Source organism: Sphingomonas dokdonensis (genome assembly GCF_002197685.1).
GTDB lineage: Bacteria > Pseudomonadota > Alphaproteobacteria > Sphingomonadales > Sphingomonadaceae > Sphingomonas > Sphingomonas dokdonensis.
In genome coordinates this window covers 341065-452341 of record NZ_NBBI01000002.1, presented here as the reverse complement: position 1 = coordinate 452341, position 111277 = coordinate 341065, and the positions used below count along the sequence as shown (strand labels likewise).

Below are 111277 nucleotides of genomic sequence, written 5' to 3'. Positions count from 1 at the left end.
AGCTGAAGCCGGGCATGATCTTCACCATCGAACCGATGATCAACATCGGCCGTCCCGACGTTAAGCTGCTCGATGATGGCTGGACGGCGGTTACGCGTGATCGCTCGCTGTCGGCGCAGTTCGAGCACTCGATCGGCATCACCGAGGACGGCTGCGAGATCTTCACCACCTCGCCCGCCGGTCTGCACAAGCCGCCCTACGCGTAATCACGCCATCATCCCGGTCTCGAGCCGGGATGAGTACGGGTGCAACACGATGGCCTGACACGTTGGTCAGGCTAACGCACCCGACTTACCTACTTCCCTTCCTCCCCAACCTGGGTCAATCTCCGCGCAAAGCTCGAAACAAGGGCGGGGAGAGGAAGAATGCGGATCGTGGTTGCGCTGCTCGCGGCAGCGGCGCTCGTGTCGTGCAAGGCCAATACCGGCGAAAGCGCCAGCGCCGCCGCGGATCGCTCAGCGACCACCGGCATCGGGCGCGTCGATGCCGCCCTGCTCACCACCGGCGGCGACGGCCGCGATTGGGCGATGACCGGCTACAACTACAGCGAACAGCGCTTCTCGCCGCTGACGCAGATCAACGCCGGCAACGTCAACCAGCTTGGCCTTGCCTGGTATGCCGACATGCCCGACGCACGCGGACAGGAGGCGACCCCCGTCGTGGTCGACGGCAAGATGTTCGTCACCGGGCCATGGTCCAAGGTCTTCGCCTTCGACGCCGCGACCGGCAAGAAATTGTGGGAGTTCGACCCCAAGGTCGATCCGCAAAAGGGCGTCCAGGCCTGCTGCGACGTGGTCAATCGCGGCGTCGCCGCGTGGAAGGGCCGCCTGTATGTCGGCACCATCGACGGCCGCCTGATCGCGCTCGACGCCGCCACCGGAACGCCTGACTGGTCAGTCCAGACCACCGACAATGCAAAGCCCTACACTATCACCGGCGCGCCGCGCGTGGTGAAGGGCATGGTGATGATCGGCAACGGCGGCGCGGAGTTCGGCGTGCGCGGCTATGTCACCGCCTATGATGCCGCGACCGGCGCAAAGAAATGGCGCTTCTACACCGTCCCCAACCCCACCGGCGCAAAGGATGGCGAGGCCAGCGACGCCGCGATGGCCAAGGTCGCGCCCACCTGGTCGAAGAACGGCCAGTGGAAGCAGTCGGGCGGCGGCGGCACCGTGTGGGACTCGATCGTCTATGACGCGGAGCTCGATCAGCTCTACCTCGGCGTCGGCAACGGCTCGCCCTGGAATCACGGCCTGCGCAGCGAGGGCCAGGGCGACAACCTGTTCCTCTCCTCGATTGTCGCGTTGAAGCCCGAAACGGGCGAATACGTCTGGCATTATCAGGAAACGCCCGGCGAGACGTGGGATTTCACCGCGACGCAGCCGATCAATCTCGCCACGCTAAACATCGGCGGGCAACAGCGCCGCGTGCTGATGCAGGCGCCCAAGAACGGCTTCTTCTACGTCATCGACCGCACGAACGGTAAGCTGATCAACGCCGGCCAGTTCATTCCGGGCGTCAACTGGGCGACCGGCTACGACATGAAGACCGGCCGCCCGATCGAAAACCCGGAATCGCGCTATTACAAGACGGGCAAGCCGTTCCTCGCGACGCCCAGTGCCATCGCCGCGCACAATTGGCAGCCGATGAGCTTCAACCCGAAGGTCGGCCTTGCGTTTATCCCCGCGCAGATCGTCGGTTCGGCCTATCTCAACCCATCCTCGCCGCTCGACGGGACGAAACCGATCGGCTTCAACGTCGGGCAGGATCTCGGCAATGCCATGTATCCACGCGACGCCGCGGCGGTGAAGCAGGCGATCGCCGGCGCCACCGGGCGCCTCGTCGCCTGGGATCCGGTCGCCAACAAGGCGCGCTGGACGGTGGATTATCCCACGCCCTGGAATGGCGGCACCATGACCACCGCGGGTAACCTCGTCTTCCAGGGCACGGCGCTCGGCGAATTCCGCGCGTACGCCGCCGATACCGGCAAGCAGCTGTTCTCCTATCCCGTCGGCACCGGCGTGATGGCCGGCGCCGCCACCTTCATGATCGGCAACGAACAATATGTCGCGGTGCTTGCCGGCCGCGGCGGCGCGCTGCCGCTGTCGATCGGCTATGCCATCGGCAAGGCGCGCGACGTGCCCAATCAGCCGCGGCTGCTCGTCTTCAAGCTCGGCGGCCAGGCGCAGATGCCCCCGCCTGCCCCGCCGCCCGCCATCGCGCCACCGCCCCTGCCCAAGAACACGGCCACGCCGCAGCAGGTGGCGCAGGGGCAAGCGCTCTACGGCCGCTATTGCCAGGTCTGCCACGGCGCGAGCGCGGGCGGCGGCGGCGTGCTGCCGAACCTGCAGCGCTCGGCCACCTTGGGTGATGCCGACACGTGGAAGGCGATCCTCATCGACGGCATGCTGAAGGACAAGGGCATGGTCAGCTTCGCCAAGGTGCTCACTCCCGAGCAGGCGCAGCTGATCCGCCTTTACGTCATCGACGAGGCGCATTGGGCGCAGAAGAACCTGAGCAACGGCGCGAAGACCGTGGCGCCGGCACCCGCCGCGCAGAAGTCGCCGGTGCCGACGGGCGTGCGGTAGCGCTCGCTCGTGGAACGCGCCGCGCGGACCGGTGCCGAAAGAACGGGCAGCACATCGCCGCTGCCCGCTTTTCAGGCATCGGTAACGGCGTGTTGCATGGCGAGTCGCCACCTTGCCCTCGGCGCCCCCGGCTGGCACGTTCGATGCAAGCACCAGTACCGGGGCGAGGGTTCTAACCAGGGGTGGGCGTTTCCGCGTGAAGAAGATCGAAGCGATCATCAAGCCGTTCAAGCTCGATGAAGTCAAAGAAGCGCTCCACGAAGTCGGCGTGTCAGGCATCACCGTCACCGAGGCCAAGGGGTTCGGCCGCCAGAAGGGCCATACCGAGCTCTATCGCGGCGCCGAATATGTCGTGGATTTCCTCCCCAAGGTGAAGCTGGAGGTCGTCGTGGAAGACAGCCTGGCCGAGCGGGTGGTGGAGGCGATCGCACAGGCCGCCCAGACCGGGCGGATCGGCGATGGCAAGATCTTCGTCATCCCCGTAGAGACGGCATTGCGCATCCGCACCGGTGAGCGCAACGACGACGCGATCTGATCTCGAACCCGTCAACCCGGCAGCGACCGGGATCGTCCCGTAACGACAAAAGACCCGGCGCCTGCCGGGGCGACGCAGAGGAATAGAGAGAACATGGCTACCACCGCCAACGACGTCATCAAGCGCATCAAGGACGAGGAGATCGAGTGGATCGACCTCCGCTTCACCGACCCCAAGGGCAAGTGGCAGCACCTCACCATGGTCGCCAGCGTGATGGGCGAGGACGAGTGGACCGACGGCCTGATGTTCGACGGTTCGTCGATCGAGGGTTGGAAGGCGATCAACGAGTCCGACATGATCCTGAAGCCGGATCTGGATGCGGTGTACACCGATCCCTTCTCGGCTACGCCGATGCTGATCGTGTTCTGCGACATTCTCGAGCCGTCGACCGGTGAGGGCTACACCCGCGATCCGCGCACCACGGCGAAGCGCGCCGAGGCCTATGTCGCCTCCATCGGCGTGGGCGACACCGTGTACGTCGGCCCGGAGGCCGAGTTCTTCATGTTCGACAACGTGCAGTTCGACACGAACTACGCCGAATCCTACTTCAAGATCGACGATATCGAGCTGCCGACCAATACGGGCCGCGAATATGAGGGCGGCAACCTCGCGCACCGTCCCCGCGCCAAGGGCGGCTATTTCCCCGTCGCGCCGGTCGACAGCGCCGTCGACATCCGCGGCGAGATGGTCTCGACCATGCTCGAAATGGGCCTGCCGTGCGACAAGCACCACCACGAGGTGGCCGCCGCGCAGCACGAACTGGGCCTCACCTTCGGCACGCTGACCACCACCGCCGATCGCATGCAGATCTACAAGTACGTCGTGCACCAGGTCGCCCATGCCTATGGCAAGTCGGCGACCTTCATGCCCAAGCCGATCAAGGAAGATAACGGCTCGGGCATGCACACCCACTTCTCGATCTGGGAAGGCAAGACGCCGCTGTTCGCGGGCAACGGCTATGCCGGGCTGTCGGAAACCTGCCTGTATTTCATCGGCGGCATCATCAAGCACGCCAAGGCGATCAACGCCTTCACCAACCCGACCACCAACAGCTACAAGCGGCTGGTGCCGGGTTACGAGGCGCCGGTGCTGCTGGCCTATTCCAGCCGCAACCGCTCGGCCTCGTGCCGCATCCCGTACGGCACGGGCGCCAAGTCGAAGCGCGTCGAGGTGCGCTTCCCCGATGCGATGGCGAACCCTTATCTCGCCTATGCCGCGCTGCTGATGGCGGGCCTCGACGGCATCCAGAACAAGATCCATCCGGGCGACGCGATGGACAAGAACCTGTACGATCTGCCCCCGGCAGAGCTCGCCGAAGTGCCGACCGTTGCGGCATCGCTACGCGAGGCGCTCGACAGCCTGCTGGCCGACCACGACTTCCTCTTGAAGGGCGACGTGTTCACCAAGGATCAGATCGAGGCCTATGTCGAGCTGAAGTGGGGCGAGGTCGCGCGTTGGGAAATGACGCCGAGCCCGGTTGAGTACGACATGTACTACAGCGCCTGAGCGGGCCGCGCCGGCACGCGCTGCGGCGGCCAACGGCCCGCCGCACAGGCGCTGCCGGCCGGCCTCGCCCAAGCGAGGACCGACGACGCGGCTTTGCCGCGGCGGGCCAAAATAAAGGGGCGTCCGGCACCAACGGGCGCCCCTTTCCATTCCGCAACGCTGGATTGCCGGCAACGCCCTCGACCCACGCCGCATGCCGGCTACAGTGCCGCCATGTTCAACGACACCACCACCCCGCTGTCACTCCTCGCCACGCGCCGCTCGGGCAAGCCGCGCGACCTCGCCGCACCTGGCCCCAGCGCCACCCAGCTCGCCGAAATGTGCGCCATCGCCTGCCGGACGCCCGACCATGGCAAGCTCGCGCCCTGGCGCTTCGTGATCGTCGCGCCCGAACAGCGCGCCGCCTTCGCCACATTGCTCCTCGACGCCTATCGCGCCGACCGTCCCGAGGCGAAGCGGCTGGAGCTGGAATCGATCGAGCAATTCGCCCACCAGGCACCCGCGCTGGTCGTCGCGCTATCCTCGCCGCGCACCGACAGCCAGATCCCGCTCTGGGAACAGGAGCTATCCGCCGGCGCCGCCTGCATGAACCTGCTCCATGCCGCGCATGCGATGGGCTTTGCCGGCGGCTGGCTCACCACGTGGGCGGCGTTCAACGACCGGGTGCGCGACGCGTTCGGCGCCGCGCCCGAGCGGATCGCCGGCTTCATGTTCATCGGCACGCCGTCACGCCCGCTGGAGGAACGCCCCCGCCCCAACCTCGCCACCACCGTCACCGCCTGGCGCGGCTGAACCGCTAGCTGCGCCCGGCAAACATGAAGGCGGCGGCACCGACCAGGCACGCGAAAGCGCCCGCGTGCCGCCAACTCAGTTGCTCGCCCAGCACCACCACGGCAAAGACGCCGAACACCAGGAGCGTGATCACCTCCTGCGTTACCTTGAGCTGACCGCCCGTCCAGCCGCTGGCGAACCCCAGCCGGTTGGCCGGCACGGCGAAGCAATATTCGACCAGCGCGATGGCCCAGCTCAGCAGGATGACGGTCGGCAGCGGCTTCGCCATCCCGCCCTTCAGATGCCAATACCAGGCGATCGTCATGAAGACGTTGGAGACGAGCAGCAGCGCGACAACAGGCATGGCGCGATCTAGGCGCACGCCCGCGCCGAAGGGAAGCCGAGATAGGCCGCCAACAGGCCGCCGGACCTGCGTCAGCGGCCGCCCGCGCTCCAGCCGATCAGCCCAGCCGGCCGCGCAGCTCCAGCATCGCGATCGCCGCTTCGGCCGCACCACCGCCCTTGTTGAGCTGCGCCGGGTCGGCACGGCGGATGGCCTGTTCCTCATTCTCGGTCGTCAGGATGCCGTTGCCGATCGCGATCCCGTCCATGGTCAGCGCCATGATCCCGCGCGCGCTCTCGTTCGACACGATCTCGAAATGATAGGTCTCGCCGCGGATCACCACGCCCAGCGCGACGAACCCGTCATAGCGCCCGGCATCGGCCGCCATCGCGATCGCACCCGGCACTTCCAGCGCGCCGGGCACCGTCACCACCTCGGCGCTATGCCCCGCCGCCTCGATCGCGGCCTGCGCGCCGGCGATCAGCATGTCGTTCAGGTGATCGTAGAAACGGGCCTCGACGATGAGAAAATGCGCCATCAATCTTCCTTTGAACTGCCACACACGGCCGGGCGGCTAGGCTCGTAGCGCGCCACGCAGCGCAGGCAAGCTGACCGTGCGGAGCAACGGGGCGAACGCACCGCGTCCGCCCTTCATCACATCACTCGCCGCGCGTACCCGGGATCGCGCGCTCGCCGACGATCGACAGGCCGTAGCCGTCGAGACCCACCAGCGTGTGGTGCGTGTTGGTGAGCAGCACCATCTCTTCGACGCCGAGGTCCGCCAGGATCTGCGCGCCCACGCCATAATCGCGCAGTTCCTCGACCTCGGGTGCGCCCGCGCCCTTGCCCTCGGCGCGCAGCTGCATGAAGCGCGAGACGACGCCCTTCATCGCGCGATTGATCACCACGATCACGCCCGCGCCTTCCTCCGCGATCATTTCCATCGAGGTGGAAAGCAGCCCGGCGCGCTCGGACGCTTCGCCGAACATGTCGACGAAGAAGCTGGCGGTATGCATCCGCACCAGCGTCGGCTTGGCGGGATCGATCTTGCCCTTCACCAGCGCGATCGTCTCGTCGCCGGTCGCCTTGTTGTGGAAGGTCAGCGCCTTCCACTGCCCGCCCCAGCGCGACTCGAACGTCATCTCCGCCTTTTTCTCGACCAGATGGTCGTGACGGCGGCGATAGGCGATCAGGTCACGGATCGTGCCGATCTTCAGGTTGTGGAGCTGCGCGAACGAGACGAGGTCGTCCATCCGCGACATCGTGCCATCCTCGTTCATGATCTCGCAGATCACGCCCGAGGGGTTGAGGCCCGCGAGCCGCGACACGTCCACCGCCGCCTCGGTATGGCCCGCGCGCACCAGCACGCCGCCGTCACGCGCGACCAGCGGGAAGACATGCCCCGGCGTCACGATCTCCTCACGGCCCTTCGACGAATCGATCGCCACCGCGATGGTGCGCGCGCGGTCGGCGGCGGAAATGCCGGTGGTCACGCCGTCGCGCGCCTCGATCGAGACGGTAAAGGCGGTCTCGTGGCGCGTGCCGTTGTGGCGGCTCATCAGGTCGAGGCCCAGCGCGTCGACGCGCGCCTTGGTCATGGCGAGGCAGATCAGCCCGCGCCCGTGCCGCGCCATGAAATTGATCTTCTCCGGCGTCGCCATCTGCGCCGGGATCACCAGATCGCCCTCGTTCTCGCGATCCTCGTCATCCACCAGGATGAACATGCGGCCGTTCTTCGCCTCGTCGATGATCTCTTCGGGGCTGGAGAGAAACGCGTGGCGCAGACGGGCGAGTTCAGCGGGCTTTTGCACGATAATGTTCCATCCGTTGGAGATAGCGGGCGAGCACATCGATCTCGATGTTGACGGCGCTGCCCGGCGCCAGATCCGAAAGCGTCGTCACCGCCTGGGTGTGCGGAATGATGTTGATCGCGAAATGCGTCGATCCGTCGTCGGCGTCGGTCACCTCGTTGACGGTCAGCGACACGCCATCCACCGTCACCGATCCCTTGGCCGCCAGAAACGGCGCCAGATCGCTGGAAACGCGAAAGCTGACGCGCTTCGAATCGCCATCGGGGCGGATGCCGATCACCTCGGCGATGCCGTCGACGTGGCCAGTCACGATATGCCCGCCCAGCTCGTCGCCCAGCTTCATCGCGCGTTCCAGGTTCAGCCGGCGCCCCTCGGTCCATTGGCCCTGGCCCGTGCGGTGCACCGTCTCGCCCGACACGTCGAACGCCAGCCAGTTCGGCCCCTTGTCGACCACCGTTAGGCAAACGCCCGAACAGGCGACCGAGGCGCCAAGGTCGATCTCAGGCGTGTCGTAGCTGGTACTGACCACCACGCGCGTATCCCCGCGCGTCTCCACGCGCGTGATATGCCCGACGTCGGTTATGATCCCGGTAAACATCGGACACGCTCGTAGACCTCGAGCCGGTCGCTGCCAAGCTGGCGCGTATCGGTGCAGGTCCAGCGACCATGCGCCGCATCCAGGCTACCCAGTCCGATGTCGCGGAGCGCCGGCCGCCCGCCGCCGATCAGGATCGGCGCGCGATACAGCACCAGGCGATCGACCAGATCTGCCGCAAGGAAGGCCGCCGCCGCGCCCGCGCCGCCCTCTACGAACAGATGGTCGCCGGAGAGCGTCGTGATCTCTTCCGGCGAAGTGATCCGCACCACGCCGTCGTCGTCCACCGCGCGCGTCGACATGACCACACGCACCGGTGCCCGCGCCTCCAGCCCGGCCAACCGCACGTCGAGTCGCGGCCGGTCGACATCCCATGTCCCACGCCCGACCAGGATCATGTCGTGCCGGCTGCGTTCCAGATGCACATGCGCCCGGGCGGCATCGCCGGTGATCCAGCGGCTTGCGCCATCCGCCATCGCGATACAGCCATCGAGCGAGGTGGCGAGCTTCAGCGTCACCTGCGGCCGCCCATGCGCCATCCGCCTGAGAAACCCTGCCATGGTCGCGCGCGCCTCGCCCGCGCGCACGCCCGTGACCGTCTCGATCCCGGCATCGGCGAGCCGCGCCAGTCCCTTGCCATTGGTCCGCGGATCGGGATCGCCCAGCGCGACCACGACGCGCGCCGGCTTGCTCGCCACCAGCAGATCCGCGCAGGCCGGCCCGCGCACGGAGCGATGCGCGCAGGGCTCCAGCGTCACATAGACGGTGGCCCCTGCCGCCTTCGCGCCCGCCTGTTCCAGCGCCATCGCCTCGGCATGCGGCCGCCCGCCCGGCTGCGTCCACCCGCGCCCTACGACCTTGCCGTCGTGCACGATCACGCAGCCGACCGACGGATTGGGGCTCGTCCGCCCCTGACCGCGCGACGCCAGCGCGAGCGCCGCGCCCATCCAGCGCGCGTGATCCGCGCCCGCCATCACGCGCGATCCTGGCTTACAGACCCCATTTGGTCATTTTGTCGTCCAGCTTCTTGAACGACGCGCGCAGCTCTTCCTGCCGGCGCTTCTGATCGTCGATCTGCTTCTGCTTGATCGGCGCATCGATCGCCTGCTGCGCGATGATCTCGGCATCGGTCCGATCCGCGCGCCATTGCTGCACATAGACGATCTCGGGCTTGTACACTTTTTCGACCTTTGAATCCTTTGCAAAGCCGATCAGGAGCAAGCCCGTCAGCACCACCGACAGGCAGAGAAAGACAAGTTCATGCTTCTGCCGCTGATGCAGGAATAGACGAAGGTCGCGTACGGCCTTGAACGGACTCATCCGGGCAAAGAATTGCATGGGCCCGATATAATGCAACCGACCCGTCGAAGCCAGCCCTCCGGCGGCTAAGGGTCGGCAACAACGCGGGAAAAGCGGCGCCACCTTTGCAGCGCCGCCCACCCGACCCTTCGCTCGTCTATGACTCGAGCCGGAAGCGCACGGTCAGTTCCTTGGTCGCTTCCATGGCGACGCCGTCGCGCGTTGCCGGCTGGAACCGCCATTTGGCCAGCGCGTGCAGACGCGTCGCGCGGCAGAATTCGTCGCTGGTGGCGCTGACGCAATCGGCGTCGAGCACGCGACCGTCGCGCCCGATCGTCACGCGCATGGTGACGACGCCTTCCCGCTCGGCACGGCGCTCACCCGGCGGATAGGTCGGCTGCATCTGGCGGGCAAAGCGGGGATCGGGCCGCGCCTCCACCAGCACCGGCGGCTTGGCCGGCTCCACCCGCGTCAGCTCGCCGACCGGCGGAAGCGGCGGCAACGGCAAGGGCGGCAGCGGGAGCGGTGTCACGACGAAAGCATCGCTCGCCGTCGTCGGCGCGATATTGGTGCTGGTGCTCGGCCGCTCGGGCAGCGTGCTGACCTTCTGGTCCTTGATCGCCGGCGGCGGCTCGATCGGTTCGGGTGGCGGTGGCGGATCGAGCGGGATGTTCTCGACGATCAGCGTGCCGCGCTGCTTGATCGCCTCGATCACCGGGGCGGAGAATATCAGCGCGCCGATCACGGCGGCGTTGATCGCGACGGCAACAACAAGGCTTCCGGCATTCACGCCGGACGGCCGGGCATTTCGGTCCGCGTACATGATCCTCTCCTATGGTTTTCTTGTTTCTTCTCCTTCCGAGCCTTCGCTCAGGCTGTGATGGTACCACATAACATATCGTGCGCAAGCGGCAGCGCGCGCCGCCGCCGTCAGGCGCCGCGCAGCCGCGCCAGCGCGCGGTCGCGCCCGATCAGCGGCAGCAGCGCCGCCATGTCCGGGCCATGATCGCGGCCCGTCAGTGCCTGGCGCAGCGGCAGGAACAACGCCTTACCCTTGCGCCCGGTCGAGCCCTTCAGCGCGCCCGTCAGCTGGTGCCACGGGTCGGCACCCCAGTCGATCGCCTCCGCCGCATCGGCTGCCAATGCCAGATACGCGCGGTCGTCATCGGAGAGTGCCGCCGGCGTGATCGGTCCTTCGATCACCTGCCACCAATCCTGCACTTCGGCGACCGTGGAAAGGTTGGGTCGCACCGCTTCCCACACCTCGGCCGTCACTCCGGCCGGCAGCCGATCGCGCACCGCCTCGTAGGGCAGCTGATGCACGATCCGCGCGTTGAGCTGCGCCAGTTCCGCCTCGTCGAAGCGTGCCGGCGCCCGCCCGAAACGGCCGAAATCGAACGTGGCGAGCAGCGGCGCCATCTCCACCACCGGCTCCACCGGATCGCTCGTCCCCAGCCGCGCCAGCAGCGCACGGATCGCCTGCGCCTCGATGCCCATCTCGCGCAGCTGGTCGACGCCCAGGCTCCCCAGCCGCTTGGACAGCTTGCCCTCGCTCCCGGTCAGCAGCGCAGCATGCGCGAAATGCGGCGGCGTGCTGCCCATCGCGGCGAACATCTGGATCTGCAGCGCGGTATTCGCGACGTGATCTTCGCCGCGCATCACGTGGCTGATGCCAAGATCGATGTCGTCGATCGCGGACGGCAGCATATAAAGCCACGATCCGTCCGCACGCCGGATCACCGGATCGCTCATCGTCTTTGGGTCGAACCGCTGGTGCCCGCGCACCAGATCGTCCCATTCGACCACCGCGTCATCGTCCAGGCGAAAGCGCCAGTGCGGCCGCACACCCTCGTTCTCCAGCCGCGCGCGATCCGCATCGCTCAGCTGCAACGCCGCGCGATCGTACACCGGCGGCAATCCCCGGCCGAGCTGGATCTTGCGCTTCAGGTCCAGCTCCTGGCTGGTGTCATACGCCGGATAGATCCGCCCGGCCGCGCGCAATTCCTCGAACCGCGTTTCGTACAGGCCAAACCGCTCCGACTGGCGCACCTCCGCGTCCGGCGTCAGGCCCAGCCACGCCAGATCCTCGCGGATCGCGTCCACGAACCGCTCCTCGCTCCGCTCCGCATCGGTATCGTCGATGCGCAGCACGAAGCGTCCGCCCTGGCCGCGCGCAAACATCCAGTTATGCAGCGCGGCGCGGATGTTGCCGACGTGCAGGCGGCCGGTCGGCGAAGGGGCGAAGCGGGTAACCACGGTCATGCCGCGCGCGTTAGGCCCGCCGCGGCCGAACCGCAAACTGTCTCACCATCCATGTCGCACGATTGCAACACGGGGCTTTCGCGCTAAGGGGGCGGCGCAGAAAGGGCGGGACGCTTATGAAACTGATGACCGGCAACTCGAACCTGCCACTGGCGCGCGACATTGCCTCCTATCTGGAGATCCCGTTGACGGAGGCGCTGGTGCGCCGCTTTGCCGACGAGGAAATCTTCGTCGAGATCATGGAGAATGTGCGCGGCGAGGACGTGTTCCTGATCCAGTCGACCAGCTATCCGGTCAACGACAATCTCATGGAGCTGCTGATCTGCATCGACGCGCTGAAGCGCGCGTCGGCCAAGCGCATCACCGCCGTCGTTCCTTATTTCGGCTATGCGCGGCAGGATCGAAAGCCCGGCCCCCGCACGCCGATCTCGGCCAAGCTGGTCGCCAACCTGATCACCACCGCCGGCGCCGATCGCGTTCTGTCGGTCGATCTGCACGCCGGCCAGATCCAGGGCTTCTTCGACATCCCGACCGACAATCTGTTCGCCGCCCCGGTCATGTCGGCGGACATTCTGGCGCGCTTCGGCTCCAAGAATCTGATGGTCGTCTCGCCCGACGTCGGCGGCGTGGTGCGCGCCCGTGCGCTGGCCAAGCGGCTCCACAACGCCCCGCTCGCGATTGTCGACAAGCGGCGTGAGCGCGCCGGCGAATCGGAAGTCATGAACATCATCGGCGATGTCGAGGGACGCTTCTGCATCCTCATCGACGACATCGTCGATTCGGCCGGCACCTTGTGCAACGCCGCCGCCGCGCTGCGCGAATCGGGCGCCGAGGATGTCGTCGCCTATGTCAGCCACGGTGTGCTGTCGGGCGGCGCGGTCGCGCGGGTCGAGGGCTCGGCGCTGCGCGAACTCGTCATCACCGATTCGATCGGCAATCAGGAGGCGATCGGCGATTCGGGCCGCATCCGCCACCTCACCATCGCGCCGCTGCTGGCGGAGGCCATGCGCCGCATTGCTGACGAGACCAGCGTCTCCTCGCTGTTCGACTGACACGATAAAGGCGCCGGCTCGACAGAGCGGCGCCCCATGCCGTCAGACCGGCAAGCCCGGCGTCGTGCAGCGACGCGGGCGAACCCGCGACCGCATCGTCAATCGTTGCCGAGCGCCACGATATGGTCGAACACCGCCGGGTGCAGCGGCTTGGTAAAGGCGCAGCCGTAGCGGTACTTGTCGCGCCACGCGACCACCGCCTCCAGCCCGGCCAGCCCCGGCAGCGTCAGCCACACGGTCGTGCCCGGCCATAGCGTGAAGCTGGTCTGCGCGCGAAATCCGGTGGTGGAAAGGTCGACCACTTCGATCTCGAAACGGGTGGTGCCGCGGTCGCGCAGGTGGGCGCGCATCTTGACTGCCTTGCGCAGTGCGCGACGGTTTTCGTCGCCGTCGGACGGGCTTGGGAGCGGAATGGCGTGATCCATGGCGAGGACTATCCGCCGCGAAGGTTACTTTTCCGCAAACGTCGGAACCGTTCCGGTCGGAGCGCGTACCCCCGCCCGGCCGCGCCGCTTCAACTCGGCCTTCAGCTCTTCCGGTTTGGGCGCGACGAGAAACCCGAAGCTTACCGTTCCCTCCTTGGTGTTCACCACATGGTGCAGCCGGTGCGCCTGGACGATCCGCTTCATATAGCTGGATTTGGGCAGAAAGCGCGTGCGCACCCGCTCATGCACGATCACGTCGTGAAACCCGAAGTAGATCGCGCCGTACGCCGCGATCCCGGCGCCGATCCAGGCATAGCCTGGCCACCAGCCCCCCTGCACGCCGCCATAGATCAGCACGATCGACGGCACGGCAAAGATCACGCCATACAGATCGTTCAGCTCGAATCGCCCGGTACGTGGACGATGATGGCTTTCGTGCAGGAACCAGCCCGGCCCATGCATCACCCAGCGGTGCATCACATAGGCGAACGCCTCCATCCCGGCGACGGTAAGGAGAAACAGGAAAAGGCCGGACCAGATCGACATGCGTCCCCCATATAGCCATCGTGCGCGCGCGTCGCTACGGCGCACCGCGTTATGACAGACGCATTCGATCCCGAACGGCGCACCGCTGCGCTCGAGTCCAAGGCCTGGCCCTATGAGGAAGCGCGAAAGCTCCTGAAGCGCTGGCCGGAGGGGAAGCCCGACGGGGAACCGATGCTGTTCGAAACCGGCTACGGCCCCTCGGGCCTGCCGCATATCGGCACCTTCCAGGAAGTGCTGCGCACCACCATGGTGCGCCGCGCCTATGAGGAAATGACCGGCCGCCCGACCCGGCTGGTGGCGTTCAGCGACGACATGGACGGCCTGCGCAAGGTGCCGGACAATGTGCCGAACAAGGAGCTGCTGACGGCGAACCTCGGCAAGCCGCTGTCGCGCATCCCCGATCCGTTCGGCAAGTTCGACAGCTTCGCCGCGCACAACAACGCCATGCTGCGCGACTTTCTCGATCGCTTCGGCTTCGAATACGAGTTCGTCTCGTCGACCGATTATTACACTGCCGGCCGCTTCGATGAGCCGCTGCGCAACGTCCTGCGTAACTACGACAAGATCATGGCCGTCATGCTGCCGACGCTACGCGCCGAGCGGCAGGCGACCTATTCGCCCGTCCTGCCGATCAGCGAAAAGTCCGGCATCGTGCTCCAGGTGCCCGTTGAGGTGGTCGACGCCGAGGCGGGCATTATCCGCTTCGAGGATGAGGGCGAAACGGTCGAACAGTCGATCCTCGGCGGCAAGGCGAAGCTCCAGTGGAAGCCCGATTGGGGCATGCGCTGGGCCGCGCTTGGCGTCGATTACGAGATGTACGGCAAGGACCTGATCGATTCGGGCGTGCTCGGCGGCAAGATCGCGCAGGTGCTCGGCGGGCGCCGGCCCGAGGGGCTGATCTACGAGCTGTTCCTTGATGCCAAGGGCGAGAAGATCTCCAAGTCGAAGGGCAACGGCCTTTCGATCGAGGAATGGCTCACCTACGGCCCCGACGAAAGCCTCGCCTTCTACATCTATCGCGAACCGAAGAAGGCCAAGTCGCTCCACCTCGGCCTGATTCCGCGTGCGGTGGACGATTACTGGCAGTTCCGCGCCAATTATCCGGCGCAGGGCTGGAAGGAGAAGCTCGGCAACCCCGTCCACCACATCCACAATGGCGACGTGCCGGCGGCAACGCTGCCGGTGACGTTCGGCCTGCTGCTGAACCTCGTCGGCGTGATGGGCGAAGGCGCCACGAACGAGCAGGTCTGGGGCTACCTCGGCAATTACCTCCCCGATGCGAACGCCGCGGCTCATCCGGAGCTCGACCGGATGATCGGCTACGCCCTCTCCTATCACCGCGATTTCATCGCTCCCACGCTGAAGCGCCGCGCGCCCGAGGGCGTCGAGGTGGCCGCGCTCGAACGGCTCGATGCCGATCTCGCTACCCTGGGCGAGGACGCCTCGGCCGAGGACATCCAGAACGCGGTCTATGAGATCGGCAAGACCGGCGGCTTCGCGGAGCTGCGCGACTGGTTCAAGGCGCTCTACGAAACGCTGCTCGGCTCCAGCCAGGGGCCGCGCATGGGCAGCTTCATCAGGCTGTACGGCGTCGCCAACACCCGCCGCCTCCTCGCCGAGGCACTGGCGGCAAAGTAACCCGGATCGACCGGCGCCCCCTTCCCCGCGGGAGGTTGGCGCCGGCCACCCCGATCCGCTACCCTCCCGCGCATGTGCAACGAGGCCGCCCGCCGCATCGCCCTTGGCGAATTGCGCACCGATTGGGACGAGACGCGCATCCCGCTCGTCTTTCCCGAGGGCGCGCCCAACATGGCGCCGCTCGACAGCATCCGCATCACCGATCCGACGATCATCATCCGCGGCGTCGATGGCCGCGCGGATGAGGCGGAATGCGTCACCCGCCGCTGGAGCTGGCCTGGCACCGGCGGCCGCCCGGTGTACAATTTCCGCTCGGACGGACGCGACCTGCGGGCCGGCCGCTGCCTGATCCCGGTCGACAGCTTCTTTGAATTCACCAAGCCGGCCGATCCCAAGGCCAGGCGCAAGGACAAATGGGCCTTCCGCCTTATCGGCCACGACTGGTTCTGCATCGCTGGCCTGTGGCGCAAGGACGCAACCGTCGGCGAGGCCTTCACCATGCTCACCTGCGAGCCCGGCCCCGACATCGCGCCCTATCACTCGCGCCAGGTGGTCGTGCTCGGCCGCGACCGCTGGGCCGAGTGGCTCGACCCGTCCGTGCCCTCCGGCGATCTATGCCAGCCGCTTGCCGCTGGCAGCCTCTCCGTCACGCAGGTCCGCTGATGCGCCGCTTCTTCTCCCCCGATCAGCTCCGTCACGCTCCTGCGCAGGAGCTGCACAACGGCGCCTTCACCGCCTATGCCGAAAAGCCCGCCCGCGCGGCGATGATCCTCGCGGCCATCGGCGGCGCGGAGGAACCGGAGGATCGCGGCGAGGCCCCGATCCGGGCGGTTCACGACGCCGACTACCTCCAGTTCCTGCAGGACGCGCCCGCCGCCTGGGCTGCCGCCGGCCGCCCGGGCGACGCGCTCCCCTACGCCTTCCCGATCGTCGGCCGCCGCCCGCTCCGCCTCGATCGCATCGACGCATTGATGGGTCGCTACGCCTTCGACGCGACCACCCCGCTCACCCCGAAGACCTGGGCCAGCGCCTATGGCAGCGCACAGTCCGCGCTCGCCGCCACCCACGCCGTGCTCGCCGGCGACCGCACCGCCTTTGCGCTCTGCCGCCCGCCCGGCCACCATGCCGGCGCCGATTACTTCGGCGGATATTGCCACCTCAACGTCGCCGCCATCGCCGCCCAGGCCGCGCGCGATGCGGGGCACGAGCGCGTCGCGATCCTCGACATCGATTATCATCACGGCAACGGCACGCAGGACATCTTCTGGCAACGCAGCGACGTCTTCTACGCCAGCGTCCACGCCGATCCCGCGACCGATTACCCCTTCTACTGGGGCCATGCCGACGAAATCGGTGAAGGCGCCGGCGAAGGCGCGACGCTCAACCTCCCGTTGCCACACGGCACGAAGGCGGACGCCTTCCGCGCCGCACAGGCAATTGCGCTAGACGCCATCGCCCGCTTCCGCGCCACCTTCCTGGTAGTCAGCTACGGCGCGGATACATGGGAAGGCGACCCAATCAGCAAATTCGCGCTGACCACCCCCGACTACGCCGTGCTCGCCCGCGACATCGCCAGCCTCGGCCTGCCGACCGCCATCGTCATGGAAGGCGGCTACGCCATCGACGCGCTCGGCGCCAACGTCGCCAGCTTCCTCAGCGGCTTCTGAGACAGCCTTCAGATAAAGGTGCACACCCGGGGAAGGCGGGTCCAGCTACGGAACAGCGCCGGCAAAAATCACCAGCCTGCACCAACGCCTTCCCACCTGCCCCCCGGGGCGCGCGACACCTCTACGAAGCGCATAGCGTCATGCCGGGCTAGTCCCGGCATCCACCGCGCCGCAGACCTTAAACTAGCGAGTCTGTGGTAAAGTGAATCCCGGCACGAGGTAGTTCACCGGACCATGCGGTAAATACACAAAGGTCTCGCAAGCGTCAGGGAGCCGCTCACGAGACTAATCAGACAAGCGCGTCTTCGCCTAAATCCAGTCCCACCCGCTCACTCCGGCTCGATCGCATCCACCGGCCGCAGGTTGCGCTGGCTCGCCGCCACCGCCTCCACCCGCTCCATCACGCGCAGCACGTTGCCCTGCGACAAATTGGCGAGCTCCGCGTCGCTCCACCCGCGCCGCGCCAGCTCGGCGAACAGCCGCGGATAGCCGTCGACGCCGCCCATATCCTCGGGCGCGGTGCCGCCGATGCCGTCATAATCGCCGCCGATCCCCACCGCACCCTTGCCGGCCACCTTGGCGATATGCTCGACATGGTCCGCCACCGTCGCCGCCGTCACGCGCGGCATCGGGTGTTCCGCATCCCACGCGACCAGCGGCGCGGGTGACTTGGCGCCATAGGCATCGGTCGCCAACCCCCGCGCCTTGCCGAACTTGGTGCGCGCCTGGTCCCACGCACGCCACTCGGCCGATAGGAAGGCGGGGTACAGGTTCACCATCACCACGCCGCCCGCCGCGCCGATCCGGCGCAGCAGATCGTCGGGAATGTTGCGCGGCACGTCGGCGATCGCGCGCGCGGAGGAATGCGAGGCGATCACCGGCGCCTTCGAAATGTCCAGCACCGCCGCCATGGTCGTGTCCGCCACGTGGCTCACGTCGACGATCATGCCAATTCGGTTCATCTCGGCCACCACATCGCGGCCAAAGGCGCTAAGTCCGCCGGCACGCGGCGCATCGGTGGAGGAATCGGCCCAGTCCAGGCTCTTGCCATGCGTCAGCGTCATATAGCCGACACCCAGCGCCTTCATCTGGCGCAACACCGAAAGCCGACCGTCGATCTGATGCCCGCCCTCGATCCCGATCATCGATGCGATCCTGCCGTCCTTCTGCGCGCGGCGCACGTCGGCGGCGCTCGTCACCAGCGCGAATGCCTTGGGGTTGGCCGCCACCACGCGGCGCACCACGTCGATTTGCTCCAGCGTCATCTCAACCGCGCGCGGCCCCGTGATGGTCGCTGGGATCCACACCGACCAGAACTGGCCACCCACCCCGCCCGCACGCAGCCGCGGAATATCCGTCTGAAGCGGGTACGGCAGCGCCGCGGTGTTCTTGGTCAGGTCGACGTCCTCGACCTTCGCCTCGTGCTGATCGCGAATCTCCCATGCCAGATCGTTGTGCCCGTCGATGATCGGCGCGCGCTCCAGCAACCGGGTGATCCGCGCAGGCACGGCGGGTGCCGGCGCGGCGGCGGCTTGGGCGGCGAGCAGGATGGCGAGCAGGGACATGGCAACTCCGTAGAAACACAGCCTGTCGAGGAACTTACCATCAGGCCGGGGGTTGTGATCTGGCTCGCGTGGGACCGAGCGTCGCAAACGTCTTGCAAAGCTGTCGCCGGCGCAAGCGTCAACCTGGCTCTGCCGCATTTTTGCGTCGGGGCCGATTGCTGTTGAGGAGAAGATAGGGTAGCACAAAACGGAAACGAACAAGATGAACGACAGAATGATCTCGATCACGCCGTCTGGCTGGAAAGACGTAACACAGATTAGTTTTCCGGCATCCCACAACGGTATATGGTTCGGGCCGGGAGATGGAGTAGTTTCGGTGGACGACGACAAGGAATATTATTACAGGCGCGCCGAGTATGAGCTCGAGATGGCCCAGCGAACCGAAGTACCCGAAGCGGTGAAGGCGCATTATACTTTAGCCGGTTATTACCTCGACAAAGTGTACAATGACGAAGCGAACGCCGCCGCGCCCTCGCTCCCGTAATCACCCGATCACCCCTTCCAGCGTCGCCATCGATGGCGAGGTGTGGCTGAAGCCACGGGCAGCCCCATCATTGCCGTTTGCAAAGCCTCCCGCATGCGGCGGTTGGAACCGCCAAGCCTGCCGGGCCTGACCCAGCCGATCCAGCCCACCACCCCGGCGAAGGCCGGGGCCCAGTTGCGCACCAAAAATGGCAGCCACGCAGGCCGCCACGACCGAATGACCGGTACGTCGCTCGCGTCGTCGCAAAGGCGGCCTCTACGGGCCAGAGCCAAACGGCAACGACGCTTCCACACGACCAAAGGCGACAGGCCGGGCCGTCGCACGCGGCGCCCCCTCGATCAGCCGTCCTTGCGCCCCTCGATCAGCCACGGCCGCGGCCGCCCGGTCGGCTTCGCCTTCCCGTCCAGCCGCACGGCGCGCTTCACATACACCGGCTTCAGCAGCAGCGTGCCCTTCATTCGTTCACCCGTCGGCTGCGCGAGGATGCGCTTCACCACATTCTGCCCCGCGACCACCCGGCCGAACGCGGCATAGCCGGGATTGTCCGGCTTCCAGTCCATCCACGGCATCGGGCCGACGGCGATGAACCAATTGCCGTTGGCGGATCCGGGCTCGCCGCGCCGCGCCATGGAAATGGTCATGTCGAGGTGCTTGATCCCGGTCTTCTTGGTCGATTCATGCGGGATCATGTCGAGGAAGCGGCGCGCGTCGGTGCGGATGCCCGATTGGATGAAGCCGAGCGACGGCGCGTTCTTCTGCCGCGCGGAACGATAGAAACTGATCCCGTCGAAGCGGCCGTCGTCGACATATTTCATGAAATTGGCGGTGGTCGCCGGGGCGCGCTTCGCGTCGAGCGCGAGGACGATGTTGCCCAGCGCCGTTTCCAGCCGCACCCGAACATAGCCGGGCGTCGCGCGATCAGCGCGCTGCGCGGCGGCGGGCAGCGCCGCCAGCAGCGCCACGATCATCAGAAAATACCGCATCATGCGCCGCTTAGCCGCTCGCACCGCACCGCACCACTCCCCTGCGCCACGCCGTCCTCGCAGCAGGGTCACCCGCACGTCCGACCGCAAAAACCACGAGCCAGAAAAGAGAAGCGCCAGAAATGAGAAGAGGTTGCCGGATAGCCCACCAAGGCTATCCGACAACCCCTAAACATGGTCAGCGGCCGGAGAGCTCCAGCCCGGGAGACCATGCAGGCCTCTGAACGCTACAGTGCCCGGCGTTGTCTGGAGGACAATACCCCCCGCCGAACCGCTACAGCCTCAGAAGCGCGTCCCCCGAACGAACTGAACCGACCCCATTGCTGAACCATGAGACATCGGATCACCTCCTTTCGCTGGTTGATAACAGTCGTGACCGCGTCGGCCACATCCGCAATCTGAGTCCTTTCCGACGCGGAAACAAGACTTGTTTTGCAGGCAAGTTTGAACGAACATCCGCGCCCCGCCGATGATCCGCCAGGGCGCGTTCGATCAGCCGCGGCAATCCTCGATCACCCGGCCGATCTCGGCATAAGGCGGCACCACCAGCGTCGGCGCGCCGCGCTGCTCGATCGCCACGCGCCCGCGGCTGAACGCCATCGCATCGAGCAGCGGCTCGCGCGCCGCGAACACGGCCTCGGCCGCGCCTGCGGCGGCCTGAACCGGCACGGCGCGCGTCGCGCTGCTGGTGCGGATCGTCATGGCGCCCGCAGCAGCGCCAGGCCGCGACAGGATCACCCGCCGCGCGGCCAAGTCGCAGCGCAGCGACAGCGTCGCCGCTCCCCCGCCCTGCGCGAAGGTCGCGCGCGTGCCGCCCGCCTCGCGCGCATAGCGCCACGTGCCCGGCGTCAGCGGCCAGTCCTGCCAGTCACCCGCGAGCGGCGCCGGCTTGGGTGCCGGCGGTGGCGGCGGCAGGACGGGGGTCGGCGGCGGCGGGGCTTCCACCGGCGGCGCGACGCAACTCGCCATCAGGAACGGAAGAAGGAGGGCGGTCGCAGGCAAAAGACGCATGGCTCACCCTAGCCCGCACTCGCGCCCCGGCTCAACCGGAACCGGCGCGCGGGACCATCGGTTCAACCGAAAGACGATCAGCGCAAAGAGAGACAGCAATGAGCACAGCCGACACCCCGACCACCCTCGCCCTGATCGAAGCGACGCTTGTCTCGACGGTAAAGGTCGAAAGCCGGGATGGCGACAAGATCGGCGTGGTGCAGTCCTTCCTCACCCACAAGGTCAGCGGCCGGGTCACCCACGCCGTGCTCAGCCTCGGCGGGTTCTTGGGGATGGGCAAAAGCTATTACCCCCTGCCCTTCTCGCTCCTTCAGTTCGACGCGGTGCGCGACCTCTACGTCGTCACCATCGACCGCCGCATGCTCGAAGGCGGCCCGAGCTGGGCGAACAACGCGCCTCATTTCGACCAGGCCTATGCCGATCGCGTCGCGGGCTATTATGGCGTCGGCGGCGAAGACCTGACGCTCCGCTGAGGCATTTCAGCCCTGCCTGACGCCCGGCTCCTGGCGCCGCTTGCGAATGCGGGCGGCGAGCCGTGCGACGCCCGCCACCACGCTGGCGACGAGGCAGCCGAACCAGCCGAAGAACACCGCAAATGACGCGCCGCCACCTTGGTACGGGCGCGTATCGGTATAAACGGTCCACGCCCACCCAGCCGCGGTCAGTAGCGCGAGGACCACCCAGCCTGCCCGCGTCGGCCGCCCGCACAGGATCAGGAATGGCACCAGCGTCGGCCCGGCGATCAGCGCGACCTGCGACACCAGCAGCCCCGCGTTCTCAAAATAACCCGCAACGGCAATAACGACGGCGGCGGTCGCCAGCGCATAAGCGGCGGCCCACCCGACGAACCGCCGTTTCTGCATCACCGCCGCTTCGCCATCCGCATCTGCTGCTGCTTGCCGAAGCGCGTCTTGCGCGTGCCCGGCTTGCCCTCGTTGCTGCGCCCCATCAGCGGCGCTTTCTGCTCGTGCACCGGCAGCCCCAGCTCCTCCTGCTCCAGGTTGCGGATCTCGTCGCGCAGGCGGCCAGCCTCCTCGAACTCGAGGTCCGCCGCGGCCTTGCGCATCTTCTTTTCCAGCTCCTCGATATAGGCGCGCAGATTGTGGCCCACCATGTGCGGGCGTTCCTCGTCACCGGTATCGATCAGCACGCCATCCTTGTTCGACACATGCGCGATGATGTCGCCGATGTTGCGCTTGATAGTGGTCGGCGTGATGCCGTGTTCGAGGTTGTACGCTTCCTGCTTCTCGCGGCGCCGCGCGGTTTCGTTCATCGCCCGCTCCATCGAGCCGGTGATGCGATCGGCGTAGAGGATCACGCGCCCGTCGACGTTGCGCGCCGCGCGCCCGATCGTCTGGATCAGCGAAGTTTCGGAGCGCAGGAAGCCCTCCTTGTCGGCATCCATGATGCACACCAGCCCGCATTCGGGAATGTCGAGCCCCTCGCGCAGCAGGTTGATGCCGATCAGCACGTCGTACACGCCCAACCGCAGGTCGCGGATCAGCTCGATACGCTCCAGCGTCTCGACGTCGGAGTGCATGTAGCGGACCTTCACGCCCGCCTCGTGCATATACTCGGTCAGATCCTCCGCCATCCGCTTGGTCAGCGTGGTGACGAGCGTGCGATAGCCCAGCTCCGCCGTCTTGCGGCACTCGACGATGCAATCCTGCACCTGCTCCTCGACCGGCTTTATCTCGACCGGCGGGTCGATCAGCCCGGTGGGGCGGATCACCTGCTCGGCAAAGACGCCGCCGGTCTGTTCCATCTCCCACCCGCCCGGCGTCGCCGAGACGCTGACGGTCTGCGGGCGCATCGCATCCCATTCGTTGAAGCGCAGCGGGCGATTGTCGATGCAGCTCGGCAGACGAAAGCCGTATTCCGCCAGCGTGATCTTCCGCCGGTGGTCGCCGCGCGCCATCGCGCCGATCTGCGGCACCGTCTGGTGGCTTTCGTCGACGAACAGCATCGCGTTCTCGGGCAGATATTCGAACAAGGTGGGCGGCGGCTCGCCCGGCAGGCGGCCAGTGAGGAAGCGGCTGTAATTCTCGATGCCGTTGCAGCTGCCCGTCGCGGCGATCATCTCCAGATCGAAATTGGTGCGCTGCTCCAGCCGCTGATGCTCCAGCAGCTTGCCCTCCGCCTCCAGCTCCTTCAGCCGCTCGGTCAATTCATGCCGGATCGCCTCGCTCGCCTGCTTCATCGTCGGCCCGGGCGTCACGTAATGCGAGTTCGCATAGATCCGCACCGAGTTCATGCTCGCCGCCTTTTTGCCGGTCAGCGGGTCGAACTCCACGATCTCCTCGATGTCGTCACCGAAGAAGCTGATCCGCCACGCCGCATCCTCGAGGTGGCTGGGGAAGATCTCCAGATTGTCGCCCTTCACCCGAAAATTGCCGCGCTGGAACGCCGCATCGTTGCGCTTGTATTGCAGCGCGACGAGCTTGCGCACGATCTCGCGCTGGTCGACGCTCTGCCCCTTCTTCAGGTCAAAGATCATCGCCGAGTACGTCTCGACCGATCCGATACCGTAGAGGCACGAGACCGATGCGACGATCAGCACGTCGTCGCGCTCCAGCAAAGACCGCGTCGCCGAATGGCGCATCCGGTCGATCGCCTCGTTCACCGAGCTTTCCTTCTCGATGTACGTGTCCGACCGGGGCACATAGGCCTCGGGCTGGTAATAATCGTAGTAGCTGACGAAATATTCGACCGCGTTCTCGGGAAAGAAGCTCTTGAACTCGCCATAGAGCTGCGCCGCCAGGATCTTGTTCGGCGCCAGGATCAGCGCCGGGCGCTGCATTTCCTCGATCACCTTCGCCATGGTGAACGTCTTGCCCGATCCAGTGACGCCGAGGAGCACCTGATCCTTCTCGCCCGCCTTCGCCGCCGCCACCAGCTCCGCGATCGCAGTCGGCTGGTCGCCCGCCGGCTGATAGTCGGACACCAGTTTGAACGGCTTGCCGCCTTCCACCTTGGCGGGGCGCTGCGGACGGTGCGGCACGAAATCCTTGCCGGTCTCGGGTTCGGCAAGCGTGGTTCGGATCTGGATCGCCATGGCCGTGAATATGGGGGCGCGGGCGGCGGAACGGAAGGGCAACGAGCGCGCAAAGGCCGCGACCATGCGTTGCACTCGCGCCACCCCGCTCCTACTTGCGCGAACACTTGGGCCGATCACGCTCTGCCTTTTCCTTACGGAACGGCGGCAGGGCGCGGTCGGCTATTCGGCCTGCGAACTTTTCTTGCTTGCGGCAAGAACGCCGGACGACAAGGTACTGGGTACCGAACGGGCGGTCAGGTGTTGCAGACTGCCGAATGAATTCAGATGGCGCGCCCTCCCCGCATGAGGCGCCATCAAGGAGCGAGATCGTTGACCGTGCTTGCAGAACCGAAGTTGATTCCCGACCACAAGGCGTTCCTGACGGTGAACGTCAAATGGGTGCGCCACTGGAACGAGCATCTGTTCAGCTTCGCGGTTGATCGTCCGTCGGCGCTGCGCTTCCGCTCGGGCGAGTTCATCATGATCGGCCTGCCGGGCGAGAATGACGATCCCAAGCCCGTGATGCGCGCCTATTCGATCGCCAGCCCGTCCTATGCCGACGAGCTCGAATTTCTTTCGATCAAGGTGCAGGATGGCCCGCTGACCGGCCGGCTGCAGGCGATCCAACCGGGCGACCAGCTGTATATGGGCAAGAAGCCGACCGGCACGCTCGTGTGCGACGCCCTGCTCGGCGGCGAGCGGCTGTGGATGCTGTCCACCGGCACCGGCCTTGCCCCGTTCCTCAGCCTCGCGCGTGACCCCGAAGTGTACGAGCGCTTCAACCAGGTGATCATCGTCCACGGCACCCGCCGCGTGAACGATCTCGCCTTCCGTGAGGAGCTTTCGGCCAAGCTCGCCGACGATCCGCTGATCGGCGACCAGGCGCAGGAGCAGTTCCACTATATTCCCACCGTCACGCGTGAGGATTTCGAGCGCACGGGCCGGATCACCGACCTGATCGCCGACGGCCGCCTCTTCGCCCCGCCGGTCACCGGCCCGGCGACGTTCGATCCCGAGACGGACCGCGTCATGCTGTGCGGCTCCACCGCGATGATCCGCGAAACCGCGCAGATGCTCGAAGGGCTCGGCCTCACCGAAGGCTCGAACGCCAACCCCGGCCAGTTCGTCATCGAACGCGCCTTCGTCGACTGATCGCCACTCCGTCACTCAAGACCGTAACGTCACCCCGGCCCTGTGCCGGGGTCCACTTTTCCCCAAACTCGACAGCTTAGAGTTTGCGGCACGGTGGATGCCGGGACCAGCCCGGCATGACGGGTAGGTGAAGCCGGCGGCCGTTCCGCTCCTCCACCCCACGTCACCCCGGCCCCGCGCCGGGGTCCAACCCTCCACACACGCTGCAACCGATGCCAGCGCGCCACGCTGCGTCCCCAGGGCCCGGCTCGACAAAACCACGCCCCGCCCAATCGCGCGCCACGCCCCTCGACACGCAACGTCACCCCGGCCTCGTGCCGGAGTCCACCCCGCCGTTCACTCTACGGTCGACGAAGGTGCGCCAGGCCGGACGCCAGCACCAACCACGCCCGACGTTTCCAGATAGCGATCGCACACCCCCTTCACCCCGGCGCTCCGCCGGCTATGCTACGCGCAACAAAGGGGAACCCAATGCGCCGCACCATCATCGCCGCCCTGCTCTGCACGCTTGCCACGCCCGTCGCCGCCGCGCCCGATTACCAGGCGCAGATCAAGGCCGATTACGATCGCGATCTCGGCAAATTGTGGGACCAGCTGCACCGCAATCCCGAGCTGTCGTTCCGCGAGACGAAGACCGCCGCGGCGATCGCCGCCGAGTTCCGCAAGATCCCCGGCATGCAGGTGACCGAAAAGGTCGGCCAGACCGGCGTCGTCGGCGTGCTGAAGAACGGTGCCGGCCCGACCGTGCTGATCCGCGCCGACATGGACGGGCTGCCCGTGCAGGAAAAATCCGGCCTCCCCAATGCCTCCACCGTGCGCCAGGTCGGCGTGGACGGTGTCGAGGTGCCCGTGATGCACGCCTGCGGGCATGACACGCACGTCGTCGGCCTGATCGCCACCGCACGCCGGATGGCGGCGATGAAGGATCGCTGGAACGGGACGCTCGTCTTCATCGGCCAGCCCGCCGAGGAGCGGATCGGCGGTGCCAAGGCGATGGTCGCCGACGGCCTCTACACCCGCTTTCCCAAGCCCGATTACGCGCTCGCCTATCACGTCGACGCCAGCATGGAGACGGGCAAGGTCGCCGCAAGCGAGACGATCCAATATTCCTCGTCCGATTCGGTCGACATCGTCGTGCCCGGCGTCGGCGCGCATGGCGCCAGCCCGAACACCGGCAAGGATCCGGTTTATATGGGCTCGCAGATCGTGATCGCGCTGCAGGGCCTGATCAGCCGCGAACGCGCGCCGCTGCTGCCCGGCGTCATCACCGTCGGCTCGTTCCATTCGGGGCTGAAGCACAACATCATCTCCGACGAGGCGAAGCTTCAGGTCACCGTTCGCGCCAATGACGAGGGCACGCGTGCGCAGCTCGTCTCGGGGATCAAGCGGATCGCGGAGGGTGTCGGCGTCATGAATGGCATGGCCAAGGACAAGATGCCCGTCGTCACCGTGGTCGAGGGCACGCCCACGACGATCAACGACACCCCGCTCGCCCGCCGCCTCAATGCCGTGATGGTCGACACGCTCGGCGCGGACAGCGTCGTACCGTTTCACCAGATGGGCATGGGCGCCGAGGACTTCGCCTATTTCGTGCAGCCGGATACGGGCGTGAAGGGCTATTATTTCGCGGTTGGCGGCACGCCCAAGGCAACGCTGGATGCCGCGCGCAACGGCGGGCCACCCGTCGCCTCACACCACTCGCCCTTATTCAAGATCACGCCCGAGCCGGTGGTGGTGACGGGCGCCACCGCGATGACCGCCGCCGCGCTCGAGCTGCTGAAGCCGGGAGCCGCCGAATGATGCGCGCCCTCACGATCCTGGCGCTCGCGGTGACGGTCGCCGGCTGCGACGTCGGCCCCGATCCGGCCGAGGTCGCCCGCGTGCGCGACGGCACGGAGGCGGTGCGCCGCGCGCTGAAGCGGCCCGAGACGGCGCAGTTCAAGGGCGTCGCCGCGCATGGCGGGGCGGTGTGCGGCGAGGTGAACGCCAGCGTCGGCATGGGCCGCACCGGCTACGAACGATTCATCGTCAGGAACGGTGAGGTGACCTTCGCCTCGCAGCTAAAGACCGATGCTGAAATGGACGCGCGCTGGGCCGCGGACTGCCAATCGTAAAACGGAAATCGGCCACTGGCCGGCAGACGCCAGCCCGTGGCCGATTCAACCCCGGAAGCAGGCCGGCGCTGCTTAGATGTCGGCCGCCAGTGCCTTCAGATCGGCCAGCGGACGCGCCCCGAAATGGCTGATCACCTCGGCCGCGCACACCGCGCCCAGCCGCAGCGACCGCTCCAGTCCCCAGCCCTGCGCCTGCCCATGCAGGAAGCCCGCGGCGAACAGATCGCCCGCCCCGGTGGTATCCACCACCTTGTCGACCGGTGCCGCCGGCACCGTCACGCGCTCGTCACCGGCGATGGCGCAGGCGCCCTGCTCGCTCATCGTCACGACGATCAGCGGCACCTTGCTCTTCACCGCCGCGATCGCCGCCTCGGTGTCGGCGGCCTGCGTCAACGACATGATCTCCGCTTCGTTGGCGAACAGCACGTCGATCAGCCCCGCATCGATCAGCTGGTGGAATGCCTCGCGATGCCGGTCGATCACGAACTCGGCCGACAGCGTAAAGGCGATCTTGCGCCCCGCCTCGCGCGCCACGTCGATCGCCGCGCGCATCGCCGCGCGTGGCTCTTCCGGATCCCACAGATAGCCCTCGAGATACAGATACTTGGCGCCTGCAATCAGGTCGCGGTCGAGCGCTTCTGCCGGCAGGTAATGCGATGCGCCAAGGAAGGTGTTCATCGTCCGCTGCCCGTCCGGCGTCACGAAGATCAGGCAGCGCCCGGTGGTCGGGCTGCCCGCCCGCGACGCCGTATCGAACCGGATCCCCGCCGCGCGAATGTCATGCGCGAACACGGTACCGAGCTGGTCGTCCGCCACCTGGCCGATGAACGCGCAGCTGCTGCCCAGCGCCGCCATGCCGGCGATCGTGTTCGCCGCCGACCCGCCCGACACTTCCTGCCCCGGCCCCATCTTCCCGTAAAGCGCGTCCGCCTCCTCGGGCGAGAAGACCAGCGCCATCGCGCCCTTGGTCATGCCGTTGTCGGCGACAAAGGCGTCGGTAGCGGGCGAGAGAATGTCGACAATGGCATTGCCGATCGCGACGACGTCATAGCTGGTCTGGGTCAAGGAAGGATCCTGCAGGCGCGTCCGCCCCAAAGCGCGCCACGCCGCGCCTTCACGGGGAGAGACAGCGGCAGGGCAAGGCCCGGTTCAAACGGGATGAGTGTTGCGCGCGCCGTAATTGCCACGCCCGCCTTGCGCAACCACGCAGCCGCGCGCATGCGGGGCATATGGTGACGGCATTCGCGCTCAGCCTCGGCCAGCTTGGTGATCGGGCGGTGCTGACGGTGCTTGGAAGAAGCCTGGCGGTCACGCTCGCGCTGTTTGCGCTGCTTGGCGCGGGTGTCTGGTGGGCAGTCGACCTGCTGCTCGCTCAACAGGCATTCGGCGGCGCCCTTGCCTCCGCCGCAGCGGTGGTGGTGAGCATCCTCGCCTTCTGGCTGCTGTTCCGCGCCGTCGCGATCGCGGTCGTTGGCCTGTTTGCCGACGATATCGTCGCAGCGGTCGAGCGGCGACACTATCCCGCCGCCCTCGCCAGCGCCCGCGACGTGCCCTTTGCCCGCGCGCTGCGCATGGGGCTCGCCTCAGCGCTACGCTTCGTCGGCGTGAACCTGCTCCTTCTTCCCGGCTACATCCTCCTTCTCGCGACCGGCATCGGCACCGCGGCGCTGTTCCTCGCGGCGAACGCCTGGCTGCTCGGCCGCGATCTCGGCGACATGGTGGCGGCGCGCCACCTTTCGCCCGAGGCCATGCAGGCGTGGCGCCGCACCACGGCAGCGCGTCGGTTCATCCTGGGGATGATCGGCACCGGATTGTTTCTGGTGCCGTTCGTCAACATTCTGGCGCCGGTGATCGGCGCCGCCCTTGCCACCCACTTCTATCACCGGAACCGCCGATGACGCGCTTTTCGCTCCCGATCCTCATCCTATGTCTGTCCGGCTGCGCCACGGTGCCGGGCTCGCTGTCCGAACGAGCCGACCCGGTGCCGATCCCCTATGGCGCCGCCGGTCTGGAGCGCGTCATCGGGCAGGATGCCAACGGCCTGGTGCGCCTGTTCGGTCAGCCCGATGCTGACGTGCGCGAGGGCAATGCGCGCAAGCTACAATTTCAGAGCGCGATCTGCGTACTCGACACGTACCTCTATCCCAAGGGCTCGGCCGCGCCGCGCGTCACCTATGTCGATGCGCGGCAGCCCGACGGGCGCACGATCGATCGCGCGAGCTGCGTTGCCGCCCTCACGCGCCGGGTGGGCGGAAAATAGCAGCGCCAGCAAGCGTTAGCGTGATCTTCGCAAAGCCAGGTGCAAACAGCGCCATGCTGCCGCGCGCCAGCTTTCTTGTGCCAGGATGCCCCTTGTGACTGACGAAGCACCGCCCGTGATCACCGCCACCGGCTTGGTGAAGCGCTTCGGCGGTCGCCCGGTCGTCAGCGGGGTCGACCTCGTCGTGCCGCAAGGCATGATCTACGGCGTGCTCGGCCCCAACGGCGCCGGCAAGACGACGACCCTGCGCATGCTGCTCGGGATCATCGAGCCGGACAGCGGTGAGCGTACCCTGCTTGGTCACCGCCACCCGCGCGATGCCAGCGACCGGGTCGGCTATTTGCCCGAGGAACGCGGCCTCTACCCCGCCATGAAGGCGCGCGAGGCGATCGCCTTCATGGGCGCGCTGCGTGGCTTGCCGTGGAAAGAAGGGCGGGCGCGGGCACAGCAGTTGCTGGAAAACACCGGCCTCGGCCATGCCGCCGATGAAAAGATCCGCAAATTATCCAAGGGCATGGCGCAGCTTGTCCAACTGCTCGGCTCGGTCGTTCATCAGCCCGACCTCCTCGTGCTGGACGAGCCATTCTCAGGTCTCGATCCGGTCAATCAGGAACGGCTGGAAGCGCTGATTCTCGGCGAGCGCGATCGGGGCGCCACCGTGCTGTTCTCCACCCATGTCATGGCGCATGCGCAGCGGCTGTGCGACCGTCTCGCGATCATCGCCGGTGGCCGTCGCCGGTTCGAAGGCACGGTGGCCGAAGCGCGCGGCACTCTGCCGCAGCAGGTCCATTATGTGCCGCATTTCCCGAACGACGATCTCGCACGTCACCTTCCCCCAGACGCTCGCCGCGATGGCGACGGCTGGCGTTTCGAGCTGCCACATGACGGAATCGAAGCGCTGCTGAAGCGGCTGATCGACGCAGGCTATGGCATTTCGGGCCTGTCGATCGAGCGGCCGGGGCTGCACGAGGCGTTCGTGCGCATTGTCGGCCAGGCCGCATTGGAGCAAGCCGCATGAGCCGCCCCTCGGGCAAGTTGCGCCGCCGCCTGCGCCAGACGCTCACCATCGCGCGGCGTGATTTCACCGCCACCGTCTTCACGCCGATCTTCCTGCTGTTCCTCTTTGCGCCCGTGATCATGGGATCGTTCGGCGCGATCGGCGGGCTTGGCGCGGCGTCGGTATCGGCGGGCTCTGCCGAAAAGGAGCGGCTGGTCGCGATCGCGGCGCCGCGCGAGGCCGATGCGCTGGTCGCCGCGGACAAGCAACTGCGCCCGATCTTCCCCGGTGAGATCGCCCCGCCGATGCTTGAAGTTCGCCCGCCAAGTGGCGATTCCAGCCAGCAGGCCCGTGCCGCGCTGAACACGCCCGATGTCGACGTTGTCGCCGTCATGAGCGGCCCGCTCGAGGCGCCGTGCATTCTCTTCGGCCCGAGCGCACGCGATGCGCGTTATCTGGCGGCCGTATCGGAACAGGCGCGGCGCATCGCCGCCGCCGGTCCGCTCGCACCAAGCCGCCCCGTCTTTACCAGAACGGCGCGTGACAAGCCGACGCTCGGTGGGCGAAACGCCGCCGCCTTCGCCGCAGTGTTCGGCATCTTCTTCCTCACCCTGTTCCTGTCCGGGCAAGTCGTCGGCACCATGGCGGAAGAGCGCAACAACAAGGTGATCGAGGTGCTCGCCGCCGCCGTGCCGCTCGAAAGCGTGTTCCTCGGCAAGCTGCTGGGCATGTTCGGCGTGGCGGTGCTGTTCGTGGGCTTCTGGGGTTTGGTGGCAAGCCAGATCGGCATGCTGCTGCCCGCTGGTGCGGACCTTGCCGGCATGGTGCCGGCGGTCGGCTTCGGTACCTTTGCCCTGCTGTTCGCCGGCTATTTCACCACCGCCTATCTCCTGCTCGGCTCGGTCTTCCTCGGGATCGGCGCGCAGGCGTCGACCATGCGCGAGATCCAAATGCTTTCGCTCCCGATCACCATCCTTCAGGTGGCGATGTTCGGCCTAGCCTCCGCTGCCGCGTCGAACCCGGGCACGACGCTCGCGACCGTGGCCGAGATCTTTCCGCTCTCCTCACCCTTCGCCATGGCGGGCCGTGCGGCGAACAGCGCCGCGCTCTGGCCGCACCTCGCGGCGCTTGCATGGCAGATGCTGTGGGTCGCGATTTTCATTACCGTCGGCGCGCGGCTGTTCCGCCGCGGCGTGCTGCAATCGGGCAGCCCGGCCGGCGCTTGGAAGAAGCTGCTCGGAAAGGCCGCAAAGGTGAGCAGCAACCTGCCAGGTTGAACAGAACAGGAGCGGCATCGCCTCTCGCCTAGATGACACGATGTCCGCGCCGGCGCCGATCGATCGTAAGCGGCTGCCGCCAAGCATCTTCCCCGCCGCTCGACACCCCGATATGCTCGTCCGCGGAGGGCGGGGCCATGGCGATCGGCGTTGAAGCAACTGCGGGTTTACCGAGTGGGGAGGCGCATACCCACGCGGTGGAGCAGGCCGCCGGCAAGACGGGACATGGCGATCACCATCCGACCGCCTGCCTCAACTGCGGCACATCGCTGATCGGCTCGCATTGCCACGCCTGCGGTCAGGCTGGGCATGTGCACCGGACGGCCGGCGCGATCTTTCACGACATCGCGCACGGCGTCTTCCATTTCGAAGGCAAGGCATGGGAGACGCTGCCCATGCTCATCCGGCGCCCCGGTGATTTGACGCGTCGCTATATCGATGGCGAGCGCGCCCGCTTCGTCTCGCCGCTGGCGATCTTCCTGTTCACCGTCTTCCTCATGTTCGCCATCGTGGCAAACCTGCCCGGCTGGTCGCTCGCCGATGGCGATTTCCTGAAGTCCGGCCTCACCGAAGGCATGGCGGAAACGCGCGCCAAGGTGATCGAGGAACGGGAGCGAGCGGACCAACAGCTTGCGATGTACCAGGAGTCGTTGAAAACGGCGCGCGCCAAGCCCTCGCCCGACGCCGAGCGGATCGCGAAGCTGGAACGCAATCTGGCGGACACCGTGGAGATGCGGCAATCCTTGGTCGACGCAGAAAAACGCCTTCCAACTATGTCAACGTTCAAGGTGACGAGCGACGGCAAGCCCGTGAAGACCAACTGGTTCGAGGACAAGTTCCGTCACGCGCAGGAAAACCCCAAGCTACTGCTGTACAAGCTGAAGACCTCGGCCTACAAATACAGCTGGGCGCTGATCCCACTCTCGATCCCGGTCATGTGGCTGCTCTTTCCCTTCAGCCGCCGGTTCAAGCTTTACGATCACGCGGTTTTCGTCACCTATTCGCTTACCTTCATGTCGCTGCTCACGATCGCGCTGGCGGTGCTGCAGGCATTGGGCGTGCCCTTCGTGATCGTCATGGCCGCCGCGGTGCTGATCCCGCCGTTCCACATCTACCGTCAGCTGAAAGGCACCTATCAACTCGGCCGGACCAACGCGCTTGTTCGTGCGGGCCTGCTGATCGGCCTGATCTACTGCGCCGTTGTGCCGACTTTTGCGGTGATGCTGCTTTACCTGGGCCTGGCGTAGCGACGTCGCGGGAGCGGCGGCGCACCCGCTCGCCGGGGCGCCGGCCTTGTCCCGCGTCGCAAGGTTAGTCTCGGCCGCGCGAACAACTCGGCGACGCCTGCAGTACGCGACCATATGATTTAACGCCTTGCGCACTGCCGATCGGCGCGGCAGTCGCCAACCCACGCCATCAGGCGAACAACGCACACGAAAAGGGCGGCGCCCGTCGCCGGGGCCGCCCTTATATGGAATCAACGTCAGGCTTTCACTGAAACCTAGAGCGCTGCCCTGCCTCAGGCTCCCGCCGGCGACGGATTTCCGAACGGGCCCTGTGGGCGCCGCGTCTTCGGGATCGACGTACCAACGCTCGGGATCGAGGACTTCTTCGGCTGATCGACACGGCCGATGCCTTCGCCGGCGATCAGCTTCTTGATCTCATCGCCCGACAGCGTTTCATATTCGAGCAGCGCTTCGGCCAGCAGGTGAAGCTGGTCGCTATGATCGGTCAGCACCGTCTTGGCGCGCGTCAGCCCACCCTCGACGATCGTCTTGATCTCGTGATCGATCAGCTGCGCCGTCTCGTTCGACATGTGCGTCGGCTGCGAGGAGGAATAGCCAAGAAAGCTTTCGCCCTCAGGCTGCGCGTAGTCGACCGGGCCGACCTTGTCCGACATGCCCCATTTGGTGACCATGTCGCGGGCAAGGCCCGTGGCGTACTGGATGTCACCAGAGGCGCCCGACGATACCTTGTCGTAGCCGAAGATGATCTCCTCGGCGACGCGGCCGCCCATCGCCACCGCCAGGTTCGCGTACATCTTGTCGCGATGGTAGCTGTAGCTGTCACGCTCCGGCAGGCGCATCACCATGCCCAGCGCGCGGCCGCGCGGGATGATCGTCGCCTTGTGGATCGGGTCGGACGCCGGCTCGTGCAGGGCGACGATCGCGTGGCCCGCCTCGTGATAGGCGGTCATGCGCTTCTCGTCGTCGGTCATGACCATCGACCGGCGCTCGGCGCCCATCATGACCTTGTCCTTGGCTTCCTCGAACTCCTGCATCGCGACCAGCCGCTTGGACTTGCGCGCCGCGGTCAGCGCCGCCTCGTTGACAAGGTTTGCGAGGTCTGCGCCCGAGAAGCCCGGCGTGCCGCGCGCGATCACGCGTGCATCGACGTCGGGTGCCAGCGGCACCTTCTTCATGTGCACTTCAAGGATCTTGATGCGGCCCTCGATATCGGGGCGCGGCACCACGACCTGCCGGTCGAAACGGCCCGGCCGCAGCAGCGCGGGGTCGAGCACGTCGGGGCGGTTGGTCGCCGCGACGATGATGATCCCCTCGTTCGCCTCGAACCCGTCCATTTCGACCAGCAGCTGGTTCAGCGTCTGCTCGCGCTCGTCGTTGCCGTTGCCCAGCCCCGCACCGCGATGCCGACCGACCGCGTCGATCTCGTCGATGAAGACGATGCACGGCGCCGACTTCTTGGCCTGTTCGAACATGTCGCGCACGCGGCTCGCACCCACGCCGACGAACATTTCCACGAAGTCCGAACCGGAAATGGTGAAGAACGGCACGCCCGCCTCACCCGCGATCGCGCGGGCGAGCAGCGTCTTGCCGGTGCCGGGCGATCCGACCAGCAGCGCACCCTTCGGGATCTTGCCGCCCAGCCGGGCAAACTTGCTCGGGTCCTTGAGGAACTCGACGACTTCCTCCAGCTCCTCGCGCGCCTCGTCGATGCCCGCGACATCGGCAAAGGTGACCTTGCCTTCCTTCTGCGTCAGCATCTTCGCGCGGCTCTTGCCGAAGCCCATCGCGCCGCCGGCGCCGCCGCCCTTCTGCATCTGACGCACGACGAAGAATGCGATGCCGAGGAAGAGGAGGAAAGGCAGCGCCTGGACCAGCATATACTGCCAGATCGAGGGGCCTTCGTCGCGCTTGCCCGAGATCTCGACGCCGGCCTTGCGCAGACGATCGGTCAGCTGCGGATCGGACACGGGATCGGTGCGGAACTTCTCACCGCTCGACAGCGTGCCCGTGATCTGCTCGCGCGAGATCGTCACGTCCTTGACGGTGCCTTCGTCGACCTTGTCGAGGAACGCCGAATAGGCAATCGCATTGCCGGTCGCCGTCCCCGATCGACCGTCGAACATGGTCACGACGATAGCCAGCGACAGAAGAATACCCACCCAAATGAGGAGGCTCTTCATCCATGGATTGGGGCCGTTGCCGCCATTATCGCCAGGCTGCTTGTCGTTCTCGTTCATGCCTTACCTTTCAACAGCGGTAATGTAGGCGGCCTGAGGTTAATGGCAACGGAACGAGCGGCGAATTTCGTCGCTCACCGTGATCGATGCGGCGGCGCATCGCGAAAGTGCCAGCGTCCGCGCCGAGGGGCGGCCAGCACGCCGGCATGCGTCGCCCGGCGCCCGGCGGCGAGGCTGTCGAGCAGTGGCTCGATGTTCGCCGACGCATCGAATGCGGGCGCGGTGATCGCGTGAGTCGCACGCACGGTGGCGATCGCCCGGCGGACCAGCCGGCGCAGCATGTCTCGGGGCAGTTCGGCGGCATCCAGCGTCACGATGCCTTCCGCCGTTGTCACCCGCTCGCGCCACATCAGCAGCGCCATTTCGCCAAGGTCGCGCTCTGTTTCCGCAATCGCGGCGGCGCTGCGCGCCAGGGCGGCCGGGTCGAGCCACTCGTTGCGGTCGAGCAATTGCCGAAAGCGCGTACGATCGTGTCGCGGGTCGCTGTTCGCCGGATCGTCCACGAACGGCAGCCCGGCTCGCCGCACCGTGGCGCGCAACGCCGCCCGGCGCCAGCCAAGCAGCGGACGCACCACCGGCGCACCGGCAATTACCGTCGCCGCCCGGATCGACGCCAGCCCCGAAACCCCCGATCCGCGCGAGGCGCGCATCAAGAAGGTTTCGGCCTGATCGTCGGCATGGTGCGCGGTGGCGATGGCCAGCGCGCCGCGCGTCTCCATCCACGCAGCAAGCAGGCCGTAGCGCGCGTCGCGGGCGCGTGCCTGCAGGCTCGCGCCGCTGATCGCCCCCTCCACCACCAGCGTGGCATGCGGCAGATCCAGCCTGGCCGCTTCCTCCGCCACCATCCGCGCCTCCGCCGCCGCAGCCTCGCGCAGGCCATGATCGACGGTGGCGGCGATCACCGCACCGGGGAATGCGGCACCGGCGAGCACCAGCAGCGCCATGCTGTCGGGTCCGCCCGACACCGCCACCGCCAGCGGCCGCGCTGGCGTCGGCGCCTCACGCGTCAGCACCAGCAGATCGCGGTGGAATTGGCTTACGTCCGCGCCAGCGACCACGCGGTCACTTGCACTTGGCGGAGGTTCGCGCGCGCGCCACGTCGTCCTTCATCCCCTGCCCGACCCGATCGCCATACACGTCGAGCAGTTCGCCATAGACCTTGCAGGCGTCCGCCGGCTTGTTCAGCTTCATCAGCGCTTGGCCAAGATAATACAGGCTGTCCGGCGCCCGTTCGCCATCCGGCATCTTCTTGTAATTGTCGTAGAACGCGATCGAGGCGAGGCTCGGCTTGCCATCGTCGAGATAGGATCGGCCGAGCAGATTCTGAGCAAAGCTGGCACGCCGCGACTTGGGATAGGTCGCCACCACCTTTTTCAGTTGGTCGGCGGCTTCGGGATAGAGCTTCGCCGCCCACAGGCGATAGCCGTAGAGATACGCATCCTCGTCCGCCTGCCCGGTGGCGGGCTTTTCCACCGCAGCCACCTGTGCCGCGCGGCTGCCGCTCGCGCCAGCCGCCGGCGTGGCCGCCGCGCGCGGCGGCGGCGGCACCACGGGACCGCCTTCGGGCAACGTGCCTTCGCCGGCCGGCGCGGCGGCATCGCGGCTCAGGCGCGCATCGGTCGCCTTCTTGTAGGCGGCGAACTGGTCTTCCAACTGGCGCAGGCGATATTGCGATTGCTCGATCTGCCCCGTCATGGAGGCAATCTGCGACTCCAGCGAGGACACCCGCTGCGTCAGATCGTACACGGCGCTGGAGGCCGGTGCGCCGATCTCCTCCGGCGTTGAGGGTGCCGGGCGAACCTGCGGCTCCAGATACGTTCCCGCGCCGCCCGGAAATACCTTGCGCTGCACGGCGCGCATTTCGCTTTCGAGCTTGCCGACGCGGCCGTCCAGACCGGACTGGGCGAGCGCCGGTGTTGCGACCCCGGCAAGGATCACGGCGAAAAGCAACCTAGGCATCGATCAACAGCCCCCCGGCAATGGGTTAACAACCCGCTATAGCTACACGCGCGCGCCTGTCGCCAGCCTTAAGGACACACAGCCGGTCCGCTCGCTCAACGCCCCGCCGGCGTCTGACCGGCAAAGGCGGGCGGCACCGACGATGCGGCAGCCGGCGCCGCGGTCGCCGGAGCGGCCGCCGCGGGCGCCGCGGGCGCCGCGGGCGCCGTCTCACCGCCGGCCGCGTTGCCGCCAAAGCGCGTCCGCAACGCATCGGCGCTGACACGCACGTTCTTGATCGCGCGCCGCCCGTCGCCCAGCGGCGGCAGCACCGATCCGTTCAGCGTCACCTGCAGCTTGTCCGGCCGGCCAACATTGATCATCGGATTGTCGGCACCCGGCGGCACGTCGAACCGCTCACCCGCTTTCATGGTGCCAAGATACAGCGTCTTGTCCGCCGCGTCGTACACGCGCAGCCAGACCTCGTCGGTCGCCGTCAGCGCCACCTGCGGCGCCGCCGCGGGGGCCGCGGACGGGCGCGCCGCCGGAACGGCCACCGCCACCGATGGGGCGGCCGGCGGTGTGCCGTCACCACGGAACAGGCTGCTGCCCAGCCACAGCACGGCAAGCACCGCAATCGCCAGCGCGACGCCGGCCGCCGCGATCACCAGCCCGCGGCTCGGCACGCGGGTCGGGTCCGCCACTTCATACGGCTGATAGCGCGGCGTGGCGCGCGGCGCGTCATGCGCTTCGGCCCGCACGTCACGGGCCAGCGCCACCTCATCCTCGCCCAGCGCGCGGGCATAGGCGCGCACAAAGCCAACGGCATAGGTCGGCGATGGCAGCGCACCGTAATTGGACGCCTCGATCGCCTCCAGGTGACGCAGCGGCACACGGGTACGGGCACCGATCTCGGCCAGCGACATCCCTTGTCGCTCGCGCGCGGCGCGTAGCCTCTCGCCAACAGGTTGCGGGAAGAGCGTCGCGTTGTCGCCGCGCTCGGCCTCAGTCATTCGCTTCTCCGCTAGGGCTGAACCGACCCCGTTCAGCCTCGCCTGCACGTCTCACAGAGCCGGCCATCTGTGTCAATCGAGCCACACCGCTTTTGGTCGGCAACGTCCCTCGCTTCACCGAAGGCGCAGCCAAACTCAGCCCAGTTCCACCCCGTTTGCCTGCGCCCAGCCGGCCAGTGCGGCGCGCATGTCGCGCGGCGGATTGGCCAGAAGCCGGCCCATCTCGGCCGCAACCGCCTGATAATCCAACGATCGCACCATGGCCTTGATCGGCCCCACCGCCGCGGGCGTGATCGACAGGCGATCGATCCCGATCCCGATCAGTGCCAGCGCCTCGAGCGGCCGTCCGCCCATCTCGCCGCAGATCGCCACCGGCACGCCGGCGTCACGCGCCGGTGCCAGCACACTGGCGATGAAGCGCAGGATGGAGGCCGACAGCCAGTCGTACCGCTCCGCCAGCTTCGGGTTGGCACGGTCGGCGGCGAACAGGAATTGCGTCAGATCGTTGGTACCGATCGACAGGAAATCCACCTGCGGCAGCAGCAGGTCGAGCTGATAGGCCAGGCTCGGCACTTCCAGCATCGCGCCATAGCGGATCTCGTTCGGCATCCGCCGGTTGCGCGAGGCAATCCAGCTGCGCTGCTGTTCGAACAGCGCGCGCGCCTCGGCGAACTCCCACGCCTCGCTCACCATCGGGAACATGACGTTGAGCGTGCGCCCCGCCGCCGCCTCGATCAGCGCGCGCGCCTGCGCCTTCATCAGCCCGTTGCGTTCCAGCGCAAGCCGCAGCGCGCGCCAGCCCATCGCCGGGTTCTCCTCGTCGTCGCCCTGGACAAGGTACGGCAGCGCCTTGTCCCCGCCGATGTCCACCGTGCGGAAGATCACCGGCCGGTCGCCCGCCACGTCCAGCACCTCTCGATACAGGCGCTGCTGGCGCTCGCGCTGCGGCAGGGTCGCGGACACCAGGAACTGGAATTCGGTGCGGAACAGCCCGATCCCATCCGCACCCGTCACGTCCAGCGCGCCGACGTCGTCGCGCAGCCCGGCGTTGACCATCACTGTCACGCGGTGCCCATCCCGCGTCGTAGGCGCCACGTCGCGCAGCGCGGCGTAGGCGGCACGGCGCTTCTGCCGCAACGCCAGCTTGGCGTCGAACGCCTCCTCCATCGCCGCGGAGGGACGCACCACCGCCGATCCCTCGTTGACGTCGAGCAGCAGCAGGTCGCCCTCCGCGATCTGCCGGCGCACCTCGCGCACGCGGCCCAGCACCGGCACGCCCATCGCCCGCGCCACGATGGTGACATGCGCGGTCAGCGATCCTTCCTCCAGCAGCACGCCCTTCAGCCGCCGGCGATCGTATTCCAGCAGTTCGGCCGGCCCCAGGTTGCGCGCGATCAGGATCGTGTCCTGGCGAAGGCCCATCTGCGCCGCGGTGCCCATCTGCCCCGATACGATGCGCAGCAGCCGGTTGGACAGGTCCTCCAGGTCGTGCATCCGGTCGGCGAGCAGCGGATCGTCGATCTGCCGCATGCGCTGGCGCGTGCGCTGCTGCACCCGCTCGATCGCCGCTTCCGCGGTCAGGCCGCTGTCGATCGCCTCGTTGATGCGCCGCGACCAGCCCTCGTCATAGGCGAACATCTTGTAGGTTTCGAGCACCTCCTCATGCTCGCCGCCGACGCCGAACTCGGCCTCGCGGGTCATGCGGTCGATCTGCTCGCGCATCTTGTCGAACGCGGCATAGACGCGGTGGCGCTCGGCCTCGATGTCCTCAGCGACGGTATGCTCGATATGGATACGCGGCTGGTGGAACACCGCGCAGCCCGCCGCCATGCCCTCCACCAGCTTCTGTCCGGTCAGTCGAATGCTGGCCGTCGACTGCTGCGGGCGATCTTTGGGATTGGCCGGATCGATCAGCCCGGCATTGGCGATCAGCTCGCTCAGCACCATGGCAACCGTCTGCAACGCCTCGATCTCGATATCGGCATAGCGGCGCGGATCGGCATGCTGCACCGCAAGCACACCCACCGACCGCTCGCGCCGGATGATCGGCACGCCGGCGAAGCTGTGGAAGCGGTCCTCGCCCGTTTCGGGCTTGTAGGCGAAATCGGGGTGACTCGCCGCCTCGTCGAGGTTCAGCACCTCGCCGTTCTGCGCAATGGTGCCGACCAGACCTTCGCCCAGCGCCAGCTTGGTGACATGCACCGCGTCGGCGGCAAGGCCGCGCGTCGCGAACAGCTCCAGCACGCCTTCGCGCAACAGATAGATCGAGCAGACCTCGCTATCCATCGCCTCGCCGATGATATCGACCACCTGATTCAATTTGGCCTGCGCGTTGGTACGCGCCGCCATCACGTCATGCAGGTTGACGAGTATTTCACGGGCGGAAGCGGCGGCGGACAGCATAGGATGTGGCTAGCAGGCGCGGGGGCTGGGTGCCACGCAACATTTGCTCCGCGGCACCGCAGCGAACGTGTCAGCTCTTGCGCTTCTTCGTCTTTTTCGAGGATGCTGCACTGTCGCGGGGGAACAGCACGGCGGCAACGCCGATCGCGATCGCACCGACACCCGCCGCCGCACCGACGATCTTGCCAATCGACCAGCCCTGCTTCTCCGGCGTTGCCCATTCGTCGGACGACGACTTGGACGCGGTCGGCGCTGTCGGCGTGTGCGGCGGCTCCTCGATCGGGAAGGGCGAGGTGTTGGCTGGCGGCACGGGCGGCGTTGTGGTCATGATGATCCTTTGTGATGAAATGCTTTAACGCGCCCGACGCCGCGCGGCTCCCGATCCGGACGCGCGACCCGCCGGCTTAGTCGAACAATCCGTCCGGGCTGCCCGCCGGCGGATTGAGCCCCAGATGCTTCCACCCGCCCGCGTTCAGCATCCGCCCGCGCGCGGTTCGCGCGACAAGGCCGAGCTGGATCAGATAGGGCTCGATCACTTCCTCGATCGTGTCGCGTGGTTCGGAAAGTCCAGCAGCCAGCGTTTCCACCCCGACCGGCCCACCGCGATAGATGTCCGCGATCATGGTCAGGTAGCGCCGGTCCATCGCGTCGAGGCCCAGATTGTCGACCTCCAGCCGGTTGAGCGCGCGATCGGCGGCGATGGCGTCCACCTGCGCCACGCCCGCGACATTGGCGAAGTCGCGCACCCGGCGCAGCAGCCGCCCGGCGATACGCGGGGTGCCGCGCGCGCGCCGCGCGATCTCCGCTGCGCCGTCGGGTGCGATATGAAGGTCGAGCAGCCCGGCCGCACGCGTCACCACGCGCGTCAACTCTTCCACGGTGTAGAATTGCAGCCGCACCGGAATGCCGAACCGGTCGCGCAGCGGCGTCGTCAGCAGCCCCTGCCGCGTCGTCGCGCCCACCAGGGTGAAGCGCGGCAGGTCGATCCGCACGCTTCGCGCCGACGGTCCCTCGCCGATCATCAGGTCGAGCGCGCGGTCCTCCATCGCCGGGTACAGCACCTCCTCCACGGCGGGCTGAAGCCGGTGGATCTCGTCGATGAACAGCACGTCGCCGTCCTCGAGATTGGTCAGCAGCGCGGCCAGATCGCCCGACTTGGCGATGACCGGCCCTGAGGTTGCACGAAAGCCCACGCCCATCTCGCGTGCCACGATCTGCGCCAGCGTCGTCTTGCCAAGTCCCGGCGGGCCGAAGAACAGCACATGGTCCAGCGCGTCGCCGCGCCCCTTGGCCGCTTCGATGAAGACGCGCAGATTGTCGCGCGCCGCCGCTTGGCCGACGAATTCGTCGAGCCTTTTGGGGCGCAGCGCAGCGTCGGCGTCTTCGGCCCGGCGCGCCGGCGTGATGAGGCGATCGGTATCGGTCATTTCGCCTGTGCCTTTAGCCCTGCTCACGCCGCGCGCCTATGGCTTTAACCCGGCCACTGCCCGCCCGATCACCGGATACCGGTGAGCGCCGCCTCCAGCCGCTGCCACAGCGCCGCCACCGCTTCCACGCTGGTCGCCTGCCGCGACGTAAAGGCGCCCAGCGGCGCCCGCCGCTCAGCCATCGCCTCGAACGCGCTCGCCATAGGAATCGCAGGCCAGTCCGGATGCTGGGCGAGCGCCTCGCGATGCACCGCTCGGCGGCGATCGACCATCGAGAAAACGGGCGCCAGCGTCACTTTCGGCCCCTTCTTGCGCCCGACATGCGCCGCGATCGCATCCAGCGCGCGGCGCGACAGCGCGGACGGGATCACCGGCACCACCACCAGATCGGCCGCGCGCATGATCTGGTCCGACGTGTCGGTCAGCCCGGGTGGGCAATCGATCACGATCCGGTCGTAATCCTGCGCCAGTTCGCCGACCAGCTTCGTCAGCCGGTTCTTCTTGTCCAGTGCCCGAAAGGCGACGTCCAACTCGCGTAACGAAGCATCCGCCGGCAGCAGGTCGAGCCGCTCGATCGCCGTCGGCCGCACCAACCGCCGCCCGCTTACCTCGCGCCGGATCACCGCGCCGGCCTCGCGACCATGGCCGTCATGCCCCAGGATCCACGTCGCCGCCGCCTGACCGTCGAGATCCCACAGCAACGTGCGCCGCGATGACAGCGTCGCAGACGCCCAGGCAAGGTTCACCGCCAGCGTCGTTTTCCCCACGCCGCCCTTCAGGCTGTATACCGCAATCGTCCGCCCGCTCATCAGTCGTGCACGATCCCTTCGCCGGCAATGGCAATCCACGGGTGCCGGCGATTCTCGTACACGGAATAGCCCGGTGCCGGAAAATGCGGATCCGCAAAGCAGCCGACCGCAACCGCAATCAAGTCGGCCTGACGCTCCAACACGTAGAACAGCGTCGTGCCGCAGGTCACGCAGAAGTGATGAACCGCCGCACTGCCGCTGCTGCCCACACGCCGCCATTGCCGCGGCGTACCGGTTACTGTCACTGCGTCTTCCGGAAAGCGCGCCTGTGCGGCAAACGGTGCACCGCTGCGCCGCTGGCAATCAAGACAATGGCACACGGACACGCGCACCGGATCGCCTGTGCACTCGATCAACAGCGCCCCGCATGCACAGGACGCCGTCCGGCTCACTTCTTCGCCGCCTTGCGCAGCGCGAGCCGCACCAGCGCGTCCAGCGTGGCGCCGGTGCCCAGTTCTTCCTCCGCCGCCGCCACCGCGCTCGCCGCCTCCGCGGGGCGGAAGCCAAGGTTCAGCATGGCCGACACCGCGTCCGCGCTCGCCCCCACAGGCGCGACCTGCGCAGCCGCAGACGGCCCGAGCACGATGCCGCCTGCCTTGTCCTTCAGCTCGCGCACGATCCGCTCGGCCAGCTTCGGCCCGACGCCATTGGCGCGCGCCACCATCGCCTTGTCCTGCGCGGCGACCGCGCGGTTCAGCTCCGCCGGCTCCAGTGCGGACAGGATCGCAAGCGCCACGCGCGCGCCCACGCCCTGCACCCCGGTCAGCAGCCGAAACCAGTCGCGCTCGTCCGCCCCCGCAAATCCGACCAGCCGCTGGAAATCCTCACCGACCAGCATCTCGGTATGCACCTGCACCGCCTCGCCGACCGGCCCGAGCGCCGCCAGCGTGCGCGACGACGCACCGACCAGATAGCCGACGCCGCCCACTTCGATCACCGCATGATCGGCGCTCGTGCTGGCGAGAATACCCTTGAGATACGCGATCAAAGCTTGCGGTCCGTCATGTCCGACGATCCGTAGCGCCTCGGCAGCGGCGGGCCAACTCCTCGCGCGACTTAGCCGCCCGCCTGCAGCCGCCGCATCATGCCCGCGGCGCTCGCGCGGTGATGCGCATGGCAGATCGCCACCGCCAGCGCGTCCGCCGCATCCGGCCCGGCAACCTTTGCGCCCGGCAGCAGCACGCCGATCATCGCCTGAATCTGCCGCTTTTCCGCACCGCCGGTGCCGACCACCGCCTTCTTCACCGTGGACGGGTGATATTCGTCGACGATCATCCCCGCCCCTGCCGCCGCCAGCAGCACCACGCCGCGCGCCTGCCCCAGCTTCAGTGTCGATTGCGCATTGGTATTGCCCAGCACTTCCTCGACCGCCGCACTGTCGGGCCGCTCGGCACGGATCACGTCGATCAGCGCAGCGTACAGGTTGGTCAGCCGGCGCGGCAGCGGCATGGATGGATCGGTCTTGATCTGCCCGTTCGCAACATGCCGCAGCCGGTTCCCCTCCGCCGAGATCACGCCCCAGCCACTGGTTCCGAGCCCCGGATCAAGGCCAAGGATGATCATGAAACAAGCCCCGCACCGGGGATCGTCACCCCAGCTTCTCCATCACCTCGTCGGAGACTTCGTAATTGCCCCACACCTGCTGGACGTCGTCGTCATCGTCCAGCGCGTCGATCAGCTTGAACAGCGTCGCCGCATCGCCCTCGTCCACCGCGACCATGGTCTGCGGCCGCCAGGCGAGCTTCGCGCTTTCCGCCTCGCCCAGCACCGGTTCCAGCGCCTTGGCGACTTCGTGCAGGTCCGCCTGTGCGGTCCAGATTTCGTGGCCGTCCTCGCTCGACGTCACGTCCTCGGCACCCGCTTCGAGCGCGGCCTCGAACACCTTTTCGGCGTCGCCGACGCTCGCCGGGTAGTTGATGAGGCCCAGCCGGTCGAACGCATGGCTCACCGAGCCCGACGCGCCCAGATTGCCGCCGTTCTTGCTCACCGCGGTGCGCACGTTGGTGGCGGTGCGGTTACGATTGTCGCTCAGCGCCTCGATGATGAGGCTGACGCCGCCGGGGCCAAAGCCTTCGTAGCGGATTTCCTCGTAATTCTCCGCATCGCCCCGACTCGCCTTGTCGATCGCGCGCTGGATATTGTCCTTGGGCATCGACTGCGCCTTGGCGGCGTTCACCGCCGCGCGCAGGCGCGGGTTCATGTCGGGATCGGGAAGCCCCATCTTCGCCGCAACGGTGATTTCGCGGCTCAGCTTCGAGAACATGCCCGAACGCTTCTTATCCTGTGCACCCTTGCGGTGCATGATGTTCTTGAATTTGGAATGACCTGCCATGGCAAGCGCCTCTAGCGCCGGATACGCGCCCGGCTCAAGTCGCCGCGCTCACCCGCTTGCGCGATTTTCCGCGATCATCGTCTCCAGACGGGCCAGCCGCGCGATCACCTCGCCGTCCAGCTTGCGATGCAGCCGCAGGATTTCCAGCTCGGCGCGCAGGTTCGTCTCGTAATCCAGCTCGGCACTCAGCCGATCCTTTGCCGCCTGCCGGTTCTGGCTCATCATGATGACCGGCGCCTGCACCGCCGCCAGCGTCGACAACATCAGGTTGAGAAAGATGTAGGGGTAAGGGTCGAACGCCATCCCGAACCGCGCCAGCACGTCGCTGTTGAGCAGCATCCAGCCGAGCAGCACGGCACTGAAGACGATGATGAAGCCCCACGAGCCGCCCACTTCCGCGACTCGGTCGGCCAGCCGCTCGCCCAGCGTCGATCGTTCGTCGGCGACGTCCGACGCATCGCGCACCCCGGGCGTGCCCGCGGCAATTGCCGACAGGACGCGCCGTTCCTCCTCGTCCAGCGCCTCGGGCGGCTTGCCCAGCAGGTGCCGCGCCAATTCCCCTATGTCCGCCCTCTGACTCGTCATTGCCACCCCCATTAACTCACCGCGCATTAGCGCCAGCCGACGCAAACGTCTTGCCCCGCACCGCCGGTTTCGGCCAAACGCTTCGCCATGACGATAGCCGTGGACATGGGCGCCGACACCTCGGGTGCGCCGGTCCTGATCGACCTAGAGGAACTGCTCGCCACCCGATTGCTCGTGCAGGGCAATTCGGGCTCGGGAAAGTCGCACCTGCTGCGCCGCCTGCTCGAACGCTCGGCGGGTCAGGTGCAGCAGGTGGTGATCGATCCGGAGGGCGATTTCGTGACGCTCGGCCCGGCGTACGGCCATGTCGTGGTCGAGGCGACCGACTATTCCGAACGCGAGATCGCGCGAATCGCCGGCCGGCTGCGCGAACACCGCGCCTCGGTGGTACTCAGCCTCGAAGGGCTGGAGGCGGAGGGGCAGATGCGCTGCGCCGCCACTTTCCTGTCGGCGATGTTCGATGCCCCACGCGAACATTGGTATCCCGCGCTCGTCGTGGTCGACGAGGCGCAGCTCTTCGCCCCCACCACCGGCGGCGAAGTGGCGGAGGACGTGCGGCGCGCCTCGCTGTCGGCCATGACCAACCTCATGTGCCGCGGCCGCAAGCGCGGCCTCGCCGGCGTCATCGCGACGCAGCGGCTCGCCAAGCTCGCCAAGAACGTTGCGGCCGAAGCATCGAACTTCCTGATGGGCCGCACCTTTCTCGACATCGACATGGCGCGCGCCGCCGACCTGCTTGGGATGGAGCGCCGCCAGGCCGAGGCGATCCGCGACCTGCCCCGCGGCACCTTTCTCGCGCTTGGCCCCGCGGTCTGCCGCCGCCCGCAGACGGTAAAGATCGGCGCGGTCGAGACCAGTGCGCGCTCGGGCAGCCCGAAGCTGACGCCGCTCCCGTCCGCCCCGCCGGCCGACCTCCAGGAGTTGATCTTCGCCGCGCCCGAGCCGGAGGCGGCGCCGCAACTGCCGATGGCGTTCGAGGCGCGCCCGCGTCGCGTGCCGGCGGAGGAGCTGATCTCCGACATGGCGCGTCCCGCGCCGCTGCCGCCCGAGCCCGAGCGCTCCGACGAGGAAGTCACCGCCATCGTCGCCGACGTGCTCCGGGCGATCGTTGAGGATCCCGAATCGGCCGGTCGCCCGGCCTCCGTGCTGTTTCAGGACTTCCAGGTCCGCTGCCGCATGCAGGGGCTATCGCGGTCGGGCATCGAACTCGGCGACTTCACCCGCCGGCTCTCGTCGGCGCGCGCCGGCATCTTCGACACCAGCGATCCCGAATGGGCCGAGGCGGTGGCGCTGGCCGGCGCGCTGCCCGATGAAATGGTCGGCCCGTTCCTGCTGGTCGCCAAGGCGGCCAAGGAAGGCGCACCGTGCCCCAGCGACGCGGCCCTGGCGGACACCTACGGCACGTCCTCGCTCGGCCGGGTGCGGCGCCTGATGGGCTATATCGAAAGCCGCGACCTGATCGTCACCCGCACCGATCTGTCGGGCAAACGCTCGATCACCATCGCTCGCCTTGGCTGGACGACGGCACCCGCAGAGGCTGCGTGAGGAACGCGTCATCGCGGCTTTGAGCCGGGATCCATGGAGCCGCGAACGCTGCCGCCCTCGCTAAAGAGCGGACGCTTGCAGCCTCGGCGCTTCAGCGCGCCTCGCAACGGATGCGGTTCTTCGCCATGCTCACTTCGGCCATGTCGCCGGGCTCGGCAACGGTGCGCGCGATGTGATCGCCCACCGTCATCTCGAACACCGCCGGGCCGCTGACGGCGCACGCCAATCGTCCGGCGGTCATCTGGCAGGCATCGGCAAAGCGCGCCGGATTGCCGATGTCGCCGCTCTCGGGCGGGCGCAACTGCATGCCGACCATCGTCGACCCACCGAACAGCGCGACGCCCAGCCCCTTTAGCGCGCGCGCCTCAAAGGCCGGTTTGCCGCTCGGCTGCTTTGCCGGCTTCATCGCAAACTGCGCCGCCATGCGCCCACAGAAGCCCGCGGCGGGATCAGCCGCCGGCACCTGCGCGGCGGCTGGCAGCAGAAGCGACAAGGAAAGAATGATCGATTTCACCACCGTCGCCTCTGCCTTTGTTTTCTTGAAAGGGAGCCGATCGGCTCAGAGCATCCCCAGCGCCTGCATATAGGTTTCGAGGATCATCTCCTCCTCCTGATATTCCTCGCGCTTCTTCTTGCGGATCGACATGATCTTGCGGATCGCCTTGGGGTCGTAACCACGGCTCTTCGCCTCGGCCATCACGTCCTTGATGTCGTCCGAAATGCCCTTCTTCTCTTCCTCGAGCCGCTCGGCACGCTCGATCAGCAGGCGCAGCTCTTCGGCGGCTACCTGACCGCCACCCATGCCCTCGCCGCGTTCTTCAGCCATCGTCTAAACCCCAAATGTGAAGCACCGCCGGCCCCACGCGAATCACGCGAGGCGGCGGTGCGGTTGCCGGTAGATCGGTTGTGGCGGCGGCTCTTATGGAAAGCCGCCGCGGCGATCAAACCTTAATCGGTGAGCGGCTTGGCCACGTCGCCCTTGTGCATGACGAAGCGCACGCGCTCCAGTTGGCGCACGTCCTGCAGCGGCGACGAATCGACCGCGATGATGTCGGCCGCCTTGCCCGGCTCGATCGTGCCGATCCGGTCGCCTTGGTTCAGCACCTCGGCCGCGGTCACCGTCGCGCTGCGGATCGCCTCGGTCGGGGTCATCCCGACCTTCTCAACCAGCAGGGCGAATTCCTGCCCGTTGTCGCCGTGCTTTGAAACGCCGCTGTCGGTGCCGAACGCGAACTTCACGCCCGCCTTGTACGCCCGGCGATGGCTGTCCTGCATCGCCGCCGCCGCGGCCTCCGCCTTGGGGAGCACCGCGGCGGGCAGCACGCCGGAGCGCGCCTGCGCCACCGCCGCGACCGGGGCGATCTCGGTCGGCACCAGATAGGCGCCGGTCTTCTTGAACATCGCGATCGCTTCATCGTCGATGAAGCTGCCATGCTCGATCGTATCGACGCCTGCGGTCAGCGCCGCTTTGGTGCCTTCGGCGGCATGGCTGTGCGCCGCCACCTTGCGCCCAAGGTTGTGCGCCGTATCGACAATCGCCTTCATCTCTTCCGGCGTAAAGGCGCGGCCAAGGCCGCCCGACACGTTGGACAGCACGCCGCCCGTCGCGGTGATCTTGATCACCTGCGCCCCCAGCCCGATCTGCCGCCGCGTCGCGCGCACGCAATCCGCCGGGCCGTCGCACAGATTGTCCACCGATTGCGCCACCGCATGGGCATAAGGCTCGGCAAGGCCATTGAGCGGATCACCATGCCCGCCGGTCACGGAGATCGCGGTGCCGGCATTGACGATCGTCGGCCCGGTCACGTCGCCGCGATCCACCGCATCGCGCAGCGCGCGAATGCCGCGCGGGTCACCGCCCAGATCGCGCACCGTGGTGAAGCCCGCGTTCAGCGTCGCCTTGGCATTGCCCGCGCCATACAGCACGTCGTCGGCCTGCTCGGTATTGAGCGCCGTCATCCGCGCGCGCAGCGGATCGCCGCCGATCCCCAGCAGGTGAACGTGAAGATCGATCAGCCCCGGCAGCACGAACTTGTCGTTCAGCGCCACCAGCTTCGCGCCCGCCTCGGGCGGCACGAAGCCGTCGCGCACCTCGGCGATCTTGCCGTCGCGCACGATGATCGTGCTGTTCCCGCGTGGTGCCTGCCCCGGCCGGTCGAGCAGCGCACCGGCATGGATATAGGTCACCGCTGGCGGAGCAGGAGGCGCCGCCGTCTGGGCAAGGGCAGGCGTGGCCGCCGCCAACAAAGCAGCCAGAAACATCGTCTTCATCGCCTACCCCCCGTGTCGCGCCGCCTTGAAACGCGGCGCTCTTGTTGTCAGGCGGTGGAGTAGAAGATGCACGGCCTGCAGGACAAGCGGGGATCGCCAGAAATCGTCAACACAGCAGTGCGATCGAGTGGCTCCCGCCAGCCGCCCCTAGCGCGCGTTCCGGGCGACGCTTTCCTCCATCCGGCGCAATTGCTCGGGCGTCGCCTCACCCTGATGCTGCGCCTTCCACTCGGCATAGGGCATGCCATAGATCGCGGTGCGTGCCTCCTCCTTCGGCAGGTCGCCCGCTTCCATCACCCAGTCGGACAGGCAGTTGCGGCAAAAGCCCGCCAATCCCATCAGATCGACGTTCTGCGCGTCGGTGCGGTGGCGCAGATGGTGCACCAGCCGGCGGAACGCCTTGGCCGCGGTTGCGTCGTCGATCGCGTCGATCGGGTCCATCATCGTCTCCAAACTTGATCGGGCGCAAATAGGCATTAGTCGGGCGCAGGCAAAGCGAGGAAACCGATTACATGGCACGAGCGATCACCCCCCGCAGCCGCAAGGTGCGCGTACTCGCCACGTTGGGCCCGGCCAGCAATGCGCCGGAGATGATCGCCCGGCTGTTCGAGGCCGGCGCCGACGCGTTCCGCATCAACATGAGCCACGGCGATCAGGCATCAAAGGTGGCCGTGATTCAGGCGATCCGCGCGCTGGAGAAAAGCCATGGTCGCCCCACTACCATCCTTGCCGATCTGCAGGGCCCAAAGCTGCGCGTCGGCCAGTTCGCCGCCGGCCGGGTGGAGCTCGCCCGCGGCTCCCGCTTCGTGCTCGATCGCGATCCCGCCCCTGGGGACGAGACCCGCGTCGAGCTGCCGCATCGCGAGATCTTCCAGGCGATCGAGCCCGGCGCGCGGTTGCTGCTCGACGATGGCAAGCTGGTGCTGCGCGTTACCGAGCATGACGCCGATCGGATCGAGACATTGGTCGAGGTCGGCGGCCCGTTGAGCAACAATAAGGGGTTGAACGTACCCGACGTGGTGCTGCCGATGGCCGCGCTCACCAACAAGGATCGCTCCGACCTCGCCTTCGCCATCGATGCCGGGGTGGACTGGATCGCTTTGTCTTTCGTGCAGCGTCCCGAGGATCTGGCCGAGGCGCGCAAGCTCATCGGCGGCAAGGCCGCGCTGCTCGCCAAGATCGAAAAGCCGGCGGCGATCGACCGGCTCGAGGAGATCGTCGAGATGTGCGACGCCGTCATGGTCGCACGCGGCGACCTTGGCGTCGAACTGCCGCCCGAAACGGTGCCCCCGCTACAGAAGCGCATCGTGGAAACCTCGCGCCGGCTCGGCCGCCCGGTGGTGGTTGCCACGCAGATGCTCGAATCGATGATCAGCTCCCCTTCGCCGACGCGCGCGGAGGTGTCCGACGTCGCGACCGCGATCTACGACGGCGCGGACGCGATCATGCTGTCGGCGGAAAGCGCGGCGGGCAGCTGGCCGGTCGAATCGGTCGCGATGATGAACGCCATCGGCGAATCGGTCGAGCGCGATCCGGCCTATGCCGAGCGGATCCGCTTCACCGTCACCCGCCCCGACCCGACCACCGCCGACGCGCTGGCCGAGGCGGCGAAGAACATCGCCAACACCGTTTCGGCCAAGGCGATCATCTGCTTCACCACATCGGGTTCCACCGCGCGCCGGATTGCGCGCGAACGCCCGTCGGTGCCGGTGCTCGTGCTGACGCCGAAGTTGGAAACCGCCCGCCGGCTCGGTCTCCTCTGGGGCACCCATGCGGTGCGCACCCGCGACGTCGATTCGTTCGAAGAGATGGTGGCCAAGGCAAAGCGGATCGCGCTGCGTCAGGGCATGGTGAAGGCGGGCGACCGCGTGATCATCACCGCGGGCATCCCGTTCCGCACGCCCGGCGCCACCAACGTGCTGCACGTCGTCGGCATCCTGGGCGACGAGCTGAAGGGGTTCGGCTGAGGCGTCGTCCGCGCCTCACCTGATCAATTCAGGAAACCGTGCCGCGCCAGCTCGGCGCGCAGCGTCGCGGCATCGGTGAAGGGCACCGCGTGCATCCCCACCGCCTCGGCGCCCGCCACATTTTCGTGCCGATCGTCGACGAACAGCGCCTCGTGCGGCGCCAGGCCGAAGCGGTCCAGCGCCAGCTCGTAGATCGCGGCATCGGGCTTCACCAGCCGCTCGGCCCCCGACACCACGATGTCGCGGAAGCGATCAAACATCGCCGCTTCCTGCTGCCGGAAGGGCGCAAAGAACTCGTCGGAAAAATTGGTGATCGCGAACAGCGGCACCCCGGCGTCGTCCAGCTCGGCGACCAGCGAGGGCATGCCCACCACCGGCCCCGGAATCTGTTCCGAGAACCGCGGGCCCCATTGGGCGATCAGGTCCGCATGCTGCGGAAAGCGCGCGGACAGCTCCGCCGACGTCTCCGCAAAGGGACGGCCGGCGTCATGCTGGAAATGCCACTCCTTGGAGCAGACATCGCGCAGGAATACGTCCAGCGCCTCATCATGGCTGATGAGGCGCCGGTAGAGGACCTTGGGGTCCCAGTCGTACAGGACGTTGCCGATGTCGAAGACAACGGCAATCGGCCGCATCAAGATCAGCCCTGGCGAGCCTTGAAGCGACGATTCGTCTTGTTGATGACATAGGTCCGGCCGCGACGACGGATGACGCGGTTGTCGCGATGGCGGTCCTTGAGCGACTTCAGGCTATTGCGGATCTTCATGGCGGATTCGCTTCTACTTTTTATGCGTGATCGGAAAGGGTGCGCGCCTAGTGGCAGCCCTCTTGCAAGTCAAGACGGAGCCGCCAAGAGAGGTAGGCGTTGAGTATCCGTAACAAAGGCTGGAGGAAGAGTCATGGGCCGTTTTCTGATCGTGGCAGGCATGGCGGCGGCGCTCGCCGGCTGCGCCACCGGGCCGTCGCACTTTCCCGTTCAGGCCACGCGCTTCCATTTCAACGCCATGACCGATCGCGGCACCATCGCCGTGGAGCCGCTCACCGGCACCGGCACTGCCAGCCTTGAGTATAAGACCTATGCCGCCGCGGTGCAGACCGAGTTGCTACGCCTCGGCTATACCATCCCCGCCCCCGGCGCGACGCCCGATTTTCTCGCCACCGTCTCGTTCAGCCGCGCCGCGCGCCCGCTGCCGCCGCGCCGCTCGCCGGTGTCGATCGGACTTGGCGGCGGCGGGATCAGCGGCGGGCGCGGCGGCGGCGTCGGGCTTGGCGGCGGGGTCAACTTTCCCGTCGGCGGCTCGGGCGTGGGCGAAGGCGTGGTCACCGAATTGTCCGTGCGCATCCGGCAGGGCGCCGACGCCGTGTGGGAAGGCCAGGCGCAGTCGCTGACCGACGTCACCGCGCCCGATGCCGATGCCGGCGCGGTCGCCGCCCGGCTTGCCCGTGCGCTCTTCACCGACTTCCCCGGCGAAAGCGGCCGCACTATCGAGGTGCCATGACTCTCAGCATCAACGCCGCCTTTGACAGCGGCAACATCCGTCTGGTCGCGATCGAGGGCGACCGTGTCGATCTGGAGATCGTGAAGGATCACCAGTCCGACTTCTATCAATGGTTCTACTTCCGCGCCGCCGGGCTCGCCGGCGGGCGAAAGACCTTTCGCATCCTCAACGCTGGCGGCTCGGCCTATCCGTTCGGCTGGCCCGGCTACCGCACCCGCGCCTCGACCGATCGAAAGGCGTGGCAGACGATCGAGACCCGCTACGCCGATGGCGTGCTGGAATTCGAATGGTCGGGTGAAGAAGCCGGCGGCGACGCGCAGGTCGTCTGGTTCGCCTATTTCGCGCCTTATACGATGGAGCGGCACGCCGATCTGATCGCGCGAATCGCTGCACGGCCGGGCGTCACCCACCGCGAGCTTGGCACCACGCTGGACGGGCAGGCGATCGATTGTTTCGACATCGGCACCGGTCCCAAGTCGGTCTGGCTCTACGCGCGCCAGCACCCCGGCGAATCGATGGCGGAATGGTGGATGGAGGGTGCGCTCGACTGGCTGACCAGCCCGGCCGCCGCCCCGCTCCTTGAGGCCGCCACGGTCCATGTCGTGCCCAACATGAACCCCGACGGCACACGCCGCGGCCACCTGCGCACCAATGCTGCCGGCGTGAACCTCAACCGCGAATGGCATGAGCCCACGCCCGCGCGCAGCCCCGAAGTGCTCGCCGTGCGCAACGCGATGGACGAAACCGGCGTCGCCTTCGCCATGGACGTCCACGGTGACGAGGCGATCGCTGCCAATTTCATCGCTGGTTTCGAAGGCGTGCCTTCCTGGACCGAGCGGCGCGGCAAGCTGTTCACCGAATTTGGCCAGCGGCTCGCCGCGCACACCCCCGACTTCCAGACCGCGCTCGGCTACGAAAAGTCACAGCCCGGCCGTGCCAACCTGTCCATGTCGACCAACCAGCTCGCCGAGCGGTTCGGCGCGGTCAGCGTCACGCTGGAAATGCCGTTCAAGGATCATGACGCCAATCCCGATCCCCAATTCGCCTGGTCGCCCGAGCGGTCGGCCAAGCTCGGCGTCTCGTGCCTCGAAGTGCTCAGCGAGATGATTGGGGACATCTGATGGAGATGCGCGAGGGCGGTCTCGACGATCCACAAGTGATCGCCCTCGTCACGCACCATCAGGCGGAAGCGCGCGCCACCACGCCGCAGGACAATGCCCATGCGATGGGCGCAGACGGCCTGCGACATCCCGACATCGGCTTCTGGGGCGCGTGGGAGGGTGACGACCTGCTCGGCATCGGTGCGCTGCGCCAGCTCTCACCCACGCACGGCGAAATCAAATCGATGCGCGCCGCGCCCGGCCACCTGCGCCGCGGCGTCGGCCGCGCCATCCTGACGCACCTTGTCGCGCTCGCGCGCACCCGCGGCTATGAGCGGGTGAGCCTGGAAACCGGCACCGCGCCGATGTTCGCCGCCGCCAACCAGCTGTATGAGCGCGCCGGCTTCGTCGACGGCCCCGTCTTTGGCGGCTATCCCGAAAGCCCGCACAATCGCTTCATGACGCTGCCGCTCGGCTGATCGCCGCACCAGCGCCAAGCGCGGCTTACCGCACGCGCCGTGCTCCAACAAAGGCGCCGCCCACGACCAGCAGCGCCGCCACCGCACATGCCGCCGCGATCAGCCCCGCCACCTGCCCGCCCGCCGCATAGATCGCCGCCAGCGCCCACAGGAACACCGCGGCATAGGGCAGATTGCCACGCCCGCGCACCAGCGCCGCAGCCGCGATAAGGCCGGCCACAACGACGATCGTCGCACCGATCAGCGCCGCCGCCGCGCCGCCCTCCACGCCGTGAAAGCGCAGCGATGCGGCGATGTTCACCGTGGTCGCCACCGTCAGCCAGGCCGTCAGCGCGCTCAGCGGCAGATAGACGAACCACCGCTCCCCGGCAGACAGCCGCACATCCGAACCCGCGCGATAGATCACCAGCAGGCACACCAAGGTCCACGCGATGATTGCCACCGAGATCGCGCTCAGCCCATAGACCTGCGTATGGGCAGCCCAGATCGCATTGCCGAAGAACGCGCCCGCCGCCGGCCAGCGCACCCGCTGCAACAGCCTGTTGCCACGCTGCGCCGGCAATAGCTGCCAGATCGCAAAGGCAAGCGAACCCGCATAAAGCGCGCCCCAGATCGAAAAGGCCCATCCCGCCGGCGTGATCAGCGTGCGCACCGCGTCCGATCGCGCGCCGATCGGTTCGCCGATGCCGAGCTGCGGCAACAACGGGGTCAGGATCTGCAGCACCGCAGCGACCATCACCGCGATCATCGCGGCAGTGATCGAGCCGCCCTGGTCGTTACGCATGCGTGTCGTCATCTCCGCCCAACGCGCGTAGTGGCGCCCTGTTGCACCCTCGACATCGGTGATGGTGCCAAACTGCGCCTCGCCTCCTCCGCCGCCGCCAGCTACCCTTCGGCACCTGGCCCCGGCAGGGGCGATTCGGGAGAGGCTTGTGATCGATCCATCGCTGCGCGACCGCGCCGTTCAGCTCTACGACGCCTTCACCCACGAGCATCGCGACCGGCGCACCCTGCTGCGGCAGATGGCCGCGCTCGCCGGCTCCGCGGTCGCCGCCGAGGCGCTGATCGCCGGCATCGCCGCCTCACCCGCCGCTGCCACGATCATCGACCCCGCCGACAAGCGGCTGCTGGCCGAGATGCGCACCGGCACCCAGGCCGGAAAGCCCGCGCGTGCCTATCAGGTGGTGCCCAAAGAGGCCGCCGGCCCGCTCGGCGTCGTGCTCGTCATCCACGAGAATCGCGGCCTCACCCCGCACATCCAGGATGTCGCCCGCCGGATTGCGCTCGCCGGCTTCGTCGCGGTCGCGCCCGATCTGCTCGCCCCCCAGGGTGGCACCCCGGCGGACGAGGACAAGGCGCGCGATCTGATCGGCACCGTCGATTACGATCTCGCGCTCGCCCAGGCGCGCGGTTTCGCCGCCGACGCGCGCAAGCTGCCGCGCACCACGGGCAAGGTCGGCATGGTCGGCTTCTGCTGGGGCGGCGCGTTCGTGAACCGGATGGCGGTGGCCGGCGGCATCGATGCCGGCGTTTCCTATTACGGCCCCGCCCCCGCGCCGGCGGAGGCCGCCAAGGTCCGTATCCCGCTGATGCTCCACTACGCCGAAAAGGACACCCGCGTCGCGCAGACCGGCGCGCCGTGGGTGGCGGCGCTGAAGGCGGCAGGCAAGCCGGTCGAGGCCTTCACCTATCCGGGCGTCGATCACGCCTTCAACAACGACACCTCCGCCGCGCGCTACGACAAGGCCGCGGCGGAGCTCGCCTGGGGCCGCACGATCGCCTTTCTTCATCGCAACCTGCACGGCTGAAGCCGTTCACCGCCGGGGAGCATGCCATGTCCGATCTGATCTTCTACACCAATCCCATGTCGCGCGGCCGCATCGCCCGCTGGATGCTGGAGGAAGTCGCCGCACCTTACGAGACGCGCGTCGTTGATTGGGCCGCCAAGCCCGACGACTTTCTCGCCGCCAACCCGATGGGCAAGGTGCCGACGATCGTCCACGGCGATCAGGTGGTGACCGAAACCGGTGCGATCATCGCCTATCTGGCGGAGGCATTTCCGGAGGCCGGCCTCGCGCCCACGCAGGCCGAGCGCGCACCGTATCTGCGGTGGATGTTCTTTGCCGCCGGCCCGCTTGAGGCCGCCACGACCGATCGCTCGCTCGGCGTTGCCCCGACCGCCGAGCAACAGGGCATGGTCGGCTATGGCAGTCTCGACCGCGTCGTCACGACGCTGGAAAGCGCCGTGGCGGCGAACACCTACATCGCCGGCAATCGTTTCACCGCCGCCGACGTCTATGTCGGCAGCCATATCGATTGGGGCCTGCAATTCGGCTCCCTGCCGCAGCGCGCGGCCTTTGACGACTATCTCGCCCGCATCAAGGATCGCCCCGCCGCCGTCCGCGCCCGCGAAATCGACGACGCGCTGATCGCAGAAGCACCGGGCTGACAGGCTGCTCGCCACGCGGCCAGCAGCCGTTCAGCCTTCTCATGCGTTTAGGCCCCGATGGCCTATGCTGCTGCGACCGCCGATCCACGTTGGAGCCGCGAGCGCCTGCTGTCGGCGCTTGGCGCCGTCCTGTTGCAGGCGATCCTTGGCTATGCCCTGATCACCGGACTCAACGTGCGCTTCCCGCAAAGCGTACAGGAAACGCTCAAGCTGTTTGCGGTCGACCCGCCGCCTCCCCCGCCAAAGCCGAAAACCACTCCGGAGCCGCGCGCCGCCAAGACGCGCGCGGAAGGAGAAGCATCGGCGCGCAACATCCGCAGCCGCGCGACCGAGGTGGCTGCCCCCGAGCCGATCGTGGTGACGCCCCGGCCCCCTCCGCCGGTGATCGCCGCGCCGAAACCCTTTGTGGAAAACGACCCCACCTCCGGCTCCGCGCCCGTGCGCGGCCCAGGTACGGGCGCTGGCGGTAGCGGCGACGGATTCGGCAGCGGCGGGCGCGGTGATGGCGATGGCAGCGGCGGCTATGGCGACGAAATCGGCCCCGAGTTCCTGCGCGGCCGCCTCACCACCGGCGACCTGCCCGAATCGGTGTTCGCCACCGGCTTCAGCGGTACCGTCGGCGTGCGCTACATGGTGGCGGTGAACGGGCGGGTGCCGACCTGCGAGATCACCCGCTCCAGCGGCAATGCGGCGGTCGACGCCACCACCTGCCGCCTGATCCGCGAACGCTTCCGTTTCCGCCCCTCGCTAGACGGCCGCGGGCGCCCGGTACAATCCTGGATCGTCGAGAATCACAGCTGGGAAGTGGAAGCGGACAGCGAAGAGGTGGTCGAAACGACACGCCGGCGCCGCACGCGTCTATGGTGACTCGTGCGGCTACCATTCGCCCCAGCCCTGCGCGCCAGCCAGATGCTCCGCGATCCGCCGCCTGGTCGCAGGCGTCGCGCCGTCGGGCAGCGCATCGGCCGCGAACCAGCTGATCTCGGCGATTTCGCGCGGGTCGGCGATCACGAGCGACGCCGGGTCCTCCACCGCGCAGGCAAAAACGATCACGTGATCGTCCTTCCCTTCGCCTCGATTGTGGAACACGCCCTGAACCCGCTCCACCGCCACCTGGGCCAGGCCGACCTCTTCGTGCAACTCGCGCCGGATCGCCGCTTCGGCGCTTTCACCTTTGTCGACGCCGCCGCCCGGCAGATACCAGCCCGCGACATAATGGTGACGCACCAGCGCGACGCGCCCCGCCGGATCGATCAGCAGCGCGCGCACGCCAAAGGTGCGCGGCTTGGCAATTTTCCAATAAAGCCGCATGGCGCGCCCGGCGATCCGATAACGCCAGGCGACCACCGTCAGCTGCCTAGCGTAACGCTCAGGAAGGCTGGCACCGGCCCGTTCCATTCGCCCGGCGCGCTGACGTCGCGATCGTTATCCACCGGATCGCGGCGGCGGCGGTAGTCGCCCGAGTCACGGCTGCGCTCGCGTCCGCGATCCCGGCCTGCGCTGCGATCGGCCGCACGGTCGCGGTCACGACTAATTTCGCGCTCGGGCGCCGGCTCCTCGCGACGCGGCTCGTTCGCCTCATGGCGCGAGCGCCGCGGCTCGTCCGCGTCTTCACGCGCGCGACGCGCGCGCTCGGGCTTGGGCTCTTCCGCCAGCGCGACTTCACGCCGCTCGATCTTTTGCCCGGTCAGCTTCTCGATATTCTCGATATTCTCGGCGTCGTCAGGTGCCACCAGCGTATAGGCGATGCCCGTCGCCCCGCCGCGCCCCGTGCGCCCGATCCGGTGCACGTAATCGTCGGGATGCCACGGCGCGTCGAAGTTGAAGACGTGGCTCACGCCCTTGATGTCCAGCCCGCGCGCGGCGACATCCGACGCGACCAGGATGTTGATCTCGCCCTTCTTGAACCGGTCGAGTTCCGCGATGCGTGCCGGCTGCTCCATGTCGCCATGGATTTCGCCCGAAGCGAAGCCGTGCTTCTTCAGGCTCTTGTTCAGCTCGCGCACCGCGGTCTTGCGGTTGCAGAAGATGATCGCGGTGCTGACCGCTTCTTCGCGCAGCAGGTGCCGCAGCGTGCGCCGCTTCTCGAATGCCGAGCCCTTCACCGGCACCACCCATTGCGCGATGTTGACGTTGGTCGTCGCCGGCCGCGCCACTTCGATCGTCTTGGGGTTGCTCAGGAACTTGTCCGCCAGCTTCTTGATCGGCGGCGGCATGGTCGCGGAAAACAGCAGGGTTTGCCGCTGCTTGGGCAATTTGGTGCAGATTTCCTCGATGTCGGGGATGAAGCCCATGTCGAGCATCCGATCCGCCTCGTCGATCACCAGCATGCTGCAGCCGTTGAGCAGGATCTTGCCGCGGCTGAACAGGTCCATCAGGCGGCCCGGCGTCGCGATCAGCACGTCGACGCCCTTTTCCAGCGCCTTCACCTGATCGCCCATCTGCACGCCGCCGATCAGCAGCGCCATCGATAGCTTGTGATACTTGCCGTAGATCTCGAAATTCTCGGCAACTTGCGCGGCCAGTTCGCGCGTCGGCTCCAGGATCAGGCTGCGCGGCATCAGCGCGCGCGCCCGGCCGTGCGCCAGGATGTCGATCATCGGCAGCACGAAGGACGCCGTCTTTCCCGTTCCCGTCTGCGCCACGCCGATGATGTCGCGCATCATCAGCACGCTGGGGATCGCCGACGCCTGGATCGGTGTCGGATCGGTATATCCGGTGTCGCCAACGGCGCGGAGAAGTTCTTCTGAAAGGCCGAGGTCGGCGAAGCTCATGGCAATCCTGAAAAGAAGGCGCGTCGATGCGGCCCTTTTACGAGGCCGGCGAGACGCGATTGCGGTGCAATTGTCAAGGTAAACGGCGCCGAACGCCGCTTTTTACGGTTATTTCTTCTCGATCAGCGTGCGGAACCGCGCGATTTTGCAATAACCGCCCGATCGGGTGCGCAGCGCATCCCGCTTGGCGCAGATCATGCCGTCCTTTGATCGCTTCAGGTAAAATCCACGATAGAAGTTCAGCGACGGGCAATCGTCGTCCAGCTTCGCGCGCAACCGGCGGCCATCGGTGGCGACCAGATCGACATCACCCTGCGGCGAAACAACCGCACTGGCGAGCACGTTCGCGGGCACGCACTTGGGCGCCTTTTTCTCTTCCCAGTCGATCGTCGGCTGAGCGCGCGAGAGTCGGGGCGACGGCAGGCGGGGAATACGGATCACGATCCGCTCGCGATACGACATCTGCGCGAAACGCACCGCTGGCTCGCTGGCGGAAATCATCAGCGGCGCGGCCAACAGCAGCGGCAGGATGGGAAAGGCGCGGATGGGCATCGTGATGGTGGCACAACATGCCGCGAATAGTTTGAACAACGAATGAATTGCGGCGATTGTCGGGCTATGACCCCGCAGCAGACCCGCTTGCTCGACGCACTCGCCACCCTTCTTCCCGCCCGCGCGATCGTCACCGATCGTGATCTGATCGCGCCGTGGGAAACCGACTGGCGCGGCCGCTGGCACGGCGTGTCGCCGATCCTCCTCGAGCCCGGTTCGGTCGCGGAGGTGCAGGCGATCGTCGCGGCGGCGGCGCGCGAGTGCGTGCCGCTGGTCGCGCAGGGTGGCAACACCTCCATGGTCGGCGGCGCGACCCCGCCCGCGTCGGGCGAGGGCGTGATCCTGTCGCTGCGGCGGCTGAACCGCATCCGATCGGTCGATCCCGACGCCGGGCTCGCGATCGCCGAGGCCGGCGTGATCCTCGCCGACCTTCACGCCGCCGCCGCCGATCACGGCCGCCGCTTTCCGCTCACCCTGGGCAGCCGCGGATCGGCGACGATCGGCGGCCTCGTCTCCACCAACGCCGGCGGTACGCAGGTGCTGCGCTGGGGCACGATGCGCGGCCTCGTTGCCGGCGTGGAGGCGGTGCTGGCGGACGGCAGCCTCTACGAAGGGCTCGCCGCGCTGAAAAAGGACAATCGCGGCTATGACCTGAACCAGCTGCTGATCGGCGCGGAGGGGACGCTCGGCATCGTCACCGCCGCCACGCTTCGCCTCGCGCCCGCCATTCACGCGCGCACCGTCGCGTGGATCGGCCTCGCCACGCCCGACGCCGCGCTGCGCCTGCTCCGCCGCTTCGAGGCTGCCGGCAATGCGGTCGAAAGCTTCGAGCTGCTGCCCGACGAATCGCTCAAGGCGGTGCTCACCCACATTCCCGACACGCGCGCGCCGCTGGCAGGGGAGCATCCGTGGCACGTCCTGGTCGAGGCGGTTAGCAGCGATCCCGCCGCCCCCGCCCCTGCCGCCTTCGTCGAGCGCGTGCTCGAAACCGCGCTGGCAGACGGCATCGTCAGCGATGCGACGATCGCCGCGAGCGAGACACAGGCAGAGGCATTCTGGCGCATCCGCGATTCGATCTCGGATGCCGAGCGCGCCACCGGTCCCGCCGCGCAGCACGACATTTCGGTGCCGGTGGAGGCGATGCCGCGCTTTCTGATCGAGGCAGCGGCCGCCTGCGACGCGCGCTTCCCCGGCACGCGCGCCAGCGGCTTCGGTCATCTCGGCGACGGCAACGTCCACTTTCACGTCCGCGCCCCCGCCGGCGCCGATCGCGCGCAGTGGCTCGCCGAGGAGGCGCCCGGCGTCACGCGTTTCGTCGACGATCTCGTCGTCGCGGCGGGCGGCTCGATTTCGGCCGAGCACGGCATCGGCCAGATGAAGCTGCACGAGCTCGAACGCCTCTCGCCCCCGCCGCGCATGGCGGCGCTGCGCGCGATCAAACGCGCGCTCGATCCCGCCGGCATCTTCAATCCCGGAAAGCTTGTCGCGCTTGCGCCGGGCGGCGCGGGCGAATAGTGCCCCCGAACCCGGGCGGCGGGCGCCGCTCCTTGTCCGTATCTGGAGAGATTTGATGGCCAGCGCGCCGCAGCAGCAGCTTCCGCTTTTCTACAACGGTCTTGAGCCGCTCTCGAGCGAGTTGCATGCCGACTACAAGATTCGCCCGGCCCAGTCCGCGCCCTTCCTCGCGACGCAGCATGCCATCCCCGTCACCATCGACGAATTCGCGCTGGTGCAGCGGCATCTGCCGATCGTCTTTTCCGCCGGCGACGATTCGGTGCCGATCGCGCTGATGGGCCTCAACGAAGGCGTGAACGTCTTCGTCGACGAAGACGGCAAGCTGGTCGACGACACCTTCTACGTGCCGGCGTACATCCGCCGCTATCCGTATCTTCTCGCCCGTCTGCGTCCCGACGCGGAGGAGCTGTCCTTGTGCTTCGACCCGACCTCGGACACGATCGGCCAGTTCGACGAGGGCCAGCCGCTGTTCGAAAACGGCCAGCCGTCCGAGGTGACCAAGAACATTCTCGCCTTCAACGAGCAGTTCGAGCAGGCTGGCGCCCGCACCCAGCAGTTCATGAACGAGCTGCGCGAAACCGAGCTGCTGATGGACGGTGAAGTCTCGATCCAGCACGACGGCTATGAGCAGCCGTTCATCTATCGCGGCTTCCAGATGATCAACGAGGAAAAGCTGCAGAACCTGCGCGGCGACCAGCTGCGCAAGATGGTGCAAAGCGGCATGCTCCCGCTGCTCTATGCGCACCTCTTCTCGCTGTCGCTGATGCGCGAAGTATTCGCGCGTCAGGTGCGCCTGGGCAAAATGCCGAACAACACCATGCCGGCCTGATCACCGCATGAGAGAAGGCGCCGCTCCCAGCCGGGACGGCGCCTTTTTCTTTGCCCGATCGGCCGGAGTATCGGTGTGACACGCGCTGCCTTGCGCCCGGGGTGCGCAGCCGATCGCAAAGGCTTATCGGTTTATCCGTAGAGGCTTGAAACCGTTTGCACCCGCATTACGTTATGCAGGTACGGTTTCCGTGTTCCCCCCTTTCGCGGAACCGTATGGCACACCTTCCAGGTGTGTCTCCTCCCTGAACCTTGGCCACCTCGGGCCTCGCCCGAGGTGGTTTTTTTGTGCGCCTATTCCGCAGCCAGGGCCGCCGGCTGATCCAGCGCCTCCTCCTCCAGCGCATCGATGATCGTCCGCACGAGCGCCGTCACCCGGTCAAAGCCGATGCCGGGGCGATCGAGCCGATCGTCGAGATACAGCGCTCGATCGAGTTCGAGCTGGATGCCATGCACCTGTCGCCGCGGGCACGCGTGCCGCTCCAATATATACCCGCCGGCATACGGCACGTTCAGGCTCTGCGCATAACCCGCGCGCGCCACCGCCCCCGTCACCCGCTCGACGAACCGCGCGGCCGCGGACCGGCCGAAGCGATCGCCCACGACAATCCGGGTGCGGCTGCCGGCGATCGGCGGCATGGAGTGTACATCCAGCAGGATCGCCACGCCGAAACGGGCATGCGCCGCCTCCAGCGCGCCTGCCAGCGCCGCATGATATGGCCGGTGCGCGTCGGCGATCCGCGCCGTCACCTCGTCCCCGCGCAGCCGCCGCCGCCACAGCTCGCCCGATGCGATCGTGCGCCGGGGCACCAGGCCAAGCCCGCTGCGCACCTTGGCGCTCAGGTGCCCCGCCGGCGCGCCATCATCCAGCCGCGGGTCACGATCATGCTCGCCGCGGTTGAGGTCGATCCAGGCGCGCGCGGTGCGCTGCACCAGCGCCGTCTCGTTACGCAGCGCGCCCAGCAGCACCTGATCGACATAGCGATCCTCCAGCACCGTCAGCGCCTGCATCGACACCCGCGCCGCCTCCGCCAGGCTCGCCGGATACTCCCGGCCCGCATGCGGCACCGACAGCACCACCGGGCTTTCGGGAGGCAACGCGCCGATCAGGTCAAAGGACGAAGCCATGGTCGATCAGCCTATGAACTAAGTCCCCCCACCGCAATCCGATACCGCTTTCGCCCGGCTCGGCTGGAAAACGTTAAAGGGTTTGCGCATAAGGTCGCGTCTGAACGCAAGGACTTACGAATGATCCGAATCTTGCTGGCAGAAGACGACCAGGTGATGCGCGAATATCTCGCGCGCGCGCTGGAGAAGTCCGGCTATGCGGTAACCGCCGTTGATCGCGGCACGGCCGCATTGCCCCTGATCGAACAGGAGGAATTCGATCTCCTGCTGACCGACATCGTGATGCCGGAAATGGATGGCATCGAGCTTGCGCAGCGCGCCGGCGAATTGCGCCCCAAATTGCGCGTCATGTTCATCACCGGCTTCGCCGCCGTCACGCTGAAGGCGGGCAAGGCGATGCCGCAGGCGCGCGTCCTCTCCAAACCCTTCCACCTGCGCGACCTGGTGATGGAGGTCGATCGCATGTTCGAGATCGGGGAATTCGAGGAATTGCGTTAAAGGGCTTGCGCGGGTCGGCAGGCCCGGCTAATGGCGCCCCTCCCGGAGGGCGTGTAGCTCAGTGGTAGAGCACTGTGTTGACATCGCAGGGGTCGCAAGTTCAATCCTTGCCACGCCCACCACGAAAAACCCCGGCGGTCTTCGGACCGCCGGGGTTTTTCCGTTTCTGGCCTCAACCCTTGCGCCGCCAGACCACATAACGCGACAATTCCCGGCCGCGCCTCAGGGCGCCTGAACCACGCCCCGACGCACGCCGTCGGCAAGCTGCGCGCGCAGAACGGCAAGCGTCGCATCACTGACCCGCGGCCGCGCCGCCACCTGCTTGCCCTTGCGCAGCCGTGCCCGCTCCTTCTCCGGTGGATCGACGCGCCGCACGCGTACCGCGGCGACGCCGGTGTGCCGAATGCCCAGCTGCTCCGCCGCCCCGCGTGACAGGTCCACGATCCGCCCCCGCGCAAACGGCCCTCGATCGTTGATTCGGACCAGGATCGTCCGCCCCGTCTCCAGCGCCGTCACTTCGACATAGGTCGGCAGCGGCAACGTCGTGTGCGCACCGGTGATCCATTTCGGACGAAAGCGTTCGCCCAGCGCCACCTGATTGCCGCTCTCCGCGCCATACCAGCTCGCATAGCCCAGCACGTCGAAGCTCGGGTCGGCCGCCGGCCGATACGTGGTGCCGCGCACGCGATAGGGCTTGCCGATCACCACCGGCGTGTCGCTGACCGGGCGGTAGCGCGTGGTGCCACAACCGGCGAGCGCAAGCGCGACCCCGGCCGCAAGCGCCGCGCGCCGATATGTCCTGCCTTCGATGTTCATGGCGCCAAGTCTAGCGCCGCAGCTAGGCGGACGGAACCGGGGAGCCTGGCAATAAAGGACATGCGCATGGCACGCGCCCGCCTCATGAGCGACGCTCAGGCAATCCTACGTATCTTGCGTGGATCGACCCGACTTTGGTGCGACCGATTGTTCACCGCTCGCCCGCGATTATGCCACCACAAGATCAACGAATTGCTAAGGGAAGGATGAGTGAAAGAGTTTTTCGATGCACGCGTTGCGGCGCTGATCGACCAGCCACGGCAGGCGCTCCACCATCGCGAGCGAGCGGTGGCCGAACGCCGCGCCGCGGGACGCGCGATCGATCCGCGCGCCCAGGCGGCGCATCTCGAACTCGCGCACCAGCATGATCTTGCCCAGGCGCTCGCCTGGCACGATGCCGAGCGGCCCCGACGCGTTGCGATCCGGCCCGGTAGCCGCGCGCAGACGCTGGACCTCTCCGTGGCGCTGCCGCTGCGCGTGGCCTATCCGTGCCTAACGAAAAGGGGCAACGCCTGACCGGCGTCACCCCTCTCGCTTTTCCGCTAACAATCGTCGGGGCGACGCGCCCGCAGGCCCGCCGCCGATCCGTCGATCAGAGCTTCTCGGTAAGCTCCGGCACGAGCTTGAACAAATCACCGACCAGGCCGAGGTCCGCCACCTGGAAAATCGGCGCGTCCTCGTCCTTGTTGATCGCGATGATCGTCTTGGAATCCTTCATGCCGGCAAGGTGCTGGATCGCGCCGGAAATGCCGACCGCGATATACACTTCCGGAGCGACGATCTTGCCGGTCTGGCCGACCTGATAGTCGTTGGGCACGAAGCCCGCGTCCACCGCCGCGCGGCTGGCACCGACGCCCGCGCCCAGCTTGTCGGCCAGCGGCTCGATGATCTTGGTGAAGTTCTCGCCGTTCTGCAGCGCGCGGCCACCCGACACGATGATCTTCGCGCTGGTCAGCTCCGGACGCTCGCTCTTGGCGATTTCCTGGCCCTCGAAGGTCGACAGGCCCTTGTCGCCGGTCGAGGCAACCGCCTCGACGGTGCCCGAGCCACCCTCGGTCGCCGCCTTCTCGAACGCCGTCGTGCGGACGGTGAGGACCTTCTTCGCGTCCGACGTCTGCACGGTCGCGATCGCGTTGCCGGCATAGATCGGGCGCGTGAACGTGTCCTCGCTCTCGACCGACAGCACTTCGGAGATCTGCATCACGTCGAGCAGCGCGGCGACACGCGGCGCGATGTTCTTTGCCGAGGTGGTGGCCGGCGCGACGAACGCGTCGTGGTGACCCATCAGCTCGACGATCAGCGGCGCGACATTCTCGGCCAGCGCGTGCGCAAAAGCGTCGTCGTCAGCCACGTGGACCTTGCCGACGCCAGCGATTTTGGCGGCTTCCTGCGCCACACCATCGACGCCCTTGCCGGCGACCAGCAGATGCACGTCGCCCAGCTTCGACGCGGCGGTCACCGCGGCGAGCGTGGCATCCTTGACGGTCGATCCGTCATGTTCGACCCAAACCAGAGTCTTCATCTTGAACCTCTTTCCTCTCCCCGTCGGGGCCGCTGTGACGCAGCGCCCGGAACGGGATCAGTGACCGGCGTTGCGCTTACTTCGCGACGCCCATCGCCTTGAGCTTCATCACCAGCTCGTCGACATCGGCGACCTTGACGCCGGCCTGGCGCTTGCCCGGCTCGACGACCTTCACCGTCTTGACGCGTGGGCTCGTGTCGACGCCGAAATCGGCTGCCGTCTTGGCCGCGAGCGGCTTCGACTTGGCCTTCATGATGTTCGGCAGCGAGGCGTAGCGCGGCTCGTTCAGGCGAAGATCGGTGGTGACGATCGCCGGCAGCTTGAAGTTGTCGGTTTCGAGACCGCCATCGACTTCGCGCGTCACCTTGACGCTGTCACCCGACACCTCGACCTTGGACGCGAACGTCCCCTGGCCCCAGCCGAGCAGGCCGGCGAGCATCTGGCCCGTCTGATTGTTGTCGTCGTCGATCGCCTGTTTGCCCAGGATGATGAGCTGCGGCTGTTCCTCGTCGGCAATCGCCTTCAGGATCTTGGCAACGGCGAGCGGCTCGACCTTGTCGTCCGAGGTGACGAGGATCGCGCGATCGGCACCCATGGCAAGCGCGGTACGCAGCGTTTCCTGCGCCTTCTGCTCGCCGATCGAGACGACGACGATCTCGGTCGCCACGTCCTTTTCCTTCAGGCGGATGGCTTCCTCGACCGCGATCTCGTCGAACGGGTTCATGCTCATCTTGACGTTGGCCAGATCGACCCCCGTCCCGTCCGCCTTCACGCGGGGCTTTACGTTATAGTCAAGCACGCGCTTGACCGGCACCAGAACCTTCATTCCACTCTCCCAAGCGTCACCCCGGCATACGCCGGGGTCTCCCGGTTGCGTCGCGCTCCATGTCGGGGAGATGCCGGCCGAAACCGGCATGACGATGGAGAACGATCAGTCGAAACTTACGCCGCCTTCTTCACCTCGGCGACGATCTTCTGCGCGGCATCGCCCAGGTCGTTCGCAGGAACGATGGCGAGGCCCGAATTGGCGAGAATTTCCTTGCCCTTCTCGACGTTCGTCCCTTCCAGCCGAACAACCAGCGGCACCGAAAGGTTCACTTCCTTCGCCGCGGCGACGATGCCGTCGGCGATGATGTCGCACTTCATGATGCCGCCGAAGATGTTGACGAGGATGCCCTTCACGTTCGGATCGGCAAGGATGATCTTGAACGCCGCGGTCACCTTCTCCTTCGAGGCGCCGCCGCCGACGTCGAGGAAGTTCGCCGGGAACATGCCGTTCAGCTTGATGATGTCCATCGTCGCCATGGCAAGGCCAGCGCCGTTCACCATGCAGCCGATGTCGCCGTCGAGCTTGATGTAGGCGAGGTCGTACTTCGACGCTTCCAGCTCGGCGGGATCTTCCTCCGTCTCGTCGCGCAGCTCCATCAGGTCCTTGTGGCGGAACATGGCGTTGCCGTCGAAGCCGACCTTGGCGTCGAGCACCATCAGCTTGCCATCATCGGTGACGGCGAGCGGGTTGATCTCGATCTGCTCGGCATCGGTGCCGAGGAACGCGTCATACAGCTTGGCGGCGACGTTTGCCGCCTGCTTGGCGAGATCGCCGGTCAGGCCCAGCGCGGCGGCGACTGCGCGGCCGTGATGCGGCTGGAAACCCGAGGCGGGATCGATGTCGATCGAATGGATCTTCTCGGGCGTGTCATGCGCCACCGTCTCGATGTCCATACCGCCCTCGGTCGAGGCGACCATCGAGATACGGCTGGTTGCGCGATTGACGAGCAGCGCGAGGTAGAATTCCTTGGCGATGTCGACGCCGTCGGTGACGTACAGGCGGTTGACCTGCTTGCCGGCCTCGCCGGTCTGCACCGTCACAAGCGTGTTGCCGAGCATCTCGGTCGCCGCGTGGCGCACCTCGTCCTCCGTCTTGGCGAGGCGCACGCCGCCCTTGGCCTCGGGGCTCAGCTCCTTGAACTTGCCCTTGCCGCGGCCACCCGCGTGGATCTGCGCCTTCACGACATACAGCGGCCCAGGCAGCTTCTTCGACGCTTCCACCGCTTCCTCGACGCTGAGCGCCGCAAAGCCCGCGGGGACAGGGACGCCGAACTTCGCCAGCAGTTCCTTGGCCTGATATTCGTGAATGTTCATGCCTTGGCTCGCCTTACCATAACCGAAAACATCGCAGCCTTAAGCACAGGGGGGCCGGCGAATCCAGCCTTAGCGTGCGCTTTGTCGCTCGGCGCGCCCCGATGGGCAGAGCCATGGATGATAACGCGTCGCAGCTACAACAAGCAACATGGCCAATGTTGCCCTAGCCCCGGTTGCCGCTTTGTTCTATCCCAGCCATGTGCCGCTTCCTTACCCTGCCCTGCACGCGAGCCACACCGGCATCTGGATCGCACGCGATGGCGAGGTGCGCGCGGTCTCGCGCGGCGAGGCGATCCGCACGGCCGCGGACACGCCGATGATCCTGATGAACGCGCCGCTGATCGGCCAGCGGCTGGGCTATGCCGATCTGTCGGGGCTCGACCTTTTGGAGCTCTACGCCTTTCTACGCCCCGCGCGCTTCATGGTGCCGACGCCGAAGGGGCTGGCGGCGGTCACCGGGCTCGCTCTGCCCGCGGACGATGCCGCGGTCGCCCCCTTCCTCCTCGCCGCGGCGGAGCGGATGCTGGCGATCCCGCAAGGCGACTGGCCCGAGCGCGAGGGCGCCTGGACGGCGGCGCAGTCGCTGTTTCGCCTGCGCTGGTCCTGGGCGCCGCTGCTGGTCGATCGGCTCAAGAAACCGGCGCAGAACGAACGCTGGCTGTTCTCCAAGCTGCCCGAATGGGACGAGGTCGCCCCCCGCCCCGCCCCGCGCACGATCACGCTCGATCCCGCCGAGACACAGGCGCAGCTTGCCCATCTCGTTGGTGACGCGGCGGAGGCGCGCCCCGGCCAGCGCGCCTATGCCGCCGCCGCCGCGGACGCCTTCGCCCCGCGCGCCGGGCGTGAGATGCCCAATCTGGTGCTGGCGGAGGCGGGCACCGGCATCGGCAAGACGTTGGGCTATCTCGCCCCCGCCAGCCTCTGGTCGCACGCGGCCGGCGGACCGGTGTGGGTATCGACCTATACCAAGGCGCTGCAACGCCAGCTCGGCCACGAAACGCGCCGCGTCTATCCCGACGAGGCGGTGCGCCGCGAAAAGGTCGTCACCCGCAAGGGCCGCGAAAATTACCTGTGCCTCCTAAACCTCGAGGATGCGCTGCAAGGCGGGTTCGCCGGCCGTGCCGCGGTGCTGGCGCAACTGGTTGCGCGCTGGGCCGCCTATAGCGCGGACGGCGACATGATCGGCGGCGACCTGCCCGGTTGGCTCCCCACCCTGTTCCGCCGCAACGGCTCAACCGCGCTGACCGATCGACGCGGCGAGTGCGTCTATGCCGGCTGCCCGCACTACCGGAAATGCTTCATCGAGCGTGCCGCGCGCGCCTCGGCGGAGGCGGAGATCGTCATCGCCAATCACGCGCTGGTGATGGTCAACGCCGCGCGCGGCCGTGAACTGTCGACCCGCCCGACGCGCTACGTGTTCGACGAGGGGCATCACCTGTTCGACGCCGCCGACTCGATGTTCGCCACCGCCCTGACCGGGCAGGAAACGATCGAGCTGCGTCGCTGGATCGTCGGGCCGGAAGCGGGCAGTCGCGGGCGCCGCCGCGGCCTTGCCGCGCGCCTGTCGGACGTCGCCAGCTATGACGAGGCAGGCGGAGAGGCGATCGCCGATGCGGTGCGCGCCGCGCAAAGCCTCGCTGCCGATGGCTGGCTCCAGCGCGTGGCGGAGGGCGCGCCGTTCGGTCCGATCGAGACGCTGCTCGCCAGCGTGCGCGGCCTCACCTACGCCCGCGCGGAAGGAGCCGAGGACGCCGGCTATGCGCTCGAAACCGAACTTGCCGAGCCATCGCCCGAACTGATCGAGGCTGCCGCCCCCGCCGCCGAGGCGCTCGATTCGCTCTATCGCCCGCTGGTCGCGCTGGGAAAGCGGCTGGAGGCGGTGCTGACCGATACGCCCGACTGGCTCGACGGTCCGGCCCGCGCGCGCGTCGAGGGCGCAATCGCCTCGCTCGGCTGGCGCGCGGAGACGGTGGCGTCGTGGCTGTCGCTGATCGCGCGCGTCGGCGGCCCGGCAAGCGCGGACTTTGTCGACTGGCTAGCGGTCGACCGGGTCGAGGGACGCGAGTTCGATATCGGCCTCCACCGTCACTGGCTCGATCCGACGCGCCCGTTCGCCGAAATCGTGCTCAAGCCCGCGCACGGCGCGCTCGTCACCTCGGCGACGCTAACCGCCGGCGGCAGCTGGGAAACGGCCGAGGCACGCGTCGGCGCCCCGCATCTGCTCCGCCCCGCCACGCGCTTCCAAGCCGAAAGCCCCTTCGATTATGCCGCCCGTGCCGAGGTGCTGGTCGTCACCGACGTGAAGCGCGGCGACATCCCGGCGCTCAGCAACGCCTACGGCCGCCTGATCGAGGCGGCGGGCGGCGGCACCCTCGGGCTGTTCACCGCCATCCGTCGCCTGCGCGGTGTCCACGCCCGCATCGCGGACCGGCTGGCGCGCGCCGGCCTGCCGCTGATGGCGCAGCACGTCGACCCGATCGACACCGGCACACTGGTGGACATCTTCCGCGACGATCCGCACGCCTCCCTGCTCGGTACCGATGCGCTGCGCGACGGGGTGGACGTGCCCGGCCATTCGCTGCGGCTGGTGGTGATGGAGGGCGTGCCCTGGCCCAAGCCGACCGTGCTCCACGCCGCGCGGCGGCTGGCAGGCGGCGGCAGCGCTTACGACGATCGCATCGTGCGCGCGCGCATGGCGCAGGCGTTCGGCCGCCTGATCCGCTCCGCCGACGATCGCGGTGTCTTCGTTCTCCTCTCTGCCGCCACGCCGTCGCGCCTGCTCGACGCCTTTCCACCTGGCGTGCCGATCGCACGCGTGCCGCTCGACGAAGCGATCCTTAGGGTATCTTCCCGGCTTTCATCGCACGCCACCTTCGGGCATGAGGCGGCTCCCGCACCTTGACGGAGAGCAAGCTTGAAGACGTTGACGCTGCTGCGCCACGCAAAATCGGGCTGGGACGATACGGTTGCGCGCGATTTCGATCGCCCGCTGAACGCCAAGGGGCGGAAGGCCGCGCAGGTGGTCGGCGCGCACCTGCGCAGGCTTGATCTCGATTTCGACCACATCGTCGCTTCCCCCGCGGAGCGCGTGAAGCAGACGATCGAGGACGTCGCCGCCGGCTACGGCCGCACGATCGCGCCCGCCTGGGACACGCGGCTGTATCTCGCCTCGTCGGCCACCTTGCTCGACGTCGCGCGCGAGACGCCGGCCGATGCCGATCGCCTGCTGATGATCGGGCACAATCCGGGGCTGGAGGATTTCGTGCTGCTGCTGATGGGCAAGGGCGATCCGGCCCTGGTGCGCGAGGCGGAGCTGAAATATCCCACCGCCACGGTGGCGGAACTCACCTTCGACATCGACCATTGGGCCGATCTCGCCCCCGCCAGCGGTACGCTGACGCGCTTCATCCGCCCGCGCGATCTCGATCCCGCCTTGGGGCCGAGCGAAGACTAACCCGTCAACGCCCCTGCGCGCGCCATTTCTGGATGGTGCGCTCGATGATCTCGTCCTCGTAGCCGACGTCGCGCCACAGTTGCGAAAAGATCGGGTCGGCCGAGGCCGGGCGCTTCACTTCCTCCAGCCGGTCGAACGACACGCGGATCGGGATCGCCACGCCCTCGCCGCAGATGATGCATTCCTGGTTGCGCAGCGCCGGGATCGAATCAAGGAAACCGCGTGCACCTTCCGGCATGGCGGCGCGCACGAACGCCTGGTCGCGATCGTTGTTGAGCCGCATGGAGATGATCGTGCCGCATTGCGACAGCACGCCTTCGGCAAGGTCGGACGGTCGCTGTGTGATCAGCCCCAGCGACACGCCGTATTTGCGCCCTTCCTTCGCGATCCGGCTCAGGATGCGCCCCACCGACGATCCGTCATCGTCGCGCGGAATGTAGCGATGCGCCTCCTCGCACACGAGCAGGATGGGTCGCTGCGGTTCGTTGCGTGACCAGATCGCAAAATCGAACACCATGCGGCTCAGCACCGCCACCACCACCGACGTGATCTCGTTCGGCACGCCCGACACGTCGATGATCGAGATCGGCCGCCCGTCGCCCGGCAGGCGGAATACGCGCCGGATGAACTCGGCCATCGTATCCGCCACCAACATGCCCGAGAACATGAAGCCGTAGCGCGGATCGGCCTTGATCTCCTCGATCTTGCTCTTCAGCCTGAGGTACGGCGCGGTGTTCGACGCCTTGTCCATCTTCCCCATTTCCAGCTGGAGAAGGTTGGTCAGGTCGCTCAGCAGATACGGCACCGGCGCATCGACCGTCAGCTTGGGGATCTCGCTCCCCACCCGGCTCTTGGCGCGTGCGGCAAGCAGGCACTTGGCCAAAATGTCGGCGTCCACCTGCCGCTCCGCGCCCTGCGTCGTCAGGAACACCTCGCAATGTTCCTCGAAATTCATCAGCCAATACGGCATCTGCAGATTGGACACGTCGTAGATCGCGCCGTTGTTGCGGAACGCCGCGGCATATTCACCGTGCGGATCGACCATCACGATGTGCCCCTGCGGCGCCATTTCGCAGATCCGGTGCAGGATCAGCGCCGCGGACGTCGACTTGCCCGTGCCGGTCGAGCCGAGCAGCGCGAAATGCTTGCCCAGCATGGCATCGACATACAGCGCCGCGCGAATGTCGCTGGTCGGATAGACATTGCCGATCTCGACATGCGCGCGCCCTTCGGCGGCATAGACCTCGCGCAGGTCGCCGCTGGAAATCGGATACACTTCCGCGCCCGGCGTCGGATAGCGCGTCACACCGCGACGGAATTGATAAAGCTTGCCCGTCAGCTTCTCCTCGTCGCCCTCGCCCAGAAAGTCGATCGAGGCGGCGATCCGCCCGGTGGTCAGGTCTTCCAGCCGCAACGCGCGAATGTTGGCGATCAGCCATGACGTGCCGACACGCACCTTGATCTGGCCGCCCACCTGGCCGCCCGACGCGATCACCGGATCGGCGTGGACGGAAATCGCCGCCAGCGCCGCCGGATCAAGCAGCACCTCGCTGCACGAGCCGGCAATCTCCGTCACGACCCCGATCGGTTCAAGATCGGCAACCCGGCGGCGGTCGCCCGCAACCGCAGCGATCGCGTGCTCGAACGCCTGCTGCGTCGGCATTTCACTCATCGGGGCTTCCTGCGCGCTTTCCCATCACGCTTGGTTTAGAACGGAAGCGTAAACATTGCGTGAGCGCCGTTCCGCCGTTCCGACAGGCACTTACACCCGCTGCGCCAGCCGCCCCGCGCCCCAGCCCAGCAATACCGACAGCGCCACCACGGTAAGGCCATAGGGCAGCGCGTTGCGATCCGCCGCCTGCGCGACATAGCGTTCGAAGCCCGCCTTCTGCACGTCGATCTCGCGCACCGCCGCCGCCAGCACCTTGCCGTCGCGGATCAGAAACGTTTCCGCGGTGAACTGCCCCACCGGCACGCGCGCGGGAATACTGACGCGCGCACGGTACAGCACGCCTTGCGTGATCTCCACGGCATTGGGCGCCTCATGGTACAGCCCGGCGCGCTGGCGCAGGTCCACCAGCCCGCGGGCGAAGCGGTCCTGCACCGTCGGCGTTGCGGAGGACGCCGGCGACAATTGCAGGCTGTCGAGCCCCAGTTCGTAGATCGCGCGCGTGCGATCGTCGACGATCTGGTTCACTGGCCGCGACGAGGCGATGGCGTAGAAGCTGGGCGCCGAACGATAATTCAGCGCCTCCGCATTCACCCAGACGCCGGCCAGCTTCTCCTTCTCGCGCACGGTGATCGACTGCACCGGCCCCTTCACCACCACCACCAGGTCGGTGCGCCGCTCATCGTCGGGCAGCCGCCCGCCGGGATAGAGGATCGCGCCGAACAGCAGCAGCTCCGCGCCGGTAAAGGAATAGGCGATGCGGATCTCGCGCTGCGACACGTCGGGCACCAGCACCGGCTTCGCCTGCGCCAGCAGCAGCGGCGACAGGAGCGCGAGCGCCAGCCGCTTCACGACAGCTCCACCGAATAGATTTCGTCGGGCCGCCACCCAAGCCCGATCGCCACCCGACCGGCCAGCAGCAGCACCAGCACCGCGAGCGCCAGCCGCAGATATTCCGGCCGCGCCTTGGCCGCAAAGCGCGCGCCGACCTGCGCGCCGACCACCGATCCGATCAGCAACAGGCCGGCCAGCAAGATATCCACCGCCTTGGTCGTCAGCGCATGCACCATCGTGGCGCTCGCGGTGACGAACAGGATCTGGAACAGCGACGTGCCCACCACCACCTGCGTCGCCATGCCGAGCAGGTAGATCATCACCGGCACCAGCACGAAACCGCCGCCGACGCCCAGCAGCATCGTCATGATGCCGGTCGCAAAGCCGAGCAGGAACGGCGCCAGCGGCGAGATGTACAGGCCCGACCCGTAGAAGCGCATGCGGAACGGCAAGGAGGCGACCAGCGGATGGTGGCGCCGTCGCCGCGCCGGCGCCGGCCGCCGGCCGCGCGTCACCGCGATCGCCTGCAAAGATTCCTTCAGCATCAGCCCGCCGACCGACGCCAGCAGCAGCACGTAGGTGATGGCGATCGTCGTATCGATCTGCCCCGTCGCCTGGAGCAGCCGGAACAGCCAGGCGCCAAACAGCGAGCCGACGATGCCGCCCGCGACCAGCACGCCGCCCATCTTCACGTCCACGCCGCCGCGCCGGAAATAGGCCATCACCCCGGACACGCTCGCGCCGGTCACCTGGCTCGATGCGGAGGCCGCCGCCACCGTCGGCGGGATGCCGTACACGATCAGCAGCGGCGTGGTGATGAACCCGCCGCCGACCCCGAACATGCCCGACAGGAGGCCGACCCCACCGCCGAGCGCGATGATCACGAGCGCGTTGACCGAAAGGTTCGCGATCGGAAGGTACAGGTCCATGCGCCCGTCGATATGCCCTTCGACCGCCGTGCGAAAGCGCCTCTGATCAGAAATCGGTGCCGATCGACAGCGCCGGGCCGGATGTCGGCGTCGCATTCCCCGCCAGCCGCGCGCGCCATTCCAGCGACAGCCGCACCGCCGCGCCGCTGCCCAGCGGCACCACCGCACTCGCGCTCGGCCCCGCATCCAGCCGCGCCGCGCCGCGCTGCGCCGCGCCCCATGCGCCCAGCCCCAGTTCGATCCGCGCCGCGCCCGCGCGTGCGACCACCCGCGACGCCCGCACCGCGCCGTCGGCATAGCCCTCCGTCCCATCGCGCGCGATCACGCCGGCTTGCCCATAGCCATCCAGCGTCAGCCCGGCTGCCAGCGGGACGGGGCCGAGCCCCGCCACCACGCCCAGCGCCGGGCCGCCGCGCGCATTGTCGATGCCGATCCGCTGCTCGGCGACGAGGTGCACCGGCAGCCGCGTCGGCTGCCAATCGAGTCCGATCGCCGCCTCGCGCTGCCGGCTGCGCAGCGCCGTGGAGAACCGCCCCGCCAGCGCCAGCCGCGCCTCGGGCAGCAGCAAATAGGTCAGCCGCGCGCCGGCCTGGCTACCGCCCAGTTGCGGCACAAAGGGCGCCGCCTGCCCGCCCCGCACGATCAGCCAGCCGCTGCCGCGCAGCCGCGCCGTGACCGGCCCATGGCTCAGCGGCGCACCCGGCGCCGCGATGGGCGCAGCCACAGCCAGCGGCACACCCTCTCCCGCCGTCGCCTGTCCGCTCGGCGCAAGCGGAGGCGGCACATCCACCATCGTCGGCACCAGCATCGCACCCGCCGCCATCACCCCGGCCGGCTGGCGCGCCGCACGGCGAGACGCATGAGGCAATGGCTGGCGCGCCAGCGCCTCGCCGGCAGGCAACGCGGGATCGTGCGGCGCTTCACCCTGGGGCGCCGCGCGTGCCGAGGCGTCGCGCTCCAGCACGGCGACCGGCGCCAGCGCTTCCGCCAGCGCGAGCGTGCCGTCGGCCGGCCATAGCTGAACGATGCGCATCCCGATCCACAGCGCGATCAAGCTGCCGAGGAAGCGGAACGGCCGCCCGCTCCCGCTTACCGCCACGCTCACGCGCCGGTCGCCTCGCCGGGAAAGACATGCGTCGTCTTGTCCCAGCGCGGCGCCGCGCCGCCCAGCATGCGCGCGTAGCGCCCCGTTGCGCGGATCGCGGCAAACATCGCGATCATGTTGCCGACCACTGCGCGCGGGACGGACCAGATCGCCTCGCGCCAGCCGTAGGCGCGGCCGGTGGAGGTCGCCCGCCACGCGAGGCGCCAGGCCAGCAGCACCGCATTGATCGACAGCGCCGTCGCCAGCCCCTGCCCGATCGCCGGCATCGCCACGCCCGTCACCACATGCAGCACCGCCGACAGCCCCCAGCCGACCGCCGCCAGATAGGCCGCCGCCAGCACGACCACGGCCAGCGGCGCGCGCCGGTCGCGCATCCGCATCCAGTGATCGGCAAGGTGCGTCGCGCGCGCCCACCCGATCCGGTCCCAGCCGGCCAGCGCGATGCCGGTCATCCACCGGCTCTTCTGGCGCACCGCCGCCATGACGGTGGACGGAAAGAAGGCGCGCACCGCCACCAGATCGCCGCCCGCATCCTCGATCCGCGCGAAACAGGCCGAATAGCCCAGCGCGCCGGCGCGCAGCCCCAATTCGTAATCCTCGGTCAGGCTCGTCTCGTCGAACGGCGCGCCATACGTCCGCGCCAGCGCGTCCAGCACCTCGACCGCAATGGCGCACCCCACGCCCGACAACGGCAGCCCGGCCCCCACCGCAGCGCGCAGCACCATCTGGCGACCATGCGAATCGGCAAACTCGTCGGCATAATGGCCCGACACCAGCCGTGCCTCGCGATCGATCAGCGGCAGCACCGGGATCTGCACCAGCGGGTGGCGATCGATCAGCGCGGCAAAGACGCGAAGCTCGGACCCATGCACTACATCTTCCGCATCGTGCAGCACCACGCCGCGCGTCCGCACGCCCGTTTCCGCGTCGTCGCGCGCCAGCGCCCGCCACATGGTGTTCAGATTGTCGGCCTTGGTGGTCGGTCCCGGCCGCTCGCCGATCACCAGCCGCACCCGCGCGTCCCGCTCCGCCACGCCCGCGACCGCATCGATCGTCGCACGATCGTTGAGATAGCAGCCGACATAGATGCGATAGGGCGCGTCGCCATAGCGCGCGAGCGCGGTGCGCAGCATCGCCCCGATCACCAGCGCTTCGTCCCAGGCCGGCACGAAGACGGCGAATGCCGGCGTTGCCGTTGGCACCGGCAAGCTGCCGATCGGCCGCCGCGTGCTGCCGTGGCGGAGCCGATGGCCGAGCCATGCAAGATCGACCAAGAGGTCATCCAAGCCGCCGACAAGAAAGCCGACAGCCGCAAACAACATGAACTCGCGCACGATTGCGTCGAGCCACGCTAAAACAAGCGCCCCCATCGCCAAACACTCCCCCCTTGGTCCGGCGGGGCAATTCTTTCCTTATCGCGAAGGCCGAAACAATCTTTTATTAACCATTCGGCCGATGCGGGATCATTTTGGTGAAATCGGGCGAACCAAATCGATCGGGGCGCGTTCGCCCGTCTAGTCCCACCCCCCTTTCGGGACTGGTGCCGGAACCCAAGCCAGGCACCGGCCGCGTCGGACCACCATCCGGCGCGGCCGCTCCGGGGTTGCCGTCATCGCAGCGCCTGCCGCCGACAGGCAAACGGGCCGGGCGATCGTCTCGCCCGGCCCGCTGCTGCACGATGGCTGCTTACCAGTAGAAGTTGCGGATCACGTCCAGCACGATGCCGCGGCGGTAATCCACCAGGATCACGTCGTTGTAATGCCGCACCCAGCGGGCGTTGGCGCGTGCCGGCGGCAGGCGATAACGCCACGGATCGTTGATCCAATACCGCTGGCCGTAATAGTTAGGCGCGATCCGCACGCCCGGTCGGAAGGTGTTGTAGCGGAACGGCGCACGCCAGTTGCCGCGCGAATACAGCGCCCGGTTGCTCGAGCGATACGTGCGCCAGTCGTTGCGGCCCCAGCGGCGATCGCGGTCGCCCCAGTCGCGCCGATCGCGCCGCACGTCGCGGCGGGCATCGCGCAGGTCCTCGCGATATTCGCGCCGCGCATCGCGCAGGTCGCGTCGCTCGCCCTCAACCCGGCGCCAATCGCCGCGGCGCTGCGCCTCGCGCACATCGCGGCGCTCCTCGCGGATATCCTGCCGGTCGCGGCGAAGCTCGCCATAAGATTGCGCAGCGGCAACGCCCGGGATCACCGTGGCGGCCATCAGCGCGGAAAGGATCAACTTACGCATGGTCGTAAAACCTCCATCCTCCAAACGCTGCACCGAACACCGGGTGCCGCGCCGTGATGAAGATATGCCGCGATTCGCCTGAACCGGTCGGGAATGGATCAGTCAGCCGTCAGACAGGATCATGACGCGGTCGTCACGTCCGTCCGCGCGGGTCGGATCAGGGGCGCCCGCTGCCGCCCGGCCCGCCGGCACCCGCCGCGCCGACCGTGCCGATGTTGCCGAACAGGTCGGCAAAGAAGCCGCGCTCGCGGCCCAGCGTCGGCGTGGTGCGCTTGGCGGGGCTGATCGAGGCCACCTGCTCGGCGCCCGAACGGCGGATCGCGGCAACGTTGCCGGCCTGGTCGAAACTGATCTGCACCGTCACCTGCTCGCGCACCTTGGGGGTGTTGAACGCATAGTTCCGGCTATCGCGCGAGATGTAATACCAGTCACCCTGGTTGAACTGGCTGGCAAAGCTCGGCTGGCCCAGCGTCGCCAGCACCGACTGGCGGTTATCCACCCCTGGCTGCACCGCGTTCAGCAGATCCGCGTCCACCACATAGCCCTGGTGCGAGCGCAGCGGCGCGCAGGCCGATGCGGCAACCGCCAGGGTCGCGGCGATCAGGAGGGGAAAACGCATGGCTACTCCGCTAACGGCGTGGGGGCAAAAGGGACTGAGCCGTGCGGCGCGCCGTTGCGCCGCCGGCCAATCCCCTCAATATGCGGGGCAGACACGCGACACAAGCACGACAGGCAAACACGATCTTGGGACTATTCGACCGTTTCCGCCGCCGCGACCGCGAGGCCGCGGCTGCCCTCTATGCCGCCGTGGTGGCAAAGGCGCGCGAGCCGCATTGGTATCTTGAAGGCCAGGTGCCCGACACGCTCGACGGGCGCTTCGACATGGTGGCCGCCGTGCTCGCCATGGTGATGCTGCGGATCGAGGCCGAGCCGGCGGGCGACATGGACGCCGCCGCGCTCGCCACGGACCTCACCGAGCGCTTCGTCGACGACATGGACGCACAGGTCCGCCAGATCGGCTTCGGCGACATCGTGGTCGGCAAGCACGTCGGCCGCATGATGGGCATGCTCGGCGGGCGGCTCGGCGCCTATCGCGCGGCGATGGAAACCGGCGACCTCAGCGAACCGTTGATCCGCAACATCTGGCGCGGCGAGGCGCCGGCGCCGGCCGCGTCGACCCATGTCAGCGACGCGTTGCAGCGCTTCCACGCCGCGCTCCGCTCCGTGCCGCTCTCGGCCTTGCGCGAAGGACAGCTTGCATGACCCCCGAATTCTCCCGCCCCCTGCGCATCGACGCCATCGGCGAAGGCGACCGGCATGAGGTGATCGAGGCGAACGATGCGGAGCGCAAGGCGCTGGCCGGCCGCTTCGGCCTCATCGCTATCGAGCATCTGACCGGCGACTTCACCGTGCGCCGCGAGGCAGCTGGTATCCTCGTCACCGGCCGCGTCACCGCCGCCGCGACGCAAGCGTGCTCGATAACCGGCGATCCCCTGCCCGCGCGAATCAATGAGGAGGCGCGCTTGCGCTTCGTCGACGACCTTGGCGGCGGCGAGGAAGTCGAACTCGACGATGCCGACATCGACGTCCTCCCGCTCGAAGGCGCCGCGATCGACCTGGGCGAAGTCGCGGCCGAAACCTTGGTGTTGGCGCTCGACCCCTTCCCCCGCGGCCCCAATGCCGAGGCCGCACTGAAAGAAGCTGGCGTGCTCAGTGAAGGCGAAGCCGGCCCCTTTGGCGCCCTCGCCGGCCTGAAGGACAAGCTCGCGAAGAAGTAAGTCGCGGCCCCAAGCACCCCGTCATCCCGGACTTGATCCGGGATCCAAGGCGCCGCGAGCGCTGGGCTCGGTCCCGTAACGCTCACCGGGCCACAAACACACCATCACGGCAGCGCCGGGCGCCCAGCGCCCGGCCGCCCGCTCACCGCCCGCCGCGCACCTTGCTCAGCGTCGTGCCCGCGGTGATCTGCTCCACATCGGTCTTGAGGTGCAGCAGCCGCACGCCCTTTTCGCCCGCCGCGCGCGCCAGCGCCGGGGCGAAGTCCGCTGTCGCCTCCACCGTTTCGGCCCACGCGCCATAAGCGCGCGCCAGCGCCGCAAAGTCCGGGTTCACGAGGCTGGTCGCCGATTGGCGATGCGGGAACTCGCGCTCCTGGTGCATCCGGATCGTGCCATAGGCGCCGTTATCGACCACGATCACCAGCATGTCGCAGCCATGCTGCACCGCCGTCGCCAGCTCCTGCCCGTTCATCAGGAAATCGCCGTCGCCCGCCAGCGCCACCACCGTCCGTTCGGGCCGGCGCAGCGTCGCGGCCACCGCCGCCGGCACGCCATAGCCCATCGCGCCCGCCGTGGGCGCCAGCTGCGTGCCCGGCCCGGCATAGCGCCAATAGCGGTGCCACCAGCCCGAGAAATTGCCCGCGCCGTTGCAGATTATCGTATCCGCCGGCAGCGTCTCGCGCATCGTCGCCACGCAGGGCCCGAGGTCCAGCGCCACGCCGTCGCGCGCCTTGGGCGTCGACCAGGCGCAATAATCGTCATGCGCCTCCAGGTCGTGCGCCCGGCGCGGCCCGTCGACCAGCGCCAGCGCCTCGCCGAACTCGCTCATCGAGGCGCAGATCGCCAGATCGGTGCGATAGGTCATGTTCAGCTCGGCCGGGTCCGGATGCACATGCACCAGCCGCTGCCCCGGATGCTCGGGCGTGATCAGCGTATAGCCATCGGTCGTCGCCTCGCCGAGCCGCGCGCCCAGCACCAGCAGCAGGTCCGCCGCCTTCACCCGTTCGACCAGCAGCGGGTTGGGGCCATAGCCGAGGTTGCCGGCATAGGCCGGGCAGTCGTTGGGCACCGCATCCTGCCGGCGGAACGCCGCGACCAGCGGCACGCCCGCGCGATCGGCCCAGGCGGCGACATCCTGCCCCGCCGCCGCGTCCCAGCCGGCCCCGCCGATGATCGCCACCGGCCGCTCCGCCGTCGCCAACAGGTCGGCCAGCTGCTCCATCGCATCGGGATCGGGCGCCTGCCCCACCCGCTCGACGCGCGGGCGATCGATCGCCACCACCTCGTCGAGCAGCATGTCCTCCGGCAGCGCCAGCACCACCGGCCCCGGCCGCCCGTTCATCGCCGTAGCGTAAGCGCGCGCGACATATTCCGGAATGCGCCGCGCATCGTCGATCCGCGCCGCCCATTTGGCGATGGGGCCAAACATCGCGGCGAAATCGACCTCCTGAAACGCCTCGCGGTCGCGCGTGCCGCGATCCACGTCGCCGATGAACAGGATCATCGGTTGTGAATCCTGCATCGCGACATGCACGCCGATCGAGGCATTGGTCGCCCCCGGCCCGCGCGTGACGAACGCCACCCCCGGCCGATGCGTCAGCGCGCCATCGGCGCACGCCATGAACCCGACGCCGCCTTCCTGCCGGCACGTCACCACATCGATCGCCGGCACGTCGACCAGCGCATCGAGCACGGCGAGAAAGCTCTCGCCGGGCACGGTGAAGATCCGGTCGCAGCCTTGCGCGACGAGCTGGTCGACCAGAATGCGGCCGCCGGTACGGGTGGGTGTCTCCATGCCGCCATGTGTAGAGCGGCGCCGGCGCAAGGCAACGCGCGATTGCCGCCTGCGTGAAGTCAGCCCCTTGCTAAGCCGATCGCCTTAGTCGATCCTCGCCCGCAAAAGATCACCGGCAAAAGATCAAAGGAGAGGATCATGGCGGATTTCGAGCTGGTCACCGACGGCCTGCGCTTTCCCGAAGGCCCGGTGATGATGCCCGACGGCACCATCGCGCTGGTGGAAATCGAGCCGGGGCGCATCACCCGCGTCCACCCCGATGGCCGTAAGGAGACGATCGCCGAGCCCGGCGGCGGCCCCAACGGCCTCGCGCTCGGCCCCGACGGCATGCTCTATTGCTGCAACAACGGTGGGTTCGACTGGCACGAGAATAACGGCATGCTCGCCCCCGGCGGCATCGCCAGCAACTATTCGGGCGGCCGGATCGAGCGGATCGACCCCACGACGGGTAAGGTCGAGGTGCTCTATAAATCGGGCGACCACGGCTGCGTGCTGCGCGGCCCCAACGATCTGGTGTTCGACAGCCATGGCGGCTTCTGGTTCACCGATCACGGCAAGATGGATCACAAGAAGCGCGTCCACGATGTCGTCGGCATCTTCTATGCCAGGGCGGACGGCAGCTATCTGGAGGAGGTCGTCTTCCCCTCCAACAACCCCAATGGCTGCGGCCTCTCGCCCGACGGCAAATGGCTCTACGCCGCCGAAACCTACACCTGCCGGCTGATGAAGTTCGCCGTCACCGCACCCGGCAAGGTCGATGCGACCGCCGGCGTCGGCGGCCCCGGCATCCCGGTCTATCGCCCGGCGGGGTGGAAGTTCTTCGATTCGCTCGCGGTCGAGGCATCGGGCAACGTCTGCGTCGCGACCATCGGCGAGCCCGGTATCAGCGTCGTCTCCCCAGACGGCGACCTCGTCGAGTTCGTCGCGACGAACGACATCTTCACCACCAACATCTGCTTCGGCGGCGACGACATGCAGGACGCCTATCTCACCCTCTCGGGCACCGGCCGCCTGGTAAAAACCCGCTGGAACCGCCCGGGCCTGAAGCTCAAATGTTAGCGGTGAGTCTTACCACGCGCTTTTGTACATTCATTTATAGCATTTGAGGAAGCTGATCTAATTGGCGGTCCTTTTCCGACACCGTTCACAAGGATCAAAGCTTCATTCAATTTTATCGCGATATGACCCAGCCCGTTAGCATCGGCTATCTCTAAAGCGCTTGCGATCCGCTCTTCAAGCAGGCGAGCTAGCTGGAGATCCATCCATTTTCCATCTAAATTCTTTCTATTACGGTTCAAATATACTTGGTTAATAGCATCAGGGGTTACGGGGGGACCGATTCGATGCAGTTAGAATACAGTCGCGCGGCCGTAAGCGCCAGCCGCTCAGATGAGGCAGAACGCAACCTACGACGCTCTGCGTTGGCTACAGCGAAAATAATGTACGCCTTTCGACGTAAGCGCGACTTGAGGTTTGAAGGTTTGGCCTTGTTCGAAGATCCTGCTTGGGACATGCTTCTGGCGATATACATTGATGAATCGGTCGGACGACTGGTTTCTGTCTCTTCAGCATGTATTGCTTCAAACGTCGCGCCAACTACTGCACTCCGGTGGATAGCTCGACTTGAGCAAACCGGAGCCGTCAAACGCGAAGACGATCCTTATGACAAGCGGCGGTCGTATGTTCGACTTACCGCAGCCGCACGGTCCCAGTTAGATGATCTATTAGGTAACCTTTAAAACTTGCTCCGATGGAGTGAGCGTTCTGAACGCCACACCCATCTGCGGATCAAGATGCTGAGCAACGCCGGTTCTCAGCACCGTGTCGCCCTTCAGGATGGTCACCTCCATTCGGACATGATCTTACTACCTTGCGACGTTCGCAATTTCGCTTTTGCAGGCTATCCACTTTGCGGTGCCGCCAACACGAGCACGGATGGCGGTAATTGGGAGGATAGCGGTCCTTCTGCTGTCGGATGATATTAACGCTTAGCTGCCATTTCTCCTCGTCGGTGTCAGCCGTTCTCTGGCGGGAGCAATCAGCCGTTCGACGAGAGACAGCGACAGATCGGCGCGATAGCCGGTGAACGTCATGCTGTCGTTGCGGTCGCTGTAAAAAACCTCAGCAAGAACCGCGCTTTCGCCATCCTCGACCTCCAGATACATACCGTCATGTTGAATGTCGTTGCCGATTGTGACCGCATAGCTCTGTCCTAAAATCTCGATCATGCTCGCATCGTGGCGTGAAGCGATCGTCCGCAATCGAGCGTCACCCCTGTCAGCTTGGTGGGCGAAGATTAGGCAAAAGCGGAACGGCGGCTTCGGGAGCCCACGGCCGCACTCCCCCTATCCGCCCCGCCCCCGCCAAGCACATTTGCCTTCCGGACGATCCCCGCTAAGGACGCCGCATGCGCGATACCGTTATTTTCGACTTTGGTGGCGTCGTCACCTCCTCTCCGTTCGAAGCCTTTAACCGCATGGAGCGCGAGCGCGGGCTGCCGCACGATCTGGTGCGCAGCATCAATGCGACCAACCCGGACGACAATGCCTGGGCGCTGTTCGAACGCGCGGAGATCGATGCGGCGGGCTTCGACAGCAAGTTCGCCGAGGAGGCGCGCGTGCTCGGGCACGAACTGCGCGGCGAGGACGTGCTGGCGCTGCTGTCGGGCGACATCCGCCCGCGCATGGTGCACGCGCTCGATTGGCTGAAGACCAACGGCTATCGCCTCGGCTGCATCACCAACAACGTGCCCGCAGGCGAAGGCGCCGGCATGTCGCGCTCCGCCGAAAAGGCCGCCAAGGTGTCCGAGGTGATGGCGCGCTTCGACCATGTGATCGAATCGAGCAAGATCGGCATCCGCAAGCCCGATCCGCGCATCTACGAGCTGATGCTGACGACGCTCGGCAAGGAGCCGGCGCAATGCGTCTACCTCGATGACCTCGGCATCAACTGCAAGCCGGCCGCCACGCTCGGCATGCACGCGATCAAGGTGACGAGCGAAGCGCAGGCGCTCGACGATCTCGCCGACGCGCTCGGCGTGGCGCGCGGCAGCTTCTGACGGTCAGGCACGGTCGCCCAGCAGCACGCGGCGCATGTCGCCGCGCGCCGCGATCGTCAGAAACAACAGGTACGGCAGCAAGAACCCCGCGCCGCCCAGCAGCGCCACCGGCGCGAGCAGCAGGCCGTGCGCGGCAAAGCGCGCGCGCCACGCCGTCCAGGTCGCGGACAGGATAAGGAAGCACAGGAAGTCGAGGTTGAATTGCCCCGGCCACGTCAGCCGAGCCATGTCGCCGAAGAAGATCGGCAGCAATCCCATGCCATGCCCCGCGATCACCAGCGCCGTATAGCCCACCAGCACGATCCACATGGCGATCAGCAGCACGCGAAAACCCGTCACGGCCTTCCTCCCCTCAGCGTTGCCGCACAGATTATCCGCGCCGCTGGGCAACGCAACGCACGGCCGCGCTTGAACCGGGCGGCGCGCGTTCGTATCGCTGGTAACGACCTGGGCGATGCCGAACGGAGCCGCGATGAAGAAGCTTTACCCCGATGCCGCAGCGGCGCTTGATGGCCTGTTGCACGATGGCATGACGATCTGCGCCGGCGGCTTCGGCCTGTGCGGCATTCCTGAGCGGCTGATCGACGCGATTCAGGCCGCGGGCGTGAAGGATCTGACGATCGCCAGCAACAATGCCGGCGTCGACGGCGAAGGGCTCGGCAAGCTGCTGCGCACGCGCCAGGTGAAGAAGATGATCTCCTCCTACGTGGGCGAGAACAAGGAGTTCGAGCGCCAGTATCTCGCCGGCGAGCTCGAGGTGGAATTCTGCCCGCAGGGCACGCTGGCGGAGCGTTGCCGCGCCGGCGGCGCCGGCATTCCCGGCTTCTACACCAAGACGGGCGTCGGCACGCTGGTGGCCGAGGGCAAGGAGGTAAAGGTGTTCGACGGCGAGGAATATATCCTCGAACGCGGCATCCGCGCCGACATCAGCGTCATCAAGGGCTGGAAGGCGGACGAGAGCGGCAACCTCATCTTCCGCAAGACCGCGCGCAACTTCAACCAGCCGATGGCGACCGCGGGCCGCATCTGCATCGCCGAAGTGGAGGAAGTGGTGCCCGTCGGCAGCCTCGATCCCGATCACATCCACCTGCCCGGCATCTATGTGAAGCGCATGATCGTCGGCGCACCCTACGACAAGAAGATCGAGTTCCGCATGACCCGCCCGCGCCCCGAGGGCGCCGCCGCATGAGGATCGCGCCCGCGCTCCTCGCCGCCGCCACCTTGCTCGCCGGCTGCGCCACCACGCCGATGGCGCGCACCGCCGGGCCTGCGAACGTACCGCCCGGCATGCAATATCTCTACGGCTCGGGCGAGGCCGCCGCGCTGAGCGAGCAGGCGTATAACGCGCTCGTCGACAGCGTCCGCGCGCAGCTTGCCAAGGGCAGGCCCGCGACCGCCGCCATCCTGCTGCCCGCCGCCAACGGCACGTCCGCACCCGGCACCTGCGGCGACAAGCCCTATGCCGCGGTGTTCGACATGGACGAAACCGCCGTCCTGAACCTCGGCTACGAATATAACGACGCGCAGACCGGCGCGACCTACGACACCGCCCGCTGGTCGCGCTGGGAAGCGAGCGGCGCCGAAAAGGTCGCCGCCGTGCCGGGCGCGCGCCGCGCCTTTGTCGCCCTGCGCGCGATGGGCGTGACGCCGATCATCAACACCAACCGCAACGCCGCCGGCGCCGTGCCGACCGCCCGCGCCCTCGCCTTTGCCGGCCTCGGCGACTTCAAGCACCAGGAAACCCTGTTCCTGAAGGGCGACGCCGACGGCAAGTCCGCCAAGGACGGCCGCCGCGCCGCGATCGCCGCGCGCTGGTGCGTGCTGGCATTGGGCGGCGACCAGCTCGGCGACTTCACCGACGCCCTCGGGACCACCCCGGCCGCGCGCCGGCGCTCGGTATCCTCCTCGGCCTATGCCGATTGGTGGGGCCGCCGCTGGTTCGTGCTCCCCAACCCCGTCTACGGCACCGGCCTCGGCAGCGGCTGGGACGATACGTTCCCGGCCAGCACGCGCTGGACCGATCCGGGCGACGCGGCGTCGGTCGCGCAGCCGAAATGATGACGCGCCCCGCCCCGCGCAATCCGGGCAGCCGCTGGCTGTTCGTCGGCGGCATGCTGAGCCTGGCGGCGGCGGCGCTTCACCTCGCGAGCATCGTCGGCGGCGGCGACTGGTATCGCTTTTTCGGCGCGGGTGAGGCGATCGCGCGCGCTGCCGAGCGCGGCAGCGCGGTGCCCGGGCTGCTTGCCGCCGGCATCGCCGCGCTGCTCGCACTCTGGGCAGCCTTTGCCTTTTCGGGCGCAGGGTACGGGCGCCGCCTGCCGCTGCTGCGGACCGCGCTGGTGCTGATCTCCGCCATCTATCTCGCGCGCGGTCGTCGGCGTCGTGCCCGGCGGGTTGCGGCGCCCCGATCTCTCCGCGGCGTTCCTGTTCTGGTCGTCGCTCATCGTCCTCCTCTACGGCCTCGTCCATGCGATCGGCACCTGGCGTGCCTGGCCCGCGCTTTCGAAAAAGGAACCTGCCTGATGCCCTGGGACCGCAACCAGATGGCCGCCCGCGCCGCCAAGGAGCTGCGCGACGGCTATTACGTGAACCTCGGCATCGGCATCCCGACGCTGGTCGCCAACAACATTCCCGACGGCATGACGGTGACGCTGCAAAGCGAGAACGGCATGCTCGGCATCGGCCCCTTCCCCTATGAGGGCGAGGAGGATCCCGACCTCATCAACGCCGGCAAGCAGACGATCAGCGAGCTGCCGCAATCGGCCTATTTCGGCTCGGACCAGAGCTTCGCGATGATCCGCGGCGGGCATATCGACCTGACCGTGCTCGGCGCGATGGAAGTGGCCGAGAATGGCGACATCGCCAATTGGATGATCCCGGGCAAGATGATCAAGGGCATGGGCGGCGCGATGGATCTCGTCGCCGGCGTGAAGAAGATCATCGTCGTCATGGAGCATGTCGCGAAGGACGGCAGCCCCAAGTTCATCCCCGCCTGCACCCTGCCGCTGACGGGCAAGAACGTGGTCGACATGATCGTCACCGACCTCGCCGTCTTCCAGCGCCCCGACCACCAGAGCCCCTTCCACCTCACCGAACTCGCCCCCGGTGTGACGCCAGACGAGATCGCGGCCAAAACCACCGCCGGGTATGAGGTGGCGCTGAGCTAACCCCACCCGTCATCCCGGCCCCCGAGCCGGGATCCAACCCACCGCGCAAGCTGCCAACCGCAGAAAGCCACCACCACCGTCATGCCGGCCCCCGTGCCGGCATCTACCGCACCGCGAGCGCAACAGACGTGGAACGTGCGGAACGGTGGATGCCGGGACCAGCCCGGCATGACCGGTAAGCACCAGGGTGCCAGGGGTCGGCCAACCCAACTCGCGCGCCAGAGCAGAGCCCACCGCGCACGCCGCTGACCGCAAAGCCATCCCACTTTCCCAAGATCGTCATCCCGGCCCCCGAGCCGGGATCCAACCCACCACGCAAGCTGCCGCCAGTGGAAAGCCGGCCCTATCCCGCAACCGTCATGCCGGCCAACGTACCGGCATCCACCCCGCCGCGAGTCCCACGACGATCGCTCTCGAGAACGCCTGACACGCGCCCGCACCCACCCCCACCGACGCAATCTTTGTACCCGCAACCCGCATCCACTCTTCCATTTGTTGCGCCACCTCGTCTAAGGCGCCCCCGTTATGGCCAGTCGTCCGCTCACCCTGTACGAGAAGGTCTGGGCCGCTCACGTCGTCGAACGGCGCGATGACGGCACCTGCCTGATCTATATCGATCGCCACCTCGTGCATGAGGTTACCAGCCCGCAGGCGTTCGAGGGGCTTCGTGCCGCCGGTCGCCAAGTGCGCCGGCCGGACCTGACGCTCGCCGTCCCCGATCACAACCTGCCGACCACCCCGCGCGTCGATGCCGACGGCCGCGAACTGCCGATCGCCGACCCCGAAAGCGCAACGCAGCTCACCGCGCTGCGCCAGAATGTCGCGGCGTTCGGCGTGCCCTATATCGATGCGCTCGCCGCCGAGCAGGGCATCGTCCATGTCGTCGGCCCCGAACAGGGCTTCACCCTCCCGGGCACCACCGTCGTCTGCGGCGACAGCCACACCTCGGCGCACGGCGCGCTCGGGGCATTGGCGTTCGGCATCGGCACCAGCGAGGTCGAGCACGTCCTCGCCACGCAAACGCTGCTGCTCAGCCCGTCCAAGACGATGGAGGTCCGCGTCGAGGGCACGCTCGGCTTCGGCGTCAGCCCAAAGGACGTGATCCTCGCGATCATCGGCCGCATCGGCGCGGCCGGCGGCACCGGCTATGTCATCGAATATACCGGCAACGTCATCCGCGAGATGTCGCTCGAAGGCCGGCTCACCGTCGCCAACATGTCGATCGAGGCGGGCGCACGCGCCGGCATGATCGCGCCCGACGACACCACCTTCGCCTATATCAAGGGTCGCCCGATGGCGCCCAAGGGCGCCGACTGGGACAAGGCGGTCGCGTGGTGGCGCAGCCTCGCCACCGATCCCGGTGCCAGCTACGATCGCACCGTCGTGATCGACGCCGCCGAGATCGCGCCCGCGCTCACCTGGGGCACCAGCCCCGAGGATGTCGTCTCGATCACCGGCACCGTCCCCGCGCCCGACAGCTTCGCCGACGCCTCGAAGCGCGAGGCGGCGCAAAAGTCGCTCGACTATATGGGGCTGACCCCCGGCACCCGGCTGCAGGACGTGCCCGTCCAGCATGTCTTCATCGGTTCGTGCACCAACAGCCGGATCGAGGATCTGCGCGCCGCCGCCGCCGTGGCGGAGGGCCGCCGCGTCGCCGATGGCGTGCGCGCCATGGTCGTCCCCGGCTCGGGACTGGTGAAGCGGCAGGCGGAGGCCGAGGGGCTCGATCGCATCTTCACCACCGCCGGCTTCGAATGGCGCGAGCCGGGCTGTTCGATGTGCCTCGCGATGAACCCGGACAAGGTGCCGCCCGGCGAACGCTGCGCCTCCACCTCCAACCGCAATTTCGTTGGTCGGCAGGGGCCGGGCGCGCGCACCCACCTCGTCTCCCCCGCCATGGCCGCGGCGGCGGCGGTGACGGGGCACCTGGCGGATGTCCGTGAGTTGATGGGCTGAGGCGCACATCCCTTCTGCGCTCCTTCAAAGCCTGGGGCGCAGCTGGGGAAATGGTGGTGATGGGCGGTGCGGCCCGTTATATGCGCGGCGCCGGCCGGGCGAAGACCTTGCCGGACAGGGAAGAGTAACAAGGGGAAACGCGTCATGAAGAAGGTATTCGTCCTACTGATCGCAGGCTCGCTCCTCAGCGGCGCCGCCGCTTACGCCGCGATCGCCAAGCCTGCCTTCCGCTCGACGTCGCAAAGCCGCGCGGGATGATCGGGCGCGCCTCGGCCAGGATCGCGCTGGCCGCCGGGCTGGTGCTGTCGCTGTCGGGGCAAGCCAAGCCGCCTCCCGCGACCGCGCCGGTCGAGCTCAGGCGCATCGATTGCGGGCAGCTCGTCGATCAGGATCTGGCGCCCTATTCGGATACGTTCGCGCTGAACGGGCGCCGCGCGACCTTCACCGTCCCCTGCTATCTGATCCGCCACGGCAAGACGTGGATGTTGTGGGATGCCGGCCTGCCGCTGCGCTACCGCGGGGCCGATCCCGCCACGAACGACGGCGCCACGCTGGCGCGGCCGGTGGAAGCATCGCTCGCGCAGCTCGGCCTGAAGCCGCAGGACATCACGCTCGTCGGCGTCAGCCATTATCATTGGGATCATAGCGGGCAATTGCCCAGCTTTCCCACGTCCCGCCTGCTGATCGGCGCGCGCGACTGGGCAGCGATCCAGGCGGGCGACAAGCGCCCCGGGCTGGATCGCGCCTTCTTCGCGCCCTGGACCCAGACCGGCAGCACCCAGGCCGGCGGCACCGTCGATCCCGTCAGCGGCGATCGCGACATCTTCGGCGACGGCAGCGTCGTGATGCTCGACCTGCCCGGCCACTCTCCCGGCCACCATGGCCTGCTCGTGCGACTAAAGGATCGCGGCCCGATCCTGCTGACCGGCGATCTGGCGCACACCCGCGACAATTATGACGACGATGGCGTGCCGGTCTTCAACACCGATCGCGCCGAAACGCTCGCATCGTTCGATCGCTTCAAGCGGATCGCCCGCAATCTCGGCGCCACCGTGGTGATCGAGCACGTGCCCGCCGATATCGACAAACTCCCCCCTTTTCCGGAGCCCGCCCGCTGATGGAACCCGTGAAGCAAGTGTCCGGCCGCGCCTATCCCTGGGGCGCGAAGAACATCGACACCGATGTGATTATTCCCGCGCATTGGTTGAAGACGATCACCCGCGCCGGCCTCGGCCGCGGCGCGTTCGAAACGGTGCGCGCGCAGCCCGGCAACATCTTCGACGATCCCGCTTACGTCGGCAGTCCGATCCTGATCGCGGGCGATAATTTCGGCTGCGGCTCCAGCCGCGAACATGCCGCCTGGGCGCTAGGCGACATGGGCATCAAGGCGGTGATCGCGCCCTCCTTCTCCGACATCTTTTCAGGCAACGCGTTTAAGAACGGGATCGTACCCGTTGTTCTGCCGCAGGAGGCGGTCGACCGACTGATCGAGGTTGCGAAGACCGATCCGATCACCATCGATCTCGAGACGATGACGGTCACCACGCCCTTCCAGGATCGCTTCACCTTTGCGCTCGATGCATTCCGCCGCCAATGTCTGATGGAGGGGCTGGACGAGGTCGGCCTGACACTGGCAAGGGATACCGCGATTTCGAAATTCGAGGCGATGCTCGATCAGCATCGCCCGTGGATCGCGGGAGAGAGCAATGCGAGGACTGTTGTCGAGGGCGCCGGGCGGACCTGAAACGCTGGAGATCGGGGAGCTTCCCGATCCGGTCGCCAAGGCAGGGGAAGTGATCGTCGCCGTCAAGGCTTGCGCGATCAACTATCCCGACGTGCTGATCATCCAGGATAAATATCAGTTCAAGCCGCCCCGGCCTTTCGCGCCGGGCGGCGAGATGTCGGGCGTGGTCGAAAGCGTCGGCGAGGGCGTGACCGAGTGGAAGCCGGGCGACCGAGTCATGGGCAACACCGGCAACGGCGCCTTGGTCGAGAAGATCGCGGTGCGCGCCAACAACATCTACGCCATTCCCGACGAACGCTCGTTCGAGGAAGGCGCCGCGATGCTGCTGACCTACGGCACGACGATCCACGCGCTGGTCGATCGCGGCGGGATCAAGGCGGGTGACAGCCTGCTGGTGCTCGGCGCCGCCGGCGGCGTCGGCCTTGCCGCCGTCGAACTCGGCAAGGCGTTCGGCGCGCGTGTCGTCGGCGCGGTGTCGAGCGAGGAAAAGGCGCAGGCGGTGCGCGACGCCGGCGCCGACGACGTCATCATCTACGGCCGCGCGCCTTTCTCCAAGGATGAGAGCAAGGCACTGGCCGATGCCTTCAAGGAAAAGGCCGGCAAGAACGGCTTCGACCTCGTCTATGACGCGGTTGGCGGCGATTATGCCGAGCCGGCGCTCCGCTCGATCGCCTGGGAGGGCCGCTATCTGGTGATCGGCTTCCCCGCCGGCATCCCCAAGATCGCGCTGAACCTCACCCTGCTGAAAAGCTGCGACATCCGCGGCGTCTTCTGGGGCGCCTATGCCGCGCGCGAACCGGAAAAGAACCGCGCCAGCATCAAGCAGCTGTTCGACCTGTGGGGCGAGGGCAAGATCGCGCCGCGCGTGACCGAGGTATTCCCCTTCGACCGCGGCGGCGAGGCGATCGCCAAGATGGAAAGCCGCGCCGCGATCGGCAAACTGGTCGTCCGCGTCGCCGACTGATCACGCGGGTGCCGGGCGCGGTCCGGCACCCGTTTTCGCTTCTGGCCGGCCATGTGTCGGTTGCGGCCAATCATCTCCGCAAACAGGCCGATTGTCGCCGGTAACAGGCCGCGACACTCTTCAGACCGGCCACCGAAACCGGCCCCTCTCGCCTCCGAGAGGGGCCGATCCGGTCACCGCCCCAGCAGCATCCGCGCCTGGCTCGCCACCTGCGCCAGCATCGCCGCCGACGGCATCGTCGCCTGCCGCGCCCGGCTGATCACCGCCGCGAAACGCGCCACCGCCGCCTCGTTCTCCGCCATCCAGGCATCGATCGAGGCACTGGAATCACGCGGTTTTTCGCGCGCCAGGAAGTCGAGCCGCATCTGCTCGAAGTCCCGCACCAGGCCCGCGACCAGCAGCCGCTCCCACGGGTCCGACGGCTCCAACCGCGCCGCCGCCGCCTGCGCCCAGTCCAGCCCCAACGCCTCGCCAAGCCGCGTATAAGCCCGCGTCAGCTCGGTCTCGTCGGTCTTCGACTTCGCGCTGAGATCGACCAGCCCGACCGCGCCGTCCATCTCGTGCAGCCGCACCACGCGCACCGCCAGCGACTCGGGCGCCCCGGCCGCAGCAAGCGATTCCGCCATGCGCGCACTGGCCGCGCGGGCTTCCTGCAACAACAGCTCGCTCGCCTGCCCCTGCAAGGCCGCCACCCCGTTGCCGAGCCGCGCCAGCACCGCGCTCGGCAGCGTGCCGGGCGTCACCACGCGCAGCAGATCCGCCACCTGGCCGCGCACCGCACGCGCCACGCCGTCGAACAGGGCAAGCCGCCCGCCCTCCGACATGGCCGCCGTCTCGATGTCGCGCCACAGATTGCCAAGGTCGAACAACTGCTCGACCACGACGAACATGGCGGCGACATCGCCTACTGCGGCGCCTTCTTCCTCGGCCAGCTCGAACGGGTTGAGCAGGCCGATCCGGTTGACGATCCGGTTCGCCAGCTTGGTCGCTACGATCTCGCCGCGCAGCTGGTGCTGATCGATTGCGGTGCCGAACTCCTCCTGCATCTGCGTCGGGAACGCCGCGCGCAGATCGGGCTGGAGCAGCGGATCGGCGCCCAACCCTGCCGCTTCGATCGCATCCTGCAAGGCGAGCTTGGCGGTGGACAGCAGCACGGCGAGTTCCGGCCGCGTCAGCCCCTGTCCCTCGGCGGTGCGCCGCAGCAGGTCCTCGTTGGTGGCAAGCCCTTCCACCTGGCGATCCAGCCGCCCGGCTGCCTCGAAGATCTCGATCGCGCGCACAAAGCTCGGCACCGCGCGCACCCCGCCGCGTTCGGCGATCGACAAGGCCAGCGTTTGCAGCCGGTTGTCCTCCAGCACCAGGTGCGCAACCTCGTCGGTCATCGCGCCGAGCAGCGCATTGCGATGGTCGAACGTCAGCCGCCCTTCGGCCATCTCGCGGTTGAGCGCGATCTTGATGTTCACTTCATTGTCGGAGCAATCGACGCCGGCAGAATTGTCGATGAAGTCGGTGTTGATCCGGCCGCCCCTGGCCGAAAACGCGATGCGCGCGGCCTGAGTGACGCCAAGGTTGGCGCCCTCGCCGATCGCGGTTGCGCGCAGATCCTCGGCGTTGACGCGCAAGCGGTCGTTTGCGGGATCGCCCACCGCCGCATTGTTTTCCGACGCCGCCTTCACATAGGTGCCGATGCCGCCGAACCAGATAAGGTCGACCGGCGCCTTCAGGATGGCGGAGATAAGCGCGGAGGGTTCCAGTTCGTCGGCTACGATGCCGAGCGCTGCCTTGATCTCCGGCGTCAAGCGGATCGACTTGGCACTGCGCGCGAACACGCCGCCGCCAGCCGAAATCAGCCCCTTATCGTAATCTTCCCAGCTTGATCGCGGCAGGCTGAACAGCCGCGCCCGCTCGGTCCAGCTCTTCGATGGATCGGGGTTAGGGTCGAGGAAGATGTGCCGGTGGTCGAATGCCGCGACGATCTTCAGCGTCTGCGACAGCAGCATGCCGTTGCCGAACACGTCGCCCGACATATCGCCGCAACCAACGACGCGGATCACGTCGTTCTGCACATCCACCCCGCGCTCGGCGAAGTGGCGTTGCACCGAGACCCACGCGCCCTTGGCGGTGATGCCCATCGCCTTGTGGTCATAGCCGTGGCTGCCGCCGCTGGCGAAGGCATCGCCCAGCCAGAAGCCGCGCTCCAGCGCGATCGCGTTGGCGACGTCGCTGAAGGTCGCGGTACCCTTGTCGGCCGCCACCACGAAATAGGGATCCTCGCCGTCGTGGATGCGCACCGCCTCGGGATGCACCACCTTGCCCGCAACGATATTGTCGGTGATCGACAAAAGCGTGCGGATGAAGATGCGATAGCTCTCGGTGCCTTCGGCCAGCCAGGCGTCCCGGTCGACCGCAGGGCTGGGCAACTGCTTGGGGTAGAAACCGCCCTTCGCGCCGGTCGGCACGATCACCGCATTCTTCACGCGCTGCGCCTTCATCAGGCCCAGGATCTCCGTGCGGAAATCGTCGCGCCGGTCGGACCAGCGCAGCCCGCCGCGCGCGACCGGCCCGGCGCGCAGGTGGATGCCCTCGACGCGCGGGGAATAGACCCATACTTCGCGCCACGGCAGCGGCGCGGGGAGACCGGGGATGCGGCTGCTGTCGAGCTTGAACGCCAGCGCTTCGGCCGCGGCCGGCGCAAATGCATTGGTACGCAGCGTCGCCGCGATTACCGCCTTGAACGCGCGCAGGATGCGATCGTCATCGATCGCGGTCACGGCATCCAGCCCTGCTGCGATCTCGGCATCGATCGCATCGACATCGCCCGTCGCATGCGGATCATGCGCCAGCGTGAAGCGGTCGATCAGCGCCTTGGCCAGCATCGGGGCCCGGCCCAGCGTGTCGGCCACCGTGTTCAGGCCATAAGCCATGCCCGCCTGCCGCAGATAGCGGAACCACGCGCGATACAGCAGCACCGCCGATGGCGTCAGTCCCGCCACCAGCATCAGGCGATTGAACGAATCGTTCTCCGCCGCGCCGCGCAGCACCGCCCCGATCGCGCCCTCCAGAACGGTGCGATCGATGTTCGCCACATCGCCCTGCGGCTCGACCATGAAGTCGTGGATGAAGCTGTCGCTGTCCTCGCGCAGGCGGGTCGGCAATTCGCCGATCACGCGATAGCCGAAGTTTTCCAGCACCGGCACCGCTTCGGAGAGCGCCAGCGCGCCATGCGACTTGTAGATCTTCAGCCGGTGGTCGGCCCCGGGCGCGGGCTGGTAGATGTGCACCGCGCGGTCGCCCGGATCGGCGAGTTCGGAAACGCGCAACACATCCTCGGCTGCTTCCTCGGCGGTGGAAATGTTGCGGTAGTTCAGCGGGAACGCGCCCGCCCAGCGGATCGCCAGCCGCGCGGCGCGCGCCGGCGCGATCCGATCGGCGAGCGCGGATTCGACCTCGCGCTCCCAGCCGCGCACCATCTTTTCCAGCCGCTCGTCGAGCGGCTCCACCTCGGGCATCACGCCCGCCTGGCGCAGATCGATGGTGTAGCGGATCAGCGCGACGCGGCCGTCTTCCAGTGCGATCGACCAGTTGAGGATGCTGCCGTTCGCCGCCTCCGCCAGCATGTCGCCGATCGCCACGCGGCGCGTGGTCGATACGTCGTCACGCGGCAGCCAGACAAAGGCGAACAGGTGCCGGCCGAGTGCCGAGCGGACCAGCGCCAGTTTCGGCCGCGGCCGATCGGCCAGGCTCATCGCGGTGAGCGCCAGATCCTCCACCGCATCCGCTGCCACCGCCGTCACCAGATCGTGCGGCAGCGTCGCCATGGCATGCGTCAGCGCCTTGCCGGTGTGGCCGGCAGGGTCGAAGTTCAGCTTGGTCTCGAGATCCGCGAGCCGCTGGCGCAGCACCGGCACGCTGCGCGGCGGTGCCTTCAGCGCGGCCGAGGTCCACAGGCCGGCGTGAATCGACAGGCCTGCGATCGTCGCCCCGCGACGGATCGGCACCACCACGAGGTCCAGCGGCACGCGGCGATGCACGGGCGAGATCAGGCTGGATTTCAGCAGCAGCGGCGCGGCCTTGCCGCTCGCGAAATAATCGAGTGCCAGCCGCCGCGACTTGTCCGCCAGCAGCGGCGGCTCCTGCGTGTTGCGCACGATGCCCAGCGGCTCGCCGTCGATCGTGCCGTCCGCCATCCAGCGCTCATGGCCGAGCAGGGTGAAATGCCGGTCGAGGAACCAGCGCATCAGCGCCGCGCCCTCGTGATCGTCACCGGTATCCTCGATCGCGCCGGCGTCGGCGGCCAGCGTCGCCTGCATGCGCCGCCAATCGGCCACGGCCACACGCACATTGGCAAGATCGCTGGTGAGATCGTCGATCAGCTCGCGCCGGTCGCGCGCATCGGCGCGCTCCGTCTCGATATAGATCATCGATTCGGGCGATCCAGCCTCGCCCACGCCTTCCAGCGCACCCTCGGAGTCGCGCCGCACCGGCACGACGGGGTGGATGATGCGGTCGATGGCGATGCCGTGGGCGGCGATCGCTCCGGCAATCGAATCGACCAGAAACGGCATGTCGTCGTTGACGATCGCCAGGCGCATGCGCCGCTGCGGCCCGTCGCCCGGCAGGGGCTCCAGCGCGATCGCTACCGTGCCGGGTGCACGCGTCTGCGCGGTCGCCGCGAGGAATGCGGCGGCTTCCACCTGCTCCTCCGGTCCGAAAAGCTGCATTTCGCCCGGCAGAGCCCCTTGAGTCAGCCGGTCAGCGAGCGCTTGCGTCAGCGCCTTCATCGAGGTTTTCGACATGGGCGCGCCTATGCGCCCGCGCGGCGCGCCGCTCAACCCTTGTTTCGGATGCAACTACCCTCAGGAAAGCGCCGCCGCCGCCCGCGTGGCGAGATCGTGATCGTCGGGCAGCGCGCCGATGATGTCGAACATGCCGTCGCCCCGCGCCTGCGCCACCAGCACGACGAGCTGATCGGCGCTTGCCGGAATGTCGAGCGCGAGGGTGGCGATGGGCGTGTGGCGCTTGCTGCCCACCCCCGCATCGTCACCGCGCGATGCGCTGGGGCCGTCGGCCCAGACGGACGGTGCCGCTTCCACCCGCGGCTGGCTGCGCACGGCGGCGGCAAGCTCGGCATCGAGCTGCGCCTGCTCGGCCGCGCCGACGATCTCCTTCCAGTTGATGACTCCATAGACATGGTCGATCACGTCGCCGTTGGACGAAAACGGCATCAGGATGCCGCGATACAACGTGTTGTGCCCGCGCGTGCCGACGAACTCGGCCTCAAAACCGATCGGCGCGCGGCTGGCGATGATCTGCAGGTAATGATCGGTCAGCCGCGACAGCAGCGATCGCGCCGGCACCTGCGAGATGCGCGTGATCTCCTCGTCCACGCCGCATTCTTCGCTCAGCGCCGCACCGATCGCGATGATCGCCGGATCGTCCATGCCGCTGGTGAAATCCAGCATCACGCCATGCGCCGCGAAATCGGTCGGCCCGGCCGATTCGAGATCCTCGATCGCCGGATAGGACCGGCCCTTCAGCAACGACACCCAATGATTATAGGCGCGAACGTGCATGCGCCGCTCGTCGCTGCCGATCACCTTTGTCGCCTCGCCGATGCCCCCTTCGGTCGGGTCACCGCCGCGGTCAGTGCGCGCCCCATCGTAGCCGCGGATATCCATGATCGTCGTCCCCAGGAGCACATGCTCCGCCGATGCTTTTGCCCGCCACATGGTAAAGACGACGTAAACTCGAGAACCGCTTGCGCCCTGCTCACACCCCTGCTAGGCGCCCGCTTCCAGCGCGCTCGAACGAGCGCTCGTTGCCGCTTTAGCTCAGCTGGTAGAGCATCGCATTCGTAATGCGGGGGTCACAGGTTCGAGTCCTGTAAGCGGCACCACAGATTTTTCAGGTTTAACCTGACATTGCGGCCTCCATGGCTTGCGGTGTGGAGCGACTGGCTCCGGTGGGGTTCCGGTGCAGGGATCCCGGAGCCAGTCGTTCGATATCTTTGATTATGCCCATCAGCGCACGCGTGACGGTTGGAAATTCGCCGACAGCGTAAACCTCAGTCTGGCTGCTGGCGCGATGCCCCATGAAGCCTTCAAGGTCCCATCTCTCGGCGCCGCGATTGCGGGCGATCGTTGCGAGACTGTGGCGAAGCACATAGCCGCGCCATTCGCGCGCCCTTGGCATTCCGAGGTTCAGCAGCATGGTATCCCACGCGCGATCCACGTCCTGCACCGGCCGACCATAATAATTCACCAGCCAACCGCGACCGGCGCGCTCGTCCGGCTTTAGAGCCTCATACTCGTCCAGCTCGGCACTTAGCCATTCCGCCAAGAGCGGCAGCACAGGGAGCATGGCGCGGTGCTTCTTGTTCTGTGCGCGTCCGTGCGGGTTAAGGTCGATATTTGGCGCTCCCCGCCACCATTGCTGCCGATCCGGCGCGACGTTGATATCGACCACCGCACCGGGCCGAGCGATGGTGCAGATTGAGGCGACCAGAAACGCATGGAGCGATTGCCGCTGCTTCCCCGGCTCGGAAGCGTAAGCCACCATGCGCGCCAGTTCCTCGACGCCGATGCGGGTCCGTCGTTTGCGTTGCACCTGCTGCGCCGGCAGCGGCTTGTAGATCGGCCGCTTGTCCGAGCGCGGCGGATCGGCGTTGGCCGCATGGTTCAGAACAGCGATGATCTGCGCAATCGCCGCCTCCGTCGCCGCCGGCGAGCGAGGCCGCGACTTGGTAATCTCGCCCTTGCCGTTCTTCCACGTGACCGGCTGCTCCCGCGACCAAGCGCGCAGCGCATTGGCAAACACCGTGGTGCAGGCCGCGCCGCAGCTCGTCGTGATACCGAACCGCCCTTCGCCGCCTTTCGCTTGCTCAACGTCGAGGAAGTCGAGAACGTGATTGAGCCTCGCCTGGATCGTGTCACCGGAGGCGCGGGTGTCACCCCACTCCAAGCGATAATCTGCGATCGCGTCGGTCAGCAGATACGCCTGCGCCTGCGCAAGCGGCTGGCCACACGCATTGCAGAATGCCGGCGCCTCGTCTGCGTCAGCGAGGTAGCGGCGGTCGAGCGCTAGGATGGCAAGGTCCTCTTGCGCCGTCCCCGTTGTCGCGCTTCGGATGCGTCCCGCAGCGGGATCGTACCACCAGATGGTGAGGTTTGGGGATCGAAGGGAGCCGTCTTTCTTTCGGTCCCAATCGAGCCAGTATTTCCCCCGTCGATAGAGCGGCGTCGCGCGGCTCGGCATCGGGACTGCTCCTTAAGATACTCTGCTTTCGCGCGGTGTGTCAGGTTGAAGAGGCCAAGACTGGCAAGCAGCTCCAGGTCAGCACATTCAAGGCGGATGCCCTTGCCATCCTCAACGGCGCGGCTCAGGCGCAAATCAAGGCGGACGATCGAGGAGGTCGTCATTGCCAAACCCAGCAAGGTGCATCTTGGATCATGGGACTTGCAGCTCAGCGTGCGAGCCGCTCGCCCCGCCGCTCTCCTCACCCTTGTTCCAGAGGCGGAAGAACACCCCAAGCATGTCGACCGCAATCGTGACGAATGCACCATCGCGGTTGCTGGCGATGAGCTGGCCCTCGATACTCTCGCCGCGCCGCCACCCGCTCTCAGTTTTCCAGAAGAACACCGGGCAAGGTAGAGACTGCGCACGAGGCTGACTAAGCAGGTCGGCGAATGCGCTCGCGTGCTGCTCCCAATCATCAACGCCGACGCTCTTGGCAAAGTCGATCAGCGGTTTGCCTACAAGTCTCTCGTCGTTGCCAGCCGCTGCAATTGCAGCTTGTGCTTCTTCCGGCGAACTCTGATCAATGCCAGCTTCGATTTCGGAATTGATGATGTGAGTACGAATGGCTCTCGAAAACGCTATTTCGTCAAACTCGCCCGTCCTCTCCCTTTTAAGCGCATACTGAAAAATTGGTTCGTGCAGCATCACAAGAAAGATGTGCATCTGGTCAGGTGAATAACCGAAGCTTAGGCCCCAGGCGAGAGCGTCACGGTAGATGCCCGCGATCCCCTTCATTGTCTCAATGCTGGCGTTGAAGCGATGAAGGTGCAGCAGGATCGCGGCGATGTTCGCTTCATAAAACGGATAACGCCGTGCATTACCTCGACCGCTTCGCTCGCCATGAGGCCGAATGAGGCCATGACGTATCCAAACGGTGAGATTGTTGTCGGTCATTCCTACGTGAGCCACGAGCTCTGACCGAGCAAATGAGTAAAGCCGTAGGGGTGAGTTGTCCGCTTCATCCCTTGGCACAATCGAGTCGGCCGACGATCCCCACACCGGCAATGGAGAGAGCTTCGGCCGACCCTTTTGAGGCGAGGGTCGATCATCGGAGGGCGCGCTGGTAGTCAGAATCTCACCCTCCGTTCACAACTGGTAGTTGAAGCGGTAATCGACTAGCAGTTGATCCGCAAGTGACTATCTGCGCCTCAAGCCAAGAGCGCTTTGCTCCGCCAGCAGTCATCACGCTTGCCGTTCTGCATCGCGATCAAACATTCCGACCAGCCGATTGTGGGTGTCGATCGCATATTCGGCAGCCACCCAAAGCGTGCCCTCATTTGGAGAACGGCGGCGGCTTGATTCGTTTGCCAGGGCGTCAAGAAGATCGGCAAGGCGCGCGGTTCTGGTCGCGATAACGTCCAGGTCCGGCATGGCAGCGGCCTGCGCCGCGCTCACGATCGCGCCTCGCCTAACATCCGCCGCGCGTCCGCGACGATCGGCGCGATATGCTCGAACGACCAGGCGATCGTGCTGCCCTCGTCTTCGTCGTTCCGGAGGGCGTATTCGATCTTCCAGAGGAGCGCGCGCTGGTGCGGCGCCGGCGTCGCCAGCATTCGCCCTTCGATCGCGTTCATCCACTCGAATGTTGCGTCGCGCGTGCGGCCGGCGCGGTCGCAAGCCGGCGTTCCGTCAACAGTGGTGAGGTAGTGCCGCTCGGCCGCCTTTGCGGCATCACGCGCCACCAGCCAGCGCGCATGAAGCTCCTCCCATGAGTCGTCGGGGGCGCCGGCGGCCGCGTCGAAGCGGGCGAGCACGGCATCGAGAATGGACGCGCGTTTCGGCGCGCCCGTGGTATGGGCGAGAACAGCCATGAACGATCTCCAAGCGATCGGTTGTGGTCAGAGCCGGGTGGAAGTTGACGCTTCCGCCCGGTTCGTTACTTTGGTTGCATGGTAACGGGCGCCAGTCAAGAAACTTTGCAACCACGGAAACGGCGCGGGCCAGCGCCGACCGGCAAGGGTGAGCCTGTTCAGGTGCGCCTTCAGCCCGATCAGCTCGCCAAGCTGGACGCGTGGATCGATCGGCAGGAGCCGCGGCTGTCGCGACCAGAGGCGATCAGGCGGCTTCTCGCGACAGCGCTAAATGCTTGATGAGCGGACGCCGACGATGAGCAAGCTGGGTGAGCGATTACTTGCATTCGGCGAGATAGCTCTCGGTCCGGCAGTAGCCGTTCTTTTTTGGATGACCATGATTCTTATCGTGGTCGCGACACTGGCTCATGGCAGCTTGTTTCAGGCCAACTTTTTCGAAGCGTTCGGAGCAGTCGGCCAAGTTTTATTCGCTGGTGCGGTGTTCTGGTTGGGCTGGCAGCAATTTCAGTTTACCAAGAACTTCATGCAGCGACAGGAAAAGCTCGCGGCGCATTCCATCAGGAGCGAGCTCTACAACAAATTGAAGCCTGTGCGTTTCGCGCTATCGACGCCTCACACAATCGACACAGACTACGTGGAGACGGTCTGGTCAATCTATGAAGAGATCGTTCGTATTTTCAGTCACGATACCGGTCACAAAGTCTCCATGCTGGCTCGAAAGATCAACGATGTATCATTTCATGCTGCCATGTTCGCCAGTGCGCGAAAAGCGGGCGATCACAATGAATTTGATGCCTTGAGGGACAAGCTTAAAGCTCTCGCGATTGAAGCGGACGATTTATATGAGGAAGCACTACTCGCGATGGACGACGAGATAGATATCAACATTTACGACTGATCGGAATCGTCACGGGCTTGGGGCACGAGTAGCAACACAGTTTCTAACGCTCGACGTCCGGCGAAGCTTCGACTGAGAGCCCACGGCGGAGGTGTCCTCCGCCATGCCAGCAGCAAAGGCGCGCTTTTCCGCCGATTTTCTTGGCGATTACGGCCCCGATACCCGCTCGATACCCGCAGGATCGGCCGCCAACGGCGTAGGCGACAAGCGCCACAGATGGTTGAGCGGCGTTGAGCGTGGTCGTGTTCGGCGCCGCAGGAGCCGCTTGCTTACCGACCACGTGATAGCCATCCATGCCGTCTTCGCCATGAGCGTTGTAGCCGGCGCTCGTGGCGGAGAACCCCTCCGCCTCGCTGCCGCATTCTTCAACTGCTAAGCAAAACCATGACGACAGCAGATCAGCCCTCCAGCAATCAGCTCGCCGCGTTTCACGCGCGAGGCCGCCAGCTCCTGATCGAGCAGACGCGCTCGCTGGATATGATCATTCATTCGCTACACAGCATTGACCCAGCTCAAACCAGGCCCTCAGTCTGGGTTCCGACATTAATGCTTCAGGCGGTTGGAGTGTCGGTTCACAGCGTGCTCGCACTAACACGAGAGCGGGACATGGCGATCCGGGACGGCTTCGGTATTGCCCGTTCTGCTGTAGAGACAGCAATCAACGCGGCCTTCATCGCAGTGGAGGGCGAAGAGTTAGCTCAGCGAGCAATCCGGCACATGCGCCAAAAAAGATGGCGCGATCTCCACCGTGAAGCTCGTATCGGTGATTTCCAAATTACCACCTCACGTGATGTCGGCCTGGAAATCGACGATATTTCAGGCCTGCGCGAAGCGTTGGACGAATTTACGCGGAAGAAAGGTGGTGCGGAAATTCGAGAGTGGACTGACGTGAGTTTAGCTGATCGGATCGCGGCAATTTCCGCGAAAAGCCGGCGAGGAGGGCTCGGTCTCGGGTCAGCGTTCTTCGGCATTTACCGCCCAGGTTCTGAGCTTCTCCACGGCAGCTATTATGGAGTGAACTATTTCTGGCAGGGGAGCCGGGAAACACCCGCTCGCGATCATGATGCGTTCGAACACCTCTGGGTGATGGAACATTTTACAACACTACTCTCCTGCATTTTCCTTGGCGTCTCGGGAGCTATCGATGCCATATCGACCATTAACGACTTGCCCGATCATGCGGTACGGCAGGATCTGCTCTCCAGGCAGCTTCAAATTCTGGTGAAGGGCATGAGCGCTGCCGACCCTGACGATCAGCATAGCTTCACAGCTGAGGTCTCCCGACGCGATCCCGACGCTGGGTAGCGTTGATAATGGCGGAGACCGCCTCCGCCGCGGCGACGCATTTCCGTGCATTTTCGGCGGCCGACACCCGCTCTCGACAGCTCCTATACCCGCACCATCGACCGCTGAATTCGTGTGCGTCGGGGTAAAGTGGGCCGGAATCTCGGTTTCGAGTTGCAGAACTATAAGGGTGCGCAAACGGGTGTAGTGTCAATGATCCAATCTCGGCCGTTCACCAGTCATTGGGGCTTGCCCGACTCTGGACGCTCGTTCATCCTATCATGCGGAGCGCGAGCTATGCTCGCGCTCCAGCCACACTTCATGGCTTGGCCGCCACTGGCAGGCGAAAAGGCGCGCCCAACCGGTTGAAGGCATTCATAGCCGCGATGGTGATCGTTAGGTCAACGAGATCCTTGGACGCGAATGCAGCGGAGGCGGCGGCATAGGCCTCGTCGGAGGCGTGGGTGCTGCTGACGTTGGTCACCTCCTCGGTCCAGGCTAGCGCTGCGCGATATTGATCCGGGAACAGGTGCGGCACTTCGGCCCAAACGGGGACCAGCGCCACCTTGTCGATCGACATGGTCTTGAGCAGATCGCGGGTGTGCATGTCGATGCAATGCGCGCACCCGTTGATCTGCGAGACGCGCAGGAAGATCAGGTGGATAAGCTCTTCGGGAAGGCCGGTGCCCTTCGTCACATATTGATGAATGCCGTTCAGGGCCTTGGCGCCTTCCGGCGCGACTTCGTACCAGTTCAGACGCTTGATATCGGTCATGATGTACCCTCGTCGTCAACGCCGACCTCCGGCGCTCGCCGACGTGACGAGATGCGGCCGCACGCCGTGACATCTTGCGCGCATCTTTTTCTTTGACCCTTCATGTCACACCCGCTTGGCCGCCTCGTCATGCGTGCAGGAAACTGCATTGGGAGACACGGACATGAAGATCGTCATCATCGGTGGCACCGGCCTGATCGGCCGCCCGCTCCTCGACTTGTTGCGCAAGGCGGGCCATAAAGTCGTCGCCGCATCGCCGAGCGGCGGTATCGACGCACTCACCGGCGCCGGCCTTGCCGAGGCGCTGGCCGGCGCGTCGGTGGTGATCGACGTCAGCAACGCCCCCTCGTTCGAAGACGAGGCGGCACTATCCTTCTTTCGCGGAACGACGACGAACATCGTTGCAGCATCGCGGGAGGCCGGAATCGGCCATATCGTTGCGCTTTCTGTGGTCGGCACCGACCGGCTCCAGGCGTCGGGCTATTTCCGTGCGAAGCTCGCGCAGGAGCAGCTCATAGCCGCAGCCCAGATTCACTTCACGATCGTGCGCGCGACCCAGTTCTTCGAGTTTCTGGCGACGATCGCGGACGGCTACACGCGCGACAATGGCGTGTACCTGCCGAGCATCGCGCTTCAGCCGGTCGCCGCGGGCGACATCTCGGCAATGCTCGCCGAGGTGGCCATAACCGCTCCCGCCGATGGGATCGTGGAGGTCGCCGGACCCGAGCGGGCGCCACTCGCCGAATTTACCGCCAGCTGGCTCGGTGCCCATGACGATCCGCGCCGCATCACCGTCACCGCCGATCGCGACTATTTCGGCGCTCCCGCCGATGATGCGGCACTAGTCCCCGGTTCCGGCGCGCGGATCATGCCGACCCGGTTCGATGCGTGGCTGCACGCGACAACACCGGAGCACGCCGCATGAACAGGTATCTTCCCCTCGTCTTCGCGGGGCTGCTCGGTGTCGGGGCTGCCGCCAATGGCCTGTTCATGCTGCTTTCCCCGGCCAACTGGTATTTCGCAGTGCCCGGCGTCACCACCACCGGTCCCTTTAACCAGCACTTCCTACGCGATATCGGGCTGATCTTCATGCTGGTTGCCATCGCCCTGCTCGCCGGTGTCGCCCGGCCGGCGACGCGCGTCGCGCTCTGGTCCGCGGCCGCGCTGTGGCTGCCTGGGCACGCCTTGTTTCACGTTTGGGAGGTGGCGGTCGGCATTTGCGGGCCGAGCGCGCTGGTCCAGGATTTCCCGGCGGTCACGCTGCCGGCTATATTGACCGCCGCGCTGGCGCTTTGGGCGTGGCAGAATGCGCGGCGGGACGTCCGCGAACCTCGTCCGGCGGAGGATGTGCGTGCCGCACAATGACGAACGCCTTGCCGATTTCAAAGCGCAACGCCCCCGGCTACTGCGCCTCGGCTACCGCATGCTCGGTTCGATGAGTGAAGCGGAGGACGTGGTCCAGGAGGCCTGGCTGCGCTGGGCCCGAACCGGCGCGAGCGTCGACACGCCCGCGCCCTATCTGACCCGCATCGTCACGCGCCTCTGCCTCGACCAGCTGAAGTCCGCCCGCTCCCGGCGCGAGACCTATGTCGGCGCCTGGCTGCCCGAGCCGCTGATCGGCACCAGCGAGCCAGAAGAGACGATCGCCGACGACGTCACGCTCACGCTGATGATGGCGATGGAGCGACTGTCGCCGCTCGAGCGCGCTGCCTTCCTGCTTCACGACGTGTTCGACACGCCGCTGACGGAGGTCGCGGCTACCCTCGGCCGCGAGCCGGCGGCGGTGCGCCAGCTTGCCGCGCGCGCACGCAAGCACGTCCAGCATGCGCGTCCGCGCTATACGGTCGCCGCGACCGAAGCCGATCGGATCGCTCGCGCCTTCTTCGCTGCCGCGCGTGACGGCGACGCCACCGCGCTGTCCGAGATGCTGGCGCACGACGTCGCGATCCATGCCGATGGCGGCGGCAAGGTGCTCGCCTTCCGCAACGTCATTCGCGGCATTGAGCGGGCGCTCCGCCTGTTCGTTGCGCAGCGGCGCAAGCAGGCAGCACCGCCGACGCTCCTCCATACCACCATCATCGACGGGCTGCCCGGCTTTGTCAGCATCGATCAGGGCAATGTGCTACAGACCACCGCGCTCGACGTCCGCGACGGCCGGATCGCTGCGATCTACATCGTCCGTAATCCCGATAAGCTCCGCCACCTCGACGAGACACTTAAGAGGGACGCAAATGGTACCGTCGGGGATGTGCAATGACCCAATGTCGGACGTTGGGGCTAGCCTCCCGCCTTCCCGACACCGGACGTTTGTTCATGTCAGCTGACAACGATAGGCAGGCGCCATTCGCCCGGCCCCTTGCACGAGATTACCGCAAGGAAAAAGCCATTGCGGATCGCACATCATGGCCCGCGCCATCTGTGGTGTGTATCGCAGCACCCGCAGCACCCGCGACCACGTCAGGTCGTCTTATTAGTCAGCGGGCTCGGACCCGCGAACAGACCAAGCTCGTTAAGTGCTTTACAGCGACGAGGCGGGCAGAACATGAACAAAATTGAGCGAGGCACCGGACGCGTGCTACTCTTGATCCACGGTCTGGGCGGAAGTTGGCGATCGTGGAGCACGATCTTGGACCCGCTCAGCGCGTCGCGAAGAGTTATTGCGGTTGACCTTCCAGGCCACGGCACCACGCTCGCAGAACCTGATAGCGGGACGTTCGACGGTCTGGTCGGCAGTGTCGAGCGGTACATCGTGGGAGCCGGCCTGACCGGCGTTGATGTGGTCGGTAGTTCCATGGGCGCGCGGATCGTGCTCGAACTCGCCCGGCGCGGGATAGTCGGGAACGTTGTGGCACTCGACCCCGGCGGCTTCTGGCGCGGCTGGGAGCGAACCTTCTTCAGGGTTACCATCGGCGCTTCCGGTCGCTTACTGCGAGTGATTAAAGCACGCTTGCCGGCGCTAAGTAGAAACACGGCGTCACGCACGGCCCTGCTCGCTCAGCTCTCCGCACGACCTTGGGCGCTCGATGGACAGATCGTCGCAACAGAGCTGGAGGGGCTCAGCACGACGCCGACATTCGACGCGCTGGTGCATGATCTCGCTACGGGACCTGAGCAGACCGGCCCCGCCGCTATCGGCGTTGGACGGGTTGTCATCGGGTGGGGCAAGCACGACCGGCTGTGCCTGCCAAGGCAGGCCGCGCGTGCGCTAACAGCCTTTCCGACGGCTGAACTCCACTGGTTCGAAGACAGCGGTCATTTTCCGATGTGGGATACGCCGGAAGAGGCGGTCGCGGTCATTCTTGACGCAACTCGGTAAGGCTTCAGCCGCTTTCAACGACTTGATCGCTGCCTACCGGCCGCCTCTTGAATAGAAGGTCATCCCCCCGACTTCGTGATAATGAAGGCGAGTAGAAAGCCGATGACGGCGATCAGCCCGGAATAGTCATGCGTCGATTCAGTCGCCTCGGGAATCATCGTGTCGACTAGCATGGCGAGGATCGCGCCCGCGGCCACTGCGGTCACCGCGGCGATCACCTCTGGACCGGCACTCGCCAGCGCGACGTTCCCCAGCATCGCAGCAAGCCCGGAGGCGAGCGCGATGGCGGTCCTAACCCGAACACGTACCGAGCGCTGCGTCCGGCCTTCTTCATGCCGGCCGCGCTGGAGAGACCCTCGGGCACGTTCGAGAGGAAGATGGCGGCAACAGTCACGGCGCTGACCCCGCTGCCGCCAAGTAGGCTGACGCCGATCACCACCGACTCCGGTATTCCGTCCAGCAGCGCACCCACAGCGATCGCGAGACCGCCACCGCTATCCGCGTCAGGCTGGCGCTCATCGCCGTTTGAGCCGGAACGCTTGCGATGGCGCGCGCCGCGCCGTGAGATGACGATGTTCGCCAACGTATAAACCAGCGCGCCACCGACGAACCCGGCAGCGGTGGAGTCGAAGCCGCCTTGCCGGAATGCTTCGTCCATGAGGTCGAACGCCACAGCCGAGATGAGCACTCCCGATCCGATGGCCATCACGCCAGCGATCAGCCGCTGCGGCAACCGGACGAACCATGCGATCAGTGCGCCCAAGATGAGCGCCGAGCCGCCGACAAAGCCCCAAAGACCAGCCTCGATCATGCCGATCTCATCATCTCGTTGACCTTGCCGACCAAGGCATCGAGCGAGAAGGGCTTAGTCAGCAGTTCCATGCCCGGTTCAAGATGTCCGTTTCCGACGGCGGCGTTCTCAGCATAGCCCGTGATGAAGAGGATCTTGAGGCCCGGCCGCAGCGACCGTCCGGCATCGGCGACCTGCCGGCCGTTCATGCCGTTCGGAAGGCCGACATCGGTAATGAGCAGATCGATGCGGGCGCCAGATTGCAGAACCTTAAGGCCCGCCGCTCCGTCTGCGGCGCCGATCACGGTATAGCCGACCTCGTCCAGGATCTCGTCGACCAGATGGCGGATCGTGGCCTCGTCATCGACGATCAGGACCGTGCCGCCACCTACCCGGTCGAGCACGACCGCTGCGTCGACATCCTCGGCCGTCTCCGCCGTGCCCGCATAGCGGGGAAGATAGATGCACATGGTCGTCCCCTCGCCCACCTCGGAATAGATGCGGACTTGGCCGCCGGATTGCCGTGCGAAGCCGTAGATCATCGACAAGCCAAGCCCGGTGCCCTGGCCGATGGGCTTGGTCGTGAAGAACGGTTCGAAGGCCCGTTCGATCGTCCGCTGGTCCATGCCGGTACCGGTGTCGGTCACGCAGATCGACAGGTACTGGCCGGGCGGGAGATCGCGTTCGCGGGCCGCCCGCTCGTCGAGCCATTTGTTGGCGGTCTCGATCGTGATGCGGCCGCCATCTGGCATCGCATCGCGCGCGTTGATGCAAAGGTTCAGGACCGCGTTCTCGAGCTGCCCGGCATCGATGTTCGCCGTCCACAAGCCGCCAGCCCCGACCACCTCCAGCGCGTTAGCCGGGCCGATGGTCCGCCGCAGTAGGTCCTCCATTCCAGCGATCAGCCGGTTGACGTCGGCCGGTCGCGGATCGAGCGTCTGGCGGCGCGAGAAGGCAAGCAGGCGTTGAGTTAGTGCCGCAGCGCGTCGCCCGGCGCCTTGTGCGGCGAGCACGAAGCGATCGAGGTCGTCGAGTCGGCCTTTGGTCAGTCTCACCTGCAACAGCTCGAGGTTACCCATCATGCCGGTCAGCAGGTTATTGAAATCGTGCGCGAGGCCGCCGGTAAGCTGCCCGACCGCCTGCATCTTCTGCGCCTGGCGGAGCGCATCCTCTACCGCATGCTGCTCGGTTAGATCTCGGCCGATGATGTAGAAAAGGTCGGACCCCTCTTCTGGGACTGCCGTCCACATGATCGTCCGCTTGCCACCGTCGCTGGTAAGGACGTGATCGACGAAATTGGTTACCAGTTCGCCTGCCGCCAGCCGCGCAACGACGTCGGCCGTTGCCGCATGATCGGCGGCGTCGACGATCTCGATGAACGGGCGCGTCAGCAGCTCCTCCTCGCTCCAACCCAGCACTCGCGTC

115 protein-coding genes and 2 tRNA genes (2 of these 117 running past the window's edge) are annotated in these 111277 nt (G+C 67.0%); 52 read left to right on the top strand and 65 right to left on the bottom strand.

The annotated features are described in order from the left end of the window. The 5 genes from map to SPDO_RS07030 form a co-directional block, all read left to right on the top strand. On the top strand, positions 1-206 hold the 3' end of the coding sequence (gene map / locus SPDO_RS07050; protein WP_088366753.1) for a type I methionyl aminopeptidase. The gene continues 622 nt to the left of window position 1, outside the view; the window shows 206 of its 828 coding nt (coding positions 623-828); its start codon lies off the left edge, out of view; its stop codon occupies positions 204-206. Between the two features lie 159 nt (positions 207-365). Continuing rightward, the gene (locus SPDO_RS07045) at positions 366-2588 is read left to right on the top strand and encodes a PQQ-dependent dehydrogenase, methanol/ethanol family (protein ID WP_088366752.1); all 2223 of its coding nucleotides are present in this window, start codon (positions 366-368) and stop codon (positions 2586-2588) included. Positions 2589-2784: 196 nt separating this feature from the next. Continuing rightward, on the top strand, positions 2785-3123 hold the full coding sequence (locus tag SPDO_RS07040; RefSeq protein ID WP_088366751.1) for a P-II family nitrogen regulator: 339 nt from the start codon (positions 2785-2787) through the stop codon (positions 3121-3123). A 93-nt stretch (positions 3124-3216) separates the two neighbouring features. Continuing rightward, positions 3217-4629 (top strand): type I glutamate--ammonia ligase, encoded by a 1413-nt coding sequence (gene glnA / locus SPDO_RS07035; protein WP_088366750.1) that lies wholly within the window; start codon positions 3217-3219, stop codon positions 4627-4629. 213 nt (positions 4630-4842) lie between these two features. Continuing rightward, positions 4843-5421: a nitroreductase family protein gene (locus tag SPDO_RS07030; RefSeq protein ID WP_088366749.1), complete on the top strand. Its 579-nt coding sequence runs from the start codon at positions 4843-4845 to the stop codon at positions 5419-5421. A gap of 4 nt (positions 5422-5425) precedes the next feature. Here SPDO_RS07030 and SPDO_RS07025 read toward each other — a convergent pair whose 3' ends face one another. The 8 genes from SPDO_RS07025 to gltX all read right to left on the bottom strand — a co-directional run bounded on the left by SPDO_RS07025 (position 5426) and on the right by gltX (position 11710). Further along, positions 5426-5764 (bottom strand): DMT family protein, encoded by a 339-nt coding sequence (locus SPDO_RS07025; protein WP_088366748.1) that lies wholly within the window; start codon positions 5762-5764, stop codon positions 5426-5428. A gap of 97 nt (positions 5765-5861) precedes the next feature. After that, a complete protein-coding gene (gene ribH, locus SPDO_RS07020; protein ID WP_088366747.1) occupies positions 5862-6281 on the bottom strand; it encodes a 6,7-dimethyl-8-ribityllumazine synthase in 420 nt (139 codons plus the stop codon). A gap of 121 nt (positions 6282-6402) precedes the next feature. Next, positions 6403-7593 (bottom strand): 3,4-dihydroxy-2-butanone-4-phosphate synthase, encoded by a 1191-nt coding sequence (ribB, locus tag SPDO_RS07015; protein WP_088366746.1) that lies wholly within the window; start codon positions 7591-7593, stop codon positions 6403-6405. Continuing rightward, on the bottom strand, positions 7538-8152 hold the full coding sequence (locus SPDO_RS07010) for a riboflavin synthase (RefSeq protein ID WP_088366745.1): 615 nt from the start codon (positions 8150-8152) through the stop codon (positions 7538-7540). Before SPDO_RS07010 ends, ribB begins: the two co-directional genes overlap by 56 nt. After that, the gene (gene ribD, locus SPDO_RS07005; protein WP_088367027.1) at positions 8134-9096 is read right to left on the bottom strand and encodes a bifunctional diaminohydroxyphosphoribosylaminopyrimidine deaminase/5-amino-6-(5-phosphoribosylamino)uracil reductase RibD; all 963 of its coding nucleotides are present in this window, start codon (positions 9094-9096) and stop codon (positions 8134-8136) included. Before ribD ends, SPDO_RS07010 begins: the two co-directional genes overlap by 19 nt. 43 nt (positions 9097-9139) lie before the next feature. Continuing rightward, the gene (locus SPDO_RS07000; RefSeq protein WP_088366744.1) at positions 9140-9487 is read right to left on the bottom strand and encodes a hypothetical protein; all 348 of its coding nucleotides are present in this window, start codon (positions 9485-9487) and stop codon (positions 9140-9142) included. 118 nt (positions 9488-9605) lie between these two features. Then, complete coding sequence (locus SPDO_RS06995; RefSeq protein WP_088366743.1) at positions 9606-10271, bottom strand: energy transducer TonB; 666 nt, start codon at positions 10269-10271, stop codon at positions 9606-9608. Between the two features lie 107 nt (positions 10272-10378). Beyond that, complete coding sequence (gene gltX, locus SPDO_RS06990) at positions 10379-11710, bottom strand: glutamate--tRNA ligase (protein WP_088366742.1); 1332 nt, start codon at positions 11708-11710, stop codon at positions 10379-10381. A 116-nt stretch (positions 11711-11826) separates the two neighbouring features. On the opposite strand from gltX, the gene SPDO_RS06985 reads away from it, so the two are divergent. After that, entirely contained in the window at positions 11827-12762 is a 936-nt protein-coding gene (locus SPDO_RS06985; protein WP_088366741.1) for a ribose-phosphate pyrophosphokinase, read from the top strand. 98 nt (positions 12763-12860) lie between these two features. Here the strand turns inward: SPDO_RS06985 and SPDO_RS06980 are convergent, their stop codons facing one another. Then, positions 12861-13187 carry a pilus assembly protein PilZ gene (locus tag SPDO_RS06980; RefSeq protein WP_088366740.1) on the bottom strand — a complete coding sequence of 109 codons (327 nt, stop codon included), beginning with the start codon at positions 13185-13187 and terminating at the stop codon, positions 12861-12863. Between the two features lie 24 nt (positions 13188-13211). Beyond that, a complete protein-coding gene (locus tag SPDO_RS06975) occupies positions 13212-13733 on the bottom strand; it encodes a sterol desaturase family protein (protein ID WP_088366739.1) in 522 nt (173 codons plus the stop codon). 51 nt (positions 13734-13784) lie between these two features. Between SPDO_RS06975 and SPDO_RS06970 the strand changes: the two genes are divergently transcribed. From SPDO_RS06970 to SPDO_RS06960, 3 genes are all read left to right on the top strand, one after another. Next, the gene (locus SPDO_RS06970) at positions 13785-15371 is read left to right on the top strand and encodes a lysine--tRNA ligase (protein WP_088366738.1); all 1587 of its coding nucleotides are present in this window, start codon (positions 13785-13787) and stop codon (positions 15369-15371) included. Between the two features lie 72 nt (positions 15372-15443). Beyond that, the gene (locus tag SPDO_RS06965) at positions 15444-16034 is read left to right on the top strand and encodes an SOS response-associated peptidase family protein (protein WP_088366737.1); all 591 of its coding nucleotides are present in this window, start codon (positions 15444-15446) and stop codon (positions 16032-16034) included. Beyond that, a complete protein-coding gene (locus tag SPDO_RS06960) occupies positions 16034-17038 on the top strand; it encodes a histone deacetylase family protein (RefSeq protein ID WP_088366736.1) in 1005 nt (334 codons plus the stop codon). The genes SPDO_RS06965 and SPDO_RS06960 overlap by 1 nt, the downstream gene beginning before the upstream one ends. A 329-nt stretch (positions 17039-17367) precedes the next feature. On the opposite strand, the gene SPDO_RS06955 is transcribed toward SPDO_RS06960, so the two are convergent. Continuing rightward, entirely contained in the window at positions 17368-18603 is a 1236-nt protein-coding gene (locus SPDO_RS06955; RefSeq protein ID WP_088366735.1) for a dipeptidase, read from the bottom strand. 316 nt (positions 18604-18919) lie between these two features. Between SPDO_RS06955 and SPDO_RS16930 the strand changes: the two genes are divergently transcribed. Next, a complete protein-coding gene (locus tag SPDO_RS16930) occupies positions 18920-19087 on the top strand; it encodes a hypothetical protein (RefSeq protein WP_169716240.1) in 168 nt (55 codons plus the stop codon). 338 nt (positions 19088-19425) lie between these two features. Here the strand turns inward: SPDO_RS16930 and SPDO_RS06950 are convergent, their stop codons facing one another. Then, positions 19426-20070, bottom strand: coding sequence for a peptidylprolyl isomerase (locus SPDO_RS06950; RefSeq protein WP_088367026.1), 645 nt, complete (start codon positions 20068-20070; stop codon positions 19426-19428). A gap of 492 nt (positions 20071-20562) precedes the next feature. Next, positions 20563-21081, bottom strand: coding sequence for a hypothetical protein (locus SPDO_RS06945; protein WP_088366734.1), 519 nt, complete (start codon positions 21079-21081; stop codon positions 20563-20565). Positions 21082-21179: 98 nt separating this feature from the next. Between SPDO_RS06945 and SPDO_RS06940 the strand changes: the two genes are divergently transcribed. Continuing rightward, complete coding sequence (locus SPDO_RS06940) at positions 21180-21554, top strand: PRC-barrel domain-containing protein (protein ID WP_088366733.1); 375 nt, start codon at positions 21180-21182, stop codon at positions 21552-21554. A 6-nt stretch (positions 21555-21560) separates the two neighbouring features. On the opposite strand, the gene SPDO_RS06935 is transcribed toward SPDO_RS06940, so the two are convergent. Both SPDO_RS06935 and uvrB read right to left on the bottom strand, forming a co-directional pair. Next, the gene (locus tag SPDO_RS06935) at positions 21561-21947 is read right to left on the bottom strand and encodes a hypothetical protein (RefSeq protein WP_143559603.1); all 387 of its coding nucleotides are present in this window, start codon (positions 21945-21947) and stop codon (positions 21561-21563) included. Beyond that, entirely contained in the window at positions 21944-24136 is a 2193-nt protein-coding gene (gene uvrB, locus SPDO_RS06930; RefSeq protein WP_088367025.1) for an excinuclease ABC subunit UvrB, read from the bottom strand. The genes SPDO_RS06935 and uvrB overlap by 4 nt, the downstream gene beginning before the upstream one ends. A gap of 312 nt (positions 24137-24448) precedes the next feature. Here uvrB and SPDO_RS06925 point away from each other — a divergent pair, with 312 nt between their 5' ends. The 3 genes from SPDO_RS06925 (at position 24449) to SPDO_RS06915 (ending at position 27384) form a co-directional block, all read left to right on the top strand. Next, complete coding sequence (locus SPDO_RS06925; protein WP_281252561.1) at positions 24449-25270, top strand: ferredoxin--NADP reductase; 822 nt, start codon at positions 24449-24451, stop codon at positions 25268-25270. Positions 25271-25741: 471 nt separating this feature from the next. Beyond that, positions 25742-27070, top strand: coding sequence for an amidohydrolase (locus SPDO_RS06920; RefSeq protein ID WP_088366730.1), 1329 nt, complete (start codon positions 25742-25744; stop codon positions 27068-27070). Next, on the top strand, positions 27067-27384 hold the full coding sequence (locus SPDO_RS06915; protein ID WP_143559602.1) for a hypothetical protein: 318 nt from the start codon (positions 27067-27069) through the stop codon (positions 27382-27384). Before SPDO_RS06920 ends, SPDO_RS06915 begins: the two co-directional genes overlap by 4 nt. A gap of 72 nt (positions 27385-27456) precedes the next feature. On the opposite strand, the gene SPDO_RS06910 is transcribed toward SPDO_RS06915, so the two are convergent. After that, the gene (locus tag SPDO_RS06910; protein WP_088366728.1) at positions 27457-28449 is read right to left on the bottom strand and encodes an adenosine kinase; all 993 of its coding nucleotides are present in this window, start codon (positions 28447-28449) and stop codon (positions 27457-27459) included. A 164-nt stretch (positions 28450-28613) separates the two neighbouring features. On the opposite strand from SPDO_RS06910, the gene SPDO_RS06905 reads away from it, so the two are divergent. The 5 genes from SPDO_RS06905 (at position 28614) to SPDO_RS06885 (ending at position 33165) form a co-directional block, all read left to right on the top strand. Continuing rightward, on the top strand, positions 28614-29282 hold the full coding sequence (locus SPDO_RS06905) for an EI24 domain-containing protein (RefSeq protein WP_088366727.1): 669 nt from the start codon (positions 28614-28616) through the stop codon (positions 29280-29282). Further along, the gene (locus SPDO_RS06900; RefSeq protein WP_088366726.1) at positions 29279-29644 is read left to right on the top strand and encodes a hypothetical protein; all 366 of its coding nucleotides are present in this window, start codon (positions 29279-29281) and stop codon (positions 29642-29644) included. Before SPDO_RS06905 ends, SPDO_RS06900 begins: the two co-directional genes overlap by 4 nt. An 85-nt stretch (positions 29645-29729) precedes the next feature. After that, a complete protein-coding gene (locus tag SPDO_RS06895) occupies positions 29730-30662 on the top strand; it encodes an ABC transporter ATP-binding protein (RefSeq protein ID WP_088366725.1) in 933 nt (310 codons plus the stop codon). Beyond that, entirely contained in the window at positions 30659-31918 is a 1260-nt protein-coding gene (locus tag SPDO_RS06890; RefSeq protein WP_088366724.1) for an ABC transporter permease, read from the top strand. The genes SPDO_RS06895 and SPDO_RS06890 overlap by 4 nt, the downstream gene beginning before the upstream one ends. 137 nt (positions 31919-32055) lie before the next feature. After that, on the top strand, positions 32056-33165 hold the full coding sequence (locus SPDO_RS06885) for a DUF3667 domain-containing protein (RefSeq protein WP_088366723.1): 1110 nt from the start codon (positions 32056-32058) through the stop codon (positions 33163-33165). 272 nt (positions 33166-33437) lie between these two features. On the opposite strand, the gene ftsH is transcribed toward SPDO_RS06885, so the two are convergent. The 13 genes from ftsH to SPDO_RS06820 all read right to left on the bottom strand — a co-directional run bounded on the left by ftsH (position 33438) and on the right by SPDO_RS06820 (position 45909). After that, entirely contained in the window at positions 33438-35402 is a 1965-nt protein-coding gene (gene ftsH, locus SPDO_RS06880) for an ATP-dependent zinc metalloprotease FtsH (protein WP_088366722.1), read from the bottom strand. 74 nt (positions 35403-35476) lie between these two features. Next, entirely contained in the window at positions 35477-36460 is a 984-nt protein-coding gene (gene tilS, locus SPDO_RS06875; RefSeq protein WP_088366721.1) for a tRNA lysidine(34) synthetase TilS, read from the bottom strand. Between the two features lie 4 nt (positions 36461-36464). Then, positions 36465-37361, bottom strand: a complete 897-nt coding sequence (locus SPDO_RS06870; protein ID WP_088366720.1) for a tetratricopeptide repeat protein — start codon at positions 37359-37361, stop codon at positions 36465-36467. 95 nt (positions 37362-37456) lie between these two features. Further along, positions 37457-38353, bottom strand: coding sequence for a helix-turn-helix domain-containing protein (locus SPDO_RS06865; protein ID WP_088366719.1), 897 nt, complete (start codon positions 38351-38353; stop codon positions 37457-37459). A gap of 135 nt (positions 38354-38488) precedes the next feature. Further along, positions 38489-40756: a phosphoenolpyruvate--protein phosphotransferase gene (ptsP, locus tag SPDO_RS06860; protein WP_088366718.1), complete on the bottom strand. Its 2268-nt coding sequence runs from the start codon at positions 40754-40756 to the stop codon at positions 38489-38491. 70 nt (positions 40757-40826) lie between these two features. Next, positions 40827-41084 carry a hypothetical protein gene (locus SPDO_RS06855; protein WP_088366717.1) on the bottom strand — a complete coding sequence of 86 codons (258 nt, stop codon included), beginning with the start codon at positions 41082-41084 and terminating at the stop codon, positions 40827-40829. A gap of 76 nt (positions 41085-41160) precedes the next feature. Then, positions 41161-42183 (bottom strand): Holliday junction branch migration DNA helicase RuvB, encoded by a 1023-nt coding sequence (gene ruvB / locus SPDO_RS06850; protein WP_088366716.1) that lies wholly within the window; start codon positions 42181-42183, stop codon positions 41161-41163. Between the two features lie 68 nt (positions 42184-42251). After that, positions 42252-42992, bottom strand: a complete 741-nt coding sequence (locus tag SPDO_RS06845; RefSeq protein WP_088366715.1) for a ParA family protein — start codon at positions 42990-42992, stop codon at positions 42252-42254. Continuing rightward, complete coding sequence (locus SPDO_RS06840; RefSeq protein ID WP_088366714.1) at positions 42992-43384, bottom strand: GFA family protein; 393 nt, start codon at positions 43382-43384, stop codon at positions 42992-42994. Before SPDO_RS06840 ends, SPDO_RS06845 begins: the two co-directional genes overlap by 1 nt. Next, positions 43381-43980: a Holliday junction branch migration protein RuvA gene (ruvA, locus tag SPDO_RS06835; RefSeq protein ID WP_088366713.1), complete on the bottom strand. Its 600-nt coding sequence runs from the start codon at positions 43978-43980 to the stop codon at positions 43381-43383. Before ruvA ends, SPDO_RS06840 begins: the two co-directional genes overlap by 4 nt. 68 nt (positions 43981-44048) lie before the next feature. After that, positions 44049-44555 carry a crossover junction endodeoxyribonuclease RuvC gene (gene ruvC / locus SPDO_RS06830; RefSeq protein WP_088366712.1) on the bottom strand — a complete coding sequence of 169 codons (507 nt, stop codon included), beginning with the start codon at positions 44553-44555 and terminating at the stop codon, positions 44049-44051. 25 nt (positions 44556-44580) lie between these two features. Beyond that, positions 44581-45324 carry a YebC/PmpR family DNA-binding transcriptional regulator gene (locus tag SPDO_RS06825; protein ID WP_088366711.1) on the bottom strand — a complete coding sequence of 248 codons (744 nt, stop codon included), beginning with the start codon at positions 45322-45324 and terminating at the stop codon, positions 44581-44583. Positions 45325-45372: 48 nt separating this feature from the next. Next, positions 45373-45909, bottom strand: coding sequence for a DUF1003 domain-containing protein (locus tag SPDO_RS06820; protein ID WP_088367024.1), 537 nt, complete (start codon positions 45907-45909; stop codon positions 45373-45375). Between the two features lie 87 nt (positions 45910-45996). Between SPDO_RS06820 and SPDO_RS06815 the strand changes: the two genes are divergently transcribed. After that, a complete protein-coding gene (locus tag SPDO_RS06815) occupies positions 45997-47454 on the top strand; it encodes a helicase HerA domain-containing protein (protein ID WP_088366710.1) in 1458 nt (485 codons plus the stop codon). A gap of 91 nt (positions 47455-47545) precedes the next feature. Here SPDO_RS06815 and SPDO_RS06810 read toward each other — a convergent pair whose 3' ends face one another. The 4 genes from SPDO_RS06810 to SPDO_RS06795 form a co-directional block, all read right to left on the bottom strand. Then, positions 47546-47968, bottom strand: coding sequence for a hypothetical protein (locus SPDO_RS06810; RefSeq protein WP_088366709.1), 423 nt, complete (start codon positions 47966-47968; stop codon positions 47546-47548). 45 nt (positions 47969-48013) lie between these two features. Continuing rightward, positions 48014-48280, bottom strand: a complete 267-nt coding sequence (locus SPDO_RS06805) for a DUF2312 domain-containing protein (protein ID WP_076743623.1) — start codon at positions 48278-48280, stop codon at positions 48014-48016. Between the two features lie 122 nt (positions 48281-48402). Beyond that, a complete protein-coding gene (locus SPDO_RS06800; protein WP_088366708.1) occupies positions 48403-49725 on the bottom strand; it encodes a metal-dependent hydrolase family protein in 1323 nt (440 codons plus the stop codon). A gap of 147 nt (positions 49726-49872) precedes the next feature. Next, positions 49873-50166 carry a DUF1244 domain-containing protein gene (locus SPDO_RS06795; protein ID WP_088367023.1) on the bottom strand — a complete coding sequence of 98 codons (294 nt, stop codon included), beginning with the start codon at positions 50164-50166 and terminating at the stop codon, positions 49873-49875. 71 nt (positions 50167-50237) lie between these two features. On the opposite strand from SPDO_RS06795, the gene pyk reads away from it, so the two are divergent. Beyond that, positions 50238-51692 carry a pyruvate kinase gene (pyk, locus tag SPDO_RS06790; protein ID WP_088366707.1) on the top strand — a complete coding sequence of 485 codons (1455 nt, stop codon included), beginning with the start codon at positions 50238-50240 and terminating at the stop codon, positions 51690-51692. Positions 51693-51715: 23 nt separating this feature from the next. Here the strand turns inward: pyk and SPDO_RS06785 are convergent, their stop codons facing one another. Together SPDO_RS06785 and ykgO are read right to left on the bottom strand one after the other, a co-directional pair. Beyond that, the gene (locus SPDO_RS06785) at positions 51716-52327 is read right to left on the bottom strand and encodes an HAD family hydrolase (protein ID WP_088367022.1); all 612 of its coding nucleotides are present in this window, start codon (positions 52325-52327) and stop codon (positions 51716-51718) included. Positions 52328-52332: 5 nt separating this feature from the next. Then, the gene (gene ykgO / locus SPDO_RS06780; protein ID WP_003046794.1) at positions 52333-52458 is read right to left on the bottom strand and encodes a type B 50S ribosomal protein L36; all 126 of its coding nucleotides are present in this window, start codon (positions 52456-52458) and stop codon (positions 52333-52335) included. A gap of 133 nt (positions 52459-52591) precedes the next feature. On the opposite strand from ykgO, the gene SPDO_RS06775 reads away from it, so the two are divergent. From SPDO_RS06775 to SPDO_RS06765, 3 genes are read left to right on the top strand one after another with little or no spacing between them, the layout of a single operon-like run. Next, complete coding sequence (locus SPDO_RS06775) at positions 52592-53191, top strand: DUF4136 domain-containing protein (RefSeq protein WP_088366706.1); 600 nt, start codon at positions 52592-52594, stop codon at positions 53189-53191. Beyond that, positions 53188-54312, top strand: a complete 1125-nt coding sequence (locus SPDO_RS06770) for a M14 family metallopeptidase (RefSeq protein ID WP_088366705.1) — start codon at positions 53188-53190, stop codon at positions 54310-54312. Before SPDO_RS06775 ends, SPDO_RS06770 begins: the two co-directional genes overlap by 4 nt. Then, on the top strand, positions 54312-54770 hold the full coding sequence (locus SPDO_RS06765) for a GNAT family N-acetyltransferase (RefSeq protein ID WP_088366704.1): 459 nt from the start codon (positions 54312-54314) through the stop codon (positions 54768-54770). Before SPDO_RS06770 ends, SPDO_RS06765 begins: the two co-directional genes overlap by 1 nt. 25 nt (positions 54771-54795) lie before the next feature. Here SPDO_RS06765 and SPDO_RS06760 read toward each other — a convergent pair whose 3' ends face one another. Beyond that, entirely contained in the window at positions 54796-55554 is a 759-nt protein-coding gene (locus SPDO_RS06760) for a hypothetical protein (RefSeq protein WP_088366703.1), read from the bottom strand. A gap of 148 nt (positions 55555-55702) precedes the next feature. Between SPDO_RS06760 and SPDO_RS06755 the strand changes: the two genes are divergently transcribed. The 3 genes from SPDO_RS06755 to SPDO_RS06745 are packed head-to-tail and all read left to right on the top strand — an operon-like array spanning position 55703 to position 58086. Then, entirely contained in the window at positions 55703-56578 is an 876-nt protein-coding gene (locus tag SPDO_RS06755; RefSeq protein WP_169716239.1) for a dienelactone hydrolase family protein, read from the top strand. Positions 56579-56604: 26 nt separating this feature from the next. Next, positions 56605-57219: a glutathione S-transferase family protein gene (locus tag SPDO_RS06750; RefSeq protein ID WP_088366701.1), complete on the top strand. Its 615-nt coding sequence runs from the start codon at positions 56605-56607 to the stop codon at positions 57217-57219. Between the two features lie 57 nt (positions 57220-57276). Continuing rightward, positions 57277-58086 carry an energy transducer TonB gene (locus tag SPDO_RS06745; RefSeq protein ID WP_088366700.1) on the top strand — a complete coding sequence of 270 codons (810 nt, stop codon included), beginning with the start codon at positions 57277-57279 and terminating at the stop codon, positions 58084-58086. 9 nt (positions 58087-58095) lie between these two features. Here the strand turns inward: SPDO_RS06745 and SPDO_RS06740 are convergent, their stop codons facing one another. The 3 genes from SPDO_RS06740 to SPDO_RS06730 all read right to left on the bottom strand — a co-directional run bounded on the left by SPDO_RS06740 (position 58096) and on the right by SPDO_RS06730 (position 60545). Continuing rightward, the gene (locus tag SPDO_RS06740; protein ID WP_245829261.1) at positions 58096-58566 is read right to left on the bottom strand and encodes an NUDIX domain-containing protein; all 471 of its coding nucleotides are present in this window, start codon (positions 58564-58566) and stop codon (positions 58096-58098) included. Between the two features lie 2 nt (positions 58567-58568). Further along, positions 58569-59993 carry a DEAD/DEAH box helicase gene (locus SPDO_RS06735; RefSeq protein ID WP_088366699.1) on the bottom strand — a complete coding sequence of 475 codons (1425 nt, stop codon included), beginning with the start codon at positions 59991-59993 and terminating at the stop codon, positions 58569-58571. A gap of 108 nt (positions 59994-60101) precedes the next feature. Continuing rightward, entirely contained in the window at positions 60102-60545 is a 444-nt protein-coding gene (locus SPDO_RS06730; protein WP_088366698.1) for a hypothetical protein, read from the bottom strand. A gap of 66 nt (positions 60546-60611) precedes the next feature. Here SPDO_RS06730 and SPDO_RS06725 point away from each other — a divergent pair, with 66 nt between their 5' ends. Both SPDO_RS06725 and SPDO_RS06720 read left to right on the top strand, forming a co-directional pair. Beyond that, the gene (locus SPDO_RS06725; RefSeq protein WP_088366697.1) at positions 60612-62060 is read left to right on the top strand and encodes an FAD-binding oxidoreductase; all 1449 of its coding nucleotides are present in this window, start codon (positions 60612-60614) and stop codon (positions 62058-62060) included. 55 nt (positions 62061-62115) lie between these two features. After that, on the top strand, positions 62116-62889 hold the full coding sequence (locus tag SPDO_RS06720; protein WP_088366696.1) for a SapC family protein: 774 nt from the start codon (positions 62116-62118) through the stop codon (positions 62887-62889). 293 nt (positions 62890-63182) lie between these two features. On the opposite strand, the gene SPDO_RS06715 is transcribed toward SPDO_RS06720, so the two are convergent. Further along, positions 63183-64016: an N-formylglutamate amidohydrolase gene (locus SPDO_RS06715; RefSeq protein ID WP_088366695.1), complete on the bottom strand. Its 834-nt coding sequence runs from the start codon at positions 64014-64016 to the stop codon at positions 63183-63185. 120 nt (positions 64017-64136) lie between these two features. On the opposite strand from SPDO_RS06715, the gene cpdR reads away from it, so the two are divergent. Together cpdR and SPDO_RS06705 are read left to right on the top strand one after the other, a co-directional pair. Further along, positions 64137-64514, top strand: a complete 378-nt coding sequence (cpdR, locus tag SPDO_RS06710) for a cell cycle two-component system response regulator CpdR (protein WP_088366694.1) — start codon at positions 64137-64139, stop codon at positions 64512-64514. A 47-nt stretch (positions 64515-64561) separates the two neighbouring features. After that, positions 64562-64636 (top strand) — tRNA-Val (locus SPDO_RS06705). Positions 64637-64736: 100 nt separating this feature from the next. On the opposite strand, the gene SPDO_RS06700 is transcribed toward SPDO_RS06705, so the two are convergent. Beyond that, positions 64737-65330: a septal ring lytic transglycosylase RlpA family protein gene (locus SPDO_RS06700; RefSeq protein ID WP_088366693.1), complete on the bottom strand. Its 594-nt coding sequence runs from the start codon at positions 65328-65330 to the stop codon at positions 64737-64739. A gap of 210 nt (positions 65331-65540) precedes the next feature. Here SPDO_RS06700 and SPDO_RS06695 point away from each other — a divergent pair, with 210 nt between their 5' ends. Further along, positions 65541-65846, top strand: coding sequence for a hypothetical protein (locus tag SPDO_RS06695; RefSeq protein ID WP_088366692.1), 306 nt, complete (start codon positions 65541-65543; stop codon positions 65844-65846). Positions 65847-65922: 76 nt separating this feature from the next. On the opposite strand, the gene SPDO_RS06690 is transcribed toward SPDO_RS06695, so the two are convergent. The 3 genes from SPDO_RS06690 to sucC all read right to left on the bottom strand — a co-directional run bounded on the left by SPDO_RS06690 (position 65923) and on the right by sucC (position 68994). After that, the gene (locus SPDO_RS06690; RefSeq protein WP_088366691.1) at positions 65923-66852 is read right to left on the bottom strand and encodes an electron transfer flavoprotein subunit alpha/FixB family protein; all 930 of its coding nucleotides are present in this window, start codon (positions 66850-66852) and stop codon (positions 65923-65925) included. A 76-nt stretch (positions 66853-66928) separates the two neighbouring features. Continuing rightward, the gene (locus tag SPDO_RS06685) at positions 66929-67678 is read right to left on the bottom strand and encodes an electron transfer flavoprotein subunit beta/FixA family protein (protein WP_088366690.1); all 750 of its coding nucleotides are present in this window, start codon (positions 67676-67678) and stop codon (positions 66929-66931) included. Between the two features lie 116 nt (positions 67679-67794). Then, a complete protein-coding gene (sucC, locus tag SPDO_RS06680; protein WP_088366689.1) occupies positions 67795-68994 on the bottom strand; it encodes an ADP-forming succinate--CoA ligase subunit beta in 1200 nt (399 codons plus the stop codon). Positions 68995-69142: 148 nt separating this feature from the next. Here sucC and SPDO_RS06675 point away from each other — a divergent pair, with 148 nt between their 5' ends. Both SPDO_RS06675 and SPDO_RS06670 read left to right on the top strand, forming a co-directional pair. Continuing rightward, positions 69143-71896 (top strand): ATP-dependent DNA helicase, encoded by a 2754-nt coding sequence (locus tag SPDO_RS06675; protein WP_088366688.1) that lies wholly within the window; start codon positions 69143-69145, stop codon positions 71894-71896. 12 nt (positions 71897-71908) lie between these two features. Next, a complete protein-coding gene (locus tag SPDO_RS06670; RefSeq protein ID WP_088366687.1) occupies positions 71909-72448 on the top strand; it encodes a SixA phosphatase family protein in 540 nt (179 codons plus the stop codon). A 4-nt stretch (positions 72449-72452) separates the two neighbouring features. On the opposite strand, the gene SPDO_RS06665 is transcribed toward SPDO_RS06670, so the two are convergent. The 7 genes from SPDO_RS06665 to SPDO_RS06635 form a co-directional block, all read right to left on the bottom strand. After that, positions 72453-74120: an ATP-binding protein gene (locus SPDO_RS06665; RefSeq protein WP_425441931.1), complete on the bottom strand. Its 1668-nt coding sequence runs from the start codon at positions 74118-74120 to the stop codon at positions 72453-72455. A 90-nt stretch (positions 74121-74210) separates the two neighbouring features. Then, positions 74211-74969, bottom strand: a complete 759-nt coding sequence (locus SPDO_RS06660) for a TIGR02186 family protein (protein WP_088366685.1) — start codon at positions 74967-74969, stop codon at positions 74211-74213. Further along, positions 74966-75880 carry a sulfite exporter TauE/SafE family protein gene (locus SPDO_RS06655; protein WP_088366684.1) on the bottom strand — a complete coding sequence of 305 codons (915 nt, stop codon included), beginning with the start codon at positions 75878-75880 and terminating at the stop codon, positions 74966-74968. Before SPDO_RS06655 ends, SPDO_RS06660 begins: the two co-directional genes overlap by 4 nt. A 46-nt stretch (positions 75881-75926) precedes the next feature. Continuing rightward, positions 75927-76985 (bottom strand): hypothetical protein, encoded by a 1059-nt coding sequence (locus SPDO_RS17155; protein WP_245829258.1) that lies wholly within the window; start codon positions 76983-76985, stop codon positions 75927-75929. Then, positions 76982-78355: a glycosyl transferase family protein gene (locus SPDO_RS06645; RefSeq protein WP_088366683.1), complete on the bottom strand. Its 1374-nt coding sequence runs from the start codon at positions 78353-78355 to the stop codon at positions 76982-76984. The genes SPDO_RS17155 and SPDO_RS06645 overlap by 4 nt, the downstream gene beginning before the upstream one ends. Before the next feature lie 316 nt (positions 78356-78671). Further along, positions 78672-79220, bottom strand: a complete 549-nt coding sequence (locus SPDO_RS06640; protein WP_088366682.1) for an RcnB family protein — start codon at positions 79218-79220, stop codon at positions 78672-78674. 157 nt (positions 79221-79377) lie between these two features. After that, a complete protein-coding gene (locus tag SPDO_RS06635; protein WP_088366681.1) occupies positions 79378-79839 on the bottom strand; it encodes an outer membrane protein assembly factor BamE in 462 nt (153 codons plus the stop codon). 125 nt (positions 79840-79964) lie between these two features. Between SPDO_RS06635 and SPDO_RS06630 the strand changes: the two genes are divergently transcribed. Beyond that, the gene (locus SPDO_RS06630; protein ID WP_245829255.1) at positions 79965-80483 is read left to right on the top strand and encodes a ubiquinol-cytochrome C chaperone family protein; all 519 of its coding nucleotides are present in this window, start codon (positions 79965-79967) and stop codon (positions 80481-80483) included. After that, positions 80480-80998 carry a YceD family protein gene (locus SPDO_RS06625; RefSeq protein ID WP_088366679.1) on the top strand — a complete coding sequence of 173 codons (519 nt, stop codon included), beginning with the start codon at positions 80480-80482 and terminating at the stop codon, positions 80996-80998. The genes SPDO_RS06630 and SPDO_RS06625 overlap by 4 nt, the downstream gene beginning before the upstream one ends. Before the next feature lie 142 nt (positions 80999-81140). On the opposite strand, the gene SPDO_RS06620 is transcribed toward SPDO_RS06625, so the two are convergent. Beyond that, positions 81141-82793 carry a thiamine pyrophosphate-binding protein gene (locus tag SPDO_RS06620; protein ID WP_088366678.1) on the bottom strand — a complete coding sequence of 551 codons (1653 nt, stop codon included), beginning with the start codon at positions 82791-82793 and terminating at the stop codon, positions 81141-81143. Positions 82794-82931: 138 nt separating this feature from the next. Between SPDO_RS06620 and SPDO_RS06615 the strand changes: the two genes are divergently transcribed. Beyond that, positions 82932-83852: an SMP-30/gluconolactonase/LRE family protein gene (locus SPDO_RS06615; RefSeq protein ID WP_088366677.1), complete on the top strand. Its 921-nt coding sequence runs from the start codon at positions 82932-82934 to the stop codon at positions 83850-83852. A 665-nt stretch (positions 83853-84517) separates the two neighbouring features. On the opposite strand, the gene SPDO_RS17240 is transcribed toward SPDO_RS06615, so the two are convergent. Then, a complete protein-coding gene (locus tag SPDO_RS17240; RefSeq protein WP_281252559.1) occupies positions 84518-84643 on the bottom strand; it encodes a hypothetical protein in 126 nt (41 codons plus the stop codon). 138 nt (positions 84644-84781) lie between these two features. Further along, entirely contained in the window at positions 84782-85021 is a 240-nt protein-coding gene (locus tag SPDO_RS06610) for a hypothetical protein (protein WP_088366676.1), read from the bottom strand. Positions 85022-85200: 179 nt separating this feature from the next. Here SPDO_RS06610 and SPDO_RS06605 point away from each other — a divergent pair, with 179 nt between their 5' ends. Further along, positions 85201-85851 (top strand): HAD-IA family hydrolase, encoded by a 651-nt coding sequence (locus SPDO_RS06605; RefSeq protein ID WP_088366675.1) that lies wholly within the window; start codon positions 85201-85203, stop codon positions 85849-85851. 3 nt (positions 85852-85854) lie between these two features. Here SPDO_RS06605 and SPDO_RS06600 read toward each other — a convergent pair whose 3' ends face one another. After that, a complete protein-coding gene (locus tag SPDO_RS06600; protein ID WP_088367019.1) occupies positions 85855-86190 on the bottom strand; it encodes a hypothetical protein in 336 nt (111 codons plus the stop codon). A gap of 133 nt (positions 86191-86323) precedes the next feature. On the opposite strand from SPDO_RS06600, the gene SPDO_RS06595 reads away from it, so the two are divergent. From SPDO_RS06595 to SPDO_RS06565, 7 genes are all read left to right on the top strand, one after another. After that, positions 86324-87040, top strand: a complete 717-nt coding sequence (locus SPDO_RS06595; RefSeq protein WP_088367018.1) for a CoA transferase subunit A — start codon at positions 86324-86326, stop codon at positions 87038-87040. Further along, the gene (locus SPDO_RS06590; protein ID WP_088366674.1) at positions 87037-87909 is read left to right on the top strand and encodes an HAD family acid phosphatase; all 873 of its coding nucleotides are present in this window, start codon (positions 87037-87039) and stop codon (positions 87907-87909) included. Before SPDO_RS06595 ends, SPDO_RS06590 begins: the two co-directional genes overlap by 4 nt. Positions 87910-88373: 464 nt before the next feature. Continuing rightward, positions 88374-89018 (top strand): CoA transferase subunit B, encoded by a 645-nt coding sequence (locus tag SPDO_RS06585; RefSeq protein WP_088367017.1) that lies wholly within the window; start codon positions 88374-88376, stop codon positions 89016-89018. A 525-nt stretch (positions 89019-89543) separates the two neighbouring features. Next, a complete protein-coding gene (leuC, locus tag SPDO_RS06580; protein WP_088366673.1) occupies positions 89544-90974 on the top strand; it encodes a 3-isopropylmalate dehydratase large subunit in 1431 nt (476 codons plus the stop codon). A 254-nt stretch (positions 90975-91228) separates the two neighbouring features. Next, positions 91229-92092, top strand: coding sequence for an N-acyl homoserine lactonase family protein (locus SPDO_RS06575; protein WP_088366672.1), 864 nt, complete (start codon positions 91229-91231; stop codon positions 92090-92092). Next, the gene (leuD, locus tag SPDO_RS06570) at positions 92092-92718 is read left to right on the top strand and encodes a 3-isopropylmalate dehydratase small subunit (RefSeq protein ID WP_088366671.1); all 627 of its coding nucleotides are present in this window, start codon (positions 92092-92094) and stop codon (positions 92716-92718) included. Before SPDO_RS06575 ends, leuD begins: the two co-directional genes overlap by 1 nt. Then, positions 92681-93682: an NADPH:quinone oxidoreductase family protein gene (locus tag SPDO_RS06565; protein ID WP_088366670.1), complete on the top strand. Its 1002-nt coding sequence runs from the start codon at positions 92681-92683 to the stop codon at positions 93680-93682. Before leuD ends, SPDO_RS06565 begins: the two co-directional genes overlap by 38 nt. A 173-nt stretch (positions 93683-93855) precedes the next feature. On the opposite strand, the gene SPDO_RS06560 is transcribed toward SPDO_RS06565, so the two are convergent. Both SPDO_RS06560 and SPDO_RS06555 read right to left on the bottom strand, forming a co-directional pair. Continuing rightward, a complete protein-coding gene (locus SPDO_RS06560; RefSeq protein WP_088366669.1) occupies positions 93856-98478 on the bottom strand; it encodes an NAD-glutamate dehydrogenase in 4623 nt (1540 codons plus the stop codon). Between the two features lie 60 nt (positions 98479-98538). Further along, positions 98539-99360, bottom strand: coding sequence for a PAS domain-containing protein (locus SPDO_RS06555; RefSeq protein ID WP_143559601.1), 822 nt, complete (start codon positions 99358-99360; stop codon positions 98539-98541). A 142-nt stretch (positions 99361-99502) separates the two neighbouring features. On the opposite strand from SPDO_RS06555, the gene SPDO_RS06550 reads away from it, so the two are divergent. Next, positions 99503-99578 (top strand) — tRNA-Thr (locus SPDO_RS06550). Between the two features lie 14 nt (positions 99579-99592). Here SPDO_RS06550 and SPDO_RS06545 read toward each other — a convergent pair. The 4 genes from SPDO_RS06545 to SPDO_RS06530 all read right to left on the bottom strand — a co-directional run bounded on the left by SPDO_RS06545 (position 99593) and on the right by SPDO_RS06530 (position 102789). Beyond that, positions 99593-100936, bottom strand: a complete 1344-nt coding sequence (locus tag SPDO_RS06545; protein ID WP_088366667.1) for a site-specific integrase — start codon at positions 100934-100936, stop codon at positions 99593-99595. Positions 100937-101128: 192 nt separating this feature from the next. Continuing rightward, on the bottom strand, positions 101129-101872 hold the full coding sequence (locus SPDO_RS06540; protein ID WP_143559600.1) for a hypothetical protein: 744 nt from the start codon (positions 101870-101872) through the stop codon (positions 101129-101131). A 288-nt stretch (positions 101873-102160) separates the two neighbouring features. Continuing rightward, positions 102161-102373 (bottom strand): hypothetical protein, encoded by a 213-nt coding sequence (locus SPDO_RS06535; protein WP_088366665.1) that lies wholly within the window; start codon positions 102371-102373, stop codon positions 102161-102163. Further along, positions 102370-102789, bottom strand: coding sequence for a hypothetical protein (locus tag SPDO_RS06530; RefSeq protein ID WP_088366664.1), 420 nt, complete (start codon positions 102787-102789; stop codon positions 102370-102372). Before SPDO_RS06530 ends, SPDO_RS06535 begins: the two co-directional genes overlap by 4 nt. 295 nt (positions 102790-103084) lie before the next feature. Here SPDO_RS06530 and SPDO_RS06520 point away from each other — a divergent pair, with 295 nt between their 5' ends. Further along, positions 103085-103687: a hypothetical protein gene (locus SPDO_RS06520; RefSeq protein ID WP_143559599.1), complete on the top strand. Its 603-nt coding sequence runs from the start codon at positions 103085-103087 to the stop codon at positions 103685-103687. Between the two features lie 384 nt (positions 103688-104071). Then, complete coding sequence (locus SPDO_RS06515) at positions 104072-104992, top strand: DUF5677 domain-containing protein (protein ID WP_088366661.1); 921 nt, start codon at positions 104072-104074, stop codon at positions 104990-104992. A 298-nt stretch (positions 104993-105290) separates the two neighbouring features. On the opposite strand, the gene SPDO_RS06510 is transcribed toward SPDO_RS06515, so the two are convergent. After that, positions 105291-105746 carry a carboxymuconolactone decarboxylase family protein gene (locus SPDO_RS06510; protein ID WP_211280011.1) on the bottom strand — a complete coding sequence of 152 codons (456 nt, stop codon included), beginning with the start codon at positions 105744-105746 and terminating at the stop codon, positions 105291-105293. A 163-nt stretch (positions 105747-105909) separates the two neighbouring features. Here SPDO_RS06510 and SPDO_RS06505 point away from each other — a divergent pair, with 163 nt between their 5' ends. The 4 genes from SPDO_RS06505 (at position 105910) to SPDO_RS06490 (ending at position 109062) form a co-directional block, all read left to right on the top strand. Then, entirely contained in the window at positions 105910-106671 is a 762-nt protein-coding gene (locus SPDO_RS06505) for an SDR family oxidoreductase (protein ID WP_088366660.1), read from the top strand. Then, entirely contained in the window at positions 106668-107111 is a 444-nt protein-coding gene (locus tag SPDO_RS06500; protein ID WP_088366659.1) for a hypothetical protein, read from the top strand. Before SPDO_RS06505 ends, SPDO_RS06500 begins: the two co-directional genes overlap by 4 nt. Then, a complete protein-coding gene (locus tag SPDO_RS06495) occupies positions 107092-108003 on the top strand; it encodes a sigma-70 family RNA polymerase sigma factor (protein ID WP_211280010.1) in 912 nt (303 codons plus the stop codon). Before SPDO_RS06500 ends, SPDO_RS06495 begins: the two co-directional genes overlap by 20 nt. Before the next feature lie 285 nt (positions 108004-108288). Next, a complete protein-coding gene (locus SPDO_RS06490) occupies positions 108289-109062 on the top strand; it encodes an alpha/beta fold hydrolase (protein WP_088366657.1) in 774 nt (257 codons plus the stop codon). A 59-nt stretch (positions 109063-109121) separates the two neighbouring features. On the opposite strand, the gene SPDO_RS17040 is transcribed toward SPDO_RS06490, so the two are convergent. The 3 genes in view from SPDO_RS17040 to SPDO_RS06480 are tightly spaced (each overlapping or abutting the next) and all read right to left on the bottom strand, a layout consistent with a single transcriptional unit that may run on beyond the window. Next, positions 109122-109319 carry a hypothetical protein gene (locus SPDO_RS17040; protein ID WP_143559598.1) on the bottom strand — a complete coding sequence of 66 codons (198 nt, stop codon included), beginning with the start codon at positions 109317-109319 and terminating at the stop codon, positions 109122-109124. Continuing rightward, on the bottom strand, positions 109277-109873 hold the full coding sequence (locus SPDO_RS06485) for a ZIP family metal transporter (protein ID WP_143559597.1): 597 nt from the start codon (positions 109871-109873) through the stop codon (positions 109277-109279). The genes SPDO_RS17040 and SPDO_RS06485 overlap by 43 nt, the downstream gene beginning before the upstream one ends. Beyond that, a protein-coding gene (locus tag SPDO_RS06480) for a hybrid sensor histidine kinase/response regulator (protein ID WP_088366656.1) crosses the window boundary here: on the bottom strand, positions 109870-111277 show its 3' portion. The gene runs 677 nt beyond the window's last position; only the last 1408 of its 2085 coding nucleotides appear in the window; its start codon lies off the right edge, out of view; it ends in the stop codon at positions 109870-109872. The genes SPDO_RS06485 and SPDO_RS06480 overlap by 4 nt, the downstream gene beginning before the upstream one ends.

Bases quoted from the DNA above. Each gene is read 5' to 3' on its own strand.
- SPDO_RS06960 (WP_088366736.1), top strand. From the start codon at position 16,034: ATGCGCCGCTTCTTCTCCCCCGATCAGCTCCGTCACGCTCCTGCGCAG.
- SPDO_RS06795 (WP_088367023.1), bottom strand. From the start codon at position 50,166: ATGGACCCGATCGACGCGATCGACGACGCAACCGCGGCCAAGGCGTTC.
- glnA (WP_088366750.1), top strand. From the start codon at position 3,217: ATGGCTACCACCGCCAACGACGTCATCAAGCGCATCAAGGACGAGGAG.
- SPDO_RS06530 (WP_088366664.1), bottom strand. From the start codon at position 102,789: ATGGCTGTTCTCGCCCATACCACGGGCGCGCCGAAACGCGCGTCCATT.
- SPDO_RS06805 (WP_076743623.1), bottom strand. From the start codon at position 48,280: ATGGCTGAAGAACGCGGCGAGGGCATGGGTGGCGGTCAGGTAGCCGCC.
- SPDO_RS06765 (WP_088366704.1), top strand. From the start codon at position 54,312: ATGGAGATGCGCGAGGGCGGTCTCGACGATCCACAAGTGATCGCCCTC.
- SPDO_RS06625 (WP_088366679.1), top strand. From the start codon at position 80,480: ATGACCCCCGAATTCTCCCGCCCCCTGCGCATCGACGCCATCGGCGAA.
- SPDO_RS06715 (WP_088366695.1), bottom strand. From the start codon at position 64,016: ATGGCTTCGTCCTTTGACCTGATCGGCGCGTTGCCTCCCGAAAGCCCG.
- SPDO_RS06745 (WP_088366700.1), top strand. From the start codon at position 57,277: ATGGCCTATGCTGCTGCGACCGCCGATCCACGTTGGAGCCGCGAGCGC.
- uvrB (WP_088367025.1), bottom strand. From the start codon at position 24,136: ATGGCGATCCAGATCCGAACCACGCTTGCCGAACCCGAGACCGGCAAG.
- SPDO_RS06785 (WP_088367022.1), bottom strand. From the start codon at position 52,327: ATGCGGCCGATTGCCGTTGTCTTCGACATCGGCAACGTCCTGTACGAC.
- SPDO_RS06820 (WP_088367024.1), bottom strand. From the start codon at position 45,909: ATGACGAGTCAGAGGGCGGACATAGGGGAATTGGCGCGGCACCTGCTG.
- SPDO_RS06675 (WP_088366688.1), top strand. From the start codon at position 69,143: ATGGCCAATGTTGCCCTAGCCCCGGTTGCCGCTTTGTTCTATCCCAGC.
- SPDO_RS06965 (WP_088366737.1), top strand. From the start codon at position 15,444: ATGTGCAACGAGGCCGCCCGCCGCATCGCCCTTGGCGAATTGCGCACC.
- SPDO_RS06725 (WP_088366697.1), top strand. From the start codon at position 60,612: ATGACCCCGCAGCAGACCCGCTTGCTCGACGCACTCGCCACCCTTCTT.
- SPDO_RS06575 (WP_088366672.1), top strand. From the start codon at position 91,229: ATGATCGGGCGCGCCTCGGCCAGGATCGCGCTGGCCGCCGGGCTGGTG.
- SPDO_RS06610 (WP_088366676.1), bottom strand. From the start codon at position 85,021: ATGATCGAGATTTTAGGACAGAGCTATGCGGTCACAATCGGCAACGAC.
- SPDO_RS06510 (WP_211280011.1), bottom strand. From the start codon at position 105,746: ATGACCGATATCAAGCGTCTGAACTGGTACGAAGTCGCGCCGGAAGGC.
- SPDO_RS06980 (WP_088366740.1), bottom strand. From the start codon at position 13,187: ATGGATCACGCCATTCCGCTCCCAAGCCCGTCCGACGGCGACGAAAAC.
- SPDO_RS06890 (WP_088366724.1), top strand. From the start codon at position 30,659: ATGAGCCGCCCCTCGGGCAAGTTGCGCCGCCGCCTGCGCCAGACGCTC.
- SPDO_RS06620 (WP_088366678.1), bottom strand. From the start codon at position 82,793: ATGGAGACACCCACCCGTACCGGCGGCCGCATTCTGGTCGACCAGCTC.
- pyk (WP_088366707.1), top strand. From the start codon at position 50,238: ATGGCACGAGCGATCACCCCCCGCAGCCGCAAGGTGCGCGTACTCGCC.
- SPDO_RS06685 (WP_088366690.1), bottom strand. From the start codon at position 67,678: ATGAAGGTTCTGGTGCCGGTCAAGCGCGTGCTTGACTATAACGTAAAG.
- SPDO_RS06735 (WP_088366699.1), bottom strand. From the start codon at position 59,993: ATGAGCTTCGCCGACCTCGGCCTTTCAGAAGAACTTCTCCGCGCCGTT.
- SPDO_RS06540 (WP_143559600.1), bottom strand. From the start codon at position 101,872: ATGACCGACAACAATCTCACCGTTTGGATACGTCATGGCCTCATTCGG.
- SPDO_RS06645 (WP_088366683.1), bottom strand. From the start codon at position 78,355: ATGGGGGCGCTTGTTTTAGCGTGGCTCGACGCAATCGTGCGCGAGTTC.
- SPDO_RS06585 (WP_088367017.1), top strand. From the start codon at position 88,374: ATGCCCTGGGACCGCAACCAGATGGCCGCCCGCGCCGCCAAGGAGCTG.
- SPDO_RS06545 (WP_088366667.1), bottom strand. From the start codon at position 100,936: ATGCCGAGCCGCGCGACGCCGCTCTATCGACGGGGGAAATACTGGCTC.
- SPDO_RS06750 (WP_088366701.1), top strand. From the start codon at position 56,605: ATGTCCGATCTGATCTTCTACACCAATCCCATGTCGCGCGGCCGCATC.
- SPDO_RS17040 (WP_143559598.1), bottom strand. From the start codon at position 109,319: ATGCTGGGGAACGTCGCGCTGGCGAGTGCCGGTCCAGAGGTGATCGCC.
- ruvC (WP_088366712.1), bottom strand. From the start codon at position 44,555: ATGATCATCCTTGGCCTTGATCCGGGGCTCGGAACCAGTGGCTGGGGC.
- SPDO_RS06605 (WP_088366675.1), top strand. From the start codon at position 85,201: ATGCGCGATACCGTTATTTTCGACTTTGGTGGCGTCGTCACCTCCTCT.
- ruvB (WP_088366716.1), bottom strand. From the start codon at position 42,183: ATGACCGATACCGATCGCCTCATCACGCCGGCGCGCCGGGCCGAAGAC.
- SPDO_RS06485 (WP_143559597.1), bottom strand. From the start codon at position 109,873: ATGATCGAGGCTGGTCTTTGGGGCTTTGTCGGCGGCTCGGCGCTCATC.
- SPDO_RS06995 (WP_088366743.1), bottom strand. From the start codon at position 10,271: ATGTACGCGGACCGAAATGCCCGGCCGTCCGGCGTGAATGCCGGAAGC.
- SPDO_RS06870 (WP_088366720.1), bottom strand. From the start codon at position 37,361: ATGCCTAGGTTGCTTTTCGCCGTGATCCTTGCCGGGGTCGCAACACCG.
- sucC (WP_088366689.1), bottom strand. From the start codon at position 68,994: ATGAACATTCACGAATATCAGGCCAAGGAACTGCTGGCGAAGTTCGGC.
- gltX (WP_088366742.1), bottom strand. From the start codon at position 11,710: ATGACCGTGGTTACCCGCTTCGCCCCTTCGCCGACCGGCCGCCTGCAC.
- cpdR (WP_088366694.1), top strand. From the start codon at position 64,137: ATGATCCGAATCTTGCTGGCAGAAGACGACCAGGTGATGCGCGAATAT.
- ribH (WP_088366747.1), bottom strand. From the start codon at position 6,281: ATGGCGCATTTTCTCATCGTCGAGGCCCGTTTCTACGATCACCTGAAC.
- SPDO_RS06900 (WP_088366726.1), top strand. From the start codon at position 29,279: ATGACGCGCTTTTCGCTCCCGATCCTCATCCTATGTCTGTCCGGCTGC.
- SPDO_RS17240 (WP_281252559.1), bottom strand. From the start codon at position 84,643: ATGGAGGTGACCATCCTGAAGGGCGACACGGTGCTGAGAACCGGCGTT.
- SPDO_RS06760 (WP_088366703.1), bottom strand. From the start codon at position 55,554: ATGCGTAACGACCAGGGCGGCTCGATCACTGCCGCGATGATCGCGGTG.
- SPDO_RS06635 (WP_088366681.1), bottom strand. From the start codon at position 79,839: ATGCGTTTTCCCCTCCTGATCGCCGCGACCCTGGCGGTTGCCGCATCG.
- SPDO_RS06865 (WP_088366719.1), bottom strand. From the start codon at position 38,353: ATGACTGAGGCCGAGCGCGGCGACAACGCGACGCTCTTCCCGCAACCT.
- SPDO_RS06555 (WP_143559601.1), bottom strand. From the start codon at position 99,360: ATGGATATCCGCGGCTACGATGGGGCGCGCACTGACCGCGGCGGTGAC.
- SPDO_RS07045 (WP_088366752.1), top strand. From the start codon at position 366: ATGCGGATCGTGGTTGCGCTGCTCGCGGCAGCGGCGCTCGTGTCGTGC.
- leuC (WP_088366673.1), top strand. From the start codon at position 89,544: ATGGCCAGTCGTCCGCTCACCCTGTACGAGAAGGTCTGGGCCGCTCAC.
- ftsH (WP_088366722.1), bottom strand. From the start codon at position 35,402: ATGAACGAGAACGACAAGCAGCCTGGCGATAATGGCGGCAACGGCCCC.
- ptsP (WP_088366718.1), bottom strand. From the start codon at position 40,756: ATGCTGTCCGCCGCCGCTTCCGCCCGTGAAATACTCGTCAACCTGCAT.
- SPDO_RS06665 (WP_425441931.1), bottom strand. From the start codon at position 74,120: ATGAGTGAAATGCCGACGCAGCAGGCGTTCGAGCACGCGATCGCTGCG.
- SPDO_RS06915 (WP_143559602.1), top strand. From the start codon at position 27,067: ATGATGCGCGCCCTCACGATCCTGGCGCTCGCGGTGACGGTCGCCGGC.
- SPDO_RS06520 (WP_143559599.1), top strand. From the start codon at position 103,085: ATGAGCAAGCTGGGTGAGCGATTACTTGCATTCGGCGAGATAGCTCTC.
- SPDO_RS06800 (WP_088366708.1), bottom strand. From the start codon at position 49,725: ATGAAGACGATGTTTCTGGCTGCTTTGTTGGCGGCGGCCACGCCTGCC.
- SPDO_RS06615 (WP_088366677.1), top strand. From the start codon at position 82,932: ATGGCGGATTTCGAGCTGGTCACCGACGGCCTGCGCTTTCCCGAAGGC.
- SPDO_RS06825 (WP_088366711.1), bottom strand. From the start codon at position 45,324: ATGGCAGGTCATTCCAAATTCAAGAACATCATGCACCGCAAGGGTGCA.
- SPDO_RS06920 (WP_088366730.1), top strand. From the start codon at position 25,742: ATGCGCCGCACCATCATCGCCGCCCTGCTCTGCACGCTTGCCACGCCC.
- SPDO_RS07000 (WP_088366744.1), bottom strand. From the start codon at position 9,487: ATGCAATTCTTTGCCCGGATGAGTCCGTTCAAGGCCGTACGCGACCTT.
- SPDO_RS06515 (WP_088366661.1), top strand. From the start codon at position 104,072: ATGACGACAGCAGATCAGCCCTCCAGCAATCAGCTCGCCGCGTTTCAC.
- SPDO_RS06730 (WP_088366698.1), bottom strand. From the start codon at position 60,545: ATGCCCATCCGCGCCTTTCCCATCCTGCCGCTGCTGTTGGCCGCGCCG.
- SPDO_RS06945 (WP_088366734.1), bottom strand. From the start codon at position 21,081: ATGCGTCTTTTGCCTGCGACCGCCCTCCTTCTTCCGTTCCTGATGGCG.
- SPDO_RS06885 (WP_088366723.1), top strand. From the start codon at position 32,056: ATGGCGATCGGCGTTGAAGCAACTGCGGGTTTACCGAGTGGGGAGGCG.
- ykgO (WP_003046794.1), bottom strand. From the start codon at position 52,458: ATGAAGATCCGCAATAGCCTGAAGTCGCTCAAGGACCGCCATCGCGAC.
- SPDO_RS06895 (WP_088366725.1), top strand. From the start codon at position 29,730: ATGCCCCTTGTGACTGACGAAGCACCGCCCGTGATCACCGCCACCGGC.
- SPDO_RS06770 (WP_088366705.1), top strand. From the start codon at position 53,188: ATGACTCTCAGCATCAACGCCGCCTTTGACAGCGGCAACATCCGTCTG.
- SPDO_RS06845 (WP_088366715.1), bottom strand. From the start codon at position 42,992: ATGAGCGGGCGGACGATTGCGGTATACAGCCTGAAGGGCGGCGTGGGG.
- SPDO_RS06500 (WP_088366659.1), top strand. From the start codon at position 106,668: ATGAACAGGTATCTTCCCCTCGTCTTCGCGGGGCTGCTCGGTGTCGGG.
- SPDO_RS06655 (WP_088366684.1), bottom strand. From the start codon at position 75,880: ATGGACCTGTACCTTCCGATCGCGAACCTTTCGGTCAACGCGCTCGTG.
- ribD (WP_088367027.1), bottom strand. From the start codon at position 9,096: ATGGGCGCGGCGCTCGCGCTGGCGTCGCGCGGTCAGGGGCGGACGAGC.
- SPDO_RS06690 (WP_088366691.1), bottom strand. From the start codon at position 66,852: ATGAAGACTCTGGTTTGGGTCGAACATGACGGATCGACCGTCAAGGAT.
- SPDO_RS06565 (WP_088366670.1), top strand. From the start codon at position 92,681: ATGCGAGGACTGTTGTCGAGGGCGCCGGGCGGACCTGAAACGCTGGAG.
- SPDO_RS06505 (WP_088366660.1), top strand. From the start codon at position 105,910: ATGAAGATCGTCATCATCGGTGGCACCGGCCTGATCGGCCGCCCGCTC.
- SPDO_RS07030 (WP_088366749.1), top strand. From the start codon at position 4,843: ATGTTCAACGACACCACCACCCCGCTGTCACTCCTCGCCACGCGCCGC.
- SPDO_RS06955 (WP_088366735.1), bottom strand. From the start codon at position 18,603: ATGTCCCTGCTCGCCATCCTGCTCGCCGCCCAAGCCGCCGCCGCGCCG.
- SPDO_RS06590 (WP_088366674.1), top strand. From the start codon at position 87,037: ATGAGGATCGCGCCCGCGCTCCTCGCCGCCGCCACCTTGCTCGCCGGC.
- SPDO_RS06815 (WP_088366710.1), top strand. From the start codon at position 45,997: ATGACGATAGCCGTGGACATGGGCGCCGACACCTCGGGTGCGCCGGTC.
- SPDO_RS06700 (WP_088366693.1), bottom strand. From the start codon at position 65,330: ATGAACATCGAAGGCAGGACATATCGGCGCGCGGCGCTTGCGGCCGGG.
- SPDO_RS07010 (WP_088366745.1), bottom strand. From the start codon at position 8,152: ATGTTTACCGGGATCATAACCGACGTCGGGCATATCACGCGCGTGGAG.
- leuD (WP_088366671.1), top strand. From the start codon at position 92,092: ATGGAACCCGTGAAGCAAGTGTCCGGCCGCGCCTATCCCTGGGGCGCG.
- SPDO_RS06975 (WP_088366739.1), bottom strand. From the start codon at position 13,733: ATGTCGATCTGGTCCGGCCTTTTCCTGTTTCTCCTTACCGTCGCCGGG.
- SPDO_RS07025 (WP_088366748.1), bottom strand. From the start codon at position 5,764: ATGCCTGTTGTCGCGCTGCTGCTCGTCTCCAACGTCTTCATGACGATC.
- SPDO_RS06855 (WP_088366717.1), bottom strand. From the start codon at position 41,084: ATGACCACAACGCCGCCCGTGCCGCCAGCCAACACCTCGCCCTTCCCG.
- SPDO_RS06970 (WP_088366738.1), top strand. From the start codon at position 13,785: ATGACAGACGCATTCGATCCCGAACGGCGCACCGCTGCGCTCGAGTCC.
- SPDO_RS06495 (WP_211280010.1), top strand. From the start codon at position 107,092: ATGTGCGTGCCGCACAATGACGAACGCCTTGCCGATTTCAAAGCGCAA.
- SPDO_RS06490 (WP_088366657.1), top strand. From the start codon at position 108,289: ATGAACAAAATTGAGCGAGGCACCGGACGCGTGCTACTCTTGATCCAC.
- SPDO_RS06950 (WP_088367026.1), bottom strand. From the start codon at position 20,070: ATGCGGTATTTTCTGATGATCGTGGCGCTGCTGGCGGCGCTGCCCGCC.
- SPDO_RS06640 (WP_088366682.1), bottom strand. From the start codon at position 79,220: ATGCGTAAGTTGATCCTTTCCGCGCTGATGGCCGCCACGGTGATCCCG.
- SPDO_RS06595 (WP_088367018.1), top strand. From the start codon at position 86,324: ATGAAGAAGCTTTACCCCGATGCCGCAGCGGCGCTTGATGGCCTGTTG.
- SPDO_RS06985 (WP_088366741.1), top strand. From the start codon at position 11,827: ATGAAACTGATGACCGGCAACTCGAACCTGCCACTGGCGCGCGACATT.
- SPDO_RS06905 (WP_088366727.1), top strand. From the start codon at position 28,614: ATGGTGACGGCATTCGCGCTCAGCCTCGGCCAGCTTGGTGATCGGGCG.
- SPDO_RS06560 (WP_088366669.1), bottom strand. From the start codon at position 98,478: ATGTCGAAAACCTCGATGAAGGCGCTGACGCAAGCGCTCGCTGACCGG.
- ribB (WP_088366746.1), bottom strand. From the start codon at position 7,593: ATGTGCTCGCCCGCTATCTCCAACGGATGGAACATTATCGTGCAAAAG.
- SPDO_RS06720 (WP_088366696.1), top strand. From the start codon at position 62,116: ATGGCCAGCGCGCCGCAGCAGCAGCTTCCGCTTTTCTACAACGGTCTT.
- SPDO_RS06775 (WP_088366706.1), top strand. From the start codon at position 52,592: ATGGGCCGTTTTCTGATCGTGGCAGGCATGGCGGCGGCGCTCGCCGGC.
- SPDO_RS06940 (WP_088366733.1), top strand. From the start codon at position 21,180: ATGAGCACAGCCGACACCCCGACCACCCTCGCCCTGATCGAAGCGACG.